Origin of the sequence: Providencia sp. PROV150 (assembly GCF_028481025.1) — a bacterium.
GTDB classification, from domain to species: Bacteria; Pseudomonadota; Gammaproteobacteria; order Enterobacterales; family Enterobacteriaceae; genus Providencia; species Providencia hangzhouensis.
This window is the reverse complement of the sequence record NZ_JAMPPJ010000001.1, coordinates 230,686-346,028: the sequence shown is the minus strand read 5'-3', so window position 1 is coordinate 346,028 and position 115,343 is coordinate 230,686. Positions and strand designations below refer to the sequence as shown.

The following is a 115,343-nucleotide window of genomic DNA, read 5'->3' as shown; positions in this document are numbered from 1 at the left end:
TATTGAGTGGCCACACATCTACGCCCATTCGGCACATAGGAAATGCGGCAGCACTGTTTCCTGCATGGCCGAAAACAACATGGGATTGAATTGATAATACGCTTTTCATTGAAAACCCAAAGAATTGTTATGTCGAATGAAGAGAAATCAGTGATTATCCGTTGCTAATATGGATATACTCCAAATAATTCTAATTACATGTAAGCGGCTTGAGAAAATAGTTCGAATTATATACATCGATATATAATTCGAAGAGCATAGCGCAATCAACACCCATGCAACTTGAAGTATGACGAGTATAGCCCGGAAAATTCCGGGCTGATATTACAAAGGTTAGTCAGAGCTATTTCCAATTAATTAAACAGTCGTTTTTCTTACCACGACGGATCAAGGTATAACGACCAAACAGGCGATCTGCGTCAGAGAACACATACATTGGCTCTGTTTGTTTTTGGCCATTAATTGATACCGCGTTAGAACTAATTGTCGTTCTTGCTTGCCCACGAGAAGGCACTAACTCTGAATCAACTAAAGCTTGCTGTAAATCCGCACCTGCTTCCAAAGTGATACAAGGCATGCCATCTTGAGCCAATTGCTCAAAATCAGCTTCAGTTAAATCAGATACTGCACCAGAGAATAAGCTTTCTGTAATACGTTTCGCTGCTGCTAACCCTTCTTCGCCATGTACCAGTTTAGTGACTAACTCCGCTAATACATATTGAGCTCGAGGTGCCTTTCCACTGTTTTTATCTTCTTCTTCTAGCGCATTGATTTCATCTAGTTCCATGAATGTGAAGAATTTTAAGAAGCGATAAACATCCGCATCTGCAGTGTTGATCCAGAACTGATAGAATTTATACTGGCTGGTTTTCTTGGAGTCTAACCAAACTGCACCACCTTCAGTTTTACCAAATTTAGTGCCATCTGCTTTAGTAATCAGAGGAACCGTCATACCAAATACTTGGTTTTGGTGTAAGCGACGTGTTAAATCGATACCGGAAGTAATGTTACCCCATTGGTCAGAGCCACCAATTTGCAGCTCTACACCCATCTCTTTGTTCATATTTGCGAAGTCATAACCTTGTAAAAGGTTATAAGCAAACTCAGTAAAAGAGATACCAACGTCATCACGATTTAAACGTTGCTTAACAGACTCACGGTTAATCATTTGGTTAACCGAAAAATGTTTACCAATATCGCGCAAGAAAGTCAGCACATCCATTTTGCCAAACCAATCATAGTTATTAGCAAGGCGTGCACTGTTATCACCACAATCAAAGCTTAAAAACGGTGAAACTTGGTTACGGATTTTTTCTACCCACTCTTGAACGGTTTCTGTGGTGTTTAATTTACGCTCAGTAGCTTTAAAGCTCGGGTCGCCAATAAGGCCCGTTGCACCACCGACCAACGCCACAGGCTTGTGCCCGGCTAGTTGGAATCGTTTTAAACACAGCAAAGGAACCAGATGTCCCAAATGCAAGCTATCAGCGGTAGGATCGAAGCCACAATAGAGAGAGATAGGGCCCTGCGCCAGTCTCTCTGCTAACGCATCCTCATCCGTTACCTGGGCAACGAGGCCCCGCTCTTGCAATTGTTTAATCAGGTTATTGCTAGACATCAATGACTCCATCAGTTGTATTTTGTCTATCTATTTTGGTTTGAATGACCAGTAAGTTTGAGAGGCTTATCAAAAACTCACCAGTGTAATTTGTCAATTTACTTAAATGAGGCTATAGCATAAAGCGCATATCAATTAAGTGCCAGCTAAAAAACATGATCCTAAGGGGCTAATCTATCAATTTTCCAGCCATCACCTTCTCGCTGGTATAAAAAACGGTCGTGCAAACGGTGTGCACCGCCTTGCCAAAATTCAACACTATTAAATACCACTCGATATCCTCCCCAAAAACTAGGCAATGGGACGTCACCGTTCTTAAATTTTTGTTTTAGTTCTAAAAATTTCCCTTCTAAAATACCACGCGCTGAAATTTTAGAAGACTGTGCTGATGCCCATGCTGCAATTTGGCTATCTTTCGGCCTACTATGAAAATATTTTACAACTTCAATAGGGTTTAAACGCTCAGCAACCCCAGTGAAATTGACTTGGCGCTCTAATGGGTACCATGGGAAATGCAGGCTAATTTTATTATTTTTTTCTAAATGCTGTGCTTTTCGGCTACCTAAATTGGTATAAAATACAAGGCCTTTATCATCAAAATGTTTTAAAAGTACAATACGCTGGTAGGGTTGCCCGGTTTCATCCACAGTAGCAACACACATTGCTGTTGGGTCACTCAAGCGAGCTTCACACGCCTGCTTCATCCAGAGTTCGAAAAGCGTCAGTGGGTTTGGCGTTAAGTCATTACGTCTTAACCCACCTTTTGTGTATTCACGACGTACCGATGCAAGATCTATTTCACCTAGCTCGTTCATTTTTATGTCCTTTACCACAGTTATTTTTTATCGGTATTTTTAGGGTATATTGCCCCAAGCACAGTCTCTTTACTTGCCCCAGTAACAGAGGCTAAATTTCCAGGAAGACCAGATACCGTTCTAGCAGCTAGCCATGCAAAAGCCAAGGCTTCCATGTCATCACCACTTAAACCAAATTTATCACTTGGTGCCACTTCAATTCCCGGAAGCAAGGCTGCCATCCGTTGCATTAGAAAAGTATTCTTTGCCCCTCCACCACATACTATTAAGCGCTCACAACCGCCACACAGTAATACTTGTTCTGCGATAGAAGCTGCGGTTAATTCGCACAGAGTGGCTTGAACATCGTCAGCTGAAATTGATGGAAAATGAACTAAATGCTGCTCTAACCATTGTGTGTTGAAATACTCACGCCCCGTACTTTTCGGTGATGAACGTCTAAAGTATGGGTCACTTAGCATCGCTTTTAGTAATGCATGATCAACTTGACCTCGACTTGCCCATTCACCGTCTTTATCATATGCCTGTTGCTTTATACGCCAGCTCCACGTATCCATTAACATATTTCCCGGCCCTGTGTCATAACCCTTAACATAGGCACCAGGTAATAAAGCAGTGACATTAGCTATTCCACCAATATTTAGTACAATTCGTTTTTCTGTAGGATGCCCTAAAACAGCTAAGTGAAATGCAGGAACTAAAGGTGCTCCCTGTCCCCCATAAGCCATATCTCTTCGGCGAAAATCACCTACCGTCGCGATCCCTGTTAAAGCGGCAATACGGTTATTGTCGCCTAACTGCATAGTAAAAGGCTGTTCGCCATCGGGCTCATGCCAAACAGTTTGCCCATGGCAACCGATAGCAATGATATCTTCAGATGTTAAACCAGTTTGAATAAGAAGTTGGTTTACCGCATCTGCATATAAAGAGCCTAACTCTCGATCAATTTTACCAATCTCTGATAGCGTTGTTGTTTGCCCTTGGCATATATCTAAAATTCTTTTTTTTAATTCAATGGGAAATGCAACACTCAAACTGGATTGCTCTGCGACAAATTTGTCACTAATTGCGGCAAGAACGACATCAACACCATCTAGGCTAGTTCCTGACATAACCCCTATGTAACGACCTGATTTCATCATTATTCTTGTTCCTTCAGAGTGCACATTAACTTTACAACGCTCAGCTACAAAAGATTGTGCTTTGATGATAAATTTTGTCAACAATTCGATGCAATTTCTCGGAGCGCTTCGCAGGAATAATAAATAAATGCACTAAAACTAAAAATTGCTAGACAACCTAACTAAAAAAGACGTTTTGTAATATCTGAAACTTTCATTTTCAATATAATGATACATAATACATTTATCAGCTTAGCATTACTGTTTAGTATTTCAGCTAAAGTTTTAACGCACTATTCTTTTAGCAACTGGTGCGAAATGATGCTCATAAGCTGACTACCCTATATGAATATTTAACAAAGAGTGCCTTATTGAATGAAATCATCTCGAATTTGAGATATTTTACCTAGTGTTTACACTCTATTTAAATCAAAATCGGTAATCTAACCATCGCTTTTTAATATCATTATTTTGATACTTGTTGTGTTTATGGTGAAAACAAATATACGATGCTATGTTAGTGCCACAGACAGCAAATCTCATAGGAGTTCTTATGCTTAAGAAAGTTTTTGTAGGTGTTGTAGCAGTTGCAGCTTTATCAGGCTGTGTCAATACCAGTACGCTTTCTGGTGATACTATTTCAGCCAAGGATGCGAAACAGGTACAGACTGTGACTTATGGTACTGTTCTGAATGCTCGCCCTGTGACTATTCAAGCTGGTGAAGACGGTAACGTGATTGGTGCAATTGGTGGTGCTGTTCTTGGTGGGTTATTAGGTAACACCATCGGTGGTGGTACAGGTAACACATTAGCAACTGCCGCAGGTGCTATTGCAGGTGGTTTAGCTGGTCAGGAAGCTCAAGGCGCATTAAATAGAAGCCAAGGTGTTCAATTAGAAATCCGCCTCGATAGCGGTAAAAACATTGTTGTTGTTCAAAAACAAGACCCAAGCACCTTCCGTAATGGCCAACGTGTTATGATTGCGAATAGCGGAAATACTGTTACTGTGTCTCCTCGGTAATCATACAGTACTAAATTAGGCATGCTCACCGGCCATGGCCGGTGAGCATTACTTACAAATAGTATTGCTGAATGATATCGTTACTTTATGGTAGATAATCATATTTTTTATTTATTGTGCATGGCTTTTGAATGACACAATTTCTTGTTTACATATAAATGCCTTGCATTCAAATCAATAAATCTATTTTAGCCTATCTCCTTTAATAAAGTATTTATTAGTATCTACCGATAAATTAGCTAGCTAACAATTAAAAATGAAGGTATCACAGCGAAAAAAATAATTAATAGCCTTAACTATATTTCATAATAATAATGATTTAATGAAAATTATAACCAAGTGTAATTACTATTTCATTAAAAAATCATATGCTAAATTATTTTAAACACAAATTTAATAATTAATATGTCATTCATTAGCTAGGCATATTTTTTACATCAAGAGTCATTTTGTAGCCTCAAGATATTTTTTTCAAGTTTCATAAGTAACTGTGATAGCTGGTAAAGCTCATCTTTACTAATGTTGCTCAATATTTCTATACGTGTATTATTTATGACTTGGTCTACCGTTTTAATAAAGGGTTCAGACTCTTCCGTTAATTTTATTCTTTTAGCTCTCCTATCATTTGTACAAGTATGTCTAGAAATCAATTTTTTTTCCTCTAATTGATCTAGAGTCCTTACTAATGAAGGCTGTTCAATACCAATCGCTTTCGCTAACTGTATTTGAGATTGCTCAGGTGGTAGTTGACTTATATTATGCAATGTAACCCAATGTGTCTGTGTAAGCTTAAGAGGCTTCAAACGATAGTCGATTAATGCTCTCCACATGCGAACAACACGTGATAACTCTGTCCCAATTTGTGATTCCAATTTACCCTCCTTTATATAATTATAATGTCTAAAAAATATACCGTCCTCATATTATTTTTTGAATTATATATTAATTTCCTTTTATATTTACAGCTTTTTATTTATACATTAGCTATTAAATACCTATTCCTAGTTATAGTAGCTGTTTTATTATGCGATATATCTCTAATTAATACATCACTGATTCATCCATTATCTCAATCTAGGATTAATAAGATAACCTATCAATTATCTTATTAATAAGAATAGCCGCACTCTCCTTTTTGATCTATCTATTTTAGCTCTTATAGTAGCCATGAATAACAATAAAAAAAGTAACGCCAAATAATTCTTTAAAAAACAAATAAATATAGTTAATCTTAAAATCATGTTAATTACAGTCATTTTGATTCAACCTATACCTATTTTGAATAAATAAAATTTTATTGAAATATAAACCAAGAAATAAATATTTTGCTAATAATTCAACCTGAATTAGTTTACATTAGAAATAAAACATTTGATTTATTTTTATGATTATATTAAAAACTGTGAACTAAAAGAGTTGTTGTTGTGTATCTATGATTTTTTCTTGTTCTGTTTTTTTATTTAATATTCTTAAATAACGTTGACGACATAAACGAAGTACATTTCGTTTTTCAGTATCAGAGAATTTTAGCCAATTAAAACGCTCATCACGAGTGCGATAGCAACCTCGACAATAGCCTTGTTCATTACTTTGGCAAATACCACGGCAAGGGCTGGGGATCTCAAAAAATTCAAGTTGTTCCGCCATAAGTTTCCCCTTCAAAAGAAAAAATCACTGATAAATGTATGATATACTCCTGAAAATGAGTATTACCATTATTTGTTCAAAAAACAAACTGTAATCATTGTATTTATTAATTTAAGCACGTTATATTAATAAGTAAATCGATTCAGGCTGATTCTAAGAGGTTTAAAAATGCGCTTACTCCATACTATGTTACGTGTTACTGATATGCAGCGTTCTATTGATTTTTACACGAAAGTGTTAGGCATGCGTTTATTAAGAACTAGTGAAAATACAGAGTATAAATATTCTCTCGCATTTGTTGGCTACAGCGATGAAAGTGAAGGCGCCGTAATCGAGTTGACCTATAACTGGGGGGTTGACCAATACGATATGGGTAACGCATATGGTCATATCGCCTTGGGCGTCGATGATGTTGCAAAAACTTGCGATGATATACGTAGTGCAGGTGGTAACGTAACACGTGAAGCCGGCCCTGTTAAAGGTGGAACAACAGTGATTGCTTTTGTTGAAGACCCTGATGGCTATAAGATTGAGTTGATCGAAAACAAAAGCGCAAGTAAAGGCTTAGGCCATTAATTAGCTATATAATTTAAAAGTACTATATAATTTAAAGTTTAGGTGCCAAATCTAGCGCCTAAACTTTTATCACTGTTTACCTGCAAATTTTTACTGGTTTTGGCATAATGTTACCTAACCAGAAAACTAAAATTGAAAGTCCTAATGTCTGAAAAAAACAATCCAAATGCCCTAGTGAACCGTTTCAGGGGATACTATCCTGTCGTTATTGATGTTGAAACAGGCGGGTTCAATGCTAAAACTGACGGCCTATTAGAAATTGCTGCCATCACCTTAAAAATGGATAAAGACGGCTGGCTCTCCATGGATGAAACATTACATTTTCATGTAGAACCTTTTGAAGGTGCTAATCTTGAGCCATCTGCTCTTGCCTTCACAGGGATTGATCCAACAAACCCTCTACGCGGTGCTGTTAGTGAATATGAGGCTCTTCATGCGATATTCAAAGTCATTCGCAAAGGAATGAAAAATACAGATTGCAATCGTGCAATTATTGTCGCTCATAATGCAAATTTTGATCACAGTTTTGTGGTGAATGCAGCCGAACGAGCAGGTTTAAAACGTAATCCTTTCCATCCATTTGCAACCTTCGATACTGCGGCACTGAGCGGCTTAGTATTCGGTCAAACAATTCTAGCAAAAGCTTGTGTTTCCGCAGGTATTCCATTTGATGGTAAACAAGCTCATGGCGCACTGTATGACACCAATCGAACGGCTCTGCTATTTTGTGAGATCGTTAATAAATGGAAAAAGCTGGGTGGTTGGCCAATTATTGAAGAATCCCAATAATTTTTTAATTAATCGCTATTACATAAAAAAACCGTGTTTGATAAAAAGTAATAAGTGCTTTCATCAAATACGGTTTTTACGTTTTTATTTATGGCTTAATTTAGTCTGTGCTAGCTTCATCTGCTGGACGATACTTATCAGCAGTTTCTTTAATTAGAGATTGGAGCTCACCACGCTGGAACATTTCCATGATGATATCACAGCCACCGACCAGCTCACCGTCAACCCATAGTTGAGGAAACGTTGGCCAATTTGCGTATTTTGGCAATTCAGCGCGGATATCTGGGTTTTGTAAGATATCGACATATGCAAAACGCTCACCACAAGAAGACAGAGCTTGTACTGCTTGAGCAGAAAAACCACAGCTCGGAAGTTTAGGAGAGCCTTTCATATATAATAAAATTGGGTTTTCTTTAATTTGGCGCTCAATTCTTTCAATAGTTGTCATTTTTTAACTTCCTTAAAACAAAGATGCAGGTTTTGCAGTCAGCCGGTAACTGAGAGTCTACCGCAACTTAACAGAATACATTGACTGATATAATAGGAAACTGAATTGTTTTATACAATATGCCAGTTTTATAGGGGCATTACTATAGCATTCCAAAAAACAAAAAGGCACCTTTTCTATCTTCTCTCTACTTAAGTTAAACAAGTAGCTATTTCTAGATAAAAACCGAAACTTAATATCTTTAGATTTTTCGATTACAATATCTATATGATTTTTATGTGTAATATCTCTATTTATTTGTTAACATCTTAGTAACGCCATTACCTTTATCTTTGTATGGTTTATCGTGTTATCATTAATGTATTAAGTATCATATCGCCAATAGGCGAAACTGTAATGATAAGCTGTCACATATTATTTCGCTCATTTTAAGAGCAAACACCCTAAGTATATTGATATAAAAGCAATCAAGGAGTACGCAATGTCATTTGAACTACCCGCTTTACCGTATGCAAAAGATGCTTTAGAACCTTATATCTCTGCTGAAACCTTAGAATATCACTATGGTAAGCACCACAACACTTACGTTGTTAACTTGAACAACCTCATCAAAGGCACTAACTTTGAAGGAAAATCTTTAGAAGAAATCATTAAAACTTCTGAAGCAGGCGTTTTTAACAACGCGGCACAAGTTTGGAATCACACTTTCTATTGGAATTGCTTAGCACCAAACGCTGGTGGCGAGCCAACAGGTAAAGTCGCTGAAGCTATCAACAAGGCATTCGGTTCTTTTGCGGAATTTAAAGCTCAATTTACTGATGCAGCAACCAAAAACTTCGGTGCGGGCTGGACTTGGTTAGTGAAAAAAGCAGATGGTAACCTTGCTATCGTAAATACATCCAATGCTGCAACACCTATTTCTGGTGATGATAAGCCTGTGTTAACTGTCGATATTTGGGAACATGCTTATTATATCGATTACCGTAACGCTCGCCCTAAATATTTAGAAAATTTCTGGGCGCTAGTTAACTGGAAATTTGTGGAAGAAAATTTAGCATAACAATTTCTGCTTATTGCTAGGTATAGATACAATAAGGGCGAGATATTCTCGCCCTTATTAAATTCACCCTATTCGAGGCTGAAATAAAATCAGAAAATATGTGCAGCAAGAAATATAATCAATGCTAATGAGCCCAACGCAGCAAGCAAACCATATTTAACATCTGTATCCATGAGTTCCTCTCATCCAAACGTAGTTAAACAACTAAATAACCATACAAAAATCAATGTTATTCAGTATACATATCTAAAAAAGTAAAACTAGTGTCTATATCACATGTTATAACATCAATTATTTCTTTCGTTTTTGCGCTAGATCAGACAAAATCGACAACAAATCGCTAAATTATTGCCAGCAAAGGATCAATGCATCAATATGCAGGTAATTTTTTAACAAGAATTCTTATAGAGACCGGTTATTGGTCAGGAGTTTTTTTCCCCCATGGCAACGATTAAAGATGTGGCGAAACGCGCTGGCGTATCTACCACAACCGTATCCCATGTTATTAATAAAACGCGCTTTGTAGCTGATGACACTAAAGCTGCGGTTTGGGCTGCAATTAAAGAGCTCAATTATTCGCCAAGTGCGGTTGCCCGTAGTCTAAAAGTTAACAACACAAAGTCGATTGGGTTGTTGGCAACCTCATGTGAAGCTCCTTACTTCGCAGAGGTAATTGAATCAGTTGAAAATAGCTGTTATGAAAAAGGTTATACGCTAATCCTTTGTAATTCTCATAATAATTTGGGAAAACAAAAAGCGTATTTGCAGATGCTGGCACAAAAGCGTGTTGATGGTTTACTCGTAATGTGCTCCGAATATCCTGACCCCTTAATCAGTATGCTGGAAGATTACCGCAATATCCCAATGGTAGTGATGGACTGGGGAACTTCCCGTGGCGATTTTACCGATAGTATTATTGATAACTCATTCCACGGTGGCTATCTTGCAGGACGTTATTTGATTGATAGAGGGCATCGTGACATCGGAGCCATCCCTGGCTCTCTTGAAAGAAATACGGGTATTGGTCGATTAACTGGCTTTAAAAAAGCGATGGAAGAGGCCAAAATCACCATAAAAGATGAATGGATTGTTCAAGGGGACTTCGAGCCAGAATCTGGCTATAAGGCAATGATGCAAATTTTAAGCCATAAGCAACGCCCTACTGCCGTTTTCTGTGGCGGTGATATTATGGCAATGGGGGCAATTTGCGCCGCTGATGAGATGGGATTGCGTGTCCCACAAGACATTTCAATCATTGGCTATGATAACGTGCGAAATGCGCGCTATTTTACCCCGGCATTGACCACAATTCACCAACCAAAAGAGCGTTTAGGCCAAATGGCTTTCACAATGCTGCTCGATCGTATTGTAAATAAGCGCGAAGATGCTCAAACAATTGAAGTCCACCCTCGCCTTGTAGAACGCCGTTCCGTTGCTGACGGCCCATTTATCGATTATCGTCGATAATACGCATAATTAGTTTGAAAGCCACTCGGCATTGAGCGTTTCGTTATCGCCAAGGTAATCCAATAACCAATTCAACGCTGGTGATGTATTATTTTCCACCCAAGTTAGACAACAAGGACTGGGTGGAAATGGCTGTGCTAATGCTAGTTCAACTAATAAGCCTTTTTCGCAAAACGAAGCCGCACGATGCTCTGGCACCATTCCGACACACAACCCGTTAACCAAACAAGCTAGACCATTTTCCCAAGAAGGTACGACAAGACGACGTTGATTATCAAGAGCCCATGTATCACGTTTTGGTAGATTACGAGAAGTGTCTTCGAGACATAAACTTGGAAACTCGCGCATTTGGTCGTCTGTTAGCTTGCCGCTTATATTCGCTAATGGGTGTTTAGGGCTCGCCACACACATCCATGACATAAAACCCATATCACGGAAACTATATCTTTCACCAATCGGTGAGGCTCGAGTAGCTCCAATAGCAACATCTACACGCCCATCAGCAAGTGCATCCCAAACACCATTAAATACCTCAGGATGAATGAAAAGTTCAATATCTGGAAAGTGACGATAGAAATCCAGTATCAATTGCTCTGCTCTCTGTGGTTTTACAATGCAATCAACAGCAATACTAAATTGCCCCCGCCAACCATTAGCAACCTGCTGGCATTGATGCCTTGTATCTGTCATTTTTTTGATAACAGAACGACTTTCCTTAATAAATATCGTTCCAGCTTCTGTTAGAACAACATCGCGATGTCGACGCTCAAATAGCGGAACCGCAAGCCATTCTTCAACTTGCTTGACGGTATAACTGATTGCAGAAGGTACACGGTGTAACTCTTCAGCAGCACCACTAAAGCTCCCAGTTCGGGCAACAGCATCAATCACTTCTAGTGCATGCGCAGACCACATAACCTCTCCTTTCAAAAATTTTGATAGCAAGATCCAAATATTACCGTTTCACAACCTAAAAAAATAGCCTATACAATGGCATCATCATTAACATTTTTTTAAATATCAGATAAGTAATAATTATGTCGAATACTGTGAAAAAAAATTCCCCTGGATTTATGGTTTACCTTGCAGGACTTAGCATGCTGGGGTTTTTAGCTATTGATATGTATTTACCTGCATTCGGTGCTATGCAAGACACCCTGCATACATCAGAAGGCGCTATCAGTGCTTCTCTCAGTATATTTTTAGCCGGTTTTGCCTTCGCTCAATTGTTATGGGGGCCATTGTCAGACAAACTTGGCCGTAAGCCTGTGCTCATTGTGGGCTTAACTATTTTCATTATCAGTAGCTTAGCTATTTATTGGGTGGAAACCGCAACACAGTTATTAACACTACGATTTTTACAGGCTGTTGGTGTCTGCTCCGCTGCAGTTTTATGGCAAGCTCTTGTTATCGACCGCTATGATGAAGCAAATACCCAAAAAGTTTTTGCTTCTATTATGCCGTTAGTTGCGCTATCCCCTGCTTTAGCACCATTATTAGGAGCATGGGTACTAGAACACCAAACATGGGAAGCAATTTTCCTGATCCTAATGGCTGTGGGTATATTACTTTTATTGCCAACACTCTTTTTGAAAAATGTTTCAGTTAAAACAATAATTGATGACAGCCAACCACAAGCTAAGATTTCTTTCTCAAACTTACTCAGTTCGCCAGTTTTCAGCGGTAATGTGCTCGTTTACGCTTCATGCAGTGCGGGTTTTTTCGCTTGGCTAACCGGCTCGCCTTTTATCTTACGTAATATGGGTTTCAACCCTGCGGATATCGGTTTGAGTTATATTCCACAAACTTTAGCCTTTATTATTGGTGGGTATGGCTGCCGTATTTTATTAGCAAAAGTCCGAGCAGAAACAATATTTCCATTGTTACTTGTTGGTTATGCGGTAAGCATGTCTATTTTATTCATCATGGCTATTTATACCACACCATCATTAACTATGATCTTGATCCCATTCTGCTTTATGGCAGCTATGAACGGAGCCTCTTACCCAATTGCAGTATCCAAAGCACTAAATGCATTTCCTAGCGCCAGTGGTAAAGCTGCCGCATTACAAAATGCCTTACAACTAGGTTTATGTTTTTTAGCCAGTCTACTTGTTTCTGCTCTTACTTTCGACCCATTGTTAGCAACAACTGGGGTGATGGCAGTAACGATCATTCCAATGGCCATTGGCTATTTTATGCAACGCTGTGCAAGCAAAAATAACCAAACTATTAAGCAGGTTGATTGCCAAACGAATTCATAAAGTATAGCTTACCGACTCAATCATGCCGAATCTTATCGGCATGATTTTTATTTTAGCAAATTCATAAAAATTTCCTTCAGTGTATAGCACTAGTGACCATACGGTAATATATGTTCAGTATTTTGCTATATAACCAATAGCCGATTATTCTTGGCTGGTAAAACCTTACCTTTCTCATCAATTTTCTTAATTCAAAGCGGATTTCACTAAAAATTAAAGTTTTAATTTTGTCATCTACTAAGATATAGATATTTCATGGTTAATTTTCTTGTTAAAAAACGTTATCATTGCGACATTAAATAATGAGTGCTCAAGAATGATGTTAAAACAGTACTATCCACCAGATGAATTAAAATCCTTTGTTAGTTCTATTTTGATAATCAAAGAGTTTACAGAAGCAATTAAAATTTTCCCTGGAACAGGTGCTGAAATCTGGGTTTCATCAGATGCATTTCGCATGACAACTGATAACGATTCAATAACAGACCCTTACCAGCTGATTATTCCTAGGGTTAATACATTTACTGCTAGCCCTAATCATTCAAAAGTAATGGTATTACGTATTCGTCATGATGCCTTACGTTTTCTACTGCCTCAAAGAACATTAAACTATACTGACACCCCAATCGCACTAAATGAGATATGGAAAGACCGCTGGTTTGAAGCTTTAGCTAATTCTTCATTTAAAGAGTTGTTAGATTGCTTTAATAGGACTAAAGCTAAGAAAAAGCCTCACTTCATTGATGAAGTTTTAGAATTACTGTATCGAAATCCAACCAAAAAAATCACAGAAATTGCTGAAGAGACAGGATTACACGTCCGAGTCATTCAAAAAGAGTTTTTGAAAGAATACGGCATTACACCAAAAAGGTACCAGATCAATTGCCGCTTAGAACATGTTTTAAAAAGTATGGTAGTAGAACAAGACACCTACCGTTGGTTTGAAACAGGGTATTATGATCAATCCCACTTTTACCGTGATTTTAAAAGATACTTTACTATGACGCCGTCGGCATTTTTAAAATCGAGTTATTCGCTTTTTTACAATACAAAAACTAAGTACCCATTAAGATAGTTCTTAATACATAAGGAGAACGGAATGAGTATTGTTGTGTATGCCCAAATTACAACAGAAAGGACAGATGGGTATTTAACGAAAGAAATCGTTCGCGACTTAGCAAAACTGAGCCGCCGAGAGAAAGGATGCATTCAATATGATCTTATGGCTAAAGAAAATGGTTATATTGTTTTTGAGGAATGGGAAGACACTCAAGCATTAGAGATGCATAAAAATAGTCCGCATTTCAGGCGATTAGTTGAAGCAATTGAACGTGATAACGCCAGCTTCTCTGTCAACTTCAGTGAAAAATGATCTATTAATATTGAAAACCGGAACTAGTCATATTTTTTGATAATGTTAATTTTCATTATTTAATAGAACTTCATGACAGACATTCAATAAACAAAGACTAACCATATTTTATTTAGGCTATAGCATAAATCATTATAGCTATAGCCTACTTGGCTGTTTCTTCTGCTATTTTTCTTTAAAGTAAATAACGCGGTTATCACCTTTTACGTCTGTTTACTCTGTTTTCGCTATGTCCGCCATCTCTTCTGCTTGCTGTAGTAATTTTTCTTGTTCTTTTTGATTTAAAACACGCTCAACGGTATCAACAATAGCCTGAGTTTGAGGGTCTATCTCAATATTGATTTTATCACCCAACCGTTTTTTACCTAATGTTGTTCTCTCTAATGTTTCAGGGATGAGATGTACGCAGAACCGATTGTTGATTACATCTCCGACCGTTAAACTGATACCGTCAATCGCGACAAAGCCTTTATGCAAAATATATTTCATCAAAGATTTATCACGAATTGATAACCAAATCTGGTGGTTATCTTCAGATGTGAAGATCTTACTAATTTCAGCTGTTGTCATAATATGACCTGAAACAACATGGCCACCGATTTCGTCACCATATTTTGCAGCCCGTTCGATATTAACAACATCACCTTCTTGTAATTCCCCCAAGTTAGTTAATCTCAGGGTTTCTTTAATTAGATCAAAACTAACTCTTTCACCATCAATCTTTGTTACCGTCAAACAACAACCATTATGTGCAACGGAAGCCCCTGTTTCTAAACCTATAAGTAATTCTGGGGTAAATTTCATTACATGAGTTCGAAAGTTGGCCCTTTCTGTAATTTCAACAATAGGAGCAGTCGCTTGAACAATGCCTGTAAACATAATGATTCTCAGTGTAGTGGATTAATAGGCTCAGTTTACATCAGAATTGTTAGAGATCTATCCTATTTGAGTGATAAACAAAACGATAATAAACCTAGTATGTAGCAATATATTAGGTTCTAAAATGCTCTTTTATAGTTTGTTACCATATCATTATTGGAATCCATTTAGAAACGGGATAGAATAAGCGGTTTTTAGCAATCGATGTGTTTTTAGTAACTCATTTATTTTTCTAGTTTTTTCTCTTACTTGCTTTTATTACAAAGGTGTATGCGTGCAGAAATATTTTACAGAAGCGCGTAGCTTGTTGGCACTTGGTATTCCTATCGTTTTAGCTCAATTTTCACAAACTGCAATGGGGTTTGTGGATACGGTTATGGCTGGAAGTGTTAGTGAAATTGAGATGTCCGCAGTTGCAGTTGGGTTTTCCATCTGGCTGCCAGCTATTCTTTTTGGCCAAGGAATTTTGATGGCATTAACCCCAATCGTTGCACAAATGAATGGGTCAGGCCGTCGCAACCTAATAGGCGACCAAATTCAACAAGGTCTATGGTTAGCGCTACTTTTAGCCTTAGGCATTATGTGCCTTCTTTATAACAGTCAGCTTATTATTAGCAATATGCCCCATATTGATAAAGAATTGGCAGATAAATCTGTCCGTTTTTTACATGCCATTATGTGGGGAGCTCCAGGCTACTTATTTTACCAAGTATATCGTAGCCAATGTGAAGGGCTTTCAAAAACCAAGCCGGGGATGGTGATTGGTTTTCTTGGCCTAATGATTAATATTCCTATTAACTATATCTTTATTTATGGTCACTTTGGTGCACCTGCTTTAGGTGGTGTGGGTTGTGGTGTCGCCACTGCATCAGTGTATTGGGCTATGTGTCTGATGATGAGATGGTATGTGAAACGTGCTACTGCGCAGCGTGATATTCGCCCTACACTCTCTTTCACATCGCCAAATCCATTAATCTTAAAGCGAATTATCGTGTTAGGTACGCCTATTGGTCTGGCACTTTTCTTTGAAGTCACTTTATTTGCTGTCGTTGCACTGCTAGTCGCCCCATTAGGGGTTGTTGCAGTAGCTGGTCACCAAGTTGCGTTGAATTTCAGTTCTGTGATGTTTATGTTCCCATTATCATTAGGAATAGCAGCAACCATTCGCGTAGGTTATAACTTAGGGCAGAAATCGACTGAAGCTGCTAAAGTTTCATCTTATACTGGTATTACTGTTGGCTTAATGGTCGCTTGTTTTACTGCAGTTCTCACCGCCGTTTTCCGTGAGCCGATTGCAATGATGTATAACAAAAACCCAGAGGTCGTTGTTTTAGCAAGCAGCTTAATGTTATACGCAGCTATTTATCAGCTGTCAGATTCTGTGCAAGTTATTGGTGCCGGAATTTTACGTGGTTATAAAGATACGCGTTCCATTTTCTTTATTACCTTCACTGCATATTGGTTACTTGGCTTGCCTTCTGGTTATATTTTAGCGTTAACTGATTTCATCGTACCAGCTATGGGGCCTAAAGGCTTCTGGATTGGCTTTATTATTGGTTTAAGTGCCGCTGCAATAGGAATGGCAACACGAATTATATGGATCCATAAGCAAACAGAAGATGTTGTTTTACTTCGCTCAGCTCGCTAATTGACGGTTTTTTAAGCTTTTTATTATGGGAGAAGATGTATTTCGCGCCAGATAGTTTTAAATACGAACAAACTATCGCGAAAATACATTTTCCCCTTGCCAGATGAACTTCATAACGTTAATATTCATCCCCGTTGTCACCTAGATATCTTTTAGATGCGTCCGTAGCTCAGTTGGTTAGAGCACCACCTTGACATGGTGGGGGTCGGTAGTTCGAGTCTACTCGGACGCACCATTTCTAGTGAACACAATGTTAATTTTCAGCGCGTCCGTAGCTCAGTTGGTTAGAGCACCACCTTGACATGGTGGGGGTCGGTAGTTCGAGTCTACTCGGACGCACCATTTCAAATTAACACAATCAAATTTTCCAGTGCGTCCGTAGCTCAGTTGGTTAGAGCACCACCTTGACATGGTGGGGGTCGGTAGTTCGAGTCTACTCGGACGCACCATTTTATTTATCTCCCTGCTACCTAAAATTTCTCTTGATTGTCTATTATTATTCCCTTAATTTGTTGCGCAACAAATTAACTTCCTTAATTTTAAATGAATTTTTGATCTGAATGGTCTCTTCTCTCAATTTAGTAAAATTTGATTTGTCTCACAGTTTTTTGTTGTCTATAATACTCACGCTGGCTGAAAGGTTTCACCAGTAGTAAATCAATACGTTAGCTTTAATTGAATTTGTCATCTACACTATAATAAGAAACAAAATGTGACAAATTTAAGTGTAATAATGCATTAAACACCAGACTGTCGCCTATTCTTATAAATGAGTTGCGCAACAAAATTTACCATGCGTACGATTTATAAAATGTACTAAGCATCGGCGACAATACCGATTTCCTTTATAACATTAGATAGACTGCCATGAAAAAAACCAAAATTGTTTGTACTATCGGTCCAAAAACCGAATCAGAAGAAAAACTGACTCAACTTCTTGATGCTGGCATGAATGTCATGCGCCTCAACTTTTCTCACGGTGACTATGAAGAACATGGTCAACGAATCAAAAACCTTCGTTCTGTTTGTGCCAAAACCGGCAAACAAGCAGCTATTCTGTTAGATACCAAAGGCCCTGAAATTCGCACCATGAAATTGGAAGGTGGTAACGATGTTTCACTCGTTGCGGGTCAAACTTTTACATTTACTACCGATACCTCTGTTGTAGGCAATAAAGATAAAGTTGCCGTGACCTACGCAGGCTTAACTTCAGATTTAAAAGTTGGCAATACCGTATTAGTTGATGATGGCTTAATTGGCATGAAAGTGACTAATGTCACTGCAACTGAAGTCGTTTGTGAAGTTTTAAATAACGGTGACCTCGGAGAGAAAAAAGGGGTTAACCTGCCAGGCGTTTCTATTGGCTTACCTGCATTAGCAGAGAAAGATAAAGAAGATTTAGTTTTTGGTTGCCAACAAGGTGTTGATTTTGTTGCTGCTTCATTTATTCGTAAACGCTCAGATGTCGAAGAAATTCGAGCTCACCTGAAAAAACATGGTGGTGAGAACATCCAAATCATTTCTAAAATTGAAAACCAAGAAGGTTTGAATAATTTTGATGAGATTTTAGAAGCCTCTGACGGCATCATGGTTGCTCGCGGTGACTTAGGGGTCGAAATCCCGGTTGAAGAAGTTATTTTCGCCCAAAAAATGATGATTGAAAAATGTGTTGCTGCGCGTAAAGTCGTGATTACTGCTACACAAATGTTAGATTCAATGATCAAAAACCCACGCCCTACTCGTGCAGAAGCGGGTGACGTAGCCAATGCTATTTTGGATGGTACTGATGCAGTTATGCTTTCAGGTGAAAGTGCGAAAGGTAAATACCCTGTAGAAGCCGTAACTATTATGGCGACTATCTGTGAGCGTACTGACCGCATCATGCAAACTCGTATCGATAATCAAAAACCAAGCCAACGCTTACGTGTCACTGAGGCTGTATGTCGTGGTGCAGTGGAAATGTCTGAAAAATTAGATGTTCCACTAATCGTTGTAGCAACCTACGGCGGTAAGTCTGCTAAGTCTGTTCGTAAATATTTCCCTACTGCACCAATCCTCGCGTTAACGACTAATGAAGAAACTGCACGTCAGTTATTGTTAGTAAAAGGTGTGATCCCAATGATAGTTGGCGGATTTACATCTACAGATGACTTTTATCGTGAAGGTAAACGCGCAGCTCTAGAAAGTGGATTAGCGGCTCCTGGTGATGCTGTTGTGATGGTTTCCGGTGCGTTAGTACAAAGCGGTACAACCAATACCTCTTCAGTTCACGTGCTGTAATTAAATTTTATTTGTCTTTTAAAAGGCCGATAGAGATCACTTCATCTATCGGCTTTTTAATTTAAATTTAACATATAGTGCTGCCCTGATGTACCTATTCATTTATTTCATTTTCTCTAGTAAATATCTTATTGCTATTTAAGCGTAATATCATAAAACGCACTCAAATTGGTCAAATAACAACCTTCATTGATCTTAATTTAAATTTTTCTTCTTTTTCCTAGTACTAAATATAAAGTATTTCTAGCAAAACTTTATATTTAGTACTAGCATAAGACATAGTAAGTGCCATACCCTAATTTTCATTAGGTTGTTTTAAAGGGATATAGCAAGCTGTAAATAACAGTCTTAGCTCTATTGTTTGGTGACTTGCTTTTTATATTTTCAAGATAAATCAATCTAGAGGGTAAAATAATGATTCGTACTAAAATTGTACTGGGCTCTATCGTATTAGCTTCAGCATTACTAGCGGGTTGTTCTAACAGCACTGAAGTGCAAAAACTCTCTTCAGACGTACAAACTCTGAATGGTAAAGTTGATCAACTGAGCAACGACGTTCAGTCTCTGCGTTCTGACGTACAGACAGCTCAAGAAGAAGCAGCACGTGCTAACCAACGTTTAGACAACCAAGTTCGTACTTATAAAAAATAAGTTAGATTTGGTCGTTGTCTAGTTGAAACGGCGCTTCTTTGAAGCTAATAGTATTTATGAGGGCCTATGAAAATAGGCCCTTATTATTTTGGAGTAGTTATTCAACTACAGAGGAAGAGCGATATTTAGTAGGAAGCACTGCGCTGACTTTATGGTCATAGATAGGCTGTGGCTGTGAAATAGTAAAAGGTTCAATAGGCACTAACCCTTCGTGCTGCGTTTCAGAGTCTGAAAAACTATTACCCTGATCATTATTCACACGCACAGGCATCCCAGAACGCCTTGCTAGCTCTTTTTCTACTAAAGCCTTATCAACCCCTTCATTTTCCAGAAAACGCTTGAAATCGTCAGTCAGTTTGATTGGCATTGTTTGTGGGTCATCATTACTTGTCCGAGATAATGGCTGATGCACCTCAATGTAATAACTGCCATCAGTTTCTTTGGAGTATTTTACAGGCTGATCAATAACTTGGACACGAGTTCCTTTTGGTACTGTCTTGAATAACGCTTCAATATCATCAGGACGTAAACGAATACAACCAGAGCTCACCCGCATACCAATACCAAAATCTGCATTAGTACCGTGGATCAGATATTCACCACGCCCATATGCTAGTCGTAATGCATACAAGCCCATTGGGTTTTCAGGACCTGCTGGAACGACTGCAGGAAGCGTTATACCTTCTTTAGCATAATTTTTACGGATGTTCGCCGTTGGCGTCCATGTTGGGTCTTTAATTGATTGGCTTACTGAAGTTACCATTTCAGGTGTATCACGACCTAATTGGCCAATACCTATAGGGTAAACAATCACTTCTTCGCTGTTCGCCGGATAATAATATAAACGCAGCTCTGCTAAGTTAATCACAATTCCGGTTCTTGGCGTTGACGGTAACAACATTTGTGCTGGAATGATAAGCTCTTTTCCAGCTTCAGGAAGATACGGGTCCGTTCCAGGGTTTGCTTCAAGCATGCCTAGTAGCCCAATTTGGTGCTCACTGGCAATGGCTTCCAGTGGACGCCCGTCATTGGGTACGATATACGTGTAATTTTCCCCGATAAGTCGAGTGTTACTGTCAGGTAATGGATATTCTTTTGCTTGAGCTGGAGCCAATAAGGCGCTCATGACAAACAAACTTGCCACCGTCAAAACTCTTTTCATACCTACTCCAAGGAAAATAATGTTCTTACAATAATTCAATGATTATTGTTCATAATAGCAACTATCTCTCATATCTTTAATACTAAATAAATATTTTTATTAAGTATTAATATGGAAGTAGTCTTTTTATGATAACTAAATACGATGACTTTAATGAATTGCTCGGATAAAGAATAATACCCAAGAAGTAAAATATAAGAGAGGGAGCATAACGCTCCCTCGGTAAGATTATACTAATTGTGCCGCTCGCGATAAAATTGTGCGGATCATCGCATTCAAACCTTGAGTACGTGAAGGTGTTAAATGCTGCTCTAATGCTAATTGTTCAAAAAATGACTTCACATCGAGTGCTAATATTTGTTGCGCTGTTTTACCTTGAAAAAGAATAATAACAATGGCAACTAGCCCTTTAACGATGGCTGCATCGCTGTCACCTGCAAACGTAATTGTACCGTCCGCTTGTTTTTGCATATCAATCCACACTTGGCTTTGGCATCCAGCGATTAAATTATTATCGCTTCTTTGTGCCTCAGAGAGTTCAGGTAAACGCCCCCCTAGCTCTATCATATAGAGGTAACGCTCCTCCCAGTCCTGACAGCGAGAGAAATTACGTAATAACTTACTTTCATCGGGTAATGCGGGCATGCTCAGTTCCTTTACCATCTGTTTCTTATGTGCTTAGCCTAACAATTTTTTGATGCGCTGTAACGCATTGCATAAAGAATCGATTTCTTCTTTAGTGGTGTATATCCCTACAGAAGCGCGGCACATAGCGGGAACTTGGTAATGTTCCATTAATGGTAAAGCACAATGATGCCCAGTACGGATTGCAATGCCATACCTGTCAAGGAAAGACCCAACATCATAAGCATGGTGCTTGCCTAAATTGAAAGCCAGAACACCTTCCCGTTGGTCATTGCCATATAATATAACTGAAGGTATTTCTTGCAATTTCTTAGAAGCATAAGCCATCACTTCAGCTTCATAAGCAAACACATCAGATAAATTTAGTGCATTTAAATAATCAAATGCCGCCCCTAAACCAATAATTGCGCTTACATTTGGTGTTCCCGCTTCAAAGCGCCAAGGTGCGTCAGCAAAAGTGATCCCTTTGGTCAGGCTGACTTGGCGGATCATCGCCCCACCACCTTCCCATGGTGGCATCATATCCAAAATAGCTTTTTTACCATAAAGGATACCAATACCCGTCGGGCCATATAGCTTGTGACCTGAAAACACATAGAAATCACAGTCTAAGGCTTGTACATCAACCTGCTGATGCATTGCACCTTGCGCACCATCGACCAATACCGTGATTTCACCGCCTTTTGAAGCAGCAATTGCTCGTGCTTGCTTGATTATCTCCTGTACGGGATTAACTGTTCCCAATACATTAGAGATATGTGTAAAGCTCAATAATCGCGTACGTGAATCAATGACATCATTTAATACCTCTAACTGTAGCCTACCATCATCAGAAATTGGGATAACTCGGATTTCAAAACCAATTTCTTCAGCTAACATATACCAAGGTACAATATTCGCATGATGTTCCATTTCAGTGATGACAATATTGTCCCCTTCATGGAAATACTTTCGACCAAAACTATTTGCTACTAGGTTAATACCTTCCGTTGTGCCTTTAACAAACACAATTTCTTCATTTGAAGCTGCGTGAATGAAAGCGGCCGCTTTTTGACGAACCTCTTCCATCATTGTTGTAGCATTTGCGCTGAGAGTATGTATACCGCGATGAACCGCAGCATATTGATTTAACGTAAAATCACTTTCTTTTTCAATGACTTGAAAAGGCTTTTGTGCACTTGCTGCACTATCCAAATAGACTAATGGATGATTATTGACAAACTGAGATAAGGCAGGAAAATCCTGCCTGACTGAAGCGACATTGAATAGCATGGGGATTAAACCTCCGCTAAGCGCTGGCGGATGTTTGCCATCACAGCGTGTTTTAACTCTTCCGATTCAATAGATTCTGTAAGTTCTGCAGCAAATGCGATGATAATCATATGTTTTGCTGCTTTACCCTCAATGCCTCTTGAACGCAGATAAAACAGTTGTTCGTCATCAATACGGCCGACCGTTGCACCGTGACCACACTTTACATCGTCCGCATAAATCTCAAGCTGAGGTTTAGTATCAATTTCAGCTTTTTCACCTAACAACAACGTATTGTTAGTCATCTGACCATCTGTTTTTAATGCATTCGGCGCTACTTTAATCATGCCATTAAAGACAGCTTTACTGCTATCCATCGCAATGACTTTATGTAGTTGGCGGCTATTACAGTAACCCTTATTGTGCTCTAAATACGTACGAGTATCTGCAATTTCATTGCCTTTAGGCAGCAATAAACTGTTAAGTTCAAATTCTGTATTTTCACCATCAAGGCGAGCACTGGTATGGTTTCGCGTTAATAATGCGCCAAGTAAAAAGCTCGTACTTTTCACCCGACTATCGCGCCCAATAACAATATCATTGTGAGCAAAATGCTGAGCCTGACCATTTTCAATATTTAACTTAAAGTGACTAAAATCTGCATTATCACCGACTTCAACCGTTAAACGGCTGCCCGTCATGTGCATTTGGTCATTCAAACTGACATAATGCTCAATCACTTGAGCTTTGCTGTTCGCATCTAACGTTAAATGGTAGCGATACTGGCTAATATTCGTAGCTTGTTTATCGCTGCTACCCGTTGAAATATTCAGCAGATACAATGGTTTCTCTGCTATTTTATTTGCAGCAAGATGAACAACTAACGGTTGTACCGCCAAGCTTTCTGTTAAATGCAAGAAAATCTCGCTATTTACAGGCGAAGGAAGCAAGTCTTGGTTATCAAGCAAAGACACTTGGAATGGCCCCATATCAATGGAGCTTAGTGCTGAACTATAGCGCCCATCAATTAAAACAAGGCGATAGGCGTCAATCGGCAGAGCCAATGCTTCACAGTCTTTTGCTTCAACATCGCTATCACTAAAACGATACTGAGCCTCAAGTACCGTATTTAGTGGTGTATAGTGCCAATCTTCATGGCGAAACTCAGGCAAGCCAACTTGTTTTGCCATTTCCCAATGCGTTTTAGCATGTTGAGAATTCACACCGTGTCGTTGCTCAAACAATTCAGAAAAACGTGACATTGCTTGCTCATTGAGCTTTGCAACTTCAGCACGTTTTTGTGCTCTTTCACTGTTGGTCAATAAGCCAGCCATAACCCTGCTCCTCCAGTTTTTTCGCTAAACTGAAATCACCTGATTTGATGATTTTCCCTTGATATAACACGTGGACAAAGTCAGGCTTTACATAATCCAAAATACGTTGATAGTGGGTTACGATAATAAATGAACGTTCAGGCGAACGTAATGAATTCACACCGTTAGCCACAATTTTCAGCGCATCAATATCTAAACCGGAGTCAGTTTCATCAAGAATACACAATTGAGGCTCTAGAGCTGCCATCTGCAGGATATCGTTACGTTTTTTCTCACCACCGGAAAAACCCACGTTAACAGAACGAGCAAGTAAATCTTCTGGCATTTCTAATAATTTGATTTTATCTTCAATAAAATCTTGGAAATCAAAACGATCTAATGCTTCTTGCTGGCGATATTCTCTGACCGCATTAACGGCGGTTTGTAAGAAAAATTGGTTACTGACCCCTGGAATTTCAACAGGGTATTGGAATGCGAGGAAAACGCCTTCCCCTGCACGCTCTTCTGGATCTAACTCAAACAGGTCTTTACCTTTAAACGTCACTTCACCGCTATCAATTTCATACTCTTCGCGGCCAGCAAGTGTGGCTGATAATGTACTTTTACCAGAGCCATTTGGGCCCATGATGGCGTGAACTTCCCCTGGTTTTACTTCCAGAGATAACCCTTTTAAAATCTCATTACCTTCTACACTCACGTGTAAATCTTTAACACTTAACATATTTACATGCCTTTAGCGCCTTAGCGCAAATAAACTCGATTAGGATCAACCAACACTGTGCTCTAAGCTGATTGCCAGTAATTTTTGTGCTTCTACGGCAAATTCTAATGGAAGCTCCGAGAACACATCTTTACAGAAACCATTTACAATCATTGATATCGCATCGTCTTCGCTGATACCACGTTGTAAACAGTAAAATAACTGGTCTTCTCCAATACGTGAGGTTGTCGCTTCATGTTCGAGCTGTGCCGTATTATTTTTAACTTCCACATACGGGAAAGTATGTGCACCGCACTGTGTACCAATTAACATAGAGTCACATTGGGTAAAGTTACGAGCATTATGTGCACTTGGTAAAATTTTCACTAAACCGCGATAACTGTTTTGGCTCTTACCTGCTGAAATACCCTTAGAAATAATCGTTGAACGGGTGTTTTTCCCGATATGGATCATTTTCGTTCCGGTATCTGCTTGCTGATTACCATTTGTTAATGCAACAGAGAAAAACTCACCGACAGAGTTATCCCCCTTAAGGATAACGCTTGGATATTTCCATGTGATGGCAGAGCCAGTTTCTGACTGCGTCCATGACATTTTTGAATTTTCACCTTCACACAATGCACGCTTAGTCACAAAGTTCAGGATCCCACCGGCTTCGCTATCTCCACCGGAGAACCAGTTTTGGACAGTCGAATATTTAACTTCGGCATCTTTATGAATAATCACTTCAACAACCGCCGCATGGAGCTGATAGCTATCACGAACAGGCGCAGAACACCCTTCGATATAACTGACATAGCTACCTTCATCGGCAATTAAAATCGTACGCTCAAACTGGCCTGTTTTGGCTGCGTTGATCCTAAAATAAGTTGATAGCTCCATTGGGCAATGTACGCCTTTTGGTACATACACAAACGTACCATCTGAAGCTACCGCCGCATTTAATGCCGCAAAAAAGTTATCATGGCTCGAAACGACTGACCCGAGATATTTCTGCACCAGTTCAGGGTACTCTTGAATAGCCTCACTGAACGAACAAAAAATAACCCCATGTTTGGCTAAGTCATCACGGTAAGTTGTAGATACCGAGACCGAGTCAAAAATGGCGTCAACCGCAACAGCCTTCCCTTCACGTACAGGAACACCCAATTGGTTAAAAGCTTCTTCAACTTCAGCCGTTAAATAATTATTGGTTTCCGCTACACCTGTGCCTTGGGTTGCACCAGATTGCGAACCACAGGTATCATCACATGAGCCGCAAGATGGCGCAGAATAATAGCTATAGTCTTGATAATCGAGATTTGGGTAATTCGCTTTAAGCCAATGAGGTTCTTCCATGCCTTTCCAGTGATTAAAGGCATCAAGACGGAATTGGAGCATCCACTCAGGCTCATTACGTTTTGCTGAAATTGCGCGGATCACATCTTCGTTGATGCCTTTCGCCATTTCATCAGTCGCGACTTCGGTAAAGAAGCCTTCTTTATAACGCTGGTCATCAAGCCAGCTTTGAACATCATCGCCAACTTCTACATTGCTCTGTGACATAATCTGACTTCACATGTTAAACGCCGAAGCTTTCACCACACCCACAGGCATGTTGGGCTTTCGGGTTATTGAATTTGAAAATTTGATTCAGCCCTTCTTGGACAAAATCAACGACTGTGCCATCAATAAATGGCATTGCTTCTTTTGGCACATAAAGATGTGCACCATCGAGTTCAAATAACAGGTGTTGCTCTGTTGGGTTTTCGACCATTTCAAATACATAACCAAAACCCGCGCAGCCGGACTGTTTTACGCCAAGTGAAAGCCCTTTAGTGTTTGGGTTTTGCACCATCAATTTTTTGATTTGTTTTGCAGCGCTTTGTGTCAGGCTAACTCCCTGCCAATTGTTTTCATCAAATGAAAATGTCTCTACACCGTCAGTCATATTGACCCCACATTTCTTATGGCTTTTCAGCCTGTTATCAGGAGATTAACTCTGCCTACCCTATGGTAATGATTAGCTAATTGACTTCAACCATTTGTTTTAAGAGGTTATAGCTATTTTAGCTCTTTTCTTGCTCATCATCAGGTTAAAAAACAAACAAGCACCTAGCAAAATAAGATCAACCCATTGATAAATAATGAATAAGTAGAGTTGTGTTTTTTATTTAAATTTGTACTAAATAATACACTTAAATGACACAAATTAATAAAGATGCATTTATTATACAACTTAATTAACTTGATAAAAAATGAATTTATAGAAAGAATGGCCATATAACCATACAATAATAAGGGTTTTATAGGGTGTTCTGGCATTTAATTAGCCAAAAAACCCTATATATAGAATGGTTATTATTCAAATAATACCGCAGTTGTCAGGCGAGAAGTACAACACAATTTGCCTTGTTCATTGAAAATTTCAATATTCCACACTTGCTGGCGACGTCCTAAATGAATAGGCTTACAAATACCTTTTACAACCCCTGAGCGAGCAGCACGAACATGATTTGCATTGATTTCCAACCCGACCACCTTTTGTTCCCCTTCCGAGCACATATAACCCGCAATTGAACCCAAGGATTCGGCTAACACAACAGAAGCACCGCCATGCAATAACCCAAAAGGCTGTTTGGTACGATGATCGACAGGCATTATTCCCTCTAAATAATCATCTCCAATTGCCGTGATTTCAATGCCAAGATGCCCTAACATGCAGGTTTTTGACATTTCAGCGAGTTGTTGCAAATTAAATTGACGTTTCCAAATCATTAAACTATCTCCAACAGTGCTTGAATCGGATGTTTTATCGATACATTTTCCATTCGCTTAACTTGGCTACGGCAAGAATAACCTGAACTTAAACAGCGATCTTTTGGCAAAGAAGACATCGCGCCTTTCCACGATAAATCATAAATTCCTTTTGAATTTTGAAGATTGGCCACTTCGTGCCCATAAGTCCCTGCCATGCCACAACAGCCAACACTAACATTATTTAATGTTTGCCCAAAGCGAGCAAATAACGCTGCCCATTGATTCGCACTATTAGGTAAAGCCGTTGATTCCGTACAATGACCGAAAAAATACCATGGTTGTGTCGAAGCCACTTGCACATTGTGTGGTTCAGGCAATGTCATTAACCACTCATGCGCCAACATCACCGTAAATTGGCACTGTTCTTTACCTAAAATTTCATGGTATTCATCGCGATAACAAAGTACCAGTGCAGGGTCAACACCGACCATTGGTAACTGTAATTTTGCCACTCGATTTAAAAAGTCCGCTGTCTTGCGAGCTGTTTTAGCAAATTTCGCTAAAAAACCTTTGATGTGTTGCGCTTTTCCATTCGGTGAAAACGGTAACAATACAGGTTTAAGACCTAACTTTTCAATTAAGCGGACAAAATCTGCCACCACTTTGGCATCGTAATAGCTAGTGAAAGGGTCTTGAACCACCAGCACATATTTTTCACGCTGTGAATCCGCCATACTTTCAAGTTGTTCAAGCGTAACAGAAACCGCGGCATGGCCTGAAAGTTCTTGTTTTAATGTGGGTTGAGAAAATAACGGTAAATCCACCATACCAATGGTGTGTTGGCTCAGTTTTTGCACCACCGGTTGACGTAAAAAGAAATTAAATACGCTAGGTACCTTGGAAAGTATTGGTGCACTCGCTTCGACGTTTGCAACAATATGGTCCCGAATAGGTCGCAAATAACGCCCATGATACAATGCTAAAAATTTAGCTCTAAATGATGGCACATCAATTTTAATCGGGCATTGTGTTGAGCAGGCTTTACAGGCGAGGCACCCAGCCATTGAAGCTTTCACTTCATGAGAAAAATCATAATCCCCTTGCTTCGCACGCCAAGTATTACGGGTTTTCTCGATTAAGCCTCTTAATGAAGGCTGGTTGTGCGTAATTCCTTTTTCAAGGTGTTCTGGTGTAACGCCTTGTTCCGCTAGCAACCTTAACCATTCACGAACAAGTGTTGCACGGCCTTTCGGAGAATGGACTCGTTGACCACTCACCTTCATCGATGGGCACATTGGGCTCTTTACATCAAAATTGAAACACAGCCCATTGCCATTACACTCCATAGCACCACGGAACTCTTGGCGCATTTGGACTGGAATTTGCCGGTCATACGTTCCTCGCTTGATGTCATCAACCTGCTTCATCGGTGCATCCAACCCCGCAGGTGGGCAAATTTTACCTGGATTCAAACGGTTATCGGGGTCAAATGCCGCTTTAATATTCCGAAGCTCACCGTATAATACATCGCCAAAAAATTCAGGACTATATTGCGCACGGAAACCTTTCCCATGTTCACCCCACAAAAGCCCACCATATTTAGCGGTTAATGCCACAATTTCATCAGAAATTTGTTTCATCAATACTTCTTGCTGCGGATCACACATATCAAGCGCAGGACGGACATGTAATACCCCTGCGTCCACGTGACCAAACATGCCATAATTCAAGTTGTGACTGTCTAATAATGCACGGAATTCCACTATATAATCAGCAAGATGCTCAGGAGGAACACAAGTATCCTCAACAAACGGAATTGGCTTTGCAGCCCCCTTGCTGTTCCCTAACAGCCCAACTGCTTTTTTACGCATGTTATAAATGCGCGTAATATCTTCAAGGTCATGACAGGTTTGATAACCAATCACGCCGGCTTGGTTATTCGCCATTAACTCATCAAGCCGCTGACAAAGGCTTTCAGTTAATTGGTTAATTTCCGCTTCATCATCACCACTAAACTCAACAATATTCAGCCCCAACATTTCCTTATTTGGAATGTCAGTAATCAATGCTTTAACTGAGTGCCAAACAATATCTTCACGCGCTAAATTCAATACTTTCGAGTCAACTGTTTCAACAGACAAGGCTTTTGCATCAACCATAAAAGGTGCATTACGCAATGCGGACTCAAAAGAGTCATATTTGACGTTTACTAAGCGGCGTACTTTTGGCAAAGGTGTGATATCAAGCGTCGCCTCGGTAATAAAGGCTAAAGACCCTTCAGACCCAGTCAAGATACGGGTAAGGTCAAATTCTGTTAGTTCATCATTAAATACATGACGTAAATCATACCCTGTCAGGAAACGATTTAACTTGGGAAATTTTTCTTCAATTAATGGACGTTGCTCTAAACAGCGTTCTAATACTGTTTTATATATACGCCCCACTGTTGAATCTTCTGACGCAATCGTTTGGGCGAGTTCGATAGGCATAGCACGTGTATCTAGGCATTCTCCACCTAACACCATGGCTTTAACGCCTAACACGTGATCAGAGGTTTTACCATATACTAATGAGCCTTGACCCGATGCGTCAGTGTTGATCATTCCACCTAATGTTGCTCGGTTGCTGGTAGATAGCTCCGGCGAAAAAAAATAACCGTAAGGTTTGAGGTATTGATTTAATTGGTCTTTGATGACCCCAGCCTCAACTTTAACCCAACCTTGCTCTGGGTTTATTTCTAAAATCCTATTCATATAACGGGACATATCCACAACAATCCCTTCAGTTAAGGATTGCCCATTAGTTCCCGTCCCACCACCCCGAGGTGTAAAGCTAAGCTCACGAAATTTCGCTTGCCCCGCAAGCCGAGTGATAATTTGTACATCTGCACTCGAACGCGGAAATACAACCGCTTGGGGTAATAGTTGGTAAATACTATTATCTGTTGCCATGGATAAACGCTCAGCATAGCTGGTGCCGTTATCTCCAGTAAAACCCTGTTCTTGTAGCTCATGCAAGAACTCAATAACTAGATGACTAAGATGAGGAGCTTCTGATATACGCGGGATCATTATTAACGATGACTCTTGTTGTTTAGTGTTCGCATTACTCGTTATGTACTATCTTTATTTTAAGTTGCACAATAGTGTCTTAGGTCTATGATGGGTTACCTTCACAGCCTGTAAAGACAGCACAGCCGCTGATGACATTGTCATTATGAACCATATCACAATATTGTTTTTTTTAACCGTGAAAAAAAATTACGTTATTTTCACCTAAAAATTTGCCACAGACACAGAATTTTCATTTGTAAAGGACCAGTCATTAATGGAAAAATCGCAAAAACGCTTGGATCTTCCCAAACTTATTTTCGGCCTATTATCCATCGTTTTAATGATAGCAGCCTGCTTTTGGGTACTTAATCCATTTATTCTTGGCTTTGTATGGGCTGGAATGATGGTAATTGCTACTTGGCCACTATTATTAAGACTGGAAGCTCGCTTATGGCATAAGCGCTGGTTAGCTACATTGGTGATGGTTCTTCTTATATTACTGCTGTTCGTTATTCCATTGGGTATTCTAATTGGCAGTATCATTGAAAATAGCACACCACTTATTGATTTAGCGAAATCGCCGTCAAGCTTAACATTGCCTGATTTAGAATGGCTCAATACCATTCCAATGGTGGGTGAGAAAATTTACTATGCATGGCATAGCTTAGTCGCCAGTGGGGGGAATGCTTTACTTGCTAAAATTCAACCCTATTTTGGCCAAGCTGCTGGCTGGTTTGCTACACAGGCCATTAGCGCAGGAAGATTTGTTTTTCACTTGATGCTAATGCTGCTATTTAGTGGCTTGCTCTATCTTAAAGGCGAATCTGTCATGGTTAGCATCCGTCACTTTGCGGTCCGTCTCGCAGGGATCCGTGGGGATGCTGCCGTCGTGTTAGCGGCACAATCTATTCGAGCTGTTGCCCTTGGTGTCGTCGTCACCGCGCTAATTCAAGCCATCGTCGGAGGAATTGGACTTGCCTTGTCGGGTATTGGTTATGCGGCCATCTTAACTGTCTTGTTGTTTATATGCTGTGTGGCGCAATTGGGGCCTCTACTCATCATGGTGCCATCCGTCATTTGGCTATTTTGGACAGGTGATACGACATGGGGAATTATTCTTGCTATATGGGCCGCCGTTGTTGCCACTATGGATGGCGTTCTTCGGCCATGGCTCATTAAAATGGGGGCTGACTTACCAATGGTTCTGATCCTTGTTGGTGTTATTGGTGGAATTTTATCATTTGGCATGATTGGTTTGTTTATTGGCCCTGTTGTATTAGCCGTTTCATATAGCTTATTAAAAGCTTGGATGAATGAGGTTGCAGTTCCAAGTGAAGACTTAACAGAAACTGAAAAATTTCTAGAAGAAGAGTTTTCGATTAAAAAGTAGTACGTAGTTGATTAGTAGCAGGCATGTTCAAGCAAGACATGCCTGCTAACTTAATAAGTATTGCTCCATTAATATTTAGAAACAATATTTAACATTCTAACGTTAGTATTTAGTCTAATTTATGTTAACATAAATCTATTGAATTAATTCTCTTTAAGTAACAATGAGTAATATTAATATTGAGAGTGTTCTTAATGATTGTATAATATGAATAGTTTAATATTCTATTATTGAATCATATGGATATAAAAAGCTATGCCCCTCCCTTTTTAGGCGTCGCTTTATTTAACTGAATTGCTGTGTGTAGTCTTTGCCTGTCAGCCCATGATAGGCTTTTTTTTTATCTTCATTTAATATGAATATTATTCATATCGTAATCAGAACATCACTTTATAATTATTGATTAATATCAATTTTTGACATAACTAGCAGTTTTCATACTCCTTTAGCGTTATATAATTAAATAAATTTCGTTATTTCTATTTAAGGTATATTTTCTGCCCAAACTAAATACACAAAATAAGAGTAATTATATTCTTTTTTTATTTATACCTAAAAAGTATTATATGAATATTTATTTAGAACTGTTTGCTATCAACCTATTAATAATAGTATTAATCAATTTCTGTAATAGGTAATTTTAATCAAATAAATGCGAAGGCTGAATGTTATTCACATTCAGCCTTGATGATTAAAAAACGAGATAACTATTGATTCTCAGCTATCGTCAGCCATGTTTGTACCACGGTATCTGGATTCAAAGATAAACTATCAATACCTTCATCTACCAGCCATTGAGCAAAATCTTGATGGTCGGATGGCCCTTGACCACAAATACCTACATATTTGTTTTGTCGTTTTGCAGCCTGTATAGCCATAGATAACATGGCTTTTACCGCATCGTTTCGTTCATCAAATAACTCAGAAACAACACCAGAATCCCTATCAAGACCTAATGTTAACTGAGTCATATCATTCGAACCGATAGAGAAACCGTCGAAATGTTCGAGGAATTGATCTGCCAGTAAAGCATTTGATGGAATTTCGCACATCATAATGACTTTTAGACCGTTTTCACCACGTTTCAAATCATGTTTAGCCAGCTCAGCAACTACAGACTCAGCTTGTGCAACTGTCCGCACAAATGGGATCATAACTTCAACATTCGTTAACCCCATAGTGTTGCGAACACGTTTAACCGCTTCACATTCTAATGCAAAACAGGCACGGAAGCTGTCAGATACATAGCGCCCTGCACCACGGAAACCTAACATTGGATTTTCTTCTTCAGGTTCATAAATATCCCCACCGACTAAGTTGGCATATTCATTAGACTTGAAGTCAGATAAACGGACAATAACGCGTTTTGGCCAGAAAGCAGCGGCTAGAGTAGAAATCCCTTCAGTTAATTTACCGACATAAAATTCAATCGGGTCATCATAGCCCGCCATCATTTGGCGAATTTCTGCTTGTAACTCAGGAGATTGCTGATCAAATTCCAGTAATGCCCTTGGGTGAACACCAATCATACGATTGATGATAAACTCAAGTCTAGCTAGACCCACGCCTTCATTAGGTAAGCAAGCAAAATCAAATGCACGGTCAGGGTTACCGACATTCATCATGATTTTGACATCTAGATTTGGCATATCACTCACTTCAGAACTGTGAATTTCAAACGCCAGTTTACCTTCGTACACAAAACCCGTATCACCTTCTGAACAAGAAACTGTCACTTCTTGGCCTTCTTGCAAACGGTCAGTCGCATCACCACACCCCACAACCGCAGGAATGCCTAATTCACGAGCGATAATCGCAGCATGGCATGTACGTCCACCACGATTCGTAACAATCGCAGCGGCTTTTTTCATGATAGGCTCCCAATCAGGGTCTGTCATATCGGTAACGAGTACATCACCCACTTGAATTCTATCCATTTCACTCAAGTTATGTATGACTTTAACAGCCCCAGAGCCAATACGATGACCGATTGCACGTCCTTCAACTAAAACTTGTCCTTGTTGTTTTAATTGATAACGCTCCATCACTTGTTGATTAGAGCGAACGGTTTCTGGCCTTGCTTGGACAATATACAAACGCCCATTATGACCATCTTTTGCCCACTCAATATCCATTGGGCGACCGTAGTGCTTTTCAATCTGTATAGCTTGGCGTGCAAGCTCTTCCACTTCGAGATCAGTTAAAGAGAAACGATTGCGTAGTGCTTCTGGCACATCTTCAATTTGTACTTGTTTACCGTGCTCTTTACTGTTGGCGTACACCATTTGTAATTTTTTAGAGCCCAGGGTACGGCGCACAATTGCAGGACGGTTATTGGCTAACGTTGGTTTATGGACATAAAACTCGTCTGGATTCACGGCGCCTTGCACCACCATCTCACCTAAACCATACGCAGAGGTAATAAATACGACTTGGTCGAAGCCCGATTCAGTATCAATCGTAAACATAACACCCGATGAGGCTAAATCTGAACGTACCATGCGTTGAACGCCCGCGGACAGTGCTACACCGCGGTGGTCATAACCTTGGTGAACACGATATGAAATCGCACGGTCATTAAACAATGAAGCAAAAACGTGTTTAATCGCAACTAATACAGCGTCAATTCCTTGAACGTTAAGGAATGTTTCCTGTTGCCCTGCAAACGAAGCGTCAGGCATGTCCTCAGCAGTTGCCGATGAGCGGACAGCAAATGAAGCTTCCGCTTCACCTTCTGACAGTTGTGCGAAAGCATCACGAATATCTTGTTCCAACTCCTTCGTCAATGGTGTATCAATCACCCATTGACGGATCTGAGCACCTGCTACAGCCAGTTGGTTCACATCATCAATATCCGTTTCATCTAGCAGGTTATAAATGCGTTGATTTACACCGCTCTGCTCCAGAAAATCATTAAACGCCTGTGCGGTTGTCGCGAAACCGTTAGGTACGGATACTCCCAGATCAGATAAGTTAGTGATCATTTCACCGAGAGAAGCATTTTTGCCCCCGACACGGTCAACATCATTCATCCCTAATTGGTTATACCAAAGTACATTACACGGAGTGAGGCCATTTGTGGACATTGAAAGCGATCCTTTTATAGCAATTTAGTGACAGAGTACAAATCGTAAAAAATCTCGTTGGCGAAATTTCGCCTCGTGAAATAGACTAGCACAGACGCTAAGAGAAGATGGACTGGTGAATCGTTCCATCACTGAAGAAAACTTTTTTGTTCTAAAAATCGTTCAAAAAATGGCTATAGTTTCCCCTATAAACTAATTTTTAAACTTTAAACAAAGATAATATTTCCCAATATCCAGTGATAAATACAATAGAGACGAATAATGATGAGCGAATTAGGAGCAATGAATAATATGGTAAGCCAAGTTCAACGTACTGTTTTTTTTATTTCTGATGGAACAGCGATAACCGCTGAAACTTTGGGACACGCCGTACTTTCTCAATTTCCTCTGTCATTTATTTCTTATACTCTGCCGTTTGTAACAAGCGAAGCTCGTGCACATGAAATTAAGCAAAAAATAGATATTATCTTCGAAGAAACCCAGTTGCGTCCTTTAGTGTTCTATTCGATTATCTCCCCTGAAGTTAAGCAAATCATTATCCAGAGTGCAGGTTTTTGCCAAGATATCGTCCAAAGTCTAGTCGCCCCAATTCAGAAGGAAGTCGGCCTAGAACCTGAGCCAAAACTCAACCGAACCCATGGCCTATCCATGCAAAATATGAATCAATATGATGCACGTATAGCTGCTATTGAATACACACTGGCTCACGACGATGGGATTTCTTTACGAAATTTAGACCAAGCTCAAGTGATACTAATTGGTGTTTCACGTTGTGGCAAAACGCCAACAAGCCTCTACTTAGCGATGCAATTTGGTATCCAAGCGGCAAATTACCCATTTACGGCTGATGATATGGATAATTTACAATTACCTGCAGCATTACGCCCATATACACATAAATTGTTTGGTTTAACTATTAGCCCTGAACGGCTAGCAGCTATCCGCGAAGAGCGCCGTGAAAATAGCCGTTATGCATCCATAAGGCAATGTCGTATTGAGATAGCTGAAGTGGAAGCTTTATTTAGACAAAATAAAATCAACTACTTAAATACAACTAACTATTCTGTTGAAGAAATTTCAGCAAAAGTGATTGATACCATGGGCTTACAAAGACGAATCTTTTAATGAATACAAATAAAAAAAATATTCATTCCTGCTAAGTTGGAGGTTGAAATTAAGCCATATTCGTTTATTGTGATCTTAATCACTTATAGGGCATACGCCTATTAAAGTTCTTTGAGAAAGAAAATGCACAAAACTGATGAATTACGTACTGCGAGAGTGGACAGTTTAATTACCCCACAAACTCTTGCTGATGAGTTTCCTATTTCCCAAAAAGTCGCTGAAAACGTGACAGCGTCACGAAAACGCATAGAACAGATATTATCCGGCCAAGACCCACGTTTACTGGTCATTGTCGGCCCTTGTTCCATTCATGACATTGATGCCGCTATTGAATACGCTAAAAGACTAAATGTGTTAAGAGAACGTCATCAAGACCATTTAGAAATCGTCATGCGAACTTACTTTGAAAAACCACGTACTGTCGTTGGTTGGAAAGGGTTAATTTCTGATCCTAACCTCGATAATTCTTGCCAAGTCAACACTGGTATCCGGTTAGCTCGTAAATTATTGATTGAAGTTAACCAATTAGGGTTAGCCACGGCAACCGAATTCCTTGATATGGTCACGGGCCAATATATTGCCGATCTCATTAGTTGGGGAGCAATTGGCGCTCGCACAACAGAAAGCCAAATTCACCGTGAAATGGCATCCGCATTGTCCTGTCCGGTAGGTTTCAAAAATGGCACCGACGGCAATATTAATATTGCTATTGATGCGATAAGAGCTGCAAAGGCGCAGCATATGTTTTTATCGCCGGATAAGAATGGCCAAATGACCATTTACCAAACCACTGGTAACCCGCATGGCCATATCATTATGCGTGGCGGTAAACAGCCTAATTACACAGCTGGTGACTTAGCCGCAGCTTGCGATAAACTACGTAAATTTGAATTACCAGAGCATTTAGTGGTCGATTTCAGCCATGGTAATTGCCAAAAAATTCATCGTCGCCAACTCGAAGTTGCACGAGATATTGCGGAGCAAATAAAAGATGGCTCGACCGCTATCAGTGGAGTGATGGCAGAAAGCTTCTTAGTTGAAGGCACACAAAAAGTGGTTTCTGACCAACCGTTAGTTTATGGCCAATCTATTACCGACCCATGTCTTGGCTGGGAAGATACCGAACAACTTATTGAAATTCTTGCTCAAGCTGTTGAGTCACGCTTTAAATAAGCCAAATCATTCCAATTTTTTATTATGAGCCCTTTAGTGAACATAGAAACTAAAGGGCTTTTATATTTACAAAAAAAATAATTATCATTTAATGCATAATTAAATAATATAATAATCTAATTAATAAAATAAATACAGAATTTTAATCCAAAAAATCCTTGACCCACCTCGCGCCAACGATAATAATTCTCACTACAAACTAATTTATCCGTTAGAACTTCTGTAGCCTAGCCCATTATTCGCTACGACATTACAGGGCTAAATAGTTCTAATAAATAAATGAGTTACATAAATATTTATTGCATGCCACCCAGATTATTTATCCAGGCAGCCAGCAAATTCTGAAACCAAAGGAAAGGATTTCCTATGCTGTTTAAATCGATGCCTGCATCAATCCATCAAGATCATAAAATATCACTCTCAGCTATTGCTGCCACCGTTGTAATGACCGGGTTTAGCAACACCGCTTTAGGTGAAAACTTATCGACTCCAAAAGCGAATACCCGCGACATTATTCACGTTTCGACCTCACCTCTTAGTTTAGAAAATATCGCTGTAGCAGAACAAGTCGATGTAATTGATGCAAAAGCGCCTGAATATCAATCTGCGACATCCGCCTTAGATTTACTAAAAGGCCAAGCTGGAGTATTTGTTTCTGGTTCTAATAGCACTTATGGCCAGGGCATTCAAATGCGGGGTTATGATTCACGAGGTGTTAAAGTCACCGTTGATAATATCACCCAAGACTTTTATTCCGGCTTATATGAAGCTACATTTATTGACCCCACCTTAGTAAAAAAAGTCTACGTCCATAAAGGCGCATCATCTGTACATCATGGCGGCGGCGCGCTAGCCGGAGTCGTATCATTCAAAACAATAAATGCAGCTGACATATTAAAACCAGGGCAAAAAATCGGTGGTCAGGTCTTTAGCGGTATTAACCGTAATGATCACGGTTACTATGCAGGTGCAACGCTATTAGGCAGAACTGAATCAACGGATACTCTGTTTACCTATAGTCAACGTAAAAAGCACCTACTCGGCTCACCCGAGTTTGAAGAGGTTGATAATACTGAACAGCTAAGCAACTGGATGCTCAAAAGCAGCTGGCTTGCCCACCCTTCATATAACTTGACGTTACAATTAAAAGAATACCGCAACAACAGTTTAGGGGTAAAACAACCCGCTAAACCTTCAGAAAAAAATAGATATCCAAATACACCGCATGAAAGACAAAGCCATCAGCGAGATGTTGCCATTAGCCAATTTTTTACACCCAAAAATGAGGTAAATTGGCAAGCCCAGTGGGATATTTATTATACAGATTTATATTTAGATCAAACTGATACAGTTAAGGTCAAGAGCAAACCAAAAGAGTATGGCTCTGAAACGCGAAATCAATATACCTATGGGACTAAATTTACTAATAGCTTCACTTTACCTATGTATAACTGGGTAAATCATCATATTCAAAGTGGTTTCGAATATTATCAGCAAAAGCAAACGTCAAATCAGTATGCAATAAGTTATCCACCAGCAGAACTTGATAACCTGTCTGGCTGGTTAGTCAATGACATGACATTGCATCAATTACCGTTAACTTTATCAATTGGAACGCGCTTTACACAATACCGTGCATCGAGGAATAATTTCCCTGAAAATAAACATATCAACTTGTCATCCCGTATGGCTGTTAGTATTACTCCAACCCATTGGCTCAATCTTTACTCATCATACGCTGAAGCATACCGTACCCCACGTATGTCCGAGCTTTATAACAATTCAAACCATTTCACTATACCCTTTTTTGGCACTCCCTCGAACTTTCGTCCATCGCCTGATTTACGTCCAGAAACGAATAGAACCCTCGAAACAGGTATAAAAATCAGTTTTGATGGGGTATTTATTGATAATAGCGACCTTCAATTCGGTTCAACCTACTTTAAGACCAAAGCTAAAAACCATATTGCCCTTGAAGGTCTTTATACGCCAAGGTATGGCCAATGGTTCCCAGATGAACTTTATTATATCAATATCCCCAGCGCATCCATTTATGGCATCGATAGCTTTATAAGCTACAGAACACGGTGGTTTGAGTTAAATATCAATCACAATAAAACCACAGGTAGAGAAGACGGCTCACATTATTCTCTTTCATCTATACGCCCTGAAACACTAACGGCTCGATTCAATGTACCGGTTGCTAGTACTGGCTTTACTCTAGGTTGGATAGGGGAATTCTCTGCAAGAACGCAACTTCAAGGTAACGATAAATATAAAAAGTGGCATCACAGGTCTGATAAGGGCTTAGACCGCTATCATAAAGAAGTCATTCAATATGCGTGCTATAGCATTCATGATTTCTATGTGAATTACCAAGCAGATCAATTCATAAAAGGGTTAAGTTCGACTCTCACAATGAAAAATGCATTTGATAAGCTATATCTATCTTCCACTGGTGTCCCCCAAGAAGGTCGGAACTTTTATCTCAACATGAATTACAACTGGTAGTTAAGTAGTAAAAAACCATGTTATCAACTGATTTTATTAAATTTATCAGCAGTATAAAAAATAAATCAGTTGATAACTTTTCACTATGTCTTTTAATTTTATTAAGGAAAAATTTGTGAATTCAAACCTCTATAATGATTACCTGCAAGCTAAGAAAACGCACTCTGATAAGCACTCCCAAGAAATAGCGGCCTTACTTGGCGTATCGGAGGCCCAACTAATTCATTGTCGTGTCGGTAAAGATAATGTTCAACGATTGGTCAGTAAACCTATTGATATCTTGCAAGATTTAACCACAATAGGCAAAGCTATAGGGATCACTCGTAATCAGTACGCTGTTAGTATTCAAACGGGTGCATACAATAACCCAAAATTTAGTAACCACGGTGGGCTATTTCTAAACCCTAAAGCATTAGACTTACGCATGTTCTTTGCGCAGTGGAGCTCAGTTTTTGCACTCACTGAAAAAATGCCAGAGGGAACTCGCCACAGTATTCAATTTTTCGATAAATATGGTGATTCGTTACACAAGATCTTTTCCACCGACAACTCTGATATAGCTGCTTGGCAAGCCATGATAGAGCGCTACAGCACATTAGAGAATCCGCCTATCGAACCTAAAACAATTTCGCCATTTTCAGAACAGAAAATTAGCGAAGAACTCGCCTCTCAATTAGAGCAACAATGGCGTGAGATGACCAATGTTCATCAGTTTTTTGGTATATTAAAGAAACACAATTTAAGTCGTCAGCAAGTTTTTCGTGTCGTTAGCCAAGAATTAGCATGGCAAGTCCCTACTACGGCTTTATCTGAATTACTCTCTCTTGCATACCATGCAAAAAATGAAGTTATGCTCTTTGTAGGAAACCGTGGGTGTGTGCAAATATTTACAGGAAAAATAAATGAACTATCATCACTCTCTGTTGAAAGTTCTCAAACTGATTGGTTAAATGTTTCAAGTACAAACTTTAAACTTCATATCATTGAAAATGGCATTTCTGAGTGCTGGGTCACACGTAAGCCAACTAAAGATGGCTTTGTGACAAGTCTTGAGGTCTTTGATACCCAAGGTAACCAAATTATTCAAATGTATGGCCAGCGTATTGAAGGCACTCCCGAACAAATAGAATGGAGCAAGCAAATTCTTTCGATATCTCGCATATAATAAAAGAATAATAAGAAAGTAGATAATCTGTCATGGTAATTTTCTAAATACTTTTCAATCAGAAATTGTGGTTTGAATTAGACATGAAAATTGCCATAGACCCTTTACCTCATTAATTCACGCCACTTTTTGATATAGAAATAGAATAATCATCCATCTCTCGCATAAAGTATTTAACTTACCGCATATATTAGTTATTCATACTACGAAAACTGTAGTTACAAGCACTTTCAATCATAACAATTACCTCGGAATTTCCTGTTTATTGTTATAGAAATACGATTATAAATGAAGCAATAATATTTCAATTATTTACTTGGTTAATAATTTCGAATAGCTTGAACAATTTTTTTGAATATAATGAAAATTTTCTCTTTTTCTTACCTAAAAAAATGACATGGCAACATAGACACTTGAATTAAAAGAATTTTAAACATACAATATTGAATGTTTAAAATGTTAATTTTTTCAACATCTATTGTACTGATAGTTATTATCATTAAAAAACCGCACGTTTAGCCTATCGATATATCGGAAAAACAGGAAGAATAGACCCTAATTTCGTGAGTTATTATTAGTTATTAATGAACAATAGCCTACTTGAGTAGGAGGTAAATATGTCAGAAAGTGTAGTCAACGATATTGTTAAATGGCTTGAAAGTCAGTTGCAGCGCAATGAAGGCATCAAAATCGACACAATTGCCGATAAAAGCGGCTATTCAAAATGGCATTTACAGCGTGTTTTCAAAGAAATGAAAGGCTGCACGCTTGGTGAATACGTCCGTAAACGTCGTTTATTAGAAGCAGCTAAATCATTACGTGAAGGCAACTTACCTATTCTTGATATCGCATTGCAATATGGCTTTAGTTCACAGGCGACATTTACCCGCATCTTTAAAAAGCACTTTGATACAACGCCTGCAAAATTTCGCCAATCAGGTGAATTACCTGAATGCAAAAGCTTTATGACTTGTAGCTGTCATAACTGATTATTTTAGAACATCCCTTCCTATTAGTTATTTGCAATTTTGAAGTCTATGTCTGAGCCGACTATGTCGGCTCTTTTTTTAACTTAATTCATGGACTAGCCAGTTTTCCAAATCAGCTAACTGCTCCTGCAATTGAGGCCATTTTACGGCCATTTGTTTACCTAAAGAACGTATTGTTTCTGTCTGATATGTTTTACCCGTCAATTGCTCACTTAACCACTCCAAAGGAGATGGGTCTAAGCTATCTGTAAAAAACTGACAGCGATTTATCACGCCTTTTTCGATATCAAAATGAAACTCAATTCCTCCCCAAGAAAAACGTGTATCTGAATAGTGAGTAAACGCTGGTGCTTGCCCAAAATTCCATTCCCAACTACTTTGCTTAGCAAAAGTTTCTGGAAAATTTGGCAAATCAGGTAATTTTTCAGGGGAAATATACTCCGCTTCGACCGTTTCACCGAAGTAATTAAAAAAACTTTTAATTATTCCCTCACAAACAATTTCATGAGAAATATTAGGAACAAGCTCAGACAAGTTAGCCACACGAGAACGCACTGACGTAATCCCTTTTGCCTGTAATTTTTTAGGATCTGGATTCAGGTAATTAGCTAAACGACTTAAATCTGCATTAATCAGCAAGGTTCCATGGTGAAAACCTCTATCTTTCGTTTCTCGGTATGCAGAACCGGATATTTTTCGCGGACCACTTTCTGTATCTAAAACCAAATCATTGCGACCTGAAATTTGTGCGTTAATACCGACCTGTGCTAATCCATCAACAATGATTTGTGTAGAAACTGTTTTATCATATTCTGGCTTTCCCGCCATAAATGTGAAACAAGTGTTACCTAGATCATGAAAGACAGCACCACCACCACTACTGCGCCGAGCTAAACGAACATTATCTTCTTCCATCCGCCGTGTATTACATTCTTTCCACGGATTCTGAGCGCGCCCTATGACCACGGTATCCGCATTTCTCCAAAGAAACATAACACGTTGGTCGGTTGGCATTTGTCGGAAAATAGTTTCTTCAACCGCAAGGTTAAACCAAGGGTCGTAGGATTCTGAGATGAGTAAACGTACTGTTGACATTGAGCTATCCTTAAAACAAAACTTGCCCTTAAGATAGCATAATCACTGAATAAAATAGTGAATTTAGATACGTCTTGCTTGCCAAAACACTTTTCGCCAATAAACGTTATCCATTGATGAACGAATTACCCCTTTACTCGTTGATGCGTGAATGAATGTATTATCGGTATCGTAAATCCCCACATGCAATCCATTCTCCCCTGAACCTGTTTTAAAGAACACCAAATCCCCTGGCATCAAATCAGATTTATCAATCCGTGTGCCTAATTGAGTTTGATCTACTGTTGTTCGAGGTAACTGAATGGCAAAACGGTCGTTAAATGTGCGATAGACAAAACCGGAACAATCCACACCATTTTGATTCATTCCACCATAATGATAAGGCGTACCATACCACTGCTCTAGCTGGTCTTTTAATTGCGCTATCGTCATGATTGGGTCTGATAATTGTGTTTTTAATGGCGGCGGCGTTCTTTTAACGGATGTCGATGAACAACCAATTAAAACTAAACACAATAATAGTGGTAGGTGTTGTATTTTGATAACCATAAAGCACCTTATTTATCTATCTTATTGCGATAACTTGCTTATATTATAGTGCGTGAAGACTATAATATAAGCAACTAAGAAATTATTCCGTTCTATCACTTGGTGATTTATTGGGCCGGCTAATTAGCCATACCCCTAATAAAATAAAGCCAATTCCAATGGCCTTTAGTCCTGTCGCAGGTTCATTAAACCAAGGTAAGAAAACTGCTAATAAATAAACGAAAACATAGCTTAAGCTAATAAGCGGATAAGCTTTATTCAATGCTATGTGTTTTAAAGCTAATAGCCAACATAACATCGATAACGCATAACAAACTAACCCTAAAAAAATAATTCCTAAGCTAGTAATATTTGCGAGTAACCACTCTAATTGTAGCCAATGCCAGCCAAGTGTGAATGAGGGTAGTTCAACTACCCCGGCTTTTAAGCTCAGTTGAGCGACTGTGACTAATAAAGCACTGCTAATCACCCACAAATAACCCTTGTTCATACGCCGATACTCATTAGCAAAATACCAAACATAATGGCAGCAACCCCTAACCAGTGGTTAAGCCCAGTTTGCTCTTTATAAACAAACTGGCCAATTAAAGTAATTAATACAAAATTAATACTTAACATTGGATAAGCGATACTCAGCGGCATGGTTTCCAATAATTTCAACCAAAACAACATGCCAAGGCCTAGCATAAAAACCGCCAGCACCAGCCACCGAAAGGCTGATGCTGTTTTATTGGTTTTATTACTCTGCCAATTGACGACGGCTTGCTTTTGAGCCACTTGCCCAACGCAGGTCAAAACGCTAACCAGCAATAACAGCAGTAGTTGTGCAATCATTGTTGATGGTAAACCACAATCGCCATACGTGAATTTTTAATGACTTCATCTGGCTTAGGAATATCCGGTAACCCTTCTTTACGGCCTAATAAAAAGACAACAGTTACCTGCCCTTCTTTGCGTGCTTTTTCTAGCCACTGTGCAAATTGATCCGGTTTAACTAAGCGATGTTGGCTATCTGGGTATTCCAAACCGTAACTTAGCTCTCCACTACTATTGTATAAATAGATATTGGAATTTTGTGTTTCCCACGCAAGGCCTGCTGCGACCCCAACATTACTTGCCATCAAATATTTGCTATTCATCAGTAAATCATGATTTTGATGAATAAAGTTTTGAGGTAATTTAGAATCGATGGTGTTGTTCGGCAGAGCACTACCAATACACAAACTCACGGCCAAAGAGCACGAGGCTGCCCATAACCAATATTTAGCATTTAATACCGTACATAGGTAACCGATAATCGCCCAAATAGAAAATGCAACGACACCTAACACCATTTTTGACCATTCATCAGGTTCGTATAACGGTTTTTTGATCACCGTGCTCACGACAATTACCGCTATAACCGCAGCGATCCCTAATACAACATTAATGATCCCATTGGCTTTCAATGCTTTCATTTTACCATTACGAACGCAATCAACCCCATACTTCGCCATAAGCAATGCCAATGGCGCCATAAACGGTAACATATACGTTGGTAACTTACCGCGGGAAATACTGAAAAAGATAACAGGAACAACAAACCAGCACAGTAAGAAAAACATATCGGGGCTAGATTTACGTTCTTTCCAGCCTTTCATTATCGCACCTGGCAACAGCCCTGCCCATGGAATAGCGCCAAGAATGATAATTGGAATATAATACCAAAACGGTGCAATATGCTGCGCATCATCTGCTGTGAAACGCTTAATGTGCTCAATCCAAAAGAAATAGTGCCAATAGTCTGGTTCTTGTTTTGCAACCGCCAAAGCCCATGGCAAACTGATAATAACCGCCGAAATTATTGCAAGCGGCCCGTACTTTAGTAACTCAAGGAACCGCTTTTGATAGATTGTGACAGGAAGCATGACTATCACGGGGATCGCAAGGGCTAAAAAGCCTTTAGTCATAAATGCCATGCCACAAGCCAGCCCAAGACAAAGCCATGCCGCTAGTTTAGATTTTACTTCTCTCGATTTCATTGCCCACAAGCAACAGAACATGCTTGCCGCTATCCATAAAGACAACATTGGGTCGAGTACACTGTAAGTTCCGATGGAGAATACCAAGAACATTGAGATATAAATGAGGCTAGCAACATAAGCAACGTGGTTATTACGCCACATCATTTTTGCCATACGGTAGACAAGTAATGCACTGAGGAAAATACAAAAAACCGAACCAAAGCGAACAGCAAAATTAGTTTCACCAAAAATCATTTGGCTAATATTGTTTATCCAGTAACCTGCTACTGGTTTTTCGAAATAACGTACATCCAGCATGTAAGGAACAATCCAATCCCCACGCTGTAACATTTCACGGCTAATTTCCGCATATCGTGTTTCATCTGGTTGCCAAAGTAAACGGCTATCCAACGGCAATAAATAGGTTAAGATAAAAAAAAGAGCCAGCAGAGAGGCTCCTACTTTGCTCGCTCGGTTATTCAACATAGGTTGCTTATTCCTCTTCTTGGCAGCCTAGCCAGCCTTCACGCCCAGGGAATGGTGCCCTCACCACACGCCCTTTTGGCAATGAATTCAAATCGTCTGGCAGTAATTCACTCAATGTACAGAATTGGATATCTTCTTGTGTAATTCGTTCCAATAATTGTGAAAATTGTTCCGATTTAGACATCCCTTCCACTTCAGTGTGAATAGTATAAACTGGAATGCCTTGATCTTCTTTAATTGCTTGAAGAATAAAATCATTAAATGCCTCATCACTCACGACTGTTCCCACAACTTCATCGTAAGTCGGCAGTGTTACAGGAATTTGAACTGTCCCTAATGAGCCATCCGCTAAAATTGGCCTAAATGGATATTTACCACGGCAATCACTGTTGTAGTCAAAGTTAAACGTTTGTTTAACTTCCAATACGCGCTCATCGCCTCGCCAACCAGCTACGGCTGAACAAGTCACACGATGCCCAATAGCTTGCTCCAATGCATCAACACCTAGCTTAACCTGCTCAGTCAGTTGCGGTTTGCTCCATTTCGCAACCTTAGCCTGCCAGCCTTGATGATCCCATGCATGTAAGCCAACTTCATGGCCAGCATCCAAGGTTTGTTTCATCAAGTAACCTAAATCCTTAGCAATTTTTTTACCCGGCCATGCTGTGCCCGCTAATAAGATATCTAACCCATAAAGGGATGCTGCATTAGACCTAAGCATTTTCCACAGAAATTTAGGACGCAAAAGGCGCCATAAATGGCGCCCCATGTTATCGGGTCCTACGCTGAAGAAAAAGCTGGCCTGAATATTATGCTCTTTGAGCACTTTGAGTAACTGTGGAACCCCTTTTAATGTACCTTGGTAGGTATCCACATCAATTCTCAAGCCAACTTTTTTCATTAGTCTTTATTACCTAACTCTTCAACAGCACCTTGTAAGAAGAAATCTAATGTTTCTTCAATGGTATCTTTCATATCGATAGTTGGAACCCAGTCCAGTAAACGACGTGCGTTTTCAACACTTGGTTTACGGTGTTCAACGTCTTGATACCCTTGGCCATAATAGCTGCTGCTTTCGATTTCACGGAAACCTGCAAATGGAGGGAATTTTCCACGTTGTGGGTGTTTTTCGAAGCTTTCCAGCAACATTTCCGCTAATTCACGAATACTGGCTTCATTCGTTGGGTTACCGATATTGATGATTTGGCCGTCACACTTACCATCTTTATTTTCGATAATACGGAACAGTGCTTCAATACCGTCTTTAATATCTGTAAAACAGCGTTTTTGTGCACCACCATCAACCAGTTTAATCGGAGAACCTTCAACCAAGTTCAAGATCAACTGTGTAATTGCACGAGAACTACCAATACGCGCAGAGTTCAAGCTATCTAAACGTGGTCCCATCCAGTTAAATGGACGGAATAAGGTGAACTTCAGACCTTCTTTTGCACCGTATGCCCAAATCACTCGGTCAAGTAATTGTTTAGATACTGAGTAAATCCAACGTTGTTTATTGATTGGTCCTACGATCAGGCGTGATTCATCTTCATCAAACTCTTTATCATCACACATACCATAAACTTCAGAAGTTGATGGGAAAATGATGCGTTTGTTGTATTTCACACAGTAACGTACAACTTTTAAGTTTTCTTCGAAGTCTAACTCGAAAACACGCAGTGGGTTACGGGTATATTCGATTGGCGTCGCGATCGCAACCAAAGGCAGAATAACGTCACATTTTTTGATGTGATATTCAATCCATTCTGTATGGATGCTAACGTCACCTTCAATAAAGTGGAAACGTGGGTTACCAATAAAACGTTCAATTGCGGAAGAACCGATATCCATACCATAGATATCGTAATTACCGTCTTTTAACAGGCGCTCAGTCAAGTGGTTACCGATAAAGCCGTTAACACCAAGGATCAGAACACGTGTACGACGTTTTACTTGTGCCGTTGGTTTTGCACCAACACGAACATCTGTCACGATACCCATTTCGTTAGCAAGGCGGCTACCTTGCATATATAAACCCGTCTCACTTTGGCCGCTAATCACTTCGATAGCACCTTGACCACAAGCGATACGCAGTGGGTCACTCGAAAGTACCGTACCTGCTGGTTTACCTTGGTTATCATCTAAAACGCGTGCGCGCCAAATAACCATTTTGCGTGCACCTAAATAGGTAAACGCACCTGGGTAAGGTTCAGTCACTGCACGAATCAAGCAATTAACGTCTTTTGCACTGTCGTTCCAATTAATCAAACCATCTTCAGCGGTACGGCGACCAAAGTACGTTGCTTGACTTTCGTCTTGTGCAACGGCTTTGTAGCTACCAGCTTCGATTAATGGCAGTGTTTTATCCAGCAAAACTTCCGCCGCTTCACGGACTTTTGCATGTAAAGTTAGGCTAGTGTCTGTATCGGTAATAACCACTTTTTCTTGAGCAATGATATCGCCAGCGTCGGCTTTAGCTACCATTTTATGTAAGGTTACACCTGTTTCGCTTTCGCCTTTTAATAATGCCCAATTAATAGGCGCACGACCGCGATATTTAGGGAGTAATGAACCATGTAGATTAAACGCACCTTTAGGCGCGATAGCTAACAGCTCTTCACTCAACATATCACGATAGTAGAAGGAGAAAATCACATCAGGTTTCATTTCGCGAATACGTTCAATCCACAATGGGTGATTAACGTTTTCAGGCGCAAAAACAGGAAGCTCCATGTCAGCACTTAAACGCGCAACAGAGGAGTAAAAGTGGTTTTCATTTGGGTCATCAGTGTGGGTAAACACTGCTTGGATATCAAAACCTGCTTTTTCAAGCGCTTTTAGCCCTACGCAGCCAATATCATGATAGGCAAAAACAATAGCTTTCATTAGTCTTCTTCCTGATTTTTGTCGGATTTCGCATCTGCTCCAACGACTTTTTGAATAAAATAACGGGGTCTCGCGCGCACATCATTGTAGATCCTACCAATGTATTCGCCCAATAAACCCATGGCAACAAACTGTGCACCAATAAACATAAAGAGTACTGCAAACAGCGTGAATACGCCATCTGCGGCCCACTCTGCGCCAAAAATTAAACGCAATGCAATTAACAATACCGCTAATAAAAAACCGCCAGCGGCGATAATACTACCGACAACACTCAATAAACGCAGTGGTGCCGTAGTCAGGCATGTTAATAAGTCATACATTAAATTAATCAGCTTCATAAAGCTGTATTTAGAATCACCAAACTCGCGTTCTGCATGCGCTACATCAATTTCAATGGTTCTACGTGCAAATGTATTTGCTAAAATAGGAATAAATGTACTTCTTTCATGACATTGCAACATAGCTTGAATAATATGACGGCGATACGCACGTAACATACAGCCATAGTCACCCATAGAGCGGCCTGTTGCTTTGGTGATCATCGCATTAATCATTTTAGACGCTGTTTTGCGAAACCAAGAATCTTGGCGATTCGCACGGCGTGTACCAACTACATCATAACCTTGCATCGCAGTTTGCACTAAACGAGGGATTTCCTCTGGCGGGTTTTGCAAATCCGCATCCAAAGTAATGACTAAATCGCCATCCGCTTGGTTAAAACCGGCCATAATAGCAGAATGCTGACCATAATTACGGTTTAAAATAATTGCAATAACATGGTTTTCTGGATTTTCCGCTGCTTCTGTAAGCATTTGCGCTGAACGGTCGCTACTACCATCATCAACTAAAATTAATTCATAAGATTGAGTTAATTGTTTACATGACTTGATAGTACGTTCTAGCAATTGCGGTAAGCTCTGCTCTTCATTATAGACAGGGATTACCACTGAGACTTTTTTTATCTCATCAAATTCATCTGCGTGTGACACTATTTTGACTCCAAAAGAACTGCTTCTACAGCTTTGACAACCCGCTCAACATCTGCATCTGTCATATCAGGGAATAATGGTAGCGAACATAATGTCGCACTATTCCATGTTGATTCAGGTAAGGTTAATTCAGGATATTTTTCACGATAATATTTTTGTGTGTGGGCAGCACGAAAATGTAGCCCTGTACCAATATCGTGCTCTTTCAATTTTTCCATGAAAGTATCACGGTCAATACCGCATTGTTTTTTATCAACACGCACCATGAATAAATGATTAGCATGTAAATGTGGGTAATCAGGTACGGTAAGCATCTGTAATGGGGATTTTTTTAGCAATTCACGATAACGCGCCGTCAGTTCAGCACGACGCTGGTTTAACTGCTCGACACGAGATAATTGCACAACCGCTATTGCAGCATGGATATCAGACAAATTATATTTAAAACCAGGTTCAACAACCTCTGCTTGCGGCTTACGGCCTTGCATTTGTCTATCAAACGCATCAACGCCTAGACCGTGAAACTTAAGCGTACGTACACGCTGAGCGAGCTTGTCATCATCTGTTGCGACTAATCCCCCTTCCGCACAGGTGACATTTTTGATGGCATGAAAAGAGAAAATAGACGTTCCCTTTTCGCCAATCCACTCATCTTTATAACGAGTACCCACGGCATGTGCTGCATCTTCAATTAAAGCTACACCGGCTTTTTGAGCAATCAAACGCAATGCGTCAAGATCACAAGGAGCCCCCGCATAATGAACTGGGATAATGGCCTTTGTTTTTTCTGTTAACGCTTTTTCTACGGCATCAGGTTGGATCATTAATGTGTCACGATCAACATCAATCATCACAGGGGTTGCACCAAGCAATTCAATCATGTTAATCGTAGAAACCCATGTTTGTGATGGTGTAATAATTTCATCACCAGGGCCAATACCTAATGCCATTAAGACAACATGCATCCCCGCTGTTGCAGAAGAAAGTGCAATCGCATGCTTACAGCCATAACGCTTACAAAAATCTTCTTCTAATTGATGATTCTGTGGGCCTGTAGTTATCCAGCCTGAACGCAGAACTTTTTCAACTGCCTTGACCTCTTCATCACCGATTGCCGGTTTTGAAAATGGTAAGAAATTGCTCATATTGTTTATAGCCTAGTTTTCATTGTGAATAGAATATTCTAGTTAATTATACTTTAACCGAACCTCAACACCTGCAAACATTGCGGGATTATCATGCAAAAATAAGTGATAAAAACACCTTATTGCTTATCCGTTAAATTTATAACCTGCCACACCCGGTGAGATGCACTGTGGCTTAACTTAATTTCAGACATAAATATGTCAGATAAATTTTTTTCTGTCATTATACATTCTGGTTTCCCTACTGCGACTAACTGTCCTTGTTTTATCATCCAAATACAAGATGCATTTTTATACGAATGGCTAAGATCATGACCACTCATTATAACGGTTCCTAAGCAATCACAAAAATATTTAATCCATTTATCAAGCATTGCTTGCTGAATAATATCTAAATTATTGGTCGGCTCATCCAATAATATAAATTTCCCCTCGCATTGCTGTTTATCCCAGACCTGCAAAAATGCTGCTACAATTCGGACTCTTTGCCATTCACCACCCGAGAGTTGGTTAATAGGTTTACTTAATAATGATGTTAGTTGAAAATCGCTACATAAACGCTCAAAAACACCAGCAGAAAACACTGTGTTAGGTGAAAACAGGCCAACATATTGAAAAACTTTGAGTATTGGAATGTAACTAACTAATTGTGAAAGATAAGCACGTTGTTGGCTCAATTGAGCAATATGATATTGCCGTATACTTCGCCCACCAATTAAAATATCGCCACCTACAGGCAAATAACCGCTTATCGCAGCTAATAATGTACTTTTCCCGGCCCCATTGGCACCCAATATATGAATTTGTTCACCAGCTAGCACTTGAGCTGAAACATTGACCAAGCGTGTATCGATGGTAATATTTTTAATATCAATAATTAATTTATTTTCCATCATTTTTACCGCCATTGTTGGTGACGGATTAACAAGAAAATAAATATCGGTGCCCCTAAGGTTGCCGTAATAACACCAATGGGAACTTCCGCATTGGCGATTAATAACCGAGACAGAATATCTGCTGTTAATAACCCTAATGCCCCTGCCACTGCAGAACCAACCAATAATACGCGGTTATCTGTTAAACCACTTAATCTCAATATATGAGGAATAACTAAGCCAATAAAGCTAATCGCCCCCGCAATAGCAACGCTGAGGCCAATTAATACACCACTAATAATAATCAATATAACGCGCCATTTATGGATTGATATACCTAATTGATAAGCTTGTACTGTACCTAATGAAAGGTAATTCAGTATATTTCCTTGGAAAAGCACCCAAATTAAAAATGGCAAGCAACCAATAACAAGACCAAATTGTCGCCAATCAACCCCACTAAAACTCCCCATCATCCAATAGAGTAACTGTCGTAAATCAAGGTTGCTGCTCATATATACCATCCATGTCATACAAGCACCACTAATCACGCCTAGAGCAACACCAACAAGCAATAAACTTGAATTACTCAAGTTCTTACGGCGAGCAAAATAGAGCAATATGGAGGTAAACAATAGTGCTCCTATAATTGCGCTAATACTTAATAGCCAATAGTGCGTCACGCCTGAAGACAATAATACAGCCAGCACCACAGCAACACCTGCACCGTTACTTACCCCCAATAAGCCAGGCTCGGCCAAGGGGTTTTCAAATAAGGCTTGCATGATAGCCCCTGTGACTGCAAGAGCTGCGCCAATAACAATCACCGCAAGTGTGCGGGGAAAACGAATTTGTCCCACGAACATGTGTCCTGCATCACTCATCCATCGTGTTGGTGGTAACCACACTTCACCTGCACACAGAGAAAGTAGCACAGCAGTAATCAGCAAAGCGCTCAATAGAGTAATTAGCTTTAAGTCGGAACATCGCTGTTGATGATGCAAATTTTCAAGTTGCTGATCCATTGAATTTTTTCTTATTTTTCATTAAGTCAGGAAATTATAGCTTTTTATGTAAGCAAAGCGATAACAATAATCTTATGCTCCTGCATAATTTAACGACCTCATTAAAAGGAAATTATATGAATACTAAATCAAATACAAATCTCCATCCTAGGCTTAAATCGTTTAACCTACAACCAGCCCAACCAATAGAGACTGTATATAGCGAAAGAAAGGGGGTTTTTGCGTCCATAAAGAAAATAATAAATAGCTGCAAAAGTTTCTTTGGTTTCGTCTCAAATCACAATTTCGAACCTATAAATGTAGAAAATGTAAAGTTCAGAGCATTGACAGAACAAGAAAAATTAGTAAACAGTATTATTTCTGATGCCGTTAGCAGAAACGCACTCTCGCCACATGAAGTCTCTCTGTTAGAAACAAAACTACCTAGTGTACAAACACTAGTTAAAATTCTAATTGAAAAAAATAACGCCCTATCAACGGAAGGAATTTTTCGAATTCCAGGTCAAGAAACAGCCATGCAATTTATAAAAGATAATATTAATAAATCAAATTTAGCTGATTTAGATATTTGTAGCTTAGCAGGGGCGTTAAAATCTTTATGCTCTGAAGTAAATAGTAATTTTCCCTCAGAAGAAAATAGAATCAGTTTGCTCATGAATCAACATCACGAAGACTACCTCAATCTGTTGAAAGTTAAAGTAGGAGAAATATTCACAGAAAAATCAGAAAATTACAATGCGTTACTGGATTCAATTGAAAAGTTAGAATTTAACACTTTCACTCAACAAAGAGCACAGATATTCGAACAAGAAGTTTCAAAAGCAGAAGATTTAGGTGGATGTAACGAACATACTAGAAAACTAATTCGCTATCTTTTCGATGAGATCACAGAAAATTCTAGTCAATGGAAAGTTTCGGTATTAAAGCACAGCGAAGTAATGAAATCGCCCTTAGCTCAAACACTAGCCCCTCTAATTGCTGGGATAGTAAAAAACTCAGACAAAAATAAAATGTCTGCACATAATCTCGCTATTGCAGCAAAAGCTCTACTCATACCTGCAAATACCTTTTCAAAGAACACTAAACCAGAAGACATAATTTTAAGAGAAAATATGTCTGCCCATTATTTTGAAGCTATTGCTACTTATATGGCTAATAAATACTAATTCTACACTTTTAGTAAAAACAAAGACCGCCTAGGCGGTCTTTTTTCATATCAAACGATATAATTACTCTTTCGGAGTTGCTTTTTCTACACGGCTTTTTAATTTTTGGCCTGGGCGGAAGGTAACAACACGGCGGGCAGTAATTGGAATATCTTCCCCAGTTTTAGGGTTACGTCCGGGACGTTGATTTTTATCACGTAAATCAAAGTTACCGAATCCAGATAATTTTACTTGCTCACCATTTTCTAAGGAAAGGCGAACCTCTTCAAAGAAAGTTTCGACAAGGTCTTTAGCATCACGTTTGCTAACACCCAGTTTTTCAAACAAATTTTCTGACATTTCAGCTTTAGTAAGCGCCATAGGTTTAGTCCCTCAAGGAGGCTTGGAATCGCTGTTTTAACGCAGCAATACACAGATCAACGGTAGCAGTGATCTCTTCTTCTTCCATAGTACGCTGGGTATCTTGGAAGACAAGACTGATAGCAAGGCTCTTATAGCCATCCGCTATTCCTTCACCACAGTACACATCAAATAAGTTTATGCCAACTATATGATTTATGCCAACTTTTTTACACTCTGCTAAAACTTCAGCAGCAGCCACATCTTCTGGCACGACAACAGCGATGTCACGGCGGTTCGATGGATAGCGCGAAATCGCCTTAGCTTCAGGGATGACACGTTGTGCTATCGCATCACTACGAACCTCAAACACCACCGTACGACCATTTAAATCGAGTTTGCGTTCTAATTCTGGGTGAACTACACCAATAAAGCCAATGTGTTCATTTTCCAGATAAATCCCAGCACTTTGACCTGGATGCAATGCAGGATGTGCCTCAGATTTAAATGTAATTTGATTTAGTTTCCCAGTCAATTCAAAAACAGCTTCAAGATCACCTTTTAAGTCAAAGAAGTCAACAACTTGTTTATCTAATGACCAATGTTCTTCAAATCTGTTACCTGTAATGACCCCTGCCAACATAGGTTCTTGGCGAATTCCATATTCTGCTTGATTATCAGGAATAAAGCGCAGACCTGTCTCAAATAAACGAATTCTATTTTGTTGACGATTTTGATTATAGACAACCGTTCCTAATAAACCAGTCAGTAACGATAAACGCATCGCTGACATATCAACAGAAATAGGGTTAGGTAAAAGCAACGCGTCTTGTTGTGGGTGCAGTAAAGCTTGAACTTTAGGGTCAACAAAACTATAAGTGATTGCTTCTTGGTAACCACGGTCAACTAACATTGCTTTAATACGTTTTAAAGGTAAGTTAGCTTCTTTGTGGTTAGTCATGGTCAAATCAGCACGTAATGGCACATCAGGGATGCTGTTATAACCATATACACGAGCAACTTCTTCCACTAAGTCTTCTTCGATTTGCATATCGAAGCGCCAACTTGGGGCGACAACATCCCATGTATTAGCAGAAACCGTGACTTTGCACCCTAAACGCGTCAAAATATCAGTAACTAACTCATCTTCAATAAAGTGACCAATCAAACGGTCTAATTTATTGCGTGTCAGTTTAATATTTGCGGCTTTTGGTAAATGCTGTTCACTGGTTACATCAATAATTTCACCGACTTCACCACCACAAATCTCAACAATTAGCGCAGTAGCACGTTCAATCGCTTTAAACTGTAATTGAGGGTCAACACCACGCTCAAAACGGTGAGATGCATCAGTGTGCAAACCGTAATTACGTGCACGACCTGTGATCGATAATGGGTCGAAGAATGCACACTCTAATAAAATATTTTTGGTTTCCGTATTAACACCTGAGTGTTCACCGCCAAAAATACCTGCAATCCCCAGTGCTTTTGATTCATCAGCAATCACTAATGTGTCTGATTTTAACGTTGCTTCACTGCCATCAAGGAGAACTAGTTTCTCCCCTTCTTTTGCCATGCGAGCAACAATAGCCCCATCTAAACGGTCTAGATCATAAGCGTGTTGAGGCTGACCCAATTCTAATAAGACGTAGTTGGTAATATCCACAACCGCGTCAATAGAACGGACGCCACCACGACGCAACTTTTCTTTCATCCACATTGGCGTTGGCGCTGACACATCAATATTTTTGATCACACGACCTAAGAAACGTGGGCAGGCATTAGGTGCTTCTACTCGAATTGGGAAAGTATCTTTTGTGGTCACAGATACTGTATTAATAGCAGGCTCATTTAGCGCTAATTTATTAATAACAGCGACATCACGTGCAACCCCAAGAATACTTAAGCAATCTGCACGGTTAGGTGTAATGCTGATTTCAATCGCATTATCATCAAGCTTTAGATATTCACGAATATCGGTACCGATAGTGGCATCCTGCGGCAATTCAATAATTCCGCTGTGGTCATCAGAAATACCCAGTTCAGAATAAGAACACAGCATACCTTCAGAAGGTTCGCCACGTAGTTTTGCCGCTTTAATTTTAAAATCACCCGGTAATACCGCACCAACCGTTGCAACAGCAACTTTTAGGCCTTGACGGCAGTTTGGTGCACCACAGACGATATCTAATAAACGCTCACCGCCTACGTTAACTTTTGTAACGCGCAGTTTGTCTGCATTTGGGTGTTGACCACACTCAACCACTTCACCAACAACAACGCCGTGAAATTGGCCAGCAACTGCATCTACACCATCAACTTCCAAACCCGCCATCGTGATTTGGTCGGATAATGCTTCACTACTGATCGCCGGGTTTACCCATTCGCGTAACCATAGTTCACTGAATTTCATGAGATAACCCCGCCTTATTTAAACTGTTTGAGGAAACGAAGATCATTTTCGAAGAATGCACGTAGGTCAGAAACACCGTAGCGTAGCATTGTTAAGCGCTCCATCCCCATACCAAAGGCAAATCCAGAGTAGACTTCAGGGTCAATACCTACATTGCGCAATACATTTGGATGCACCATTCCGCAGCCTAATACTTCTAACCATTTACCATTTTTACCCATAACATCAACTTCCGCTGAAGGTTCGGTGAATGGGAAATATGATGGTCTGAAACGTACTTGAACTTCCTCTTCAAAGAAGTTATTCAAGAAATCATGCAATGTGCCTTTTAGATTGGTAAAGCTGATATCTTTATCAACAATCAGGCCTTCTGTTTGATGGAACATTGGTGTATGCGTTTGGTCGTAATCATTACGATATACACGACCAGGAGCAATGATACGAATCGGTGGTTGTTGGCCATTCATTGTACGGATTTGTACACCCGATGTTTGCGTACGCAGTAAGCGTTTTGCATCAAACCAAAAAGTATCATGGTCAGCACGCGCGGGATGGTGAGCAGGTATATTTAACGCATCAAAGTTATGATAGTCATCTTCGATTTCTGGACCAGTTTCAACAGAGAAACCTAATTCGCCAAAAAACTCTTCAATTCGCTGAATTGTACGGGTCACTGGGTGTAACCCACCATTTTCCATACGACGCCCAGGTAATGACACATCAATTTTTTCTGATACTAGACGTGCATTAAGAATTTCAGCTTGCATCGCGTCCTTACGGGCGTTCAGTGCATCTTGAACCTGTACTTTAGCTTCATTTATCACAGCCCCTGCTGCTGGACGTTCCTCAGCAGGCAGATCACGCAACGTTTTCATCTGTAGTGTGAAATGGCCGCTCTTGCCTAAATATTCAACACGCACTGATTCCAACGTAGCAACATCTTGGGCCTGTTCAATGGCTGCTTTTGCCTGTGCAACCAACTCAGCGAGATGTGGCATTGTTTCCCCTTTATGACCACTTGGTCTTTTTGCTAGTTATTCACTATATATATTAAGCTTCACATTCTATTTGGTAATGAATGAATACTTAACTGATTTTACTGTACTTAATCTAAAACTAGAAATGAAAAAGCCTCCCTAAGGAGGCTTTAGCGTAACTTTTCATTTCTTTTTTCTATTTACGCGAAAAAGCCCCCGAAATTCAGGTGCTAAAGTAAAAAAAGAAACGAAAAATCACAGAATGCATGAAGTAAACTCTCAATAACTAACTGTATCTAAAGTATTAACACAAATAGCTATAAATGAAAAGAGGAAGTTTCCCTCCTCTTTCCAAGCAAACAATTAAGCTAAAGCGCCTTTCGCTTTTTCAACTAAAGCAGTGAATGCTGCTTTATCGAAAACTGCGATGTCTGCTAAGATCTTACGGTCGATTTCAATTGAAGCTTTTTTCAAGCCATTGATGAAGCGGCTGTAAGACAGGCCGTTCTGACGAGCCGCAGCGTTGATACGTGCGATCCACAGTTGACGGAACTGACGTTTACGTTGACGGCGGTCACGGTAAGCGTATTGACCAGCTTTGATTACCGCTTGAAATGCTACGCGGTAAACACGTGAACGTGCACCATAGTAACCTTTCGCTTGCTTCAGAATTTTTTTGTGACGTGCACGGGCGATTACACCACGTTTTGCGCGAGCCATAAGCTATCTCCTATCGTCTTTATCTTATATTAACTAAATTGTTTACTTATGCGTAAGGCAGGCAAGCAACTACCAGACCCAGATCGCCCTTAGATACCATTCCTTTCGGACGTAAATGGCGTTTACGCTTAGTTGACTTTTTAGTCAGGATGTGACGAAGGTTTGCATGCTTACGCTTAAAGCCACCGCCTGCAGTTTTTTTAAAGCGCTTTGCTGCGCCACGTACAGTTTTAATCTTTGGCATTTCTTTTATTTCCAACTTCGCATTGTGATTAACTACGAATTAATTAGGCGAATAACATCTATATTGCTATAAACGAGTATTACTTGCAGGCCTAATTATTTCTTCTTCGGTGCCAGCACCATGATCATCTGACGCCCTTCAATTCTTGAAGGGAAAGACTCCACGGATGCCAGTTCTTCCAGATCAGCTTTGATGCGGTTAAGCATTTCCAGACCGATCTGCTGGTGAGCCATTTCACGACCGCGAAAACGCAGTGTAACTTTAGCTTTATCACCATCTTCCAGAAAGCGAGTCAGGTTGCGTAGTTTGACCTGATAATCACCTTCATCTGTACCAGGGCGGAATTTAATTTCCTTCACCTGAACAACTTTTTGTTTCTTTTTTTGCTCTTTTTGAGATTTGCTCTTCTCATAAAGGAATTTGCCGTAATCCATGATACGACAAACTGGCGGTTCAGCATTTGGGCTGATTTCTACTAGGTCTACACCTGCTTCTTCAGCTTTTTCAAGCGCTTCGCGTGCGCTCATGATGCCTAACTGTTCACCGTCTAAACCCGTTAAACGGACCTCTGGAACACGAATTTCATCATTGATACGATTTGGACGTGTTGTTGGGATTCTTTTTCCGCCTTTAATACTTCATTCCTCCAATTGGATAAAGAGATTTGCTTCTCTCAAGCAAATACACTCGTCACTCAATAGTTACTACTTGACGCGTGTACGATATTCTTTGTTTGTCTTTATGCGCTATGCGCTGACAAAGTGATTTGACCGCGGATTTTAATGCTTCTTGCCGGATTACTCAAGTAAATCTTGCAATAAATCACACTGAACTGTTTGAAAACTTGGATTTTGAGGGAAATTTGTAGCATTGAAGCAATTATTTTTACTCATTAGATAAGACAAATAAAATAGAGAAGCAGCGCCCAAATGAGCGCTGCTCGACTCTAGCAATTACTTCGCTATAACCATACTGGCTTAATTATTTTTTCTTTGGTGCCAATACCATGATCATCTGGCGTCCTTCAATCCTTGATGGGAATGATTCTACTGATGCCAGTTCATCCAGATCGGTTTTGATGCGGTTAAGCACTTCTAAGCCAATCTGTTGGTGAGCCATTTCGCGACCACGAAAACGCAGTGTCACTTTAGCTTTGTCACCATCTTCCAAAAAGCGAATTAAACTACGTAGTTTAACTTGGTAGTCGCCTTCGTCTGTTCCCGGACGGAATTTAATTTCCTTCACTTGAACAACTTTTTGTTTTTTCTTTTGTTCTTTTTGAGATTTGCTTTTCTCATAAAGATATTTACCGTAGTCCATGATACGACAAACTGGTGGCTCAGCATTTGGGCTGATTTCGACTAAGTCGACACCTGCTTCTTCTGCTTTAAAGAGGGCTTCACGCACACTCATTACACCAAGTTGCTCACCGTCTAAACCAGTGACACGGATTTCTGTTGCGCGAATTTCATCGTTAATACGATTTGGGCGCGCCGTTGGGAGTTTTTTTCCGCCTTTAATACCTTATTCCTCCATCTGATTGAGTTGACGACTGCGGATCTCTTCAAGCAGTTTTGTCATGAATTCGTTGACATCAAGGCTGCCTAAGTCTTTACCACGACGGGTACGTACAGCAACTTTACCTGATTCAACTTCTTTATCACCACATACTAACATGTAAGGGACGCGGCGCAGCGTGTGTTCACGGATCTTAAAGCCGATTTTCTCGTTACGTAAGTCCGCTTTCGCACGAATGCCAACACTTTGCAGCTTGCTTACTAATTCTTGAACATAATCTGCTTGGCTATCAGTAATGTTCATTACAACCACTTGCTGTGGTGCTAACCATGTTGGGAAAAAGCCTGCATACTCTTCTGTTAAGATACCAATAAAGCGTTCTAGTGAACCTAACACTGCACGGTGGATCATAACAGGAACGATACGTTCGTTATTTTCCCCTACATAGGAAGCTGTTAAACGGCCCGGTAAGAAGAAGTCTAACTGGACAGTACCACATTGCCATGCACGGTCAAGGCAGTCGTACAGTGTAAACTCGATTTTCGGACCATAAAATGCGCCTTCACCTGGTTGGTATTCAAACTCAATACCTTTTGATTTCAGTGCATTCGCTAAGTCTTCTTCCGCCCTATCCCACATCTCGTCAGTACCGATACGTTTTTCAGGACGGGTTGATAGTTTTACGACAATCTTTTCGAAACCGAAAGTTGCGTAAACATCATAAATCATTTCAATACAGCTAGTTACTTCGCTTAAGATTTGTTCTTCAGTACAGAAGATATGTGCATCATCTTGAGTAAAGCCACGCACACGCATTAAGCCGTGCAGTGCACCTGATGGCTCATTACGGTGACAGCTACCAAACTCTGCCATACGTAATGGTAAGTCACGGTATGATTTCAAACCTTGGTTGAAAATCTGTACGTGACCTGGGCAGTTCATTGGTTTCACACAATATTCACGGTTTTCAGAAGAAGTCGTAAACATCGCGTCTTTATAGTTATCCCAGTGACCTGTTTTTTCCCACAGCACGCGATCCATCATGAATGGGCCTTTAACTTCTTGATAGTTATAAGCTTTCAGTTTAGTGCGTACAAAAGTTTCCAGCTCACGGAAAATTGTCCAACCGTCATTATGCCAGAATGCCATACCCGGCGCTTCTTCTTGCATATGGTATAAATCTAGTTGTTTACCAATTTTACGGTGATCACGCTTAGCTGCTTCCTCTAAACGTAATAAATAGGCCGCTAATTGTTTTTTATCGGCCCATGCGGTGCCGTAAATACGTTGCAGCATTTTGTTATCGCTGTTACCACGCCAGTATGCGCCAGCCACTTTCTGTAATTTAAAATGGTGGCAAAAACGCATATTCGGTACGTGTGGACCACGACACATATCAACATATTCTTCGTGATGATATAAACCAGGGCGGTCATCTTGGCTAATATTTTGATCTAAAATTTCAACTTTATAGTCTTCGCCACGGGCAACGAAAGTTTCACGAGCTTCGCTCCAAGAAACGCGTTTTTTCACCACATCATAATCTGTTTTGGCAAGCTCAAGCATACGCTTTTCAAGCTTTTCCAAGTCTTCCTGCGTCAGCATATGGTCTAAATCGACATCATAGTAAAAACCATTATCGATAGTAGGGCCAATCGCCATTTTCGTGTTTGGCCATAGTTGTTTAATTGCATGACCTAACAGGTGAGCACAAGAGTGACGAATAATTTCGAGTCCGTCTTCATCTTTACTCGTAATAATGGATACGTTTGCATCATGTTCAATTATTTCACATGCATCGACACGTTCGCCATTAATTCGTCCTGCAATACAGGCTTTAGCTAAACCTGCGCCGATGTCACGAGCAACATCCATCACAGAAACGGGGTGGTCAAACTGACGCTGACTTCCATCAGGAAGAGTAATAACAGGCATTAAAAAATCCTTATCAGCAGTGGTGACCCACACGAAAGATCACTTGCTTGATTATTCCAAAGTTTATAAATCAATACGTTACTAACGATTTCTCACTTCACAATGCAAGACATGTACACAAATATGGGCAATTTAAGTACCCTATTTCGTTACATCGTGAGTAACTCAACTACTAATGATAACACAGACCTATTTTATGGTGATAGCGTAATGCCGCTAATTGTTCTTCTTCATATGAAAAATCAATACCTTCCCGATTAAATGGCAAATAAGTTATCTAATGCAGGAAATAGTTTCTCTTTTTGCTCAAAAAACACGCGATACCAATGGGATCCACTAGGTGCAATTATCTCTTCGCTGATTATCTTATTTTGTTGAAGAGTAATAACCGATTGAATTGATTTCCATAAAGAGTAAATGATGTAGAAAGTGGCTATTAACGAGAGTAATAGTACATAAATATTATCTAATTTCTCTATTTGCCAAAATAAATAAATACAAAAGATAATTTGAACTAACGCCCGAATAATAAAGGCAATACTAAAGAATGACTTCGCATGCTGTATCGTTGCAAAACAGGGATTGGAGAGAGTTTGTCTTCTTTCTTGGACTGGAATACCATTCACATATACCATCCAATCAGATGTATCGCTATTTTTTAAGACTATTCCTTTTTCCTTCATTCCATGAATTTTAAATGAGACTACGACAGCCCAAACAACCCCGATGGTAAATAAATAAAGTATAAAACCACTTACCGGAAAAAAAGCAAAAAATACGCTGAACATTATAAAACATGCGAGTTTACTGGAGTATATCCAAAATGGCACCACCTGATAGTTCATGATTATCCTTAATATGTTTTGCGTAAATTCTAAATTTGAAGTATACAAAACAGATTAAATGATAAAGCGTCTCATTTCCACCAATCTATAACCAACGTCTCGTTTGCTTGCTATATTTTTCCCACTCCTTCTTAAATGATGCAGATAAAAAACGTTCTTCCTGTGGGATCGTGTATAAATCAGTAATCAGCCAAAATACTAACCCTGCGACCAAAAAATAAGGAGAATGTGAAAAGAAAGCTAAAGCCAAGCTCATTGATGTAAAAGCTAAATACATTGGATTACGTGAAAATCGGTAAGGCCCGTTAGTCACTAAATGCGTTGCCTTAACCGTAGGATTTGGTGATGTTTTATGTTTATAAAAGTAGTAAAGACTCGTCGCGACCCAACTCACACTCTCCAGTGCAATTAATATACCTAAAATTCCCATCCAACCAGAAAACGTCCAGTCTAAAAGACCTTGCTTGGAAAGAAAGTATACAGCGATCCCATTAGCGACTAACCAATTCAATAATGGCAATTTAAATATATTCATTGCGTTACCTGTAAGCCAAAATGATGCTATTAGCATACCATAAATGAATATATAAATTTGAGTGGAGGAACATATAGAGGAGTGATATTAACTACAAAAATAATTAGTTATTGGGAGTTAAGGAAAACACACTCTTTAAACCTTCTAATTTACTATACTCTTGCTGGCAAACTAAATTTCGTACATCACTGGGCATAGAATCAATTCTGGTTTGAATATTGGCAAGTTGTTCATCTAAACTATTCATTCCCTTTACATCAACAATGTCCTGATTCACTTTAAGATAATCAGTAAAATTTTGCAGGTTATCCTCTAGACTATTACAAATATCATTACTGGCTAAACTCTGCGGTAAAATAGCACTGAGCGATGTTGGTAAGACTTGGGATATATTCGGATAAATGCTTTGCTTCCACTGCTGAGGAAAAACGATTAGTAACATGGCGGCAGCCAAAACTAATAGCATCGACGCCCCGGCTAATGTCGCTATAAGTTTTTTCATTCTTTTTCCTATTACTCAAAATTAACTGAAAATAGGATAACCAACTCTGCGTAAAGCTATTTTTAAAACTAAAAATCCTTTGTAAAGAAATCCATAACTCTTTTTAATAAAATTTCATTTCTTCATACGGTTTTTCTTGGCAGCTCTTTAAGCGCTGTAATAAGCCGCCTACATGCAATTCTAATTTGTGGCCATCTGGATCAAGAAAGTAAAAAGAATCTCCTTCACTTTTATTTTCTTTCCAGACAATGACATTTGCTTGCATTAGCCTATCAACAACGATAAGAAAGTCTTTCGCATCAACGTTAAAGGCATAGTGTGTGTAATCCGTTTTTTCTGGGGACGAAAATTGGCGAGTTATATCTAATGATAAACATAACCATAAATCGCCACAGGAAATATAGGCGCCCTTTTTCCAACTCGCATGTAACTTCATACCAAGTAGTGATTGATAAAAACCAATACTTTTTTCTAAATCAGTTACAGCTAAAGTTAAATGGTTGATTCCGTTTAACATATTTTTTTACCCTTTACTTGTCTGTCACAGTGAATTCTTTTAATGAATTTACATAAATTATCAGTAAATAACATTGCAGCAGATATACTGTATCCCATATCAACTTAAAGACAACCTGTTACGAAATGCCCTTAACCTTTTTATCCCCCATAAAAAGGTTTTTTTTTGCCTTTAAAAATTGAATACTTTTACCACAATCACTCATCTTGCTGTTATTTAACAAATAAAATAAGTTATTCACAGATGAAAGCCATTGTTATCCACAATTAATGTGAACAACTCTTATTATCTACAAACTAATAAATGATAGTTAATATTAACTCTTACTCATCAGTATGCTAACCACCTCCTACCATAAAATATCTCACTAGATATAAATGCTAACCTACAGATCTATAAGAAATTTTGCTATCATTTGAGATAAGGTATTTTATTCACATTAATCAGGAGCTTGAATCTAACTTCCATGACAAATTTTCTTGAGCTATTTCAAGCCGTTGGTATTGGTCTGGTACTGTTACTTCCTCTCGCCAACCCTTTAACTGCAATTGCAGTCATGTTAAGCATCTCTGCTAATATGACAAAAGAGCAGCGTGACCATCAATCGTTATTGGCCTCTATTTATGTATTCGCAATCATGACAATCGCTTTTTATGCAGGCCAATTAGTCATGAACACATTTGGAATATCAATACCAGGACTGCGAATTGCAGGCGGGCTAATTGTGGCATTTATTGGATTTGGCATGCTGTTTCCTAGCAGTGATGTTGGGGAAGACCCAACCGCCAATGCCCTTGATGATCCAAATGTCCCTAAAAAACGCCAAGAATCACCTAGCATTGCCTTTGTTCCTCTTGCTATGCCAAGTACCGCAGGCCCTGGTACTATTGCTATGATCATCAGCTCCACTGCATCATTACAAGGTAATGTTAGTTTTGCCCCATGGGTTTTAAAAGTCGCCCCCGTAATTACCTTTTTTATTGCAAGTCTCATCGTTTGGATTGGTTTAAGAGGCGCAACTTCTATTATGAGGTGGCTAGGAAATAGCGGTATTGATGCAATCGCACGGGTGATGGGATTTTTATTAATCTGTATGGGAGTGCAATTTGTAATCAACGGAATTGTTGAAATTGTCGCGCAACTCCCACACTTAATGCGTGAATATCAATAAGACATAGCTAATGCATTGTAAGCATTTTTAACTTTCCACAAATAGCGTGGGGCTTGCGGTGCAGGATGTTTTGTTTGTACATGTTGATAAAATTCTTCCGGCGATAAGCTGTTAATCATTGCAATCGCCCTACCCTTATCATTATCAAATGTTCTTAATAACGCTCCAGCCCCGTTCACATAAGCGACAACAGTTGCATAATATAACGTCTGAGGGTGGCTTATTCCAGCAAGGTGCTGTTCCCTTAAAATACGAATATAGGCTGTGCCAATATCAATATTTTTTTGTGGATCTTTTAGGTCACGAGTACTCGGCTCCCCTGGCTTCCCTTGGTAACGGTATGCGTCACGCCCCGCTGTCGAAGCTTTAATCTGCATCAAACCTATTGCGTTGGATTTACTGACAACTTCAGGCCTAAAATTGGATTCGACCTCAATAATAGCCCTAATTAAAGCTTCATCAACACTATAACGAACCGCAGAATCACGAATAAATTCATCAAAAGGCGTTCTTGGAAATGTCGTATTTTGTGTGGCTATTGGCCCTGTAGGCTCTAACATTCGCTGTTTTGTTACAGGCCTATCTGGCTCGCTTGAACAACCTGCTAGTAGCAGTAGCATAAAAGTACCGCCAATTATTTTTCTCACTGTCGAATCCTCTACGATGGAAGCCGATGGCAGAATAACTAATCCTAAGAAAAATAAAATAATTTTTACTTAACTTTTACTTCAGGACGTGTTTTAGTCATACAAATAGCCATGGGACTTAGAAGCCTATAATGACGAATAATGCTATTCCACACTTTTTGTATTTATTTTTCACAATTGATATTGATAATCATTATCAATTAGGATATAAAATATAATTGTTATAAACCTTAACAACTGTATGTTAAAAAACGCTAAACCAATAATGTCAGGGTCAACTTTTATGAAGAAGAACGTATCTCGATTATCTGCACCTTTACTAACCAGTATGTTTGCTTTGGTAGCAGTCATCTTTTTTAGCCAACCTGCTTTTGCTAAAAAGTTTAAAGTCGTAACCACTTTTACCATTATTCAAGATATCGCTCAAAATGTAGCTGGAGATGCAGCAATTGTCGAGTCTATAACGAAGCCTGGTGCGGAAATTCACGGTTATCAACCGACTCCTAAAGATATTATGAAAGCCTATGATGCAGATTTAATCTTATGGAATGGGATGAATTTGGAAGTTTGGTTCCAACGTTTCTTTGAAAATTTTAAAAATGTTCCTGCTGTCGTAGTCACTGAAGGTATTGAGCCAATGCCAATCCGTGAAGGTGAATATAAAGATAACCCAAATCCACATGCATGGATGTCTCCTGCCAATGCTAAAATTTATATTGAAAATATTCGTCAAGCTCTGGTCAAATATGATCCTGAAAATGCAGAAACATATAATGCCAATGCTAAAAAATATGCGCAACAAATTGCTGAACTTGACGCCCCTTTACGTGAACGTTTAAATCGCATTCCAGAAAATGAACGTTGGTTAGTCTCAAGTGAAGGCGCATTTAGCTATTTAACAAAAGATTACGGCTTTAAAGAAGTGTATTTGTGGCCAATCAATGCGGAAGAGCAAGGCTCTCCTCAACAAGTGAAAAAAGTGATTGATACTGTCCGTAAATACAACATCCCTGTGGTATTCAGTGAAAGTACCATTTCTGATAAACCTGCTCGCCAAGTCAGTAAAGAAACCGGGGCAAAATACGGTGGCGTGTTATATGTTGATTCATTATCAACTGCCGATGGCCCAGTACCAACATATATAGACCTTTTAAATACAACTGTAGACACGATAGCGAAAGGATTTTCACAGTAATATGAATCACTCAAGTCAATTCGAACACCCGAATCTTATCGTCGATGATGCGACTGTGACATATAATAACGGTCACACCGCTATCTATGACGCAAGCTTTACTATCTCAGGTGGCTCTATTTGTGCCTTAGTTGGCGTAAATGGTAGTGGCAAGTCAACGTTATTTAAAACCATTATGGGGCTTGTCACCCCATCTTCTGGCAGTGTGACATTAAATGATCAGCCGATAAAAACCGCGCTTAAAGAAAATGTGATCGCATACGTCCCACAAACAGAGGAAGTTGACTGGAATTTCCCCGTTCTCGTTTCTGATGTTGTGATGATGGGCCGTTACGGCAAAATGGGTTTTTTCCGCATCCCTAAACAAGCCGATAAAGATGCGGTCAAAATGGCATTAGAACGGGTTGACCTTGCAGGCCTTGAACATCGCCAAATAGGCGAACTTTCAGGCGGTCAGAAAAAACGAGTTTTTTTAGCGCGGGCGCTCGCACAAGAAGGTAAAGTTTTACTCCTTGATGAACCCTTTACTGGGGTTGATGTTAAAACTGAAAATGCCATTATTGACCTGCTGCGTAGTTTGCGTGACGAAGGCCATCTAATCCTCGTTTCAACTCATAACTTGGGTAGTGTGCCTGAGTTTTGCGACCACGTTATCTTAATCAATCGCACTGTTTTAGCGAGTGGACCTACAGAAACAACATTTACGCAACGAAACCTGCAGCAAGCTTTCGGCGGTGTATTGCGTCATATTAACCTGTCAGGTCAAGAGCTTCATGACGATGATGACCCTCGCTCTGTCACCGTCATTACCGATGATGAAAGAGCGGCTGTATTCTATGGTCATGACCATAATGCGCCCGTTCGAAAAAACCAAGCTAAGGGTTCCGAATGATTGAGATGTTATTACAGCCCTTTGAATATGATTTTATGATAAAAGCTATTTGGGTCAGCGCCATTGTTGGTGCTGTCTGTGCGTTTTTATCGGCGTATTTGATGTTGAAAGGCTGGTCATTAATGGGAGATGCGCTCTCCCACTCTGTTGTTCCTGGGGTGGCTGGTGCTTATGCTTTAGGTTTGCCCTATGCGGCTGGAGCCTTTTTTACTGGGATCCTCGCGGCACTGGCCATGACATTAATAAAGCATCTAACTCGTTTACGTGAAGATGCTGTCATTGGCTTTATTTTCTCTACTTTTTTCGCAGCAGGTTTGTTGATTGTTTCATTGAACCCAACATCTGTGAATGTACAAAGTATTATTTTTGGTAATATTTTAGGTATTGCGGATTCTGACGTATTACAAGTAGAAATTATTATTGGCATTTCATTCATTGTACTGCTGTGCTTATGGAAAGATTTATTAGCCGTTTTTTTCGATGAAAGCCACGCTCGTTCAATTGGCTTGAACCCATTACGCCTAAAAATTATTTTCTTTACATTATTAAGTGCTTGTACTGTTGCAGCCCTACAAACAGTTGGTGCAATCCTTGTTATCGCAATGGTCGTCACTCCGGGGGCAACCGCCTATTTATTGACCGACCAGTTTAAACGTTTACTCATTATTTCAGTCACAATTGGCACCGTAACCAGTGCTGTTGGTGCTTATATCAGTTATTTCCTCAACGGTGCTACAGGTGGGTTAATTGTTACACTACAAACTATTATTTTCCTGTTGGCATTTTTCTTTGCACCTAAGCACGGTATTTTTGCCTCAAAACGTAATGCAAAAAAGGAAGTAGCTCGGCTGCATCAGTCACACCGACAAGGAGCATCTCATGAGTGATTTCATTGACTTACTGATGGCTCCGTTTGCTTTTCCTTTTATGCAAAAAGCATTGATTACCGCCATTGTTAGTGGGACCGTATGCGCTATCCTTTCTTGCTTTTTAGTATTGAAAGGTTGGTCATTGATGGGTGATGCGATTTCCCATGCCGTTCTGCCGGGGATCATTATTGCTTCTTTACTCGGTATCCCATTGGCGATAGGGGCCTTCGCATCTGGCTTATTCTGCGCTGTCGCGACAGGGTATTTAAAAGAAAATAGTCGGATAAAAGAAGACACCGTCATGGGGATTGTGTTTTCGGGAATGTTTGCTATCGGCTTGGTTATGTTTGCTAAAATAGATACCGAACAACACCTTACACATATTTTATTTGGTGATATTTTAGGGATCACGGATAGCGAGTTTAAGCAAATATTGCTATTTGCAGGGGTCACTATTGCAATTATCTTACTGAAACGTAAAGATTTTATGCTCTATTGTTTTGACCCAAACCAAGCCCGTGTGATTGGCCTCCCCGTCAAGCTGATACATTATGGTTTACTGTCTTTACTTGCATTAACCATTGTCGCTTCACTGCAAGCTGTTGGGATCATTTTAGTTATTGCCATGCTGATCTCCCCGGGAATTATTGCATTTGTCCTATGCCGGAGCTTCGGCAAAATGCTCATCGTCGCTATCATCGCTTCTGTAACATCAAGTGTTATTGGAACCATCTTGAGTTTTCACATTAATGCGACGACTGGGCCAACCATTGTTGTTACGCAAGCGGTTTACTTTGTAATAGCCCTGCTCTATAGCAAGCTAGTACTGGCACGTAAAAGAAATCAGACTAACCCACAAAGTATGCATACCGCATAATAAATGGCAGATATAACAAAAAAGCTGAATTCACGCATAACGAATTCAGCTTTTTTATTTTCAATAACACCCTAGCTATGCAACAAGATCTTTTTTAGTAACTTAAGCATCTGCATTAATTAGCTATCTGCTGCGTGTTTTTAACTGGTTCACCGCAATATTACGACGTTGCTCTTCAGATTGGGTTTCATGCACTTTCATTTCCCCACTTCCCGCTGGTAACGCCTGCTCAACAACAAGTTCCGCATCCGTCTGAGCAATAATATCTTGTAATTGTTGGTGCTGATTACACCAAATTGCATCAACATCCTGGTCTCGAGAATTATCCCGCTCTGCAGAAAAAGCCACTGTACGCGCTTGAAAACGAGCTTGTTTTCCACCTAATTCTAGTCCATACCCCGGCGTGGCAGGATGTGTGACGACCACTTTGCCATCATCCAGCCATGCTTTAACATCAGTATCTTGAACTTGATAACCGAGTTTCCCTAACCCTTCTAATACCGTTTTCCTTTGTGCAGTGGCAACAACCTGTTGTTCTGCAGTATTTACGGCATTATTCAGCTTATCTATCCATGCAGTTAACACTTCTATCGAGCTTGATTGTATACTCGCTAACGCATTCGAAATCATGGCTTCATTTTCATTACTCGCAAAAATAGCCAATTCATCACAAAGTTGTTCAATTTTATCGATAAGTTCAATTCGTTGCTGACTTAACTTCAATTGCCCTGCTAATGTCATGATCAATGAATCGGCACGTAAATGGCGCTGTGTGCCTTCTTTAAATTCTTGAAGCTCAACCAGTTGTTGTTCCGCACGCTGAGCTTCATCAGAAGAAGCGATTAATTTCAGTTTTTCAATCATCAATAGTAGCTGTTCACGTTGCTTGGCAAACGGCGTTTGAGGTAAACCTGATTGCCAAAATTGCTTCACGCCTTCAGATTGTGCTTTTAGCTGGCTCAATAATGCCGCTGCCGATGGTGTTAGTGAAGTTGATTGTGAACTCAATAAAGCTAATACTTTAAAAATTAATTTATTAGATTGGTTTTCATCCAGTTCACTAGCCGAAATTAATTGCGTAAGAAGTTCGGTCTCATTTGGCAGTTTTTCATGTACCAGTGCGATTAATTCAGCCAAATTATGTTCTCTGTACTTTTTTGTTCGGGCTAATAACGCTTGTTTTTCAAGTTGTTGCTCACGAACTTCCTGTACTTCGTTATTCAGTGTCCCAGTAAACTCAACCAATTGGTTATTTAATAAACTTAAATTGCGTGCTGACAATGTGGCAACCTGTGCCTCATTTTCCATTAACTGCTGGTATGCTTGTTTGATTTGTGCAATACGCGGCTGATGATATTGGCTGCGGTTTGCCAATGCATTCCACTGTTTAAATCGACGTTTAACTACCGCAAGCTGACGCCGACACTGAATTTCATTCATTTCCCTAACAGTTATACGATGAACCGATGAACTCATAACGCACCTTCTTGCGGATTTTGACTCTCTATTTGAGAGAGGGATGAGGTTAATAAAGCCTGAGAAATGGCATCATGCAGTTGTTGCTGCGCCAAATCACGATTTTGATACCATTCGATAATAGAAACCCGGTAGCGTGCTGGTATCACTCGTGCCAGAACAGCACTGCGCCATAGCTCCCTAGAACGCGCTGTTTTTAATAGTGGGTGTGATGGTATGTCGCATTCAATACCGATGAGCAAACGGCCACTGGTTCGGTCCTCAACAATGCCATCAAAATGGAATACCCCATTTTGGCTTGCGGTGGTCACCTGCCAGCCACTTTGTCGAATAAAACTCATTACCGAATCGACAAACGCATTTTGCGGGAGCGTTTCGTTATCAACCGCTGACTGTGTATGACACATGCGACTAAGTAATTTTTTATTTTCTTTTTGCATTAATGGGTTACACGCATTTAACGCATAAGCCAGATAACCTTGTAAATAATCTCTTGGAATTTCCGGTTTGCGGTAAGTGGCTAGTAAATCAGAAATTTCATCTATTGGCATTGATGACATTATTACGACTTGCTGACGAGCACGAGTGATGGCGACATTTAAACGCCGTTCACCACCAGTTTGCCCTAATACCCCGAAGTTACGCCTGAATGTCCCCTGCGCATTGCGACCAAATGTGGTAGAAAATAAAATCACATCGCGTTCATCACCTTGCACATTTTCCACATTTTTCACAAAAAATGACATATCTTCGTCATTGTGAGTGCGTTGGTTTTCCTGCGTATACGCCTGAAGAAAATCTTCATCCTGTGCTGCACGTAATTGAATTATTTGATTAATTAATGTTGCTTGCTTTTGGTTAAACGTGACTACCCCCACAGAGGGTCGTTGTTCGAAAGGCCGTTGCCACATTGAAGCTAAATGATCCACGATAGCGACTGCTTCAGCTTCATTGCTTTGGTTAACATATGTACCATTGACTTGAATAAGCTGTAATGGCTTAATTTTGCTGACCATTTTAGAAGAAAACTGCGCTGGAATATTAAGCCTATTTTCGTAGAAAGCAAAATTGGAGAAATTAATCAGCTCTCGATAAGCAGAACGGTAATGAATATCCAATGTATGAATAGGCAACACTGTACGTGCTAAATGTAATAAATCAGGGCAATCACTAATTTGCCGGTAATCCCATTGCTCTCCTGCCAATTCTTGTTGGTCATCGTCTTCTTCATCAATATCGTCTTCAATTTGCTTGCCTGTGAAAAATTTTGAAGGTGGCATTTGCTTTTCATCGCCACTAACAATGGCCTGTTTGGCTCTAAATAAAGTCGATAAGGCAAATTCAATCGGCATCTGTGAAGCTTCATCATAAATCACACTGTCAAACATGGCACCTTCAAGAGGGAGCACCTGGCTCGCTACATCGGGTGTCATCAACCAAACCGGCCGTAGTTGCATTAACCCAATATCTCGACCTTCTTGTATAAATTCCCTTAAACGTCGCGCTCTTGGCCCTGCTAAACGAGTAATTTCTTCCCATTCTCGGCGGTTCCCTAACGTTTTGATATCTATATTGGTCGTCAATGCCAATTTATTGAATTGTTGTAATTGTTTTTGAGCATTTTCTAGTTCAGCTAGGTCTGACATCAGCTGGCCGTGATTAGTACTTAATACAGGCAATGTTGCCTGCAATTGAGCTTTAGTAAACAGACAGAAATAATAGTTAATTGTTTGAATTAATTGATCTCTCCATTGCGTTGTGCCCCCTTCAGTTGCGATAAGTTGTCCAATAGCCGGTTTTAATAGCGTTAAGATCCCCCAATGCTGCTCGGTAAAATGTTGTGTTTCTTCCCGAAACGATTGGTAACGCTGTAAATTTTCTTTCTGTTGCGCTATCAGCACCAGTTCAGTCGTATTTGACTCACCGTTTACGATGGCCATCTTAAACCGTTCAACGGTTTCTGATGAAAATACGCTATCTAGCCGACTTAATTGGTTTAAGCTTTCCGTTTTTGCACGTAACTTAGCTATTGCCGCCCTGACTTCATGACATTGATGGATAAACCCGGCTTTTTGTTGCTGAGTAATCGCGTCTATAAAATGCAAAGGTTCAGGGTACTGAGTGAGAAGCTCAGCCATATCTGCCACTCGTTTTAATTGCATGACCAACGGTTGCAATGTGCTACGCCACAGGTGGTTTGGCTGAAGCTCAAGACCAAGCTGTTGATATAATGGTTGTAATTCCCTTTCAAGTAAACGCCATTGTTGTTCAACGGCGATGGTATTAAGCACTGACGTCTGTTTTTCAGTCGTAGGCGCTAAGCCACTAGCCGCCATAAATGACTGCAATTGGTTTTGCCGACGGTAGTAATACGGGTTCAAGAAACGTAACCATGACCCTTGCATTGTTTCCATCAATGCTCGCGATAATTGGGAAAGATGGTCATTATCAATCCCCCTAAACACAGGGAATAATAACGGGTCGATATTTTCTTCATTAATCGATAATAAACGCTGATACAACAGCTCAAGTTGGTTAATAACTAAATTTCCCGTTTCACTGCTAAATAGCGTTAACCAACGGGAGAAATCCTGCCATTGTTCAGCCGTTAATTGGCTAAATTGTGCTTCATGCTGTGATAACCATTGCTCATGAGTCGATAATTGAGTCAACGTAATTTGCTGATATGGCGTTTTATAAGCTTCATCACGTTGCTTTTCAGTATCGATCAATCCCATAATAGATTGATTAAACAATAAATATTGAGGGTCATTCACCGTAAACTGCGATAAGGCTTTTAGTGCATTATTTTCATAATCCAATTGCCACCAAGTATACGCATGTGACTTCAAATCATCCGTTAGTTGCTCAATCGTATGGCTATCAAATTGCGCTAATAAAGGCTTAATGTGCTGTTCATCAATATCAAAATGAGGAAGCTTTTCAAGTTCAATCAATTGGCTTAATACTTGTTTATAAGAAACTTGAAACTTTTCGTCGATATTATTGAGTGAGTGAAAATACCTATCTATTTTTTGTTCAAATAGCTGAACGCGATTTACAAGATGAATTCTCTCTCCCTGCCAATCAAGCTCAACGGGCTGGCTTTTTTCTTGTCCCCAAAGTTGCTCAATTTGTTCTCTCACCGCCAAAATAATCTCACGGCCTTTTTGGCTTTGGCTGATATATAGTGCTCTATCCCCTAATCCATTAGCAATCAAACGCTTATAGACTACTTCTAGTGCAGCAGGTTTTTGACACACCACTAAAACGGTTTGCTGACGCCCTATCGCATCTGCAATCAAACTCACGATGGTTTGGCTTTTCCCTGTCCCTGGCGGCCCCTCAATCAGCAGCCCCGTGTTAGCTTGTGCAGCTTGAACAACTTGTTCTTGTGATGGGTCTGCCAATGACAATGCATACTGATTAAGTAAATTATCTGGCTGTGTTTCACTCGTGCTATTGAGCGGTGAGACTTTTAGCATTGTCGCTAAGGCTGTTTGGGAAATAGGTAGCCCAGCAATTTGCTGTAAATCGCTACTCATCGCCTGTCCAATAAACGAGGTATGGAAGAGTACCGCTGAACAACAGATTTGTGCACTATTCTCTGCAATTGGAGTAGTGATCGACGGAAGTGGCGCGAGTTCTTTACCTTGTATCGGTAATAAAGACGTAAGTGTCTCCATCATATCTTCAATGGTTAAACCTGCTTTAGATAATAAATTATCTAATATTGTTTGCCACTCACTCACCGGAGGTATACCCGCAAAGCTTGCCAGTGCTGGATTTAAGCGTATTGCCGCCCTCTCATGATCAAAACTAAGCTGTATAGGGCTGTTTTGAGCTAAAGAAGTCCGTAATGAAACGGGCCATAAAAATAAAGGTGCTATTCGCGGTTTAATTTGATTCGGCTGTGTGTGCAATAATAAGAATGGGAAACCAAGGTACATGCCATCAATACCTGTATCCCGTTGATATAACTGCGTATCTGATTGTAGGATCCGTAATCGGCCATTGACGCCTTTATGCTGTAATAGCAAATCACTATCAATGGTAACCGTGCTTTTTTTGCGGTTCAATAAATGTTCAAGTAATGCACTTGCAGGGCGAACGGGGCTATCGCATTCCATTAAATCGACTCGCCCAGTATTTTGCGTTAAACGCATACGCACTAAGTTTCCACGCTGTGTTACTGACGTGAGCTTTTGTGTAAAAAACCTTAGAACTTCAAGAACATATTTTTGTGATTCGGGTACTTGCCAGTGTTCGAATGGAATAGCCAGCAATACGAGAATTTTGACTAACGGCAAGCGACGCATTAATAAAAAGTCATCAACCCAACCATCTAATTCAGGGATCCCTATACGTTTGAAATCACTGACTCGGTGGTTAATGAGCTGGTATAGTTCCCCTCTTGGTAACAAAAGTTGGTTTTTGGCTATTTCGCTATCAAAATTGTGGATATCATTGTGTTTTGCTAATTCAAAAGATTGCTCGACTAATGCAGTCAGTGAAACAAATTGCCCAATATCGGCACTTAGCAATAAAATATAATCAATTTCTTGCAGATTTTGTCTATCTAATAAGGCTTGTAGGCTTTCATTATGTGAGTCAGGAAATTGGCTATGCAGTAATTCCCAACGCGCAGCGAGCTGGCTTATTGACGTGATTAACAAATACAGTTTCAAGCTTTCTTCATTGAGTAATATATTCAACTGTTCAGCGCGTTGGCGTACTAAACATTGGCGGTGGTAGAGCTGCACTAACCAATGTTGTGGGTCGATATTCTGAATATGTTGAGTTAATGGCTCACTAATTAGTGCGTAAGCAAGAATAGGCTGTTCTAATAACCACGCCGATGTGATGATTTCACCACGATAAATAAATGGCATATTCGGGTTTAGGATTTTTAAAGCTAAAGTGAGTTTAATATCTTGATTAATTTCACTTTGTAAGGCTCCACCTAGCGTTTTTGGACTATCTAAAAAAGCCTGAAGTTGTTTGAGTTGTTCCTGACTATTATCAAACTTTGCTAACCACGACGTTAATTCCCCGCGTAGCAAAAATTGGACTGCACCATCCCAATGAGCTTGTTCACCAGCAACCATGGCAAAAGTATCTGGCTGAGAAAATTGCTGACCTGCAAACTGGACTTGATGGTATTGAGTTGGCGAGCCTGCTATCGCACTTTTCGGTGCTTGGACCGCTTTCCCCTCTAGCCATGCTGACACCTGCGGCCATTGCCAACGTAAAAAACGATCCCGGCACAATAACCCGCGCAATAATAGTTGTAAGTTGGGGTCTAAATCATCAGGAAAATCAACGCCATTAGTCATGACTTGGATTAAGAACGCATTATCATGAACTTGAGCAAAACACTGCCCTTGGGTCAGTTGTTCTAATAAAATAACCCCAAGACTCCACCAGTCTGATGCGGCGCTCACACCGCCTGCTAAGGTTTCTGGTGCGCTATAACGGGAAATATCTAAGGGTGTTACGATATCAAGGTCAAATTCAGACAAACTAGCAGAGCCATATTCAATCACCACGATATCCAAAGGTTCACGACTGCGGATCAATAAATTAGCGGGACATAGATTGCGATGGCGCAAACCATGCTCGGTAAATGCCGCTATCGCTTGCCCCATTTCTTCAACCAATTTGGGGATTTCATGTAACTGCCAAAATTCCCCTTGCTGAATAAATTGGCTCAATGAGCCACCTTCCAAGAATTCAGTCACATGCCAAGCGCGGTTTTCCCAGCGTCCCGTTTCATAAAACTCAGGCACATGGTCTGTTGGGATCAATTGAAGTACTTGATAAATCGTAGGATCAGGTTCTTCACCTTTTTGATATAAGGTAAGCACACCATTTTTGTCGTTTTCAATATGTGTAACTAAATAACGTTCCCGTGGGCTATCGTTTTGGTTAATACGTCGTTCAAGTCGCCAATTACCAATCAGTCGTTGAGATTGCTCCTCAATATTGCTTAGTTCAAGAGCTGCATCCGCCCCACACTCAAGGCAGATAAAATCCCCCTCATCCATGGAATGCCCATTCACACAAACTCTTTGTTCAATAATTTGGTTATTTTGATTATTCTCATCAATACTGAGTTTTGGGCTCTCAATCGAGGTATTGTGCTCATCAATGGGGCACCAACCCGTTTCATGAATAGCTTCAAGGGTTAAATCCCAACCACAAAACTGATTATCTCCTTGTGGTGTTTTAATTTGCCCAGCACAAAAAATTTCAGTTAACGGTCGCTCTGTTTGGCAATGTGGGCAAAAACGTATCATGGTCATCCATTCATCCAATTAATTATTTTTTTAGTTGTCGCAAGGATTGATCTTGCTGTTCAATCAAGGTCCGCAAACGCAACATATCGTTACGTTCAGGAACCCCCGCCAAAAATAGCCGCCCTGTTTCATCAAACGCTAAATCCAGTACTTTATCTTCTGGTGTTATCGAGCGCTGATATGCCATAAATCGCGCTTTTCCTAATGGCGTTAACATATGCAATTGCTGATTATCACTGCCTTTGAGCATCTGGGTTTGCGGAAGATCCACAATAAATGGCTCACTAATTAAGGCATCAATATTGGGAGCCATTTGTAAAACACGCTCTTCAATGTGTTCCCATTGATAACCGCTATAGACTAAAATATCCGCATCTTTTAGCTGTTTAATCCCTTTCATTAATGCGGATAAGGCTTCAGGCTGTTCAAACGGTTCTCCCCCTGAAATCGTGATGCCATCTGCGAATGGTAACCACTCCGTTATCTGGTCCAGTAATTGTTTCACCGTGATGCTATTGTCTTTCACTTGCCATGTATCAGGAGAAAGACAGCCTTTACAACGTAATGAGCATCCCTGAAACCAGATACCAATACGTTTTCCGGGGCCTAGAGCCGTAATTGGAAAATGAATTCGTGAAATATTAACATTCAGCACATCAATTACTCATCGCTGCTAACGTGATTTGCGTTGTTTCACCTGTGGCAATTTCGACAATTTGATAAGCCGAATTAGGCTGTAAATCTTGGTCGAAAACAGCGCGAGATAATGGGTTAATTAAATAGCTTTCTAATTGGTTACGTATACCTCGACCGCCATTAGATAAATCAGCTAAGCAATGTTGTTTTAACGTTTCTTTGGCTTGTGGTGAAATTGAAATAGTCAGTGATTGCTTTTCCAAACCAGAAAGAATATTTCCCACCATTTGTTCGAATATTTGTTGTGCCACATCGGGGCGAATAAAATCAAAAACAATAATGTTTTCCCCAATTCGGTTGAGCAGCTCTGGTCTATTTAACACTAATTTAAAGTGACGTTCGATTTCACTTTTCACATTACGCGTCACCGTTTCGAAAGGCTCACTCGGCTGGACATTCGCTACCCGCTCACCATTTGCATCCAAACGATAAATGCCAAGATTTGACGTAAAAATAATCAACGACTCTGAAAAATAAACGCGATCACCACGTCCTGAGGTCAATACACCATCATCAATAATTTGTAGAAATTTATCCATTAAATGAGGGTGTGCTTTTTCTATCTCATCAAACAACACCACACTAAACGGCTTTTCACGAATGGCATTCGTCAATTCACCACCAGAATCATAACCGACATAGCCAGGAGGAGCGCCAATTAAACGTTGGTCTGCATGTTCTGCACTAAATTCAGACATATCAAAGCGGATATACGCACTTTCATCACCAAATAGCAATTGAGTGACCGTTTTCGCCAGTTCCGTTTTCCCGACACCCGTTGGCCCCGCTAGAAACAAAACGCCTCGAGGTCGCCCACCTTTATGCCCCCCCACTCCGGTCATTGCACGTTTAATAATGTCCAATAAATGAGTGACGGCATGTTGTTGTCCTTTAACTCGGCGAGAAATAATCTCTGGTGCGTTATGTATTTTCTGCTTATCAATTTTTTTCCAAGGGTCTTCCGTTATGCCTACTTTATAACGTCGTACCGCATCACTAATACGTGTCACAGGGACATTTTCAATCCGTGCGAGCTGCACTATCGCCGTTAAGTCCAGTAACAAGAGCCCTTCTGTTTCATCAATAAAGTCATTAAATAAGCTGTCTTTATCCGCTTGTTCTATGCTATTAACATCAGATAATGAAGCTAACAACATTGGCGTAAGAACCCGACGAACTTGGCTGTCAGGCTTCGCAACAGGAATGGCTCTCACTCGTGGGTTATTAACTAAAAACCAATCAGGTAAATCGGTTTCTTTCTCCACAATCCAAAAAATAGAATTGTAGAACGGCTGGTTATTTTCCCCTGCTGGTCGCGTTTTTGCTTGGTGAGAAACCACCAGAGCCCGAGTAAATAAGCTGTGCTCAGCGGGAGTCAGGTTATCGCGATGGGAAATCAAGCAAGAGGCGAAATCAATACATAATGCAATTGGCTGCTGCTTATAGTTAATAAATTTTTCCAGCAAATGATTCAACATATCAATACCACCAGCGGCTTTATCATCAGCCATATGCAAACCTAAGTTTTGCATCAATGTAGCACTCGCTTGCGAGTTTTCTGTGGGGCTCGCCACGCATTGAAAACCAATCAGTGGTGTATAGGTAATAACATAGGCATACCCTGCCTGAAACAAGTTATTAAAGAGTGCTTGATTAAATGGCAGCGGTGTCACTACCCTAGGCGCAATTTCGCTGGCTTGTAGGTCTCGAACATTGCCAAATAGAACAAACTGACTTTTCAGTGGAATAAATCGCAGTAAGTCTCTTAACCAGCGCGGTTTTTGAAAATCCATGTTCATAGCACCCCTTGAGTATGAAAGTATTCTTTGCAGTTTACCTGAAATCACTAGCAAATGGCGTCAAGATCTTGAACTCATACCGTATTATCTGAACATTCTCATTTAGATATAAATAGGCTAAATTTAAAGCAAAACAGATTTGTGTTTATTGTCTGATAATTGTTCAATAATTTCGTGATAGCTTCTTCTTTTTAAACAATTATCACTGTTAATTCCTAAACTGTCGCTATAGTATTGTATTAATGAAGACCAAAGCAGAGCGAGGTGAGTCATGTGGCAAGCAATGTGTCGTTTATTAAGTGAACACTTAGGTGAGGCGGAGCTACGTAACAAAGTCATTCTGTCTGGTGGTGATATTCACCATACGTTAAGAATTGACTATGGCGAACACACCGTGTTCATTAAACAAAATCGGCGTGAGTTTTTGCCTTTATTTAAACAAGAGGCAGAGCAACTTGAAATGCTCGCTAAAAGTCAAACGATAACCGTTCCTAAGGTTTACGGTGTTGGTAGTAATAAGCACCACAGTTTCCTTCTGCTCGAGTACTTCCCTCTTAAGCCTTTCGACAACACCAATGCATGGCATTTTGGCCAACAATTAGCGCGTTTGCATCAATGGGAAGAGCAGCCTAGCTACGGGTTTGATTTTGATACTATGCTAAGCACAATTGTGCAACCTAATGGCTGGGAAAAGCGTTGGAATTCATTTTTTGCAGAAAAGCGTATTGGCTTGCAATTACAACTCGCTTCCGAAAAAGGAATGGTATTTGCTGATATTCAGCAAATTGTCGATATTGTTAAAGAGAAACTTGCTGGGCATCAGCCACAACCCTCTTTATTACATGGTGACTTATGGCCAGCTAACTGTGCTATCACTCAAAATCTTGAAGGTGTGCTATATGACCCCGCATGTTATTGGGGTGATAGGGAGTGTGATATTGCGATGTTGCCATTATATCAAGATCTTCCGATCCAAATTATTGATGGCTACCAAAGTGTTTGGCCGCTCCCCAATGGCTTTTTAGATAGACAACCAATATACCAACTTTACTATTTACTTAACCAAGCCCATATCTTTGGTAACGAACAAAGCTACCAGCAAGCACGCACGATTATTGATAATCTACTCAACGAAAAATAAGCTCCTGTTTTTTAGCATTTAGCACGACAAATAATTAATTTTCTAAATAATTCGAACTGTGGCAAGGCGGCGATTGAGGATAGTTTGGGGAGCATACACAAGTATGTGACCCGAGAAGCTAAACGCAGCCAACACCCTCATAGTATGGAGTACGACGAATAATTAATTTTCTAAATAATTCGAGCTGTAGCAAGGCGGCAATTGAGGATAGTTTGGGGAGAATACACAAGTATGTGACCCAAATAGCCGAAAGAAGCCAACACCGCTACAGCTCGAAGTATGACGAAAATTCGAAAATTACCAATTAAGGAAACGCAGAAGAAAATACAACGCTAGCCCCAATACAATTGGCCAAAAATAAAGAAGAAAAAATTGAGTGAATATCGTATGACGAGGAATAGTCACCTTAGCTTCAAGCTCTTCTTTTGAGATGTCTATCCCTTTTGCTTTTTCTATGATTACGTGATCTTCTAGGCTTTCACGAATAAACTTAATTTGCCGGTACATGCGCAAACCTGATGCACTTAACGCGAGCCCAACAAAAATAAAAATAAAGATGATGATAAAGCTGATATTACTGCCGGAAAACCCATTAGCGACTTGAGGTACTGGTGAGTTATTCCAAAAGAAATTTAGGAATGGTGTACTTTGACGGGTCATTTCCGCCATTAATTTAATAAAATCATTAGCGACTGCATTAATCCCTTCTCCTGCGAGCCCCTTCATGCCTGCCAGTTTAATTAAAGACGCCAATGTCGAAATTAATGCTAACAGAAAAACAACCCAACCCAGAATACGTTTGCCGATTGCGACATAATTGGCATTATGGTAATTCATTACTGCTTTTCCTCAGCGTTATGATTTTTGATAAATTTTTACAATGATTATTCAACGCTAATCATAGCTGAAAATATTCATTGCCTCCAAATCTCAATTCACGATTAATAATAATATATAGACTTTCAGACTAATCAAAATAGTGAGGCTATTCATTACCATTATACTTTTACTTCATACTGTCCGAATATTCCTCAATATTAGACTAATACTGATTTCAAGTAATACGCTTAAAGTCAGTTTACTGATATCATGACTTCTTCGTTAATAAATACGACATGAATGGAGTTTTGACATGTACCATAATCTTCCCATCCAATCGGTCATTTTTGATATGGATGGTTTATTGATCGACTCGGAACCTTTTTGGGCACAGGCTGAACTTGAGATTTTTTCACAATTGGGTGTTGACGTTTCAATTGCGGATACCCTGCCTGATACCTTGGGTTTACGTATTGACCATGTGGTGGAGCTTTGGTACCACGCCTCTCCTTGGCAAGGATGCAGCCAAGAAGAAGCCACACAACGCATTATTGACCGTGTTGTTGGCTTAGTTGAAGAAACTCGCCCTATTCTACCGGGTGTGCAACATGCGATGGAACTTTGCCGTTCAATGGATTTAAAAATTGCGCTGGCTTCAGCCTCTCCTTTGTACATGTTGGAAAAAGTATTAAACCTTCTCGATATTCGTGATTATTTCTCCGCGGTTATTTCCGCATCTGATTTACCCTTGAGTAAACCTCATCCTGAAGTTTATCTTAAAGCAGCAGCTGAGTTATCGACTAAACCCGTCAATTGCGTTTCATTAGAAGATTCATTTAACGGTATGATTTCTGCAAAAGCCGCCAGAATGCGTTCAATTGTGGTGCCTGACAGCAAGCATTTTAATGACCCGCGCTTTGGTTTAGCGGATATCAAATTAGCCTCACTGAATGACTTAAAGGCTGAACATTTACGTTAAGAATACCTTGAGTGTCTAATAAGCGTTCTCCCCTATCTAATTTAGGTAGGGGTATTGTGTTAAATTATAAAATACTTCCCTTATTTGCTAATAAATAAGAGTTTTTTTATCTTTCTACCACTATCATATTCTTTTCAAACACTTTATACTGCCAATCAACTGTATAGATAAACAGATGGTATTTTATCCACCATGACAGCTGAAGGGCATCTGCTTTTTTCCGTCGCCTCTTTAATAATGGCTCATAAACTTCAAATCACCCCAGAGATTGCTCATGGTGATTGGCTGCACATGGTTCCAGGGGCCTTATTAGGCGCATTATTGCCCGATATTGACCACCCCTCTTCAATTCCTGGTCGACTACTACGGATTTTTTCATTACCCATTTCCAAATTGTGTGGGCACCGGGGGTTTACTCATAGCTTAGTTGCATGGTTACTTTTGATGATTTCTTGTTATCAATGGATACCAACCGAATGGGCAATTCCAAATGATATTATCCAAGCTTTTTTATTAGGTTATATCAGTCATCTAGTCGCTGACATGCTCACCCCTTCAGGAGTACCATTCCTATGGCCACTCCCTCAACGTTTTTGTTTTCCCATGATCCGCGGTAAAAATAGCCAACGTGGAGAACGCTTTGTTGCCATTGTTTTGACTGTTTGTGCCTGCTTGTTACCTGCAGGTTATCAATTTGATTTTTATAGCCATGTTGATGTGATCTTAAAATACATTCATAATCAAATAGATACATATCTCCCCACATAAATTATAGTTTTGTAATATAATGTAAGTATGAATAATACTATATTATTACTTTTTGATATAAGAAATGTGTTTTATCAACTGATAACATATAACCAGTTGTTTGAAGCAACTAAATCCTTATAACCAATAAGGACTAAAGGGCAAGTAACATACCTTATAAAAATATGATTTGGAGTTCGGAATGAATATTCCTCTAATTATTAATGTGCTCGGCTTTGTAGCACTACTAATACTGTTGGCAAAACTAGGGGCTAAAGGCTGGAGCCTATCTAAAAAAGTGTTAGTCGGTCTGGTTTTCGGTGTTGCCTATGGGGTAGTACTGCACCTCGTGTATGGTAGTGGCCACCAAACGGTAAAAGACTCCATTCTGTGGTTTAATATTGTCGGAAATGGTTATGTGCAGCTATTACAAATGGTGATTATGCCATTAGTATTTGCTTCAATACTAAGTGCAGTGGCAAGGCTACATAAAGCTTCTTCGCTAGGTAAAATTAGCTTTTTAACAATTGGCACTTTGTTATTTACCACAGCTATTGCGGCGTTAGTGGGTATTTTAATTGCCAATTTATTCGGCCTGACTGCCGAAGGTTTAGTTCAAGGTCAATCCGAAACAGCACGTTTATCAGCAATAGAAAGCAACTATATTGGGAAAGTTTCTGACTTAACCGTGCCTCAGCTAATCTTATCGTTTATTCCAAAAAATCCATTTGCAGATTTAACTGGTGCAAACCCAACGTCAATTATTAGTGTCGTTATTTTTGCTGCTTTCTTAGGTGTTGCCGCACTGCAACTGTTTAAAGATGATAAAGAGCGTGGTGAAAAAGCCTTAGCAGCGATTGATGTTATGCAAGCTTGGGCAATGAAATTAGTTCGCTTGGTCATGCGTTTAACGCCATATGGTGTGATGGCGCTGATGATTAAAGTCGTAGCAAGTTCAAACTTGCATGACATCATCAACCTAGGCACTTTTGTTATTGCGTCCTATGTTGCGTTAGGCATTATGTTTGTTGTACATGGTATTTTAGTGGCGACGACTGGCTTAAACCCTATTAAATTCTTTAAGAAAGCGGGCCCAGTTCTGACATTTGCATTCACTAGCCGTTCAAGTGCTGCAAGTATTCCACTAAATATTGAAACACAAACACGTCGTTTCGGTATTCCCGAATCGATTGCTAGCTTCTCTGCATCGTTCGGAGCAACAATTGGGCAAAATGGTTGTGCGGGTATTTACCCTGCAATGTTAGCCGTGATGGTCGCACCGACAATGGGTATTAATCCATTCGACCCGCTGTGGATTGCGACATTAGTCGGTATCGTGACTATCAGTTCCGCAGGTGTCGCGGGTGTTGGTGGCGGTGCAACTTTCGCCGCGTTAATTGTACTACCAGCGATGGGCTTACCAGTTACATTAGTTGCTCTGTTAATTTCAGTTGAGCCATTAATTGATATGGGTCGTACTGCATTGAATGTCAGTGGTTCAATGACAGCAGGCACAGTGACTAGCCAGTTGATGGGTGAAACAGATAAAGCGATATTCAATCAAAATGATGACGCAGATTTAAAACACGTTTAACTTATCATTATGATTCAAACGAAACCTGCCTTCTGGCAGGTTTTTTTATGATTATGATAAGTATGTGAAATTTATTTACCTTGGGGAATATCAAAAAAATCAGTTTTTTGTGCTGAATAATATTGCAATAAACTGGAATAACGTAAGATAATAAAGCCTGAGCAACGTTTTCTTGAGCTTCCTGCTTGTGTTGCGTCAACCCATTTTCTATGGGTATTTTATCAACATCATTTATGGTTTTTTAATATGACTAATAATGTCCATATCCTAAAAACTGATCCTTCAGATAACCCTTGTGTAAGCTGCGGTGCATGTTGTGCCTATTTTCGTGTCTCTTTTTATTGGGCTGAGGCTGAAAGTGGGGGTGGTGTTGTACCACAACATTTAACTGAGCAAATAACCCCATTTATGAGTTGTATGCAGGGAACAAACCAAAAACATAATACGCGTTGTAGCGCTTTAGAGGGCACCATTGGAGAATGCGTGTCTTGTTCGATATACACACAAAGGCCTACACCTTGCCGCGAGTTTGAACAATCTTGGCAAGATGGTATTTACAATGAGGCGTGCGATAGAGCACGTGCTGCTCATGGTTTACCCCCTTTAGAGCCTCATCAACCACAAATAGCGTGCTAGCCGTCAATGACCCAGATTTTTCTGGGTTATCTCTTTTTTGAGCCAAATCTGAAAAATGCGTCCTTGCACACGTGTTAATCATCCAGCTATTTAAATTACATGATTTCGTTCATTACCTGCATCGCCAACTCAAAAGAGTATAAACGAGCTTGATGATCAAAAATTTGGCCATTTACCATAATTTCATCCGCTTGAGTTTGCCGTAATATCGTATCCAACCCATGACGTACCTTGGTTTTATCCCCTACCAATGACATGCCTAATGCTTGTTGAACACCAAATTTTTCAGCGGGTGACCAAATATTTTCCATACTCTCAACAGGTGCAGGCAATTGAGAAGGTTGACCACGACGTAACATAACAAAGGCTTGCTGCATCGACGTAAATAAAAACTCTGCTTCACGTTGAGTATCCGCGGCAATGATATTGATACAAACCATCGCATACGGCTTAGAGAGTCTCTGAGATGGCTGGAAATTAGCACGATAAACTTCCAACGCCTGTAATAATAAATCAGGGGCAAAATGAGAAGCAAAAGCAAAAGGAAGCCCCATTTGCGCGGCTAACCTTGCACTGTATAAACTCGAACCTAACAACCAAACCGGAATTTTTTCGCCAAAGCCTGGCACTGGGCGCACTGCTGGGTCTGGGTTTATAGCATCAAACCAATTAATGATTTGCGCAACATCTTGCGGGAAATTATCGATATCCGTATTCATATGGCGGCGTAAAGCTTGCATCGTTCGCTGATCACTTCCAGGAGCACGCCCTATGCCTAAATCAATGCGTTCAGGGTAAAGTGTGTTTAGTGTGCCAAATTGCTCTGCGATCACCAACGGTGAATGATTCGGCAACATGACGCCACCAGAACCTAAACGTAAATTGTGAGTATTTGCGGCAAGATAGCCTATTAACACCGAGGTCGCCGCGCTGGCAATCCCAGTCATATTATGGTGTTCCGCAAGCCAATAGCGGTGGTAACCGAGTTTTTCTGCTAACTGAGCAATATCAAGGGAATGAGCAAAGGCCTCTTTCGCCGTCGAACCCTGAATGATTGGCGCAAGGTCGAGTAAAGAAAGGGGTATTTTTTTATCTGACATACACACTCACTTTGTTAGAATTTTGTTTAACCTAGCTTACCATCCTAGACTATCCCCTTTGATGTCTCCAGCACTGAAATTTGCATTAGCACAAGTGGTCTAAAAATGTAAATTACCGTCTAATAAGCCACTGTTTTATATAAATTATGGTTCAAGCTTGAATAAAAAGTGCAGTAATTATGGAGCTTCCGTCAGGGGAGGTAAAAGCGATTGCGAGACAATATGAATTGGTGAATGATTTGCCCATCACCAATACAGAGGATACTGAAATGAAAAAATTAAATACCAGTTTATTAGCTTTAGCATTATTAACCGTCGGCTTTACCGCAGCAGCAAATGGCGTTAACCACAAAATGCCTCGTCAGCACATGGGTAACCATCACAATATGGTGTATAGCGTTGCGGAACAAACGATGACACCAAATGAAACTGCAAAAAAGCTGGCCAATAATGCGCCCAAAATTGAAGATGGCAAACGCTATATTGTCAAAGTTACAGTGATGGAAGTCCCTGAATTTAAACCAATGAATGCCATGCCAACACCAGAGCCAATTCGTGTCCCAGCTACACAGTAATAATGGTATCAATAAAAATTAATTAAGTTATCGGCAAAACCTTTTATATTGATAAGTACAACCAGATAGCACCTATCAATAAAAGCCGATATCTTATCCAGACAATAAAGAGTTCTACACTCTAAATAACTCATGGTGCAGTTAGGCGACGAATGAATTCCGTCAACAACGCTGTAACTTGAATTATGACGAGTATATATATCCTACGATTGCCTCTGTATACCAGAGGCTTTTTTTTAAAAAAAGTTTCTCTGAATTGGACCTTCCTCTCTAGTAATAACACCTAATAGCGACTACTCTTAATTCAAGCAGATTGTTAATAACTGTAATTTATTAACACTTTGTTTGACATCCCTTAAATAGAAAATCAGGAGCTTATCATGGGGTATTTTGAATTAAAAAAATCCACTAAAGACGTTGCTCAGCCTTACTATTTCGTTTTAAAAGCAGCAAATCACGAAGTGATTGCAAAAAGTGAAATGTATGCATCTAAGCAATCTGCGCTTAAAGGGATTGCCTCTGTCCAAAAAAATGGCTCTTCTGAAACAATTAAAGATCTAACTGAGTAAGTTTCTGTGGCCCCAGTCTTCTGCGAATCGGGGCCACTTTTTTATCTGTTGGCTTATATAACTTACATAAATACACGCTATTGCAAGTAACACAATTTAAATTAATTGCTATTCAATTTAAGCACTAAGTAAATTAGCCACTAATCAAATGAACCTAAGTAACGCAGTAACAAGCGCTGCTGACAACACAATGATAATAAATGGTTTTTTAAACCAAGTCAGTACACCTGCCACGAATACCCCTACAATTTTAGGCCAATCCGAAACTTCATCACCTGAAAATAACGTAGACGTTGCCGCAACTGAAAATAAAATAACAATGGCTGCTGCTGAAAATAATACTTTGCTATTCTCCGAAAGGACTACTCGACCGCGTAGCAAAGCCCCTGATGCTCGCATTAAATAAGTACCAACCGCCAACAACAGTATTCCGCTAATAATTAACCACGGGTTATTTGTCACTATTATTTCCTTATATAAACAACCAAGCTCAATAATGCCAGTAATACAGGGATCCCCGCTGGTAGTATCGGTGTCGTTGCAACAGCGATAACTGCACCGATAACGGCGGTTAACCGCAGGCGTTTATCCGATAACGCGGGCAATGAAAGCGCTAAAATAATCGCAGGAAACATCGCATCCATACCATATATATGAGTATCATTAATAAAGCTGCCCAATACCTCACCTATCACAACACCAATTGGCCAACACAATAGAATACCTATCCCACACAACCAAAAAGCCGCACGTTTTTCTGATTCAGTTTCTTGAGCTAAGCCAAATACAACACTCTCATCATTCATAATATGATAGCCCAATAGCGACTTTGCTCCCTTCCCCGTTAAATCACTAGTTGCAAAACTAAAGGGGATATGTCGTGAATTAACTAATAGCCCCGCGAGTGCAGCAGAAAGCGGGCTTCCACCAGCAAAAATCACACCGATAAACAAAAACTCGGATGCCCCTGCGAGCACTAAAATAGATAAGGTCACTGGTACCCACCAATCAAATCCCTGTGAAAGCGCCAATGCACCATAAGAAATGCCAACAATTAAGTCAGCAAAACAGACAAGAGCTATATTTTTCACTGTGCTATGATTTAGCTTTGAGCTTATTGAAGTTAGCATCCCTAGACCGTTCGATATATAATACATTCGTTCATTATGTCGATAGATAGTATAAAGTGCAATCTAAATAGGAAAATTAAAATTGAATCTGCCTTCACCTCCCATTGAGTTGATTTCAAAAGCCCTTGTTCGTGAAAGACAAAAAAGCGGGCTATCCCTATCAGAGCTATCTCGTAAAGCGGGTATCGCTAAATCTACACTTTCTCAATTGGAATCAGGTAGTGGTAACCCAAGTATTGAAACCTTATGGGCTCTTTGTGTGGCGTTGGATATTCCTTTCGCACGGCTAATTGAAGAAAAGCAAGAAGCTGTCACAGTGATCCGCCATGGAGAGGCGATACCGGTCAGTGCCGAACACGCGAATTATTTGGCCTTTTTACTCTCATCAGCTCCCGCAGATTCGCGACGTGATATTTATACTGTGGTTGCCCAGCCCGGTCGTGATCGTATTTCAGAACCTCATATGCATGGCGTCAGCGAGCACATCATTATTATGTCTGGCAGAGCGTTAGTCGGCCCATTGGATAACCCTGTTGAGCTACAAGTTGGGGACTATATTCACTACCCCGGAGATGAGCCACATATAATGCGAGCCTTAGAACCGAATACGATGGCTGTTATGGTGATCGATAAACAAAATTAATCGCCTATCTAGCCCAATAGATTTTGCGTTATTATAGCTTTAGTGAATATTAATTGGAGCCTGTGTTATGTCCTACTATGATGAAATTGTTGAAAAAGTAAACCAATTGATTGATGAAAATTCAGTTCATAAGATGAATGAAATGCTGATGCAGCTATCCCATGACCCGCAAATCAACCAAGAACAACGTTTTGAACAACAACAGCGCTTAAGAGAAGCTATTTTTATTCATCACAACAAATAGCAGCCAAATATATGGCCGCTATTCGCACTCTTAACTGATCTTAATAACCAAAATAAATAGGCAGTAGGGTTAGTGGTAATCCCGGTATTGGTAAAATAACTAGCCCTAATAGCATTAACATACTCAATTAAAACTCCTGTTGCTGTAAATAACTCCACGCATATTGGGCATGAAGTTCAGCACCTGTCGCCATCGTGTCTTCATCAATATTAAAACAACCATGATGATGTGCCCATTGAGTGTCCTTTTCGGCATTTCCTGTGCCTAACAGCGCAAAGCACCCCGGGATGTTTTCAATGTAGAAGCTGAAATCTTCACCACCCGGTGTTGGTCTTTCGTTAATCAGAGCTTGCTCACCAAAAGCTTGTGAAATGACTGATTGAGCCAGTAGCGCACTGCGCTCCTCATTGATAACCGGTAGTGTCCCATAGATATAATCAACCTGCGCAGTCGCCCCATAAATAGCCGCAGTGTGCTCGGCATAACGACGGATCGCAGCTTCGATACGGTTACGAGTTTCAATATCAAAACAACGTACCGTACCATCCAATACTGCATTTTCTGCAATAACATTGAAGCGTGTCCCGACATCCATTTTACCTATCGTGACCACGGCTGAGTCTAAAGATGAGGTTTCTCGGGACACAATCGCTTGTAAATTCATGACAAATGCTGAAGCAACAACTGCTGCATCAATAGTTGCTTCTGGCATAGAACCATGACCACCACGGCCTTTAAAAGTGACTTTCAGTAAATCAGCAGAAGCAAAAGACCCACCCACATTACAAGATACTTTTCCTGATGGTGTGGTTGTCCAAATATGCATACCAAAAACGTTATCCACATTTTCGATTGCGCCTTGTTTGATCATGGCTAATGCGCCTTGAGCAATCTCTTCTGCAGGTTGGAAAATTAAACGCACATTGCCGGCTAATTCTTCTCGCACCTCATACAATGCTTTGGCTGCCGTTAATAGCATTGCCGTATGCGCATCATGACCACAAGCGTGCATTTTGCCTTCAATAGTCGATTTATATTCTAATGAATCATTCAATTCCAAAACGGGTAATGCGTCTATATCTGCACGCAGAGCAACTGTTTTACCTGGCTTACCGCCGTTAATTTCCGCAATAACACCGGTAGGCTCGGTTAGCCGATACTCGATTCCGATTTTGTCTAATTCTTCAGCAATACGTTGCGTGGTGCGTACTTCTTCAAACGGTAGTTCAGGGTGAGCGTGTAGATCACGACGAAAAGCAATCATTTCAGGTGTATATTTTTTGATTGCGGCTGTAATTGTTTTATTAATCATTTTTCTACCTTTTACCCTATTGCTCAACCAGATACTGTATCTGGCTCACTTATTAATTAACATTCTATTAATGACTTAACGGTAGCAAACATCACATCTGCTCCTCGCGCGATTTGTGCATAATCCGTCCATTCATCTGGATGATGGCTTAACCCATTACGACTTGGCACAAATATCAGTCCCGTTTGAGTTATACCTGCAAAAATCATAGTGTCATGCCCCGCGCCACTGACCATTGAACGAAAACGTAAGTTTTGGTCGCTGGCATGTTGTTGCATTAGTTGATGAATATCACTATTGAGCTCCGTTGGCTGAACATATAACGGCTGAACAATATCGCTTGAAATCGCTAACGAATTGCTAACCTGTTCTGTTAATTCGATTATTTGTTCAATCACTTTACGTAACGCAACGTCATTTTTAGAGCGAATATCGACGCTAAAAGTGACTTCGCTTGGGATGACATTCGCCCCATTAGGTAATACTGATAACCGGCCTACGGTCGCAACCGTATTATCCCCTGCCGCCTTTGCTAGTTCAGGAATATGACTAATAATTTGGCTTGCACACACTAATGCATCGGCTCGCATATTCATCGGCGTAGTACCTGCATGGCCTGCTTTACCTGTCAGTTTAATCTCTAACTGACTGATACCTACGATAGTTTCTACGATCCCTATATCTTCATTTGCCTGTTCTAACACCGGGCCTTGTTCGATGTGTAATTCTAAAAATGCTTTGACCTTTTTAGGGTCGAGCACAGCTTGTGATGCATGATCAGCATTGAACCCTGCCTCTACCATACGCTGCGCCGCACTTACACCCTGCCTATCTTTGAGTTGGTATAATTCTTTTGTACCAATCAAACCCGTTATCACACTTGAAGCCATCAATCCCCGGCCAAAACTGGTCCCTTCCTCTTCAACCAAGGCAATGACTTCTAAGGGATATTTCGGAGTTAAGTTTTGTTCGCGAATACGCGCTACGACATCCAAACCTGTAACAATCCCTGCCGGGCCATCAAATGCCCCGCCATGAGGAACAGAGTCAAAATGAGAACCCACAATCACCACAGGCAAATCAGGTTGCTGGCCTTCTAAGCGCCCATAAATATTACCAATAGCATCTTCTCGAACTTGTAATCCTAAAGCGCGCATTTCTTGTTTTAAGTAATCACGCGCTTGTTTATCTTGTTCGCTATAGCTCATCCGAGTAGTGCCCTGCCCCGGTGTTGCGGTGTATTCTGCTAACTGTTCTAAATGACGCTGAATTCTTGAAGTACTTGTTTCCATTATTTTTTACCCTGCAATTGGAACAATATAAGCCACCATAATACCTGCTAATACAACAGAAACCATGGTCACAGAAATAAAGCCACCAACTAGCATCGGCCCTAACATATGGCTAGTTAATACTTGGCGTTCTTTTTCATCTTTCGTTAATGCGTTGATCGCTTCGTTAGTAATGATGTAGTCAGCAGGGAAACCATATAAAGCCGTTAGAGCAACAGCAAACGCCATTTCTTTGGTAACGCCTAATATTTTACCAACCACCCATGATGCAAGGTACATTCCAATAACCGCTGCACTAATTAACACCACCATCGGATAAACTAGACGCAATAACATATCAGGAGTCGCATGGTTTAATGTATCGAAGATAAATAACATTAAGGCCATAATGGCGAACCCAAAACCATTGGCTTTTTGTAATGGTTGTCTTTCTAAGAAACCTAACGAAGAGGCAATAACACCAAATAATAAACACAATACAAATGGGCTAATACTCACATAAGGGGCTGCAAAAGATGAGGCTAAATAAGCCAAATACCCTACCGCAGCTAAGCGTAAGAATTTAAAATAGCTGGTGTTATAGTGGTTAGGGATTTTCTTGAACATACGTGGCATTTCATCTTCAGATACCACTGCTTTAACTTCAACATCTTTTGCGCCATCAACAGATAATGTTTCTTGCCATTGGCCATTGCGATATTTTTCTAGAACTCGACGCCCTTCTTTTTTTAACATCACGGCAGTGAGTGGATAACCTGCAAACCCCTGCATAACGTAAATTAAAATAGCGAAAACCGAAAGGTCAACTAAACCTGCCTCAGCGGCACCTTTTGACATAATTAGCGAAGAAACGATTCCACCAACTAACGGAGGAACTGCAACTAATACAGTATTTAAATCAAATAAGGCAATACCGACAATAAAGGTCAAGAAAATAATGCCTAAAATCCCAGCTAAGGAGATAAGAATAGTTTTCCATTGGCGCAACAATTCTTTTAACGATAATAAGGTTCCCATATTTGTAATTAACAAATACATTAAGGTAACCGCAACTACTTGAGGAATACCGGCAATACTCACAATATCTTTCGGGAAAATAGTCCAATAACCTAAAAGAAAGAGCACTGCGCATACAAATACGGAGGGGATCCAAGCCTTAGTTCTAACGGCTATAGCATCCCCAATATATAATATCCCCACTATCAGAAACAGAGCTAACATCTGTGACATAACTTTTTCCCCGCACTTATCTTTTTTTATTAGATTATTTTTTGGTATTTAAAACTATTAATTTTAATTAAGGTTAGATTATAAATTTTATTTGGCGCAACAAAACACCAATATAGAGAGTATTTCGCTACAAATACACGAAATTGCAACAAAATTCATCATAACACCGAAAATTCAGATGTATAGAGAGCTAAACAGGATTTAAACAGCTTGGAATAAAGGTATGCAGTGAACTAAATAGTCAGATATAACATTGAAAGGGGTCAAGCACCTTAATATTCTCTAAATGCAGGTTTATAAGCTAATATTTTATGTCATTTAACTTATTATTTACAAACAAATCAACTATAGTTTATTTTTTAATCTATGAAATTATATTCTATTGTCCATGGCTGTATTTTCAATAAATATCGTAATAAGATGAAAAATCACCTTATAAATATGACCAATATTTCTATTTATAGGAAATATTCTACTTTATTTTATTTTTAAACCGTTTCTCTTTATATTGCTGTTGAAAAGGATGATATCCCTTCATCTCCAATTTAGTTTGTTTTGACAATAAAGTTTATTTAAACAAAGAAAAACCCCATAGATAATTCACTACCTACAGGGTTTAATGAGTAATAGATAAAGTAATTTAATGACTAGTTTGTTGTTCAGCCGCTACCTTAGCTGGTTTTATTTTGCGATTATTTTCAAAGCCGGGTTGTGGAACTTTAATAAAGAATGTCAGTATTCCTGCAAAGATATACAAACCTGTATATGCCCAAACAACACCCACAATATCAAAGAAAGGTAATACTAAACTGGCTATTGCCGGTGCAGCAAAATTACTCAGCCCCGCTGAAAGGTTATAAATTGAGACCGCAGCACCTTTATGGTGTGGCTCAATACTTGGGAATACCGCCGTCATTGGAACAAATGCAGCCACAAAAATACCTAATAAAATGGCGGGTATTAATGCGATGGCAAAATTATGACCAAAATAAACCGGTAAGTAATAAAACATTAAGCTGGATATTGCCATACCTAGGCACCCAAACCACCTGACTTGGCGGATCCAACCAATATGTTCACCAACAATTCCCCAAAAAATATTCGTAAAAATAGTGACAAAGAAGAAAACCGCCCAAATCTGTAACCATTCAGAGATGGTGAACCCTAAGCGGTCAACAAAGAGTAATGGCATGATGATTGCAAAACCAAACAACGAAATAGTGTTGATAATGCGGATTAAACTTGCCATAAAGATGTCTTTGTTGGTAAATAAAATGGTGGCAGCCCGCGACAATTCAGCCATTTTATCTTTCATGGGTAAATTAACTTTGGAGCGATCAACTGGAATGTTACGTAGGCTAAAATAAGCAATTGCGCCACCAATAGCGACCCAACCGATGGCCATCCATAATGTTCCTGTTTCACCCATCATTGGGATTGAAAAACTAGGCAGATAACTGCCGATAACACCAATGCCTACCGAGTACATCGCCCAGAACCAACCCGTAGCCGCAGCAAGATGCGCTCGAGGGATGACTTGCACCAGCATCATCATAAATGAATAAATAAACAATGGATAAGCCAGCCCACGAATACCATAGAATAACAGCATCAAGGTATAGCTTTTCATACCGAGACCAAATGCCATAAATAAGGCATGCATGACAATCCAGAGAATAAACCCGATCATCATGGCTTTTAGGGGGGTGATAATTTCAGCCACAACACCAGATGCCCACGCCGCAACGGCTGCCATTAAACCATAGACAGTAAATACCATCGCGGATTGCGCCGGTGTAAACCCTAAATCAGTAATATGTTTTGATAAAAAAGCCATTTCAAAGCCATCACCACTCATAAAGATAGCGATGGCAATAAAACCCCAGAACAAATGCTTAGGTAGACCAAGCCAATACTGCTTCTGTTCCATTGCAGTTTCCTCATTTTAATTTTGTTATTTTAATCAATCGCGAAGAGATAACCGTGGCGGTGATATGTAGGGAAACACCGCCACACTCGCCTACTGCGGCAATAATTCCCTTGCTTGTTTTTGCTGTTGGTATAATAAACGGAAAACATCAAGCCGTTGATTTAACCAAGTTTGGCACTGTTTTTGTGGTAAATAGGTACTCAGCACTTCTGGTTTTTGGCACACGGTTTCTGTATTACCGCCGTCCGCCAGCCATGCCAAACGAGCCGCACCTAAAGCCCCCGACGAACTCGCCGGGTGAGTCACAATCGGTATATCGATAACATCAGCAATAAGCTGCGCCCAAACAGGACTTCGTGCTCCTCCCCCTGTTAAGCTACACTGGCTAATTTGCGTTCCCGTTTGCGTTAAAACCTGCATGCCATCCGCCAGAGCGAAGGTCACTCCTTCAATCACCGCATAACCAAGCTGAGCACGCGTTGTTTCATTTTTTAACGCAAAGAATGAGCCCATTGCGTAAGGGTCATTATGGGGTGTTCTTTCCCCTGATAGGTAAGGCAAAAATACTGGCGCTTGCTTCTTCTCGTCATCGGTCAATTGCCCCACTTCATCCATTAGCTGGTTTTCCGTTGTGGAAAGAAGCTGGCAAAGCCAACGCAAACAGTTGGCAGCACTTAACATCACACTCATTTGGTGCCAACGATTTGGCAATGCATGAGCAAATGCATGGACGCCTTGGTGTGGTGCTGCTTGTAGCTGATTATTAACCACAAAAATGACGCCAGAGGTGCCCAAAGAAATTAGAGCATCTCCGTCATTAACCGCACCAACACCAACAGCAGAAGCCGCATTATCACCGCCTCCACCAGCGATAATTACATCGGCGCTAAGCCCCCATTGGGAAGCTAAATCCGCCCGTAACACACCGCTTTTTTCAGCGCCTTCAACTAAAGAAGGCATTTGTTCACGAGTTAAATTAGTTGCAGCCAATAGTTCATCAGACCAATCACGCTTAGCCACATCTAGCCATAATGTGCCCGACGCATCAGACATATCACTGGTAAATTGACCAGTCATTTTCCAACGTAAATAATCTTTAGGAAGCAATACCTTAGCAACTTGTTTGAATATTTCTGGTTCATGGCGTGCGACCCACAATAACTTGGGCGCCGTGAAACCTGGCATCACTAAATTAGCACCAATCGTTAGAAACTCAGGGTGATTTGCCATTAACCATTCACATTCCTTCGCACTGCGGGTGTCATTCCATAAGATACAGTCACGAAGTACTTGGTGCTCGCTGTTTAATAATACTGCGCCGTGCATTTGGCCCGATAAACCAATCGCTTTCACCGCTGCCCATGCTTCTGGGGCTTTTTGGCGCAAGGTAGCCGCAACCGCGTTAGTGGCTTCCCACCAACTATCTGGTGATTGTTCTGCCCACTGAGAATGTGGCCTTTGTACTGTTAATGCCATGTGACTTGAGGCAACAATTTCGCCCTGAGCATTAATTAATACGGCCTTAAGTTCTGAAGTGCCTAGGTCAATTCCGAGGTACATCGCCTTTCTCCTTACAGAGGTTGTTGAGGTGACTTGAGCCAATTTTCAACTTTTTCAACCGTGTTGCTCATCAATTCGTGGAATTCCGTAGAATGAGCGAGTGAGCCGAACAACATTTCACTTGAGACAAATTGCGACAATGCGTCACTGCTATTCATCATTTTTTGATATAGTGCCACATCCAACACACCATCCTGATATTCATAAGGTAATTCACCACGAGCCCAGCGCTGTAAAAATACGAAAAATAAAGCGGGCAGCACAGCCGTCGCAGCCGGAGTCTGCTGACGCTGATAGCATTCTTGGAGTGTTGGCGTAATAAAACCAGGTATTTTTGATAAGCCATCTGCGGCTACACGTTGGTTAGTATCCTGAATATAAGGATTACTAAAGCGTGCGAGTACCACATCACGGTATTGTTCTAAATCGAGAGGACTCGGCGATAATGACGGGATCACATCTTGTGTCACATAATTCCATGCCATTTGTTTGATAGCAGATTGGCGGGTGCTTTCATCAATAAAGCTCAAACCGATTAAGGTGCCTGCCCAAGCAATGCAACTGTGGCTTGCATTCAGAATACGAATCTTCGCTTCTTCCCAAGGTAAAACGGACTCAACCATTTCTACATCGACATTTTCTAATGCAGGACGTCCATTAATAAAGTCATCTTCAATCACCCACTGAATGAATGCCTCTCCCATAACAGGTGCTTTATCATCCCAACCAGTATGCTGTTTTACACGTTCAGCCACATCTGGGGTTGGGCGAGGCGTGATCCTATCAACCATGGTATTCGGCGAACGCGTATTTTCTTTCACCCATTGGTACAGCTCAGTTTCACCTTTTAATTGTAAAAACGATAAAAAGCCGTGTCTAAAGCGTTCGCCATTGTGGCGCAAATTATCACAATTTAACAAGGTCACAGGTTCACCATGAGCTGCTAAACGTGCACGTAAAATTTGTGTTAATGCACCATATATCGTGCTCATTTTGCCCGTTAAATCTGCTTTAATGTCTGGCTGTTCTGCATCTAACTCATGCTGTGGGGTTAAATAATAGCCCGCTTCTGTGACTGTAAAAGCAATAACACGTGTTGCTTTATCACAACCTTGTTCCACTAACTGGCTTAAATTCTCATCCCAATGCAATACTTTGCGCACTGAAGTAATTTTTTCATAATGACGCTCACCTTCAGGTGAAACTGTTTCAAGGGTATATTCCCCATTTTGCTTGGTTAAGTTATCAAGCAATGCATTCGCATCATTGCGAATATTCCCTAAGGCAATTGACCAACTATCATCCCCTTGTTGACACAAGCGGTGCAAATACCACGCTTGGTGAGCACGATGAAATGACCCAGCACCGATGTGCATCCACACTGATTTCTGCTTTAGCATTGTGACTCCTTACCCTAAAATTAAATAATTGCTATTTTTTTGGGCATATGCCCGTTTGTTATATTTTAGTTTCAATCTGATCACAATTACTGCGATAATGCTCACAGTATTGACTTTTGCCCTTTTAATAAACAATTGCCCAGAATTACAATAAGCGAAACCAGCAGGAGAATGTTCATGCAGAAAGAATTAAAAAAAATGGAACAAGCTGCACGTGCGGCATGGCTATATTTTGTGGCAGGCAAAACACAACAGGAAATTGCGCATGAACTTGGGCTATCAAGACAAGTCGCCCAACGCCTTATTTCATTAGCAAAAGAACAAGGTATGGTTCAGGTGCAAATCACGCACCCGATTACGGAGTGTTTAAGACTCGCTAATGAAATCCAGCAAAAGTATCACCTAACACATTGCTTTGTCATCCCGTCAGGGCAACTAGATACAGAAGCGACACTCGACATGATTTCAGTGGCAGGTGCTGAGCTCATGGAGCAATTAATCGAACCCGATAAACCTCAAGTTATTGGTATCGGTTCAGGCAGAACATTACGCAGTATTATTGACGCTCTTCCTTACCTAGAAACCTCTCAGCACCAATGTGTTTCATTAATAGGCGCTATTGCCCGTGATAGCTCAGCAACACGCTATGATATTCCATTACGCTTTGCAGAAAAATTACAATGCCGACACTATATTCTACCTGCACCACTTTATGCTGATAGCCCAGAAGATAAAGCAATGTGGTGCCAACATCGCGTGTATAAGGAAGTCACGGAAAAAGCCCTGAATGCAGATATTACCTTTATTGGTATTGGCGAAGTCGGTAAAGGATGCCCGCTCAATTCTGAAGGTTTCGTCACGGATGAACAATTGGAAATGTTGTTAGAAAAAGGTGTCGCCGCAGAGCTATTGGGGCATTTTATTCAAGCTAACGGTGAGCGACTTTCTACGGCTTTGGATGACACGCACACCAGTGTTCCGCTGTTTCCCTCCCCAAATAAGCCTGTGATCGCATTTGCGGGTGGCGCACACAAAACAAAAGCCATTCAAGCCGTTATGAATGGCGGTTGGGTAACAGGTTTAGTGACCGATGAAGCCACTGCGCATCATTTATTAGCGAATAAATAAATTATCCCTGTGTCAGCCAATGATGGCATAACATACCAAGCAAGGTAAATATTAAGGCACCAATTACGTGGATAGCAATGGTGCTAATAGCGAAACCCAATTTACCTTCTTGGATTAGCACCAACACTTCGAGTGAAAAGGTCGAAAAGGTGGTAAATGCGCCGCAGAAGCCAGTCACAATGAATAATTTATAGGCAGGGCTAATATTTGCATTGGCAAAGTACGAAATGGCAAAACCAATGACAAAGCCGCCAACCAAATTGACCGCAACGGTACCTAGAGGAATATTTGGGTAAAGGTGATTGAGTCTTAGGCTAACAAACCATCTTAGCCATCCGCCAAGCACTGAACCAATCGCAATTGCAAATAATGAGGCATACATAGAAACTTCCTTTAATGTCTGGCGGGATAAATGAAAGGAAAGTCTCCCAGTTATACTCTAAATAATTCGAGTTACATGTAGGCGACAAACGAAGATAGTCCGATGAGCATACACAAGTATGTGATTCGGCTAGCGCAGTGCAGTCAACACCCATGTAACTTGAAGTATGACGAGTATAGATCATTTATGCCCTAAATTAGGGCACATAATACCTACGTACCCCATCAAATGAAAAGGTTAACGTAGGCATCATCAGCCCTCTACGGGCGGTTTTATATAAGGAGGAATGCCATCTCCCAAAGGTTTACATAAAAATAATAAGGCAACTAATTAGTTGATGCAAACCTATTTTATAATAGATACCCTAAATAGTTAGGGGTCATAACTAAGCAGAAAACGAATAAGTGAGTGTCGTCAACAACGCTACAGCTTGAAGTATGACAAATAATAGCTCTAAATAATTCAAGTTGTAGCTAGGCGACAAGTAAATGAGTCATTAGGAGCATACACAAGTATGTGACTAATGCGAATGAACGTAGTCAACAACGCTACAGCTTGGAGTATGACGAGCTATTGGGACATCTTCAAAATCGTCCGCACATTACTCGCACTCGTTGCAATAATATCAATCGCCCCCGTACGCAGCGCCCCCATGATAGCCATGGCCTTGGAGGATTCGGAAGCAATCGCTATTACACAAGGAATTTTCTTGAGTTCTTCTATGCTTAGGCCAATTACTCGGTCATTCATCACCGTATCAACATGTTGCCCTTGCGCATTAAAAAAATCATAACCCGCGATATCGCCAATCACCCCTTGATTCAAACTCGCATCAACAATTTCACGCGGTGTAAACCAGCCTAGTTTGACCATATAGCTATCTTCATTCATATCGCCAATACCAATTAAGGCAATATCCGCTTTACGGGCGCGATCTAAGGTTTCCTTAATGGTCCCATTTTTCATAAAAGATTGCTTTAATTCGTTATTTTCAACATAAGCAGGGGCGTATAGGGTTTCACTGGTTCCGCCAAATTTCTTCGCTAAGCGACGGCTGATATGGTCCGCATTGATAGAGTCGCCAGGCCGGTGTGTTCCGCCGATTCCGCAAATAAAACGGCAATCTTTTTCAGGAACGGCCCCGCCGCTATCGGCTACCACCGCGACATTTCGCCCCTGACCGACGGTGACTATCATATTGTCACGTAATGTTGTCGATAAATAATTAGCGACAAGTGTGCCAACTTGATAGCGTTGTTCTTCTTCATCGGGATGATCGAGGGCAATCAACGCACGGGAAATCGGAAAACGAGAAAGTAGCTGTTGCTCTAGCTGAGTGCTAAAAATAGGATGATAGCGAACATTGATCTCAACAATACCTTCTTCTTTTGCTCGCTTAAGTAAGCGCCCCACCTTAATTCGCGATATACCAAACTTATTGGCGATCTCTTCCTGAGTAATTTCATCGCGATAATAAGCTATCGCAATTTCAGTCAGTAGCTCGATTTCGGAAGATGTTTGTGATCTATCCATAAGATAGTGGTTTCCTCTTTATTGGTGTTAATCGCAACAAGGATGATAAGGTTTTAGTATAGCGTTTCTAGTGGCAATTAATAAGTGAGTTATAAAAGAGAGTGGATATATAGCAATGGTTTTTGACTATATATCCACGAAAAGAGTTATATAAAACAATTATGCATTGGTTAATGCGCTCTGTTTTTCAACACTTTGCGCTAATTGGCATAATAATAAACAACAAGAAGTCGCGCCTGCATCTAACACGCCTCTTGAACGCTCACCAAGGCGGCTTGCACGGCCAATTTTAGCCACTAAATCTACCGTGGAATCACGGCCTGCAACTGCAGCGGCCTGCATCGCATCAAGCGCTTGTTTAAAGTTTTTCCCTGCTTTTGTTGCCTCTTCAAAGGCATTAACCGCAGGGATCAATGTATCCATTAGGCACTTGTCACCCACTGTTGCACTGCTGATGTCTTGCAGTTCGGATAGCCCATTTTTCAACATAGCAAGAAAATCTTGTTGCGATAACTCATTTTTCCCTGAAATGCTGTCTGACATTCCCATAAAGAAACTGCCATAAAGTGGCCCCATTGAACCGCCAATACCTTCCATCAAGGCATCAGAAATCTCTTCAAAGCCTTCACTGAGTGATAATTCACGGTCCGCGATTGCTTTAGCGCATAGATTAAAACCTTTTGCCATATTGATGCCATGGTCTCCATCCCCTATTGCTCCATCAATATCGCTGAGGTATTCACGGTTAGAAACAATAATGTTCACTAAATCAAGGGTAATTTCCTTGCCGTTGCCCGTTGAAATAACTTGCATAGTTGTCTCCTTATTTGACCTGTGTTAGACCCAATGAATATGCAGGGACATCCATCAATGCTTTCAATTCATCATCCACTTTCATTAATGTCAGCGTTACCCCCATCATTTCTAATGACGTAAAATAGTTACCAACATAGTTACGAACAATACGCACGCCTTTTTCGCTGAGTTGTTTTTCAACCTCTGCATAATAGATATACAATTCCATTACGGGTGTGGCACCTAATCCTGAAACCAATACGACGACTTCATCACCTTGTTTTGCCTGCATATCATCTAAGATTGGCGTTAACATAGTTTGTGCCATTTGCGCTGCAGACTGGATTGGCATGATTTCAATGCCTGGCTCACCATGGTGGCCAATACCGAGCTCCATCATCCCATCTTCAATATGAAAATTTGGATGACCCACCGCAGGAATGGTACAAGACGTTAGCCCAACACCAATAGAATGGCAGTTATTAATCGCTTTTTGTGCCGCATTAATCACGCCGTCTAAATCATAACCTTTACTTGCTGCGGCAGAACCCACTCTCCACATGAGTATTTCACCCGCGACACCACGGCGCTTTTCTTTCTCGCTCGCAGGGGCTGAAGCGACGTCATCGGTAGCAACCACGGTTTTAACTTTCATGCCCGCTTTTTCAGCTTTTTTCATCGCCATTTTGACGTTCATGTTATCGCCTGCATAATTACCATATAAACAAGCAACGCCCGCCCCACTGTCTGCGGCTTTGAACGCATCTAAAAATGCCCCAGCGGTTGGCGAGGAGAAAATTTCACCAATTGCCACCGCATCTAACATGTTTTCGCCCACATAGCCTAAAAATGCAGGTTCATGGCCGGAGCCACCACCAGTAACAATGCCCACTTTCCCTTGTATTGGTGCTTTTGGGTATTTTAATACGCGCGCATTATCAGTCTGCGCAAAATATTCAGGGTGCGCTTTCAAATAGCCTTGAATGGCATCTTCAACAACAAGATCAGGTTCATTAATGATTCTGTTCATAATTCCCTCATTTACTTATTTTCTGGTGTTAGCTGCATCTCTGCCGACTTTTCAAGTAATTCAGCCGGCACAGTAATAAATTTCATCAATATCGCACTAAATAAATAGAGCCCCGAGAAAATCCAAATCACGCCAAAAGCACCTACACTACTAATAAAGAGCCCAACTAATGCAGGACCGACAAAAGTGCTTAACCCTGCCCCTAAATTAAGGACTGACATTGCTGCACCTTTATTTTCAGGCGCTAAACTCGGCATGATGGCTGAAAGTGGTACGTATCCAGCGAGGCATGCACCAAATAAGCCAGCGGCTATCATCATCAGGGTATAATTGTGCCCAAAATAATAAGGCACGTAATAAAACATTAAGGTACAAACCATACAGCCGACACAACCAAACCAAATCACAATATTGCGCCAACCGATACGGTCACTGACAACGCCAAAGATCAGATTAAAAGCGATGTTTACTGTCCAAAGTGCTGCGTAGATATGTAACCATTCTGTGCGGGAAAAACCAAAGTCGGCAAGAAACATTGGCATGAAGATCACAAAACCATACGCTGCAGAGGTATTAATAGTACGAACAATGCCACCTAAACCAATTTTTGGGTTTTCAAACGCAATCGTGATCCCTTTAAACACATAGCTAAGTGAAACTTTTTCTTTCGGTGAGTCCGGTGTATCTCCCGCTTTGTTGCGGTTAAGCGCGATAGCAATAAATGCCCCGATAGTGACAAAAATTAGTCCACTCCATAACGTTGCCATTTCACCTAAAATTGGCAGCGCATAACTCGAATACATCACCCCTAAAACACCGAGTCCGCCACTATAAACAAACCAGAAGATCCCGACAGCAGAGCCCAATTTTTTAATTGGCGCCTCATAGGCCACCCAAACTAAGAAGCCGTAGGCAAACATTGGATAACCAAAACCACGCAACGCATAGGTTGGGATCATGATAGACAGGCTGTTACTCGGTAAACCAACAGATAAGAAAATAACCGAGCCAATCACAAACATCACAAAACCAAAAATCATCACACGACGAGCAGTATAAATTTCAGCCAACACACCGGATAACCACGCGGCGACAGCAGCAAAAAAACCATACACACTAAACAGTAATGAAGACTCTTCAATACTCATTCCACGGCTAATAATAAAAGGCGACAACCAGCCTTGTTCAAGCCCTTCCCCCATCATAAAGATCAGGACGCCAAAATAGCCAAGTAGTAACTTTGGTGAAAACCCCGTTACTTTAGACAGTTTATTGATTATCATATTGTTGACCTCAGTGCTTGTTCGCTGGGTTAGGACCTGAATAACAAGCCTTGGTAGGGTGACATTTATTCAGGTCCAATTTTTATCGTTATATTTTTAATTTCGTATTTTTTTCAACCCACTACAGCACTACAGGTTTGGGTCGAGAACCACTTTAATGTGCGGGTCACCTTTCGCCATCATCGAAAAACCTTCCGCAAATTTATCTAAAGGTAAGATATCCGTCACCACCCCTTTAGTTGGGAAATCACCATTACCAATGCCTTCAATCACTAACGGGTAGCAATATGGGCCAAGGTGAGAACCTAATAAATCCAGTTCTTTGCGGTCACTGATAATGCTCCAATCCACGGTCACAGGGTCTTTAAATACAGAAAACTCAACAAAAGTACCTAATTTACGGATCATCTTAAGACCTTGCTCTACCGATTTAGGGGCCCCAGTCGCTTCAATGTAAATGTCACAGCCATAACCTTCAGTCATCTCTTTGACAATTTTATCTACATCATCACGTTTAGGGTTTAATACGATATCAGCACCAAATTCTTTTGCTAATTCAAGACGTTTATCAAATAAATCCAGAACGACTAACTTGCCTGCACCGGATTTTTTAATTGCACCAATCATGCCTAGGCCTAATGTTCCCGCCCCCGAAAGCACGACGACATCACCCAATTTGACATTGGCACGCTGCACCGCATGTAAAGAACAGGCGTAAGGTTCAATTAAAATAGCGTCTTCAATTGGCATCTCAACAGGTACATGGTAGTTAATGGCCTCTTTGGTGAACTTCATATATTGCGCCATACCGCCGTTCACGTTGTTTTGGAAACCATACAAGTCATGCTTCTCACACATCCAGTATTCACCGCGTTTACAGAAACGGCATTCCCAGCAAGGTACGATTTGCTCAGAAATAACACGGTCACCTAATGCAAAACCTTCAACTTTTGAACCAAAGCCTACGACATGGCCAATAAATTCATGCCCTGGGATCATCGGTGCCTTGATATAAGCGGGCTGCTCTGCATCCCCCCAAAAGCTTGGCGCACCTTCAAAAGCCTTCACATCACCCGCGCAGATACCACAAGCTTCTACGCGAACCAAAATTTCTTCTTCACTAATTTTAGGGACATCGACAGTTTCTAAACGGTAGTCTTTTGGTGCATAAGCAACCACGGCTTTCATTTTTTCTGGAATGCTTTCGCTCATCGTTGCTTTTGAATCACAGTGTTCACACATAGTTCTATCCTCGGCGGTTTGTAAAATGAACATAAGTTCAATGAAGATACAAATTAACCATACCTTCTTTTCTTCATCCTTGCCCATAGTCAGATTGTCAAAGTGTGATTCAGTGCAAAAATTCTTATAAAATCGCCTTGAAACGCCTATTTTTTACATTTTTGGCAAAAAAAATTAAATTTGAAGCTGTAGATCACAGAATTCATCATCACAAAAATAAAAACATATGTTCACCTATTGATTATTTGTTCATAAGATCCTATTTTCTAAATAGTACATTTGATTGATTAATGAACTTTTGTTCAAGAATAAGGATCTCTATCATGCTATCTATTGCTATTGGTGCAGATGACGCTGCATTTGAAATGAAAGATTTGATTAAGGCTCACTTAGCAGAATTAAACATTGAAGTGACTGATTACTGCTTAAATACTGGGGTTGCAGATGAAATGTATCCTGATGTTGCCCACGCTGTTGCAACTGCAATCGTACAAGGTAAACACCAGCGCGGTATTTTAATTTGTGGTACCGGAATTGGTATGTCCATTGTTGCTAATAAAGTCACAGGCATTCGAGCAGCACTGTGCCATGACACATACTCCGCTGAACGAGCACAAAAAAGTAATGATGCACAAATTATTACCTTTGGTGCCCGTGTGATTGGCCCTGAACTGGCTAAAACCATTGTCGACACATGGCTGGCTTCCCATTATGAAGGGGGACGGTCAGCGCCGAAAGTGGCTCGAATCAGTGAGTATGAAAATGGGGAACGTTAGTTTTACTTTAGGCGCTTTTACTTTGGGAGCTTTGTAATGTCCACTCAACCACAAAATAAATTAGCCAATGCCATTCGATTTCTTTCAATAGATGCCGTACAGCAAGCCAACTCAGGCCACCCCGGCGCCCCAATGGGAATGGCTGATATTGCCGAAGTCCTATGGCGAGATTACTTACAGCACAACCCTGCTGACCCGAATTGGCCTAATCGTGACCGTTTCGTCTTGTCAAACGGCCATGCATCAATGCTGCTCTATAGCTTGCTTCATTTAACGGGCTATGATTTATCTATCGACGATTTAAAACAGTTCCGTCAGCTCCATTCCAAAACACCGGGTCATCCTGAATTAGGCTATACCCCCGGCGTTGAAACCACTACAGGTCCTTTAGGCCAAGGCATTGCCAACGCGGTTGGTATGGCAATAGCAGAAAAAACGTTGGCTGCTACGTTTAATCGCTCTGGTTTCCCCGTTGTCGACCACTATACCTACACATTTTTAGGTGATGGCTGCTTAATGGAGGGGATCTCTCATGAGGTGTGTTCATTAGCAGGGACGCTAAAACTCAATAAACTCATTGCCTTTTATGATGATAACCGTATTTCTATTGATGGTAATACTCAAGGTTGGTTTACTGATAATACCGCAAAGCGTTTTGAAGCTTATGGCTGGCATGTTATTCGCCAAGTCGATGGCCATTCTCGGCCTGCAATCAAAGCGGCCATTGAACAAGCTCGCCAACAAACCTCGAAACCAACCCTCATTATTTGCAGAACCACGATTGGTTATGGTTCGCCCAATAAAGCCGGTACCGCAGATTCTCATGGTGCTCCTCTCGGACAAGATGAAATAACACTGACTCGCCAACAACTCGGTTGGGCGTATCCGCCTTTTGTGATCCCTGATGAAATATACCAACCTTGGAATGCCCTAGAACGTGGTGCTGAGCAGCAATTACGTTGGGAGCAAGCATTACGAGAATATGCCAAACAATACCCAGAACTTGCCGAGCAGCTAACGCAGCGATTATCCAATCAACTTCCTGAAAAATTTACAGATATCATTGATAACTTCATTCAACAATTAAATGAAAACCCTGCAACTATAGCTACACGTAAAGCGTCACAAAATACACTCAATATTATTGGCCCTGTTTTATCTGAATTAATCGGTGGTTCCGCAGACTTAGCCCCAAGCAACCTCACCTATTGGTCTGGGTCACTGCCAATTAATGAACAGCCTTCAGGCAACTATATTCACTATGGCGTCAGAGAGTTTGGTATGACCGCCATTGCTAATGGAATTGCATTACACGGCGGTTTTCGCCCTTACACAGCAACTTTTTTGATGTTCTCTGAATATGCGCAAAATGCCGTGAGAATGGCCGCATTAATGAAATTGCCCCAAATACTCATTTATACTCACGATTCCATTGGATTAGGTGAAGATGGCCCAACGCACCAACCTGTTGAGCAACTTGTTTCACTACGTGCAACACCTAATTTGTCAGTCTGGCGCCCTTGTTGCCAAGTAGAAACAGCGGTGGCTTGGCAACAAGCTATCTTAGCGAAACATACGCCAACCGCCTTGATATTATCGCGGCAAAACCTAATACAATATTCGCGAACAACTGAACAACTCGCCAATATTGCATATGGTGGATATATTTTGCGCAGTAATAGTGAAAACCCTGAATTACTATTAATTGCCACAGGCTCTGAAGTCACATTAGCGGTTGAAGCTTGGAAACAACTGACTGAACAAGGGTTTAATGTGAATGTTATTTCGATGCCTTCAACAGATACCTTTGACCAACAACCCTTAGAGTACCAACAGCGCGTTTTACCCAATCACGTTCGGCACCGTATTGCTATCGAAGCCAGTATCAGTGATTACTGGCGTAAATATGTAGGAATTGATGGATTGGTCATGGGAATGAATAGCTTTGGGGAGTCAGCTCCTGCAAACCAATTATTTGAATATTTTGGTTTCACCGTAGAAAAGCTTATTACTATGTCGCTTTCATTATTAAAACCTAATGATTAATTGATATAGCAATAATTAATATCTGTTATCCTACTTTGTAATTTTCTATTACAAGCCAAATAATACCTATGTTATTTGGCTTATTTTTTATTTAAATAAAATCATCAATAATAAATAAAGCGAGTAGCTACTCATACTCACTTTATTCATTATTATTAAATATCACTATTGGATACTGTAGCCACCATCAATAACCAAATTATGTCCGGTGATCATATCGGATGCATCACTGGCCAAAAATAATGCACATGCGGCAATTTCGGACGGTTCCGCAAAACGCCTTGCAGGAATTTTTTCTTTCATTTCATCACCTTTTTCACCTTCCCACGCTTTTTTGCCCAGTTCTGTCATCACAATAGTTGGTGAAATGGCGTTGGTTTGTATCCCTTTAGGGCTCCATTCAAGTGCTAATACTTGGGTTAAACCAATAATCGCTGCTTTACTCGCACAATAGGCGGCATGTTGGTCTAAGGCAATCACGCCTGCTTGTGACGCCATATTAATAATTTTCCCTTTTCCATTATTAATCATGACATTACCTGCAGATTGGCAAACCAAAAAAGTCCCTTTTAAATTCACGTTCATGGTTAAATCCCAGTCTGACTCACTTAAATTTTCAGCGGGAGCAAGCGCTACAATTCCAGCACTATTGACGACAATATCTAATGTACCATAATGCTCAACAACCTGTTTTACCATCTGAGAAACCGCCTCAGAATTTGTTATATCACATTGAATACCAATTGAATTTTTTAATTTCTCCGCAATTTTCACTACTTTATCTGACTTATCAATTAAGGCAATTTTAGCCCCTTTTTCAACAAACAGTTGAGCAATCGCCAACCCAATGCCTGCAGCTCCCCCTGTAATTAAAGCGACCTTGCCATCAAGTGAAAAGTTGGTGTTATAGCCACTAAATTTTTTCATTTTAATTCCTTAATGTCATGATGTGATATTTAATATATAGATGAAATAAATATAGTGTTGCCTTAGAGAGACAACAAAATATTAAGTGCAGATTAGATTACTTGGTATTATTAATATAATATCATCACTAGTTAAACTCTATATTATTTATGTAAAAAAAAGAGATATCTCTCAAATTAAATACCATCCTAAATTCTGAATGCACATATGTTCAAAATAATAATTTGAATGATTATTTGTGCTTTATTTTCAACTGTACAAATCTTTCCTAGAACTCATCTACGTTGTCCTACTTCATTAGAAGTGTATTTTTTCTTCCCCTATAATTTTTCAATTAATTGGCGCATAATATTAGTTATATCTAAATTGATATTGAACAATATCAGCGCTGTATTATTGAGTAAGATATTGAATGAATATCATTTACACTAAATGCTGCGCACTTAATTTATAGGTCATTGATAATATGGAACAAAGCAACTTGCTATTACAACTTAGTAACATTGGCTATAGCATTGAGCAAAAAACAATTCTTGATAATGTGCAGATTAACTTACAGGCAGGCGACTTTAAACTGATTACGGGTCCTTCCGGCTGCGGTAAAAGTACCTTATTAAAAATAGTGGCCTCGTTAATTTCACCCACTCAAGGAACGATTAAGTTTCAAGGGAAAGATATCAATACCATCCTCCCAGAAACTTATCGTCAGCAGGTTTCTTACTGTACTCAAACGCCCACTTTATTTGGGCAAGCTGTGTATGACAACCTCGTTTTTCCCTATCAAATTCGAAAGTTGCCATTTAATAAAGACAAAGTCATCAGTGATTTGCACCAATTTTCTCTACATGAATCTATTTTGGATAAAGGGATCAATGAACTCTCTGGAGGAGAAAAACAGCGTATTTCTCTTATTAGAAACTTACAATTTCTTCCGCAAGTCTTACTATTAGATGAAATCACCAGTGCCCTAGATGAAGAAAACAAAATTATCGTAAATGAATTTATCCATCATTTAACGAGTAACAAAAAAATAGGCGTGCTATGGGTAACTCATGACCAAGATGAAATCGCTCATACCAATGAAGTTATCACCCTTCCTGTTCATCACAACGAATCATAGGATATCACAGTGCATCAACCAACTATTTCCAATGAATCCTTAACCTTTTCAATCCTGTTAGTCCTCGTGGCTATTTTTATTAGCCATAAAGAAAAACTATCCCTTGAAAAAGATATTATCTGGAGTACTTGCCGAGCGATTATTCAACTATTGATCGCTGGCTACATTCTAAAATATATTTTTAATGTTGATCACGAATTGCTCACGATTGCATTGGTAATGTTTATTTGTGTCAATGCTGCGTGGAACGCTAAGAAAAGAAGCAAATATATTGATAAAATTTATGTTACTGCATTAATTGCCATTACCTCTGGCACATTTCTTACATTGTTAATTCTGATATTAACCAATGCCATCGCATTTACGCCTATGCAGGTAATTCCTATTACTGGAATGATTGCGGGTAACGCCATGATTGCGGTAGGGTTATGCTTTAATAACCTTGGTCAACGGTTTTCAAGCCAGCAACAACAAATTCAAGAAATGCTTAGTTTAGGGGCAACGCCCAAAGTTGCTTCCACTGCTATTATTCGTGACAGTATCCGAGCATCATTGATCCCAACGGTAGATTCTGCCAAAACAGTGGGAATTGTCAGCTTACCGGGCATGATGTCTGGGTTGATTTTCGCTGGAGTTGACCCATTACAAGCTGTTAAATACCAGATTATGGTGACTTTTATGTTGTTAGGTACAGCAAGCCTTTCAACCATACTGGCTGGGTATATGACCTATACAAAATTCTATAACCAACGCCACCAATTATTGGTTACAACTCTGAATAAACAATAACCTTCCGCCGCTTATTGGTCATCAACGATAAGTGGCACTTTCTTAATATCACTCTTTAACCACCCCCACAGGTAACACTTCAATTAATTGTGCTTTGCTATTTTCATTATCTATCAACTTAAAAATATGATTTAACATCGTTGGCACATCCTGTTTAACCATTTCGATGTCATTACCTAAAAGTGCAACAAAAGGATCCCAGTCAAAACAGCCTAAGTGGGGTTGCTGTGAGCCGATATAGCCCTGTTTACCTAACCAATCAATAACCCCTTCTAATGAAATAGTTGAATTAATAAACAAACCGCATTTCACTATTTTCTGTGGATCATCATTATTCTGTTCAAAAAACTGTGAGAGTGCTCTTTCAGCTTTTTCGGGGGCATAACCACAAGCCAAAATATTTTCTTGTGGAACCGTGATACCTTTTTCATTATGCGCATCAATAAACCCACGAATACGTTCACGTGTATTGTGGTCATGCTCACGACCACCAATAAAAATTAAGGCTTCATTTATTGATGTTTGAGACTTATTTTTGCTTAAAATACGTTGGGTTAAATTTTTTGCGCCAAGATAGTTATTTGAAATAACCGAAGGCGCCAACGAGCCCGGTAAGTCTAAATTTAAGGTCGAAACCCCCGAAGCTTGGCAAATTTCAGTAATTTTATCTGGGTTCGTTGCCCCTGTTGAAATCAACCAATCAACCTGATAAGAAATCATTGCGCGTGCAGCTTCTATTTCTAACTTTGGGTCACGCCGCGTACAAGTAATAATAGGAAACAGCCCCCTTTCACGCGCCATTTCTTCAAAATGCTCGACAATCGAACCAAAATAGCGGTTGTCATACTTCGGAACCAACATACCAATTATTTTGGATTTATTACTGCGCAATAAGCTGGCTTGCTTGTTAACTGCATAATTTTGTTCTTCGGCGATGCGGATCACTTTTTCCGCAAGTTGTGCGCTAATTCGCCTTTTTTGCCAATTACCGTTGAGTATTGCACTCACTGCACTCGCTGAAACCCCAGCTAATTCGGCAAGGTCATAGATCGTTGTTTTCTTATTTTGTCTGATCTTTGTCACAGATTCTTATCTCCATTTTTTACTAGCTTGACACCAAAGTCGAAAAGTCGCAATACTGCTACATCGATTGAGCAAAATTGAAATTGATGATGCATGAGTTGATAAACTGCAAAATAAATACTATCAATCCATCGCATGTAGCCACCTATCCATTGTTGTGACTCATTGCTGTTTCATTAATTTCAGACGCTTTTCATTCTTACATTTCGCTAAAATATCCGATTGGAGTAAATTATGGCTATTTCTATTGAGAACAAAGTCGCAGCAATTACCGGAGCTGCCTCAGGTATCGGGCTTGAATGCGCACGTACACTGATCAAGGCGGGTGCAAAAGTCGTTCTAATTGACCGTGCTGAAGAGCGATTAAACCAACTTGTTGAGGAACTAGGTGAAAATGCGATTCCATTAGTAGTCGATTTAATGAAGCCAGAACAAGTTGATGGAATGCTAGATGCCATCTTACAAAAAGCAGGCGGCTTAGATATTTTCCATGCTAATGCCGGTGCTTATATTGGCGGCCCTGTTGCTGAGGGTGACCCAGATGTATGGGATAAAGTTTTAAACTTAAACATTAATGCGGCCTTCCGTTGTGTTCGCGCAGTGCTACCTCATTTTATTGCCCAAAAATCAGGTGATGTATTATTCACCAGCTCAATTGCAGGTGTAGTCCCAGTGATCTGGGAGCCAATTTACACCGCATCAAAATTTGCTGTCCAAGCCTTCGTCCATTCAACTCGCCGCCAAGTTTCTGAACATGGTATCCGTGTTGGTGCGGTATTACCTGGCCCTGTAGTGACAGCCTTACTCGATGATTGGCCGAAAGAAAAAATGGAAGAAGCTCTGGCAAATGGTAGCTTAATGCAACCGATTGAAGTCGCTGAAGCCGTATTATTTATGCTAACTCGCCCACGCAATGTCACTATTCGTGACCTTGTTATTGTGCCAAACAGTGTTGATCTCTAACTTGTCACCTCGCAATTCATTGCAGTTAGCACCTTGGAGGGAAAATGAATAATTCACATGCACGATTAAAAGATAACGATAAAGTCGTTATTGGTATCGATGTTGGCACAGGCAGTGCACGCGCCGGGGTCTTTGATATGTCCGGCAATATGTTAGCATCTGCCAAACGCGATATTACGCTCTTCCGTGATAACGCCAATTTCGCTGAGCAATCAAGTAACGAAATTTGGGAAGCGGTTTGTTATTGTGTCAAGCAAGCGATAGCATCATCAACAGTAAAACCACAACAAGTTGCAGGTATTGGCTTTGATGCAACCTGCTCACTGGTTGTCATTGGTTCAGATAAACATCCTATTACGGTTAGCCCATCGAATGACCCTGAGCGCAATATTATTGTTTGGATGGATCACCGTGCAACAGAACAAGCTGAGCGCATTAATCAATTAAAGCACCCTGTTCTAAACTATGTTGGCGGTAAGATTTCGCCCGAAATGGAAACGCCTAAGATTTTATGGCTAAAAGAAAATTTACGTCAATCCTATGATAACGCATGGCAATTTTTTGATTTAGCCGATTTTTTAACTTGGAAATCAACTAACTCCTTAGCTCGCTCAACTTGCACAGTCACCTGTAAGTGGACATATCTTGCCCATGAAA

At 40.2% G+C, this 115,343-nt stretch carries 105 protein-coding genes, 3 tRNA genes, 1 riboswitch and 1 other annotated feature (2 of these 110 only partly in view); of the genes, 42 read left to right on the top strand and 66 right to left on the bottom strand.

Features of this window, described 5'->3' with window-relative positions:
• From pdxY to anmK, 4 genes are all read right to left on the bottom strand, one after another.
• Positions 1 to 109, bottom strand: the start of a protein-coding gene (gene pdxY / locus PSE83_RS01655; protein WP_004263856.1) for a pyridoxal kinase PdxY. It extends 755 nt beyond the left edge of the window; only the first 109 of its 864 coding nucleotides appear in the window; its start codon is at positions 107 to 109; the stop codon falls past the left edge of the window.
• Positions 110 to 343: 234 nt separating this feature from the next.
• A complete protein-coding gene (gene tyrS, locus PSE83_RS01650) occupies positions 344 to 1,618 on the bottom strand; it encodes a tyrosine--tRNA ligase (protein ID WP_004263852.1) in 1,275 nt (424 codons plus the stop codon).
• A 161-nt stretch (positions 1,619 to 1,779) separates the two neighbouring features.
• Positions 1,780 to 2,433, bottom strand: coding sequence for a pyridoxamine 5'-phosphate oxidase (gene pdxH, locus PSE83_RS01645; RefSeq protein ID WP_036958675.1), 654 nt, complete (start codon positions 2,431 to 2,433; stop codon positions 1,780 to 1,782).
• Positions 2,434 to 2,453: 20 nt separating this feature from the next.
• Entirely contained in the window at positions 2,454 to 3,575 is a 1,122-nt protein-coding gene (anmK, locus tag PSE83_RS01640; RefSeq protein WP_004263845.1) for an anhydro-N-acetylmuramic acid kinase, read from the bottom strand.
• A gap of 532 nt (positions 3,576 to 4,107) precedes the next feature.
• Between anmK and PSE83_RS01635 the strand changes: the two genes are divergently transcribed.
• Positions 4,108 to 4,575, top strand: coding sequence for a glycine zipper 2TM domain-containing protein (locus tag PSE83_RS01635; protein ID WP_036958672.1), 468 nt, complete (start codon positions 4,108 to 4,110; stop codon positions 4,573 to 4,575).
• Positions 4,576 to 5,012: 437 nt separating this feature from the next.
• Here PSE83_RS01635 and slyA read toward each other — a convergent pair whose 3' ends face one another.
• On the bottom strand, positions 5,013 to 5,447 hold the full coding sequence (slyA, locus tag PSE83_RS01630; protein WP_036958670.1) for a transcriptional regulator SlyA: 435 nt from the start codon (positions 5,445 to 5,447) through the stop codon (positions 5,013 to 5,015).
• A 535-nt stretch (positions 5,448 to 5,982) separates the two neighbouring features.
• Entirely contained in the window at positions 5,983 to 6,222 is a 240-nt protein-coding gene (locus PSE83_RS01625; RefSeq protein ID WP_004263835.1) for a DUF1289 domain-containing protein, read from the bottom strand.
• Between the two features lie 168 nt (positions 6,223 to 6,390).
• Here PSE83_RS01625 and gloA point away from each other — a divergent pair, with 168 nt between their 5' ends.
• Together gloA and rnt are read left to right on the top strand one after the other, a co-directional pair.
• A complete protein-coding gene (gene gloA / locus PSE83_RS01620) occupies positions 6,391 to 6,798 on the top strand; it encodes a lactoylglutathione lyase (RefSeq protein WP_036958666.1) in 408 nt (135 codons plus the stop codon).
• A gap of 144 nt (positions 6,799 to 6,942) precedes the next feature.
• Positions 6,943 to 7,587 (top strand): ribonuclease T, encoded by a 645-nt coding sequence (gene rnt / locus PSE83_RS01615; RefSeq protein ID WP_272660606.1) that lies wholly within the window; start codon positions 6,943 to 6,945, stop codon positions 7,585 to 7,587.
• 100 nt (positions 7,588 to 7,687) lie between these two features.
• Here the strand turns inward: rnt and PSE83_RS01610 are convergent, their stop codons facing one another.
• Complete coding sequence (locus tag PSE83_RS01610; RefSeq protein WP_004263827.1) at positions 7,688 to 8,035, bottom strand: Grx4 family monothiol glutaredoxin; 348 nt, start codon at positions 8,033 to 8,035, stop codon at positions 7,688 to 7,690.
• 481 nt (positions 8,036 to 8,516) lie between these two features.
• Between PSE83_RS01610 and sodB the strand changes: the two genes are divergently transcribed.
• Both sodB and purR read left to right on the top strand, forming a co-directional pair.
• Positions 8,517 to 9,095, top strand: a complete 579-nt coding sequence (sodB, locus tag PSE83_RS01605; RefSeq protein WP_004263823.1) for a superoxide dismutase [Fe] — start codon at positions 8,517 to 8,519, stop codon at positions 9,093 to 9,095.
• Positions 9,096 to 9,536: 441 nt separating this feature from the next.
• The gene (gene purR / locus PSE83_RS01600) at positions 9,537 to 10,562 is read left to right on the top strand and encodes an HTH-type transcriptional repressor PurR (RefSeq protein ID WP_004263819.1); all 1,026 of its coding nucleotides are present in this window, start codon (positions 9,537 to 9,539) and stop codon (positions 10,560 to 10,562) included.
• A 9-nt stretch (positions 10,563 to 10,571) separates the two neighbouring features.
• Here the strand turns inward: purR and punR are convergent, their stop codons facing one another.
• A complete protein-coding gene (punR, locus tag PSE83_RS01595; RefSeq protein WP_004263815.1) occupies positions 10,572 to 11,477 on the bottom strand; it encodes a DNA-binding transcriptional activator PunR in 906 nt (301 codons plus the stop codon).
• A 122-nt stretch (positions 11,478 to 11,599) separates the two neighbouring features.
• Here punR and punC point away from each other — a divergent pair, with 122 nt between their 5' ends.
• From punC to PSE83_RS01580, 3 genes are all read left to right on the top strand, one after another.
• The gene (gene punC, locus PSE83_RS01590) at positions 11,600 to 12,826 is read left to right on the top strand and encodes a purine nucleoside transporter PunC (RefSeq protein ID WP_004263814.1); all 1,227 of its coding nucleotides are present in this window, start codon (positions 11,600 to 11,602) and stop codon (positions 12,824 to 12,826) included.
• A gap of 268 nt (positions 12,827 to 13,094) precedes the next feature.
• A complete protein-coding gene (locus tag PSE83_RS01585; protein ID WP_232806352.1) occupies positions 13,095 to 13,901 on the top strand; it encodes a helix-turn-helix transcriptional regulator in 807 nt (268 codons plus the stop codon).
• 24 nt (positions 13,902 to 13,925) lie between these two features.
• On the top strand, positions 13,926 to 14,198 hold the full coding sequence (locus PSE83_RS01580; protein WP_004263806.1) for a putative quinol monooxygenase: 273 nt from the start codon (positions 13,926 to 13,928) through the stop codon (positions 14,196 to 14,198).
• Between the two features lie 213 nt (positions 14,199 to 14,411).
• On the opposite strand, the gene PSE83_RS01575 is transcribed toward PSE83_RS01580, so the two are convergent.
• Positions 14,412 to 15,077 (bottom strand): riboflavin synthase, encoded by a 666-nt coding sequence (locus PSE83_RS01575; RefSeq protein ID WP_004263802.1) that lies wholly within the window; start codon positions 15,075 to 15,077, stop codon positions 14,412 to 14,414.
• Between the two features lie 274 nt (positions 15,078 to 15,351).
• Here PSE83_RS01575 and PSE83_RS01570 point away from each other — a divergent pair, with 274 nt between their 5' ends.
• The 6 genes from PSE83_RS01570 to PSE83_RS01545 all read left to right on the top strand — a co-directional run bounded on the left by PSE83_RS01570 (position 15,352) and on the right by PSE83_RS01545 (position 19,656).
• On the top strand, positions 15,352 to 16,725 hold the full coding sequence (locus PSE83_RS01570) for an MATE family efflux transporter (RefSeq protein ID WP_110591619.1): 1,374 nt from the start codon (positions 15,352 to 15,354) through the stop codon (positions 16,723 to 16,725).
• A 158-nt stretch (positions 16,726 to 16,883) separates the two neighbouring features.
• Positions 16,884 to 16,960: transfer RNA gene (locus tag PSE83_RS01565), tRNA-Val, on the top strand.
• A 30-nt stretch (positions 16,961 to 16,990) separates the two neighbouring features.
• Positions 16,991 to 17,067 (top strand) — tRNA-Val (locus tag PSE83_RS01560).
• Positions 17,068 to 17,097: 30 nt separating this feature from the next.
• Positions 17,098 to 17,174 (top strand) — tRNA-Val (locus PSE83_RS01555).
• A 418-nt stretch (positions 17,175 to 17,592) separates the two neighbouring features.
• Positions 17,593 to 19,005, top strand: a complete 1,413-nt coding sequence (gene pykF, locus PSE83_RS01550) for a pyruvate kinase PykF (protein WP_004263791.1) — start codon at positions 17,593 to 17,595, stop codon at positions 19,003 to 19,005.
• 414 nt (positions 19,006 to 19,419) lie between these two features.
• On the top strand, positions 19,420 to 19,656 hold the full coding sequence (locus tag PSE83_RS01545) for a major outer membrane lipoprotein (RefSeq protein WP_004263789.1): 237 nt from the start codon (positions 19,420 to 19,422) through the stop codon (positions 19,654 to 19,656).
• A 97-nt stretch (positions 19,657 to 19,753) separates the two neighbouring features.
• On the opposite strand, the gene PSE83_RS01540 is transcribed toward PSE83_RS01545, so the two are convergent.
• From PSE83_RS01540 to ydiJ, 9 genes are all read right to left on the bottom strand, one after another.
• Positions 19,754 to 20,818: a L,D-transpeptidase family protein gene (locus tag PSE83_RS01540; RefSeq protein ID WP_272660605.1), complete on the bottom strand. Its 1,065-nt coding sequence runs from the start codon at positions 20,816 to 20,818 to the stop codon at positions 19,754 to 19,756.
• 228 nt (positions 20,819 to 21,046) lie between these two features.
• Positions 21,047 to 21,463, bottom strand: a complete 417-nt coding sequence (gene sufE, locus PSE83_RS01535; RefSeq protein ID WP_036958665.1) for a cysteine desulfuration protein SufE — start codon at positions 21,461 to 21,463, stop codon at positions 21,047 to 21,049.
• Between the two features lie 33 nt (positions 21,464 to 21,496).
• Entirely contained in the window at positions 21,497 to 22,735 is a 1,239-nt protein-coding gene (gene sufS / locus PSE83_RS01530) for a cysteine desulfurase SufS (RefSeq protein WP_004263781.1), read from the bottom strand.
• A gap of 5 nt (positions 22,736 to 22,740) precedes the next feature.
• A complete protein-coding gene (gene sufD, locus PSE83_RS01525) occupies positions 22,741 to 24,048 on the bottom strand; it encodes a Fe-S cluster assembly protein SufD (protein ID WP_004263779.1) in 1,308 nt (435 codons plus the stop codon).
• The gene (sufC, locus tag PSE83_RS01520) at positions 24,023 to 24,769 is read right to left on the bottom strand and encodes a Fe-S cluster assembly ATPase SufC (protein ID WP_004263776.1); all 747 of its coding nucleotides are present in this window, start codon (positions 24,767 to 24,769) and stop codon (positions 24,023 to 24,025) included. Before sufC ends, sufD begins: the two co-directional genes overlap by 26 nt.
• Before the next feature lie 45 nt (positions 24,770 to 24,814).
• Positions 24,815 to 26,314, bottom strand: a complete 1,500-nt coding sequence (gene sufB / locus PSE83_RS01515) for a Fe-S cluster assembly protein SufB (protein ID WP_004263774.1) — start codon at positions 26,312 to 26,314, stop codon at positions 24,815 to 24,817.
• Positions 26,315 to 26,330: 16 nt separating this feature from the next.
• The gene (gene sufA, locus PSE83_RS01510; RefSeq protein WP_172767281.1) at positions 26,331 to 26,699 is read right to left on the bottom strand and encodes a Fe-S cluster assembly scaffold SufA; all 369 of its coding nucleotides are present in this window, start codon (positions 26,697 to 26,699) and stop codon (positions 26,331 to 26,333) included.
• Between the two features lie 410 nt (positions 26,700 to 27,109).
• A complete protein-coding gene (gene menI, locus PSE83_RS01505; RefSeq protein WP_094961759.1) occupies positions 27,110 to 27,526 on the bottom strand; it encodes a 1,4-dihydroxy-2-naphthoyl-CoA hydrolase in 417 nt (138 codons plus the stop codon).
• Positions 27,526 to 30,579, bottom strand: a complete 3,054-nt coding sequence (ydiJ, locus tag PSE83_RS01500) for a D-2-hydroxyglutarate dehydrogenase YdiJ (RefSeq protein ID WP_004263769.1) — start codon at positions 30,577 to 30,579, stop codon at positions 27,526 to 27,528. The genes menI and ydiJ overlap by 1 nt, the downstream gene beginning before the upstream one ends.
• A gap of 256 nt (positions 30,580 to 30,835) precedes the next feature.
• On the opposite strand from ydiJ, the gene ydiK reads away from it, so the two are divergent.
• Positions 30,836 to 31,951 (top strand): AI-2E family transporter YdiK, encoded by a 1,116-nt coding sequence (ydiK, locus tag PSE83_RS01495; RefSeq protein WP_004263767.1) that lies wholly within the window; start codon positions 30,836 to 30,838, stop codon positions 31,949 to 31,951.
• 707 nt (positions 31,952 to 32,658) lie between these two features.
• On the opposite strand, the gene ppsA is transcribed toward ydiK, so the two are convergent.
• A complete protein-coding gene (ppsA, locus tag PSE83_RS01490) occupies positions 32,659 to 35,037 on the bottom strand; it encodes a phosphoenolpyruvate synthase (protein WP_004263765.1) in 2,379 nt (792 codons plus the stop codon).
• Between the two features lie 291 nt (positions 35,038 to 35,328).
• Between ppsA and ppsR the strand changes: the two genes are divergently transcribed.
• The 5 genes from ppsR to PSE83_RS01465 all read left to right on the top strand — a co-directional run bounded on the left by ppsR (position 35,329) and on the right by PSE83_RS01465 (position 42,000).
• Positions 35,329 to 36,162, top strand: a complete 834-nt coding sequence (ppsR, locus tag PSE83_RS01485) for a posphoenolpyruvate synthetase regulatory kinase/phosphorylase PpsR (protein WP_164565710.1) — start codon at positions 35,329 to 35,331, stop codon at positions 36,160 to 36,162.
• A 123-nt stretch (positions 36,163 to 36,285) separates the two neighbouring features.
• Positions 36,286 to 37,335 carry a 3-deoxy-7-phosphoheptulonate synthase gene (locus tag PSE83_RS01480; protein ID WP_272660604.1) on the top strand — a complete coding sequence of 350 codons (1,050 nt, stop codon included), beginning with the start codon at positions 36,286 to 36,288 and terminating at the stop codon, positions 37,333 to 37,335.
• Positions 37,336 to 37,701: 366 nt separating this feature from the next.
• A complete protein-coding gene (locus PSE83_RS01475) occupies positions 37,702 to 39,846 on the top strand; it encodes a TonB-dependent receptor domain-containing protein (protein ID WP_272660603.1) in 2,145 nt (714 codons plus the stop codon).
• Positions 39,847 to 39,961: 115 nt separating this feature from the next.
• Positions 39,962 to 41,011 carry a hemin-degrading factor gene (locus PSE83_RS01470; RefSeq protein WP_036958663.1) on the top strand — a complete coding sequence of 350 codons (1,050 nt, stop codon included), beginning with the start codon at positions 39,962 to 39,964 and terminating at the stop codon, positions 41,009 to 41,011.
• 617 nt (positions 41,012 to 41,628) lie between these two features.
• On the top strand, positions 41,629 to 42,000 hold the full coding sequence (locus PSE83_RS01465; protein WP_004263751.1) for a helix-turn-helix domain-containing protein: 372 nt from the start codon (positions 41,629 to 41,631) through the stop codon (positions 41,998 to 42,000).
• Between the two features lie 78 nt (positions 42,001 to 42,078).
• Here PSE83_RS01465 and PSE83_RS01460 read toward each other — a convergent pair whose 3' ends face one another.
• The 11 genes from PSE83_RS01460 to btuC all read right to left on the bottom strand — a co-directional run bounded on the left by PSE83_RS01460 (position 42,079) and on the right by btuC (position 53,056).
• Positions 42,079 to 43,095 (bottom strand): lipoate--protein ligase A, encoded by a 1,017-nt coding sequence (locus tag PSE83_RS01460; RefSeq protein ID WP_004263748.1) that lies wholly within the window; start codon positions 43,093 to 43,095, stop codon positions 42,079 to 42,081.
• 63 nt (positions 43,096 to 43,158) lie between these two features.
• Positions 43,159 to 43,644: a C40 family peptidase gene (locus PSE83_RS01455; protein ID WP_036958662.1), complete on the bottom strand. Its 486-nt coding sequence runs from the start codon at positions 43,642 to 43,644 to the stop codon at positions 43,159 to 43,161.
• Positions 43,645 to 43,726: 82 nt separating this feature from the next.
• Positions 43,727 to 44,134 carry a 4-amino-4-deoxy-L-arabinose-phosphoundecaprenol flippase subunit ArnF gene (gene arnF, locus PSE83_RS01450; protein WP_004263744.1) on the bottom strand — a complete coding sequence of 136 codons (408 nt, stop codon included), beginning with the start codon at positions 44,132 to 44,134 and terminating at the stop codon, positions 43,727 to 43,729.
• On the bottom strand, positions 44,131 to 44,478 hold the full coding sequence (gene arnE / locus PSE83_RS01445; RefSeq protein WP_004263742.1) for a 4-amino-4-deoxy-L-arabinose-phosphoundecaprenol flippase subunit ArnE: 348 nt from the start codon (positions 44,476 to 44,478) through the stop codon (positions 44,131 to 44,133). Before arnE ends, arnF begins: the two co-directional genes overlap by 4 nt.
• Positions 44,475 to 46,133: a lipid IV(A) 4-amino-4-deoxy-L-arabinosyltransferase gene (arnT, locus tag PSE83_RS01440; RefSeq protein WP_004263740.1), complete on the bottom strand. Its 1,659-nt coding sequence runs from the start codon at positions 46,131 to 46,133 to the stop codon at positions 44,475 to 44,477. The genes arnE and arnT overlap by 4 nt, the downstream gene beginning before the upstream one ends.
• Before the next feature lie 7 nt (positions 46,134 to 46,140).
• Positions 46,141 to 47,034, bottom strand: a complete 894-nt coding sequence (arnD, locus tag PSE83_RS01435) for a 4-deoxy-4-formamido-L-arabinose-phosphoundecaprenol deformylase (RefSeq protein ID WP_004263737.1) — start codon at positions 47,032 to 47,034, stop codon at positions 46,141 to 46,143.
• Positions 47,034 to 49,019: a bifunctional UDP-4-amino-4-deoxy-L-arabinose formyltransferase/UDP-glucuronic acid oxidase ArnA gene (gene arnA / locus PSE83_RS01430; protein WP_140170576.1), complete on the bottom strand. Its 1,986-nt coding sequence runs from the start codon at positions 49,017 to 49,019 to the stop codon at positions 47,034 to 47,036. Before arnA ends, arnD begins: the two co-directional genes overlap by 1 nt.
• On the bottom strand, positions 49,019 to 50,011 hold the full coding sequence (gene arnC, locus PSE83_RS01425) for an undecaprenyl-phosphate 4-deoxy-4-formamido-L-arabinose transferase (RefSeq protein WP_004263733.1): 993 nt from the start codon (positions 50,009 to 50,011) through the stop codon (positions 49,019 to 49,021). The genes arnA and arnC overlap by 1 nt, the downstream gene beginning before the upstream one ends.
• Positions 50,011 to 51,156, bottom strand: coding sequence for a UDP-4-amino-4-deoxy-L-arabinose aminotransferase (arnB, locus tag PSE83_RS01420; protein ID WP_136134753.1), 1,146 nt, complete (start codon positions 51,154 to 51,156; stop codon positions 50,011 to 50,013). Before arnB ends, arnC begins: the two co-directional genes overlap by 1 nt.
• Before the next feature lie 119 nt (positions 51,157 to 51,275).
• Positions 51,276 to 52,049: a vitamin B12 ABC transporter ATP-binding protein BtuD gene (locus PSE83_RS01415; protein WP_232806354.1), complete on the bottom strand. Its 774-nt coding sequence runs from the start codon at positions 52,047 to 52,049 to the stop codon at positions 51,276 to 51,278.
• Between the two features lie 5 nt (positions 52,050 to 52,054).
• Positions 52,055 to 53,056: a vitamin B12 ABC transporter permease BtuC gene (gene btuC / locus PSE83_RS01410; protein WP_164565337.1), complete on the bottom strand. Its 1,002-nt coding sequence runs from the start codon at positions 53,054 to 53,056 to the stop codon at positions 52,055 to 52,057.
• A gap of 116 nt (positions 53,057 to 53,172) precedes the next feature.
• On the opposite strand from btuC, the gene PSE83_RS01405 reads away from it, so the two are divergent.
• The gene (locus tag PSE83_RS01405; protein WP_036958661.1) at positions 53,173 to 54,222 is read left to right on the top strand and encodes a RhoGAP domain-containing protein; all 1,050 of its coding nucleotides are present in this window, start codon (positions 53,173 to 53,175) and stop codon (positions 54,220 to 54,222) included.
• Between the two features lie 63 nt (positions 54,223 to 54,285).
• Here the strand turns inward: PSE83_RS01405 and ihfA are convergent, their stop codons facing one another.
• The 13 genes from ihfA to fos form a co-directional block, all read right to left on the bottom strand.
• The gene (gene ihfA / locus PSE83_RS01400) at positions 54,286 to 54,582 is read right to left on the bottom strand and encodes an integration host factor subunit alpha (RefSeq protein ID WP_004263721.1); all 297 of its coding nucleotides are present in this window, start codon (positions 54,580 to 54,582) and stop codon (positions 54,286 to 54,288) included.
• 4 nt (positions 54,583 to 54,586) lie between these two features.
• Positions 54,587 to 56,974, bottom strand: coding sequence for a phenylalanine--tRNA ligase subunit beta (gene pheT, locus PSE83_RS01395; RefSeq protein WP_272660602.1), 2,388 nt, complete (start codon positions 56,972 to 56,974; stop codon positions 54,587 to 54,589).
• A 14-nt stretch (positions 56,975 to 56,988) separates the two neighbouring features.
• Positions 56,989 to 57,972, bottom strand: a complete 984-nt coding sequence (gene pheS / locus PSE83_RS01390) for a phenylalanine--tRNA ligase subunit alpha (RefSeq protein WP_004263717.1) — start codon at positions 57,970 to 57,972, stop codon at positions 56,989 to 56,991.
• Between the two features lie 123 nt (positions 57,973 to 58,095).
• Positions 58,096 to 58,225, bottom strand: a sequence feature (Phe leader region).
• Positions 58,175 to 58,219, bottom strand: coding sequence for a pheST operon leader peptide PheM (pheM, locus tag PSE83_RS20395; RefSeq protein ID WP_136134757.1), 45 nt, complete (start codon positions 58,217 to 58,219; stop codon positions 58,175 to 58,177). (Overlaps the previous feature by 45 nt.)
• Positions 58,226 to 58,314: 89 nt before the next feature.
• A complete protein-coding gene (gene rplT / locus PSE83_RS01385) occupies positions 58,315 to 58,671 on the bottom strand; it encodes a 50S ribosomal protein L20 (RefSeq protein ID WP_004263714.1) in 357 nt (118 codons plus the stop codon).
• Between the two features lie 46 nt (positions 58,672 to 58,717).
• Positions 58,718 to 58,915, bottom strand: a complete 198-nt coding sequence (gene rpmI / locus PSE83_RS01380; RefSeq protein ID WP_004263702.1) for a 50S ribosomal protein L35 — start codon at positions 58,913 to 58,915, stop codon at positions 58,718 to 58,720.
• Positions 58,916 to 59,010: 95 nt separating this feature from the next.
• Positions 59,011 to 59,550 (bottom strand): translation initiation factor IF-3, encoded by a 540-nt coding sequence (infC, locus tag PSE83_RS01375; protein WP_071524539.1) that lies wholly within the window; start codon positions 59,548 to 59,550, stop codon positions 59,011 to 59,013.
• 346 nt (positions 59,551 to 59,896) lie between these two features.
• Positions 59,897 to 60,436: a translation initiation factor IF-3 gene (infC, locus tag PSE83_RS01370; protein WP_071524538.1), complete on the bottom strand. Its 540-nt coding sequence runs from the start codon at positions 60,434 to 60,436 to the stop codon at positions 59,897 to 59,899.
• A 3-nt stretch (positions 60,437 to 60,439) separates the two neighbouring features.
• Positions 60,440 to 62,368, bottom strand: a complete 1,929-nt coding sequence (thrS, locus tag PSE83_RS01365) for a threonine--tRNA ligase (protein ID WP_004910357.1) — start codon at positions 62,366 to 62,368, stop codon at positions 60,440 to 60,442.
• A 257-nt stretch (positions 62,369 to 62,625) separates the two neighbouring features.
• Positions 62,626 to 63,213 carry a hypothetical protein gene (locus PSE83_RS01360; protein ID WP_004263679.1) on the bottom strand — a complete coding sequence of 196 codons (588 nt, stop codon included), beginning with the start codon at positions 63,211 to 63,213 and terminating at the stop codon, positions 62,626 to 62,628.
• A gap of 85 nt (positions 63,214 to 63,298) precedes the next feature.
• Entirely contained in the window at positions 63,299 to 63,748 is a 450-nt protein-coding gene (locus PSE83_RS01355) for a methyltransferase family protein (protein WP_036958659.1), read from the bottom strand.
• 103 nt (positions 63,749 to 63,851) lie between these two features.
• Complete coding sequence (locus PSE83_RS01350) at positions 63,852 to 64,250, bottom strand: hypothetical protein (protein WP_004263674.1); 399 nt, start codon at positions 64,248 to 64,250, stop codon at positions 63,852 to 63,854.
• 103 nt (positions 64,251 to 64,353) lie between these two features.
• Positions 64,354 to 64,767, bottom strand: a complete 414-nt coding sequence (gene fos / locus PSE83_RS01345; RefSeq protein ID WP_004263671.1) for a fosfomycin resistance glutathione transferase — start codon at positions 64,765 to 64,767, stop codon at positions 64,354 to 64,356.
• Between the two features lie 466 nt (positions 64,768 to 65,233).
• Between fos and PSE83_RS01340 the strand changes: the two genes are divergently transcribed.
• Entirely contained in the window at positions 65,234 to 65,938 is a 705-nt protein-coding gene (locus PSE83_RS01340; RefSeq protein ID WP_004263665.1) for a MarC family NAAT transporter, read from the top strand.
• On the opposite strand, the gene PSE83_RS01335 is transcribed toward PSE83_RS01340, so the two are convergent.
• The gene (locus tag PSE83_RS01335; RefSeq protein ID WP_153673696.1) at positions 65,932 to 66,558 is read right to left on the bottom strand and encodes a transglycosylase SLT domain-containing protein; all 627 of its coding nucleotides are present in this window, start codon (positions 66,556 to 66,558) and stop codon (positions 65,932 to 65,934) included. The two genes, PSE83_RS01340 and PSE83_RS01335, sit on opposite strands and share 7 nt — an antisense overlap.
• A 310-nt stretch (positions 66,559 to 66,868) precedes the next feature.
• Between PSE83_RS01335 and PSE83_RS01330 the strand changes: the two genes are divergently transcribed.
• Genes PSE83_RS01330 through PSE83_RS01315 form a run of 4 tightly spaced genes read left to right on the top strand, consistent with a single transcriptional unit; the run spans position 66,869 to position 70,418 of the window.
• Positions 66,869 to 67,780, top strand: a complete 912-nt coding sequence (locus PSE83_RS01330; protein WP_036958656.1) for a metal ABC transporter substrate-binding protein — start codon at positions 66,869 to 66,871, stop codon at positions 67,778 to 67,780.
• A 1-nt stretch (position 67,781) separates the two neighbouring features.
• Positions 67,782 to 68,672, top strand: coding sequence for a manganese/iron ABC transporter ATP-binding protein (locus PSE83_RS01325; protein ID WP_004263653.1), 891 nt, complete (start codon positions 67,782 to 67,784; stop codon positions 68,670 to 68,672).
• Positions 68,669 to 69,559, top strand: coding sequence for a metal ABC transporter permease (locus tag PSE83_RS01320; protein ID WP_004263652.1), 891 nt, complete (start codon positions 68,669 to 68,671; stop codon positions 69,557 to 69,559). The genes PSE83_RS01325 and PSE83_RS01320 overlap by 4 nt, the downstream gene beginning before the upstream one ends.
• Positions 69,552 to 70,418: a metal ABC transporter permease gene (locus tag PSE83_RS01315; RefSeq protein ID WP_004263651.1), complete on the top strand. Its 867-nt coding sequence runs from the start codon at positions 69,552 to 69,554 to the stop codon at positions 70,416 to 70,418. Before PSE83_RS01320 ends, PSE83_RS01315 begins: the two co-directional genes overlap by 8 nt.
• Positions 70,419 to 70,541: 123 nt before the next feature.
• On the opposite strand, the gene PSE83_RS01310 is transcribed toward PSE83_RS01315, so the two are convergent.
• From PSE83_RS01310 to PSE83_RS01295, 4 genes are read right to left on the bottom strand one after another with little or no spacing between them, the layout of a single operon-like run.
• A complete protein-coding gene (locus PSE83_RS01310) occupies positions 70,542 to 71,894 on the bottom strand; it encodes a hypothetical protein (RefSeq protein WP_004263650.1) in 1,353 nt (450 codons plus the stop codon).
• Complete coding sequence (locus PSE83_RS01305) at positions 71,891 to 78,199, bottom strand: protein kinase domain-containing protein (protein ID WP_272660601.1); 6,309 nt, start codon at positions 78,197 to 78,199, stop codon at positions 71,891 to 71,893. Before PSE83_RS01305 ends, PSE83_RS01310 begins: the two co-directional genes overlap by 4 nt.
• Positions 78,200 to 78,215: 16 nt before the next feature.
• Complete coding sequence (locus PSE83_RS01300; RefSeq protein WP_004263648.1) at positions 78,216 to 78,848, bottom strand: 4Fe-4S single cluster domain-containing protein; 633 nt, start codon at positions 78,846 to 78,848, stop codon at positions 78,216 to 78,218.
• Position 78,849: 1 nt separating this feature from the next.
• Complete coding sequence (locus PSE83_RS01295) at positions 78,850 to 80,682, bottom strand: AAA family ATPase (RefSeq protein ID WP_036958655.1); 1,833 nt, start codon at positions 80,680 to 80,682, stop codon at positions 78,850 to 78,852.
• A gap of 277 nt (positions 80,683 to 80,959) precedes the next feature.
• On the opposite strand from PSE83_RS01295, the gene PSE83_RS01290 reads away from it, so the two are divergent.
• Complete coding sequence (locus PSE83_RS01290; RefSeq protein ID WP_004263637.1) at positions 80,960 to 81,829, top strand: fructosamine kinase family protein; 870 nt, start codon at positions 80,960 to 80,962, stop codon at positions 81,827 to 81,829.
• 297 nt (positions 81,830 to 82,126) lie between these two features.
• On the opposite strand, the gene PSE83_RS01285 is transcribed toward PSE83_RS01290, so the two are convergent.
• Positions 82,127 to 82,666 (bottom strand): YniB family protein, encoded by a 540-nt coding sequence (locus tag PSE83_RS01285; RefSeq protein WP_004263634.1) that lies wholly within the window; start codon positions 82,664 to 82,666, stop codon positions 82,127 to 82,129.
• 295 nt (positions 82,667 to 82,961) lie between these two features.
• On the opposite strand from PSE83_RS01285, the gene hxpB reads away from it, so the two are divergent.
• The 4 genes from hxpB to PSE83_RS01265 all read left to right on the top strand — a co-directional run bounded on the left by hxpB (position 82,962) and on the right by PSE83_RS01265 (position 86,604).
• Entirely contained in the window at positions 82,962 to 83,627 is a 666-nt protein-coding gene (hxpB, locus tag PSE83_RS01280) for a hexitol phosphatase HxpB (RefSeq protein ID WP_004263628.1), read from the top strand.
• Positions 83,628 to 83,819: 192 nt separating this feature from the next.
• Complete coding sequence (locus PSE83_RS01275; protein WP_004263626.1) at positions 83,820 to 84,395, top strand: metal-dependent hydrolase; 576 nt, start codon at positions 83,820 to 83,822, stop codon at positions 84,393 to 84,395.
• Between the two features lie 181 nt (positions 84,396 to 84,576).
• On the top strand, positions 84,577 to 85,968 hold the full coding sequence (locus tag PSE83_RS01270; RefSeq protein WP_004263624.1) for an L-cystine transporter: 1,392 nt from the start codon (positions 84,577 to 84,579) through the stop codon (positions 85,966 to 85,968).
• Positions 85,969 to 86,214: 246 nt separating this feature from the next.
• The gene (locus tag PSE83_RS01265; RefSeq protein ID WP_094961737.1) at positions 86,215 to 86,604 is read left to right on the top strand and encodes a YkgJ family cysteine cluster protein; all 390 of its coding nucleotides are present in this window, start codon (positions 86,215 to 86,217) and stop codon (positions 86,602 to 86,604) included.
• A 95-nt stretch (positions 86,605 to 86,699) separates the two neighbouring features.
• On the opposite strand, the gene PSE83_RS01260 is transcribed toward PSE83_RS01265, so the two are convergent.
• Positions 86,700 to 87,704, bottom strand: a complete 1,005-nt coding sequence (locus PSE83_RS01260; protein WP_110591596.1) for a luciferase-like monooxygenase — start codon at positions 87,702 to 87,704, stop codon at positions 86,700 to 86,702.
• A gap of 179 nt (positions 87,705 to 87,883) precedes the next feature.
• Here PSE83_RS01260 and PSE83_RS01255 point away from each other — a divergent pair, with 179 nt between their 5' ends.
• Together PSE83_RS01255 and PSE83_RS01250 are read left to right on the top strand one after the other, a co-directional pair.
• Positions 87,884 to 88,279 (top strand): hypothetical protein, encoded by a 396-nt coding sequence (locus tag PSE83_RS01255; protein ID WP_004263615.1) that lies wholly within the window; start codon positions 87,884 to 87,886, stop codon positions 88,277 to 88,279.
• A gap of 380 nt (positions 88,280 to 88,659) precedes the next feature.
• Entirely contained in the window at positions 88,660 to 88,848 is a 189-nt protein-coding gene (locus PSE83_RS01250; RefSeq protein WP_004263611.1) for a YegP family protein, read from the top strand.
• A gap of 144 nt (positions 88,849 to 88,992) precedes the next feature.
• Here the strand turns inward: PSE83_RS01250 and PSE83_RS01245 are convergent, their stop codons facing one another.
• A complete protein-coding gene (locus PSE83_RS01245; RefSeq protein WP_004263608.1) occupies positions 88,993 to 89,310 on the bottom strand; it encodes an AzlD domain-containing protein in 318 nt (105 codons plus the stop codon).
• A gap of 2 nt (positions 89,311 to 89,312) precedes the next feature.
• A complete protein-coding gene (locus tag PSE83_RS01240) occupies positions 89,313 to 89,978 on the bottom strand; it encodes an AzlC family ABC transporter permease (protein ID WP_036958651.1) in 666 nt (221 codons plus the stop codon).
• An 82-nt stretch (positions 89,979 to 90,060) separates the two neighbouring features.
• Here PSE83_RS01240 and PSE83_RS01235 point away from each other — a divergent pair, with 82 nt between their 5' ends.
• Complete coding sequence (locus PSE83_RS01235; RefSeq protein WP_144140111.1) at positions 90,061 to 90,621, top strand: helix-turn-helix domain-containing protein; 561 nt, start codon at positions 90,061 to 90,063, stop codon at positions 90,619 to 90,621.
• 67 nt (positions 90,622 to 90,688) lie between these two features.
• Complete coding sequence (locus tag PSE83_RS01230) at positions 90,689 to 90,865, top strand: DUF2526 family protein (RefSeq protein ID WP_004263596.1); 177 nt, start codon at positions 90,689 to 90,691, stop codon at positions 90,863 to 90,865.
• A 127-nt stretch (positions 90,866 to 90,992) separates the two neighbouring features.
• Here PSE83_RS01230 and PSE83_RS01225 read toward each other — a convergent pair whose 3' ends face one another.
• The 6 genes from PSE83_RS01225 to dalD form a co-directional block, all read right to left on the bottom strand.
• Positions 90,993 to 92,177, bottom strand: coding sequence for an amidohydrolase (locus tag PSE83_RS01225; RefSeq protein ID WP_004263593.1), 1,185 nt, complete (start codon positions 92,175 to 92,177; stop codon positions 90,993 to 90,995).
• Positions 92,178 to 92,233: 56 nt separating this feature from the next.
• Complete coding sequence (locus tag PSE83_RS01220) at positions 92,234 to 93,469, bottom strand: Zn-dependent hydrolase (RefSeq protein ID WP_004263588.1); 1,236 nt, start codon at positions 93,467 to 93,469, stop codon at positions 92,234 to 92,236.
• A 6-nt stretch (positions 93,470 to 93,475) separates the two neighbouring features.
• Positions 93,476 to 94,699 (bottom strand): hypothetical protein, encoded by a 1,224-nt coding sequence (locus tag PSE83_RS01215; RefSeq protein ID WP_004263585.1) that lies wholly within the window; start codon positions 94,697 to 94,699, stop codon positions 93,476 to 93,478.
• Positions 94,700 to 95,339: 640 nt separating this feature from the next.
• Positions 95,340 to 96,629: an MFS transporter gene (locus tag PSE83_RS01210; protein ID WP_004263579.1), complete on the bottom strand. Its 1,290-nt coding sequence runs from the start codon at positions 96,627 to 96,629 to the stop codon at positions 95,340 to 95,342.
• 90 nt (positions 96,630 to 96,719) lie between these two features.
• Complete coding sequence (xylB, locus tag PSE83_RS01205) at positions 96,720 to 98,189, bottom strand: xylulokinase (RefSeq protein WP_004263576.1); 1,470 nt, start codon at positions 98,187 to 98,189, stop codon at positions 96,720 to 96,722.
• A gap of 11 nt (positions 98,190 to 98,200) precedes the next feature.
• The gene (dalD, locus tag PSE83_RS01200) at positions 98,201 to 99,589 is read right to left on the bottom strand and encodes a D-arabinitol 4-dehydrogenase (protein WP_094961246.1); all 1,389 of its coding nucleotides are present in this window, start codon (positions 99,587 to 99,589) and stop codon (positions 98,201 to 98,203) included.
• A 177-nt stretch (positions 99,590 to 99,766) separates the two neighbouring features.
• Between dalD and PSE83_RS01195 the strand changes: the two genes are divergently transcribed.
• The gene (locus tag PSE83_RS01195) at positions 99,767 to 100,717 is read left to right on the top strand and encodes a sugar-binding transcriptional regulator (RefSeq protein WP_036958650.1); all 951 of its coding nucleotides are present in this window, start codon (positions 99,767 to 99,769) and stop codon (positions 100,715 to 100,717) included.
• A gap of 1 nt (position 100,718) precedes the next feature.
• On the opposite strand, the gene crcB is transcribed toward PSE83_RS01195, so the two are convergent.
• The 6 genes from crcB to PSE83_RS01165 form a co-directional block, all read right to left on the bottom strand.
• Positions 100,719 to 101,099: a fluoride efflux transporter CrcB gene (gene crcB, locus PSE83_RS01190; RefSeq protein WP_004263566.1), complete on the bottom strand. Its 381-nt coding sequence runs from the start codon at positions 101,097 to 101,099 to the stop codon at positions 100,719 to 100,721.
• Positions 101,100 to 101,335: 236 nt separating this feature from the next.
• A riboswitch (Fluoride riboswitch) is annotated at positions 101,336 to 101,405 on the bottom strand.
• Between the two features lie 264 nt (positions 101,406 to 101,669).
• Complete coding sequence (locus tag PSE83_RS01185; protein ID WP_004263559.1) at positions 101,670 to 102,632, bottom strand: sugar-binding transcriptional regulator; 963 nt, start codon at positions 102,630 to 102,632, stop codon at positions 101,670 to 101,672.
• Between the two features lie 159 nt (positions 102,633 to 102,791).
• Entirely contained in the window at positions 102,792 to 103,445 is a 654-nt protein-coding gene (dhaL, locus tag PSE83_RS01180) for a dihydroxyacetone kinase subunit DhaL (RefSeq protein ID WP_004263557.1), read from the bottom strand.
• A 10-nt stretch (positions 103,446 to 103,455) separates the two neighbouring features.
• Positions 103,456 to 104,457 carry a dihydroxyacetone kinase subunit DhaK gene (locus tag PSE83_RS01175; RefSeq protein WP_004263555.1) on the bottom strand — a complete coding sequence of 334 codons (1,002 nt, stop codon included), beginning with the start codon at positions 104,455 to 104,457 and terminating at the stop codon, positions 103,456 to 103,458.
• An 11-nt stretch (positions 104,458 to 104,468) separates the two neighbouring features.
• Positions 104,469 to 105,740, bottom strand: coding sequence for an MFS transporter (locus PSE83_RS01170; protein WP_004263544.1), 1,272 nt, complete (start codon positions 105,738 to 105,740; stop codon positions 104,469 to 104,471).
• 129 nt (positions 105,741 to 105,869) lie between these two features.
• A complete protein-coding gene (locus tag PSE83_RS01165; RefSeq protein WP_036958649.1) occupies positions 105,870 to 106,982 on the bottom strand; it encodes an MDR/zinc-dependent alcohol dehydrogenase-like family protein in 1,113 nt (370 codons plus the stop codon).
• 323 nt (positions 106,983 to 107,305) lie between these two features.
• Between PSE83_RS01165 and rpiB the strand changes: the two genes are divergently transcribed.
• The gene (rpiB, locus tag PSE83_RS01160) at positions 107,306 to 107,758 is read left to right on the top strand and encodes a ribose 5-phosphate isomerase B (protein WP_004263541.1); all 453 of its coding nucleotides are present in this window, start codon (positions 107,306 to 107,308) and stop codon (positions 107,756 to 107,758) included.
• 36 nt (positions 107,759 to 107,794) lie between these two features.
• On the top strand, positions 107,795 to 109,804 hold the full coding sequence (gene tkt, locus PSE83_RS01155; protein WP_004263536.1) for a transketolase: 2,010 nt from the start codon (positions 107,795 to 107,797) through the stop codon (positions 109,802 to 109,804).
• 165 nt (positions 109,805 to 109,969) lie between these two features.
• On the opposite strand, the gene PSE83_RS01150 is transcribed toward tkt, so the two are convergent.
• Entirely contained in the window at positions 109,970 to 110,731 is a 762-nt protein-coding gene (locus tag PSE83_RS01150) for an SDR family oxidoreductase (protein WP_004263532.1), read from the bottom strand.
• A gap of 466 nt (positions 110,732 to 111,197) precedes the next feature.
• Between PSE83_RS01150 and fetA the strand changes: the two genes are divergently transcribed.
• Both fetA and fetB read left to right on the top strand, forming a co-directional pair.
• On the top strand, positions 111,198 to 111,851 hold the full coding sequence (fetA, locus tag PSE83_RS01145) for an iron efflux ABC transporter ATP-binding subunit FetA (protein WP_272660600.1): 654 nt from the start codon (positions 111,198 to 111,200) through the stop codon (positions 111,849 to 111,851).
• A 9-nt stretch (positions 111,852 to 111,860) separates the two neighbouring features.
• A complete protein-coding gene (gene fetB / locus PSE83_RS01140; RefSeq protein WP_272660599.1) occupies positions 111,861 to 112,640 on the top strand; it encodes an iron efflux ABC transporter permease subunit FetB in 780 nt (259 codons plus the stop codon).
• A gap of 48 nt (positions 112,641 to 112,688) precedes the next feature.
• On the opposite strand, the gene PSE83_RS01135 is transcribed toward fetB, so the two are convergent.
• A complete protein-coding gene (locus tag PSE83_RS01135; RefSeq protein ID WP_112307457.1) occupies positions 112,689 to 113,723 on the bottom strand; it encodes a LacI family DNA-binding transcriptional regulator in 1,035 nt (344 codons plus the stop codon).
• Between the two features lie 234 nt (positions 113,724 to 113,957).
• On the opposite strand from PSE83_RS01135, the gene PSE83_RS01130 reads away from it, so the two are divergent.
• Together PSE83_RS01130 and PSE83_RS01125 are read left to right on the top strand one after the other, a co-directional pair.
• Complete coding sequence (locus tag PSE83_RS01130; protein WP_004263513.1) at positions 113,958 to 114,686, top strand: SDR family oxidoreductase; 729 nt, start codon at positions 113,958 to 113,960, stop codon at positions 114,684 to 114,686.
• A 44-nt stretch (positions 114,687 to 114,730) separates the two neighbouring features.
• Positions 114,731 to 115,343, top strand: partial view of an FGGY-family carbohydrate kinase gene (locus PSE83_RS01125; protein ID WP_004263510.1) — the 5' end (the start) only. It continues 1,016 nt past the right edge of the window; 613 of the gene's 1,629 nt are visible here — the first part of the coding sequence; its start codon is at positions 114,731 to 114,733; the stop codon falls past the right edge of the window.

Bases quoted from the DNA above. Each gene is read 5' to 3' on its own strand.
- tyrS (WP_004263852.1), bottom strand. From the start codon at position 1,618: ATGTCTAGCAATAACCTGATTAAACAATTGCAAGAGCGGGGCCTCGTT.
- pdxH (WP_036958675.1), bottom strand. From the start codon at position 2,433: ATGAACGAGCTAGGTGAAATAGATCTTGCATCGGTACGTCGTGAATAC.
- anmK (WP_004263845.1), bottom strand. From the start codon at position 3,575: ATGATGAAATCAGGTCGTTACATAGGGGTTATGTCAGGAACTAGCCTA.
- PSE83_RS01635 (WP_036958672.1), top strand. From the start codon at position 4,108: ATGCTTAAGAAAGTTTTTGTAGGTGTTGTAGCAGTTGCAGCTTTATCA.
- PSE83_RS01625 (WP_004263835.1), bottom strand. From the start codon at position 6,222: ATGGCGGAACAACTTGAATTTTTTGAGATCCCCAGCCCTTGCCGTGGT.
- gloA (WP_036958666.1), top strand. From the start codon at position 6,391: ATGCGCTTACTCCATACTATGTTACGTGTTACTGATATGCAGCGTTCT.
- rnt (WP_272660606.1), top strand. From the start codon at position 6,943: ATGTCTGAAAAAAACAATCCAAATGCCCTAGTGAACCGTTTCAGGGGA.
- PSE83_RS01610 (WP_004263827.1), bottom strand. From the start codon at position 8,035: ATGACAACTATTGAAAGAATTGAGCGCCAAATTAAAGAAAACCCAATT.
- sodB (WP_004263823.1), top strand. From the start codon at position 8,517: ATGTCATTTGAACTACCCGCTTTACCGTATGCAAAAGATGCTTTAGAA.
- purR (WP_004263819.1), top strand. From the start codon at position 9,537: ATGGCAACGATTAAAGATGTGGCGAAACGCGCTGGCGTATCTACCACA.
- punR (WP_004263815.1), bottom strand. From the start codon at position 11,477: ATGTGGTCTGCGCATGCACTAGAAGTGATTGATGCTGTTGCCCGAACT.
- punC (WP_004263814.1), top strand. From the start codon at position 11,600: ATGTCGAATACTGTGAAAAAAAATTCCCCTGGATTTATGGTTTACCTT.
- PSE83_RS01580 (WP_004263806.1), top strand. From the start codon at position 13,926: ATGAGTATTGTTGTGTATGCCCAAATTACAACAGAAAGGACAGATGGG.
- PSE83_RS01575 (WP_004263802.1), bottom strand. From the start codon at position 15,077: ATGTTTACAGGCATTGTTCAAGCGACTGCTCCTATTGTTGAAATTACA.
- pykF (WP_004263791.1), top strand. From the start codon at position 17,593: ATGAAAAAAACCAAAATTGTTTGTACTATCGGTCCAAAAACCGAATCA.
- PSE83_RS01545 (WP_004263789.1), top strand. From the start codon at position 19,420: ATGATTCGTACTAAAATTGTACTGGGCTCTATCGTATTAGCTTCAGCA.
- PSE83_RS01540 (WP_272660605.1), bottom strand. From the start codon at position 20,818: ATGAAAAGAGTTTTGACGGTGGCAAGTTTGTTTGTCATGAGCGCCTTA.
- sufE (WP_036958665.1), bottom strand. From the start codon at position 21,463: ATGCCCGCATTACCCGATGAAAGTAAGTTATTACGTAATTTCTCTCGC.
- sufS (WP_004263781.1), bottom strand. From the start codon at position 22,735: ATGCTATTCAATGTCGCTTCAGTCAGGCAGGATTTTCCTGCCTTATCT.
- sufD (WP_004263779.1), bottom strand. From the start codon at position 24,048: ATGGCTGGCTTATTGACCAACAGTGAAAGAGCACAAAAACGTGCTGAA.
- sufC (WP_004263776.1), bottom strand. From the start codon at position 24,769: ATGTTAAGTGTTAAAGATTTACACGTGAGTGTAGAAGGTAATGAGATT.
- sufB (WP_004263774.1), bottom strand. From the start codon at position 26,314: ATGTCACAGAGCAATGTAGAAGTTGGCGATGATGTTCAAAGCTGGCTT.
- sufA (WP_172767281.1), bottom strand. From the start codon at position 26,699: ATGACTGACGGTGTAGAGACATTTTCATTTGATGAAAACAATTGGCAG.
- menI (WP_094961759.1), bottom strand. From the start codon at position 27,526: ATGATTTGGAAACGTCAATTTAATTTGCAACAACTCGCTGAAATGTCA.
- ydiJ (WP_004263769.1), bottom strand. From the start codon at position 30,579: ATGATCCCGCGTATATCAGAAGCTCCTCATCTTAGTCATCTAGTTATT.
- ydiK (WP_004263767.1), top strand. From the start codon at position 30,836: ATGGAAAAATCGCAAAAACGCTTGGATCTTCCCAAACTTATTTTCGGC.
- ppsA (WP_004263765.1), bottom strand. From the start codon at position 35,037: ATGTCCACAAATGGCCTCACTCCGTGTAATGTACTTTGGTATAACCAA.
- ppsR (WP_164565710.1), top strand. From the start codon at position 35,329: ATGGTAAGCCAAGTTCAACGTACTGTTTTTTTTATTTCTGATGGAACA.
- PSE83_RS01480 (WP_272660604.1), top strand. From the start codon at position 36,286: ATGCACAAAACTGATGAATTACGTACTGCGAGAGTGGACAGTTTAATT.
- PSE83_RS01475 (WP_272660603.1), top strand. From the start codon at position 37,702: ATGCTGTTTAAATCGATGCCTGCATCAATCCATCAAGATCATAAAATA.
- PSE83_RS01465 (WP_004263751.1), top strand. From the start codon at position 41,629: ATGTCAGAAAGTGTAGTCAACGATATTGTTAAATGGCTTGAAAGTCAG.
- PSE83_RS01460 (WP_004263748.1), bottom strand. From the start codon at position 43,095: ATGTCAACAGTACGTTTACTCATCTCAGAATCCTACGACCCTTGGTTT.
- PSE83_RS01455 (WP_036958662.1), bottom strand. From the start codon at position 43,644: ATGGTTATCAAAATACAACACCTACCACTATTATTGTGTTTAGTTTTA.
- arnF (WP_004263744.1), bottom strand. From the start codon at position 44,134: ATGAACAAGGGTTATTTGTGGGTGATTAGCAGTGCTTTATTAGTCACA.
- arnE (WP_004263742.1), bottom strand. From the start codon at position 44,478: ATGATTGCACAACTACTGCTGTTATTGCTGGTTAGCGTTTTGACCTGC.
- arnT (WP_004263740.1), bottom strand. From the start codon at position 46,133: ATGTTGAATAACCGAGCGAGCAAAGTAGGAGCCTCTCTGCTGGCTCTT.
- arnD (WP_004263737.1), bottom strand. From the start codon at position 47,034: ATGAAAAAAGTTGGCTTGAGAATTGATGTGGATACCTACCAAGGTACA.
- arnA (WP_140170576.1), bottom strand. From the start codon at position 49,019: ATGAAAGCTATTGTTTTTGCCTATCATGATATTGGCTGCGTAGGGCTA.
- arnB (WP_136134753.1), bottom strand. From the start codon at position 51,156: ATGAGCAATTTCTTACCATTTTCAAAACCGGCAATCGGTGATGAAGAG.
- PSE83_RS01415 (WP_232806354.1), bottom strand. From the start codon at position 52,049: ATGGAAAATAAATTAATTATTGATATTAAAAATATTACCATCGATACA.
- btuC (WP_164565337.1), bottom strand. From the start codon at position 53,056: ATGGATCAGCAACTTGAAAATTTGCATCATCAACAGCGATGTTCCGAC.
- PSE83_RS01405 (WP_036958661.1), top strand. From the start codon at position 53,173: ATGAATACTAAATCAAATACAAATCTCCATCCTAGGCTTAAATCGTTT.
- ihfA (WP_004263721.1), bottom strand. From the start codon at position 54,582: ATGGCGCTTACTAAAGCTGAAATGTCAGAAAATTTGTTTGAAAAACTG.
- pheT (WP_272660602.1), bottom strand. From the start codon at position 56,974: ATGAAATTCAGTGAACTATGGTTACGCGAATGGGTAAACCCGGCGATC.
- pheS (WP_004263717.1), bottom strand. From the start codon at position 57,972: ATGCCACATCTCGCTGAGTTGGTTGCACAGGCAAAAGCAGCCATTGAA.
- rplT (WP_004263714.1), bottom strand. From the start codon at position 58,671: ATGGCTCGCGCAAAACGTGGTGTAATCGCCCGTGCACGTCACAAAAAA.
- rpmI (WP_004263702.1), bottom strand. From the start codon at position 58,915: ATGCCAAAGATTAAAACTGTACGTGGCGCAGCAAAGCGCTTTAAAAAA.
- thrS (WP_004910357.1), bottom strand. From the start codon at position 62,368: ATGCCTGTTATTACTCTTCCTGATGGAAGTCAGCGTCAGTTTGACCAC.
- PSE83_RS01360 (WP_004263679.1), bottom strand. From the start codon at position 63,213: ATGAACTATCAGGTGGTGCCATTTTGGATATACTCCAGTAAACTCGCA.
- PSE83_RS01355 (WP_036958659.1), bottom strand. From the start codon at position 63,748: ATGAATATATTTAAATTGCCATTATTGAATTGGTTAGTCGCTAATGGG.
- PSE83_RS01350 (WP_004263674.1), bottom strand. From the start codon at position 64,250: ATGAAAAAACTTATAGCGACATTAGCCGGGGCGTCGATGCTATTAGTT.
- fos (WP_004263671.1), bottom strand. From the start codon at position 64,767: ATGTTAAACGGAATCAACCATTTAACTTTAGCTGTAACTGATTTAGAA.
- PSE83_RS01340 (WP_004263665.1), top strand. From the start codon at position 65,234: ATGACAAATTTTCTTGAGCTATTTCAAGCCGTTGGTATTGGTCTGGTA.
- PSE83_RS01335 (WP_153673696.1), bottom strand. From the start codon at position 66,558: ATGCTACTGCTACTAGCAGGTTGTTCAAGCGAGCCAGATAGGCCTGTA.
- PSE83_RS01330 (WP_036958656.1), top strand. From the start codon at position 66,869: ATGAAGAAGAACGTATCTCGATTATCTGCACCTTTACTAACCAGTATG.
- PSE83_RS01325 (WP_004263653.1), top strand. From the start codon at position 67,782: ATGAATCACTCAAGTCAATTCGAACACCCGAATCTTATCGTCGATGAT.
- PSE83_RS01320 (WP_004263652.1), top strand. From the start codon at position 68,669: ATGATTGAGATGTTATTACAGCCCTTTGAATATGATTTTATGATAAAA.
- PSE83_RS01315 (WP_004263651.1), top strand. From the start codon at position 69,552: ATGAGTGATTTCATTGACTTACTGATGGCTCCGTTTGCTTTTCCTTTT.
- PSE83_RS01310 (WP_004263650.1), bottom strand. From the start codon at position 71,894: ATGAGTTCATCGGTTCATCGTATAACTGTTAGGGAAATGAATGAAATT.
- PSE83_RS01305 (WP_272660601.1), bottom strand. From the start codon at position 78,199: ATGACCATGATACGTTTTTGCCCACATTGCCAAACAGAGCGACCGTTA.
- PSE83_RS01295 (WP_036958655.1), bottom strand. From the start codon at position 80,682: ATGGATTTTCAAAAACCGCGCTGGTTAAGAGACTTACTGCGATTTATT.
- PSE83_RS01290 (WP_004263637.1), top strand. From the start codon at position 80,960: ATGTGGCAAGCAATGTGTCGTTTATTAAGTGAACACTTAGGTGAGGCG.
- PSE83_RS01285 (WP_004263634.1), bottom strand. From the start codon at position 82,666: ATGAATTACCATAATGCCAATTATGTCGCAATCGGCAAACGTATTCTG.
- hxpB (WP_004263628.1), top strand. From the start codon at position 82,962: ATGTACCATAATCTTCCCATCCAATCGGTCATTTTTGATATGGATGGT.
- PSE83_RS01275 (WP_004263626.1), top strand. From the start codon at position 83,820: ATGACAGCTGAAGGGCATCTGCTTTTTTCCGTCGCCTCTTTAATAATG.
- PSE83_RS01270 (WP_004263624.1), top strand. From the start codon at position 84,577: ATGAATATTCCTCTAATTATTAATGTGCTCGGCTTTGTAGCACTACTA.
- PSE83_RS01265 (WP_094961737.1), top strand. From the start codon at position 86,215: ATGACTAATAATGTCCATATCCTAAAAACTGATCCTTCAGATAACCCT.
- PSE83_RS01260 (WP_110591596.1), bottom strand. From the start codon at position 87,704: ATGTCAGATAAAAAAATACCCCTTTCTTTACTCGACCTTGCGCCAATC.
- PSE83_RS01255 (WP_004263615.1), top strand. From the start codon at position 87,884: ATGGAGCTTCCGTCAGGGGAGGTAAAAGCGATTGCGAGACAATATGAA.
- PSE83_RS01250 (WP_004263611.1), top strand. From the start codon at position 88,660: ATGGGGTATTTTGAATTAAAAAAATCCACTAAAGACGTTGCTCAGCCT.
- PSE83_RS01240 (WP_036958651.1), bottom strand. From the start codon at position 89,978: ATGCTAACTTCAATAAGCTCAAAGCTAAATCATAGCACAGTGAAAAAT.
- PSE83_RS01230 (WP_004263596.1), top strand. From the start codon at position 90,689: ATGTCCTACTATGATGAAATTGTTGAAAAAGTAAACCAATTGATTGAT.
- PSE83_RS01225 (WP_004263593.1), bottom strand. From the start codon at position 92,177: ATGATTAATAAAACAATTACAGCCGCAATCAAAAAATATACACCTGAA.
- PSE83_RS01220 (WP_004263588.1), bottom strand. From the start codon at position 93,469: ATGGAAACAAGTACTTCAAGAATTCAGCGTCATTTAGAACAGTTAGCA.
- PSE83_RS01215 (WP_004263585.1), bottom strand. From the start codon at position 94,699: ATGTCACAGATGTTAGCTCTGTTTCTGATAGTGGGGATATTATATATT.
- PSE83_RS01210 (WP_004263579.1), bottom strand. From the start codon at position 96,629: ATGGAACAGAAGCAGTATTGGCTTGGTCTACCTAAGCATTTGTTCTGG.
- xylB (WP_004263576.1), bottom strand. From the start codon at position 98,189: ATGTACCTCGGAATTGACCTAGGCACTTCAGAACTTAAGGCCGTATTA.
- dalD (WP_094961246.1), bottom strand. From the start codon at position 99,589: ATGCTAAAGCAGAAATCAGTGTGGATGCACATCGGTGCTGGGTCATTT.
- PSE83_RS01195 (WP_036958650.1), top strand. From the start codon at position 99,767: ATGCAGAAAGAATTAAAAAAAATGGAACAAGCTGCACGTGCGGCATGG.
- crcB (WP_004263566.1), bottom strand. From the start codon at position 101,099: ATGTATGCCTCATTATTTGCAATTGCGATTGGTTCAGTGCTTGGCGGA.
- PSE83_RS01185 (WP_004263559.1), bottom strand. From the start codon at position 102,632: ATGGATAGATCACAAACATCTTCCGAAATCGAGCTACTGACTGAAATT.
- dhaL (WP_004263557.1), bottom strand. From the start codon at position 103,445: ATGCAAGTTATTTCAACGGGCAACGGCAAGGAAATTACCCTTGATTTA.
- PSE83_RS01175 (WP_004263555.1), bottom strand. From the start codon at position 104,457: ATGAACAGAATCATTAATGAACCTGATCTTGTTGTTGAAGATGCCATT.
- PSE83_RS01170 (WP_004263544.1), bottom strand. From the start codon at position 105,740: ATGATAATCAATAAACTGTCTAAAGTAACGGGGTTTTCACCAAAGTTA.
- PSE83_RS01165 (WP_036958649.1), bottom strand. From the start codon at position 106,982: ATGTGTGAACACTGTGATTCAAAAGCAACGATGAGCGAAAGCATTCCA.
- rpiB (WP_004263541.1), top strand. From the start codon at position 107,306: ATGCTATCTATTGCTATTGGTGCAGATGACGCTGCATTTGAAATGAAA.
- tkt (WP_004263536.1), top strand. From the start codon at position 107,795: ATGTCCACTCAACCACAAAATAAATTAGCCAATGCCATTCGATTTCTT.
- PSE83_RS01150 (WP_004263532.1), bottom strand. From the start codon at position 110,731: ATGAAAAAATTTAGTGGCTATAACACCAACTTTTCACTTGATGGCAAG.
- fetA (WP_272660600.1), top strand. From the start codon at position 111,198: ATGGAACAAAGCAACTTGCTATTACAACTTAGTAACATTGGCTATAGC.
- PSE83_RS01130 (WP_004263513.1), top strand. From the start codon at position 113,958: ATGGCTATTTCTATTGAGAACAAAGTCGCAGCAATTACCGGAGCTGCC.